The following is a 110,999-nucleotide window of genomic DNA, read 5'->3' as shown; positions in this document are numbered from 1 at the left end:
GCGCCAGGCGGCCGAGGACGAGCGCATCCGGGTCGAGGCCGAGAAGGCTCAGGCGGCCGAGGAAGACCGCGTCGCCATCACGGCCCTGGCCCAGGGGCTGGGCGCCATGGCGAACGGCGACCTGACCCACCGTATGACGGCGACCGTCGCGCCCAAGGCCGAGCAGCTGAAGGCCGACTTCAACGCCGCCATCTCGCAGCTGGAGCAGGCGGTGGCGGCCGTGATTTCCAATGTCGCCGCGATCCGGTCGGGCTCTGGCGAGATCAGCCAGGCCTCCGACGATCTGTCCCGCCGCACCGAGCAACAGGCCGCCAGCCTCGAAGAGACCGCCGCCGCCCTGGATGAGATCACCGCCACGGTGAACAAGACGGCTGACGGCGCGCGTCAGGCGTCGCACGTCGTGCAGACCGCTCGCAACGAGGCCGAGGCCTCGGGCGCCGTGGTCAGCGACGCCGTCGCCGCCATGACCGCCATCGAACAGTCGTCCAACCAGATCGGCGCCATCATCGGCGTGATCGACGAGATCGCCTTCCAGACCAATCTGCTGGCGCTGAATGCGGGCGTCGAGGCGGCGCGGGCGGGCGACGCCGGTCGCGGCTTCGCCGTGGTCGCCTCCGAAGTGCGGGCCCTGGCCCAGCGCTCGGCCGAGGCCGCCAAGGAAATCAAGACTCTGATCACCGCCTCGGGGCGTCAGGTGGAGCAGGGCGTCAGCCTGGTCGGCCAGACGGGCGAGGCCCTGGGCCGCATCGTCGCCGGGGTGGCCGAGATCGATGGGCTGATGTCGGAAATCTCGGCCTCGGCCCAGGAGCAGGCGACCGGCCTGCAACAGGTCAACACGGCCGTGAACCAGATGGACCAGGTCACGCAACAGAATGCTGCGATGGTCGAGGAATCGACCGCCGCCAGCCATTCGCTGGCCCAGGAAGCCGACGTCCTGGCCGCCTCGGTGGCCCGCTTCAAGGTAGCCCAGGGCGCGACCGTGGTCGCGACTCCGGCGCGTGTTTCAGCGCCCGCGTCTCAAGCCCAGCCGGCGTTCAGGGCCCAGCCGGCGCCGGTCGCTGCGGACGCTGCGCCGGCCCGCACGCCGCAGCCGGTGGCCGAAACGGTCGCCGCCCTGAAGACGATGGGACGCGGCGGCGCCGCCCTGAAGTCTGAAGTCATGGAAGACGGCTGGGAGGAGTTCTGATGACGGCTGTGGTCGTTCTGGCCCCGGTTCTGGACCTGCGCGCGGCCGAGCCGCTGAAGGGCGAGCTGATGGCGGCGCGCGGTCAGGCCCTGACGCTGGACGGTTCGGCCGTCGAGCGCCTGGGCGGGCTGTGCCTGCAACTGCTGTTGTCGGCGATCCGCACCTGGCGCGCCGACGGCCAGGCCTTGACCTTCATCAATGCGTCCGAGGCGCTGACGACCCAATGGAGCGCTTTCGGCGCCTCGCCTTCCGATCTTTCCGCACAGGACGAAATTCAATGACCAAGACCGTTCTGACCGTCGACGACTCGCGCACCATGCGCGACATGCTGATGCTGGCGCTCAAGGACGCGGGCTATCGCGTGGTCCAGGCCGAGGACGGCGTACACGGCCTGGAGGTGCTTCAGGCCGAAAGCCCCGACATCGTCATCACCGACATCAACATGCCGCGCATGGACGGCTTCGGCTTCATCGAGGGGATGCGGGCGGACCCGGCGTTCAGCGCCGTTCCCGTGCTGGTCCTGACGACCGAGAGCGACGCCGCCAAGAAGCAGCGCGCGCGTGAGGCCGGGGCCACCGGCTGGATCGTCAAGCCGTTCGACCCCGTGCGTCTGGTCGACGCCGTGCGCCGCGTGGCGGCCTAGGCGAGAGAGAGACGGGGCGATGAGCGACGATCCGTTCGAGGCGATCAAGGCGACCTTCTTCCAGGAGTGCGAGGAGCTGCTCGCCGATCTGGAAGGCAATCTGCTGACGCTGGAGTCCGGCTCGACGGACATCGAGGTCATCAACGCCGTGTTCCGCGCCGTCCATTCGGTGAAGGGCGGGGCGGGGGCTTTCGGGCTGGAGGACCTGGTGCGCTTCGCCCACGTCTTCGAGACGCTGATGGACGAGCTGCGCTCGGGCCGGAAGCCGTGCGACGAGCTGACGGTGAAGACGCTGCTGCGCGCCTCGGACGTGCTGGCCGATCACGTCGCCGCCGCGCGCGGCGCGGGCGCCGCCGTCGATCCGGCGCGTTCGGCCGGTCTGGTCGCCGAGCTGGAGACCCTGACCTATGGCGGGGCCGCGCCGATCGCGACGGCCGAGCCGGCAGAGGACGACTTCGGCTTCACGCCCGTCGCCATGGACCTGGGGGCGTTCGACGCCCCGGCGGGTCTGCCCGACCTGCCGCCGTTGCCGGATCTGGCGGCTTTGGCGCCCTTGCCTGACCTGTCGGCCCTTGCCGCTGCAGGCGGCTGGAAGATCGTCTTCCGTCCCCATCCGCGCCTCTACGCCAGCGCCAATGAGACCGGGCTTCTGCTGCGCGAACTGGGCCGACTGGGCCCGATGCGGGTGCAGATGGACGACAGCGGCGTGCCGTTGCTGGACGCGCTGGAGCCGACCGACAGCCACCTGATCTGGACCATCGAACTGGAGGGCGACGCCAGTGAGGACGAGGTGCGCGAGGTCTTCGACTTCGTGGAGATGGACTGCGACCTGAGCATCACGCCGCTGGGCGATGCGGCTTCGGTCGAGGCTGCGCCCGTCGCGGCCGAGGAGGTCGCCCCTGACCTCGGCGACGACGCCTCGGCCCTGGCCCGCGCGGCATCGTCGGACCTGGACATCGCCGCCCTGCTGGCCTCGGTCGGCGCCGCGCCGACGGAGGCGCCCGCGCCTGTCGCCGTGACGCCTGCGGTCGAACCTGTCGCGCCGCCGCCGGTCAAGCCTGCGCCCGCGCCGGCCGCGCCGACTCCCGCGCAGGCGACGGCCCCCGCCGCTGCGGCGCCGGTGACCATCCGCGTCGATCTGGAGCGCGTGGACCGCCTGATCAATGCGGTCGGCGAACTGGTCATCCAGCAGGCCATGCTGGCCCAGCGCGTGACCGAAAGCGGCCTGGCTCGTTCGTCCGACATCGGCCTGGGTCTGGAAGACCTCGAACTGCTGACGCGCGAGATCCAGGACAGCGTCATGGCCATCCGCGCTCAGCCGGTGAAGTCGGTGTTCCAGCGGATGCCGCGCCTGGTGCGCGAGGCCGCCGAGGCCACGGGCAAGAAGGTCAAGCTGGTCACCTCCGGCGAGGACACCGAGGTCGACAAGACCGTGGTCGAACGCCTGGCCGAGCCGATCACCCACATGCTGCGCAACGCCATCGACCACGGGCTGGAAAGCCCCGAGGACCGTCTGGCGGCGGGCAAGCCGGCCGAGGGCACGGTGCGTCTGGCGGCCCTGCACCGCTCGGGCCGGATCGTCATCGAGATCGCCGACGACGGCAAGGGCATCAACCGCCCGCGCGTGAAGGGCATCGCCGTCGAGCGCGGCCTGATCGCCGAGGACGCGGTGCTGTCGGACGACGAGATCGACAACCTGATCTTCCTGCCCGGCTTCTCGACCGCGACCGAGGTGTCGGATCTGTCGGGCCGCGGCGTCGGCATGGACGTGGTGCGCCGCTCGATTCAGTCGCTGGGCGGGCGCATCTCCATCAGCTCGGTTCCCGGCAAGGGCTCGACCTTCACCCTCAGCCTGCCGCTGACGCTGGCGGTGCTGGACGGCATGGTGGTCGGGGCCGCCGAGCAGACCCTGGTCGCGCCCCTGGCCGCCATCGTCGAGAGCCTGACGCCGAACGCGGCCGACATCCATTACGTCGGCGGCGTCGATCCCGTGCTGCGCTTCCGCGAGGCCTTCGTGCCGCTGGTGGACGTCGGCCTGGTCATGGGCTTCCGCGACGCCCCGTCCGAGCTGAAGGGCGGGGTGGTGATGATCGTCGAGACCGAAAGCCGTCAGCGCGCGGCCCTGCTGGTCGACGCCATCCACGGCCAGCGCCAGGTCGTCATCAAGAGCCTGGAAACCCACTACCGCCACGTCGAGGGCGTGGCCGCCGCCACCATCCTGGGCGACGGCCGCGTGGCCCTGATCCTCGACATCGACGCCCTAGTGACCGCCAAGCGTTCCCGAACCCCGTCGCGTTCCGACCTGCAAATGGCGAGCTGAGACCATGACCCCGACTGAACACCAGACCCTGACCCCCAATGTCGCCGGGACCGACCGCGAACTGATCGCCTTCCGCATCGGCGAACAGGAATTCTGCGTCGACATCATGAGCGTGCGCGAGATCCGCGGCTGGACCCCGGCCACGCCTCTGCCGCGCTCGCCCGCCTATATGAAGGGCGTCATCAATCTGCGCGGCGTGGTGCTGCCGATCATCGACCTGGGCGCGCGTTTCGGCCTGGCCACGACCGAGCCGACCGAGCGTCACGTCATCATGGTGGCCCATGTCGGCTCGCGCCTGGTCGGCCTGCTGGTCGATGCGGTGTCGGACATCGTGCAACTCTCGGACGCGGCCATCCAGCCGACGCCCGACGTGGCCAGCGATCAGGTGAAGTCCTTCGTGAAGGGCATCTTCGCCGTCGAGGGCGGCCGCATGATCAGCCTGATCGACCTGGACCACGTCCTGCCGGAAAGCGAGGCCGAAGCGGCATGACGACCGTCGCCGGGCGGGAAGCCCTGGTCGAAGGCGAGTTCGTCTTCACGGCCGAGGATTTCCGCCACATCGCCCAAACCCTGCACGCTCACGCGGGGATCGCCCTCAGCGAGGGCAAGGCGGCGCTGGTCTATTCGCGTCTGGCCAAGCGGCTGCGCGTGCTGGGGCTGCGCAGCTTCCGCGACTATTGCGCCCTGATCGACGGCGTGGAGGGCGTGGACGAGCGCCAGGCGATGATGGCGGCCCTGACCACCAACGTCACCCGCTTCTACCGCGAGCCGCATCACTTCGATCACCTGCGCGACAGGGTGATGCCGGAACTGGCCGCCAAGGCGCGCGCGGGCGGGCGGGTGCGCCTGTGGTCGGCCGCCTGTTCGAACGGGCAGGAGCCCTATTCGATGGCGATGACGGTGCTGGACGTCCTGCCGGAAGCGGCCGAACTGGACGTGCGCATCCTCGCCACCGACATCGACCCCAACATGGTCGCCGAAGGTGCGGCGGGCGTCTATTCCGACGACCTGCTGGCTCCGGTCCCGGCGGCGTCGCGCAGGCGTTTCGAGCCGGTCGCGGGCGCGCCGGGCCGGTTCAGCGCCGATGCGACGCTGCGGCGGCTGGTGACTTTCAAGGAGCTGAACCTGATCGGCGACTGGCCGATGCGCGGCCGCTTCGACGTCATCTTCTGCCGCAACGTGGTCATCTATTTCGACGACGCGACCCAGGAGCGGGTCTGGGGCCGGTTCACGCCGATCCTGAACCCCGGCGGCGTCCTCTACATCGGCCATTCCGAGCGGGTGACGGGCCCGGCGGCCCACGTGCTGCAGCCCGCCGGCCTGACCACCTACGTCAAGGGAGCGGGGGCATGAGCGCGGTCACGGTCCTGGTGGTGGACGACAGCGCCACCATGCGCAGCCTGATCAGCGCCGTCCTGCGCCGCGATCCGGAGATCAACGTGGTCGGCACGGCCGCTGATCCGCTGGAGGCGCGCACGAAGATCAAGGAACTGAACCCCGACGTCATCACCCTGGACGTCGAGATGCCCAATATGAACGGGCTGGAGTTCCTGGAGAAGATCATGCGGCTGCGGCCCATGCCGGTGGTCATGGTCTCGACCCTGACGCAGGCGGGGACCGACGTGACCCTGGCGGCGCTGGAGGTCGGGGCCGTCGACGCCGTGGCCAAGCCCGCGCCGGGCGTGCCTGCCGCCGAGGCCTTCGGCGACCTGGCCGAGAAGGTGAAGATCGCCGCGCGGTCTCGCGTTCGTCCGCTGGAGGATCGCGCGGTCAAGGGCCACGAGGGCGCCTATCACGCGGACCCCGACCATGTGCTGGCGATCGGCTCGTCCACCGGCGGGGTCGAGGCCTTGCTGACCATCCTGTCGGCCTTTCCGGCGGACTGTCCGGCGACGGTCGTCACCCAGCACATGCCCGCCAGCTTCACCAGGAGCTTCGCCGCGCGCCTGAACAAGGTCTCGGCCGCCACGGTCAGCGAGGCCGAGGACGGCGCGCCGCTGAAGCCGGGCCACGTCTACATCGCGCCGGGCGGCGAGGCCCATCTGGCCGTGTCGGGCGGGCGTTGCCGCCTGGTCGCCGCCGATCCGGTCAACGGCCATCGCCCCTCGGTCGACGTGCTGTTCGGCTCGGTCGCCCAACTGGGCCGCCCGATGACGGGCGTCATCCTGACCGGCATGGGCAAGGACGGGGCCCGGGGCCTGCTGGCCATGCGCCAGGCCGGCGCCCGCACCCTGGGCCAGGACGAGGCGTCCTGCGTCGTCTATGGGATGCCGCGCGCGGCCTTCGAACTGGGCGCCGTCGAGCGCCAACTGCCCCTGTCCCGCATGGCCCCGGCCATTCTCGAATCCTGCGCCGCCCGTTCGGGCGCGCCTCAGTCTGTCGCGTAAGGACGTTCATGCCCGCCGCTTCCGCCATTCGCACCCTTGTCGTCGACGACCAGCTGACGATGCGCTCTCTTGTCCGCGCCAGTCTGCAGCAGATCGGGATGCGCGACATCGAGGAGGCGCCGGACGGCGAGGCGGCCCTGCGGTCCCTGCTGGCGCAACCGGTCCATCTGGTGATCTCGGACTTCAACATGCCGAATCTGGACGGCCTCAGCCTGCTGCGCGCCATCCGGGCGCACCCGCCCCTGTCCAAGACGGCCTTCATCATGCTGACCGGTCGGGCCGATCGCGAGCTAGTTCAGCGCGCCGTGCAGTTCGGCGTGAACAACTACCTGGTCAAACCCTTCACCACCGCCCAGTTGAAAGAGAAGCTGGAAGCGGTGTTCGGCCCGCTGACGTGATCGGCGCGGCCGCTCAGGAGCCGGTCGAGCGGCGCGTGCACGTAGGGCAGGGCGATCACTTCGTGTCGTCCGATCCCGACGTGGTGCTGACCACCGTCCTGGGCAGCTGCGTGGCCCTGTGCCTGCGTGATCCGGCGGCGGGGGTCGGGGGCATGAACCACTTCCTTCTGCCCGAAGGCTCGGGTTCCGGAACGGACGCCGGCCGTCGCTACGGCGCCTATCTGATGGAAGTGCTGATCAACGACGTGCTGAAGGCGGGCGGGCGCCGCGAGCGGCTGGAGGCCAAGCTGTTCGGCGGCGGGCGCATGTTCGACAGTCTCAGCGACGTGGGCGCCGCCAACGCCGACTTCGCCGAGAAATTCCTGGCCGACGAAGGGATTCCCGTCGTCAGCCGCAGTCTGAGAGGCGCGGGCGGGCGCCGCATACACTATTGGCCGGTCAGCGGTCGGGCGCGTCAGCGCGTGGTGACGGACGGCGCGATCCTGCCGCCCGCGACCCCGCCGTCGCCCGTCGCAACCGGAGATCTGGAGCTGTTCTGATGGCCGAGACAGACAATCGCGACCTGTTGGCCGCCATGGCGGCGGAGCTGGCGGACATCCGCGTCGAGATCGAGGCGGCGGGCGGTCTGGTGTCCGAGGTCCTGCGCCAGCTGCCGGCCGAGGCCCGGCTGGGGTATCTGACGCGCAGCCAGACCTTCGACGTGCTCTCTCAGCGGATCGAGGCCCTGGCCGGCCTGGCCCAGGCCGTGGCCGAAGACCAGCCGATGGACACCGCCCTGGCGGCGCTGCCCCTGGCCGAGATGGCCGAGCGGATGCAGGAGACCACCCACCGCGCCCGGCCGGGAGCGGCCCCCGCCGAGGAGAGCGCCGAAGACGAACACGTCCCGGCCTCGGGCGTGCTGCAACTCTTCTGAGCCCATGAGCGAGGACCGCATTAATCTGGAGCAGTCGACGGTCCTGCTGGTGGACGACACGCCGCAGGCGCTCGACATGCTGAGCTCGATCTTCCAGGGCTTCGGCGTCAAGGAGCAGATCAAATGCCCCTCGGCCGTCGAGGCGGTGAAGGTCGTGCAGCAGCGTTCGGTCGATCTGATCGTCATCGACTGCGGCGACCCGGAGATGGACGGCTACGCCTTCACCCGCTGGCTGCGACGCGAGACGCCCGCGCCCCTGCGCTACACCCCCGTCATCCTGGTGACCGGCCACGCCGCCCAGTCCAAGGTGCAGGAAGGCCGCGACTGCGGGGTCAGCTTCGTCATCGCCAAGCCCCTGACGCCCGCCGTGCTGCTCAAGCGCATCCTGTGGCTGGGGGCCGACGAGCGCGAGTTCGTGGAATGCGAAACCTACGTCGGGCCCGATCGTCGTGTCCGCAACTTCGGCCCGCCCGTGGGCATGGCGGGGCGCCGCAAGGGCGATCTGTCGGCCCATGTCGGCCACGCCGTAGAGGCCAATATGGACCAGGCCGATATCGACATGCTGCTGAAGCCGCAAAGGGTGTCCCTGTGATCGAGGCCGTGACCACCAGGATCCAGACCACACTGGCGCAACAGATGGCCCAGCCGGGCGGCCGGACCCTGGCCGACGTCGAGCGCCGCGCCAACGAACGCCTGGGCCGGCACAAGGCCGAGGTCATGGTCGAGGTCGAGGCCGCCGTCGCGGGGCTGGAAGGGCTGTGCGTCGCGCAGCCGAAGACGCCGGCGGGGGAGGTCTATCGCTTGGCGACGCGGGTGCTGGACCTGGCGGGTTTCTTCGAGACCGGGCCCTTGTTCGACGCGGGCTACAGCCTGGCCGACATGGCGGACCGCATGGCGGCGGCCGACGCCTGGGAATGGCCGCCGGTTCAGGTGCACGTCCAGGCGCTGCGGCTGATCCTCAACGCGGGCTGCGAGCGCAATGCGGCGACGGATCATCTGCTGGCGGGCCTCAAGGCCGTCGCGGGGAAGACGGGCGCCTAGGCCCTTCTCCCCTTGTGGGAGAAGGAAGCCGTTAGCCGTATCTGGCGATGCCCAGGTCGGCGGTTTCGATGTCCGGCGTCCGGCCGCTGATCAGGTCGGCGATGACGCGGGCAGAGCCGCAGGCCATGGTCCAGCCCAGCGTGCCGTGGCCGGTGTTCAGGAACAGGTTGTCCAGCCTGGTCTTGCCGATGACCGGGGTGCCGTCCGGCGTCATCGGACGCAGGCCGGACCAATAGCTGGCCGCCTTCAGGTCGCCGGCGCCGGGGAAGAGCGAGCCCGCCGAATGCTCCAGCGTGTTGCGGCGCTGTTCCGGCAGGATGTTGTTGTAGCCCGAGATCTCGGCCATGCCGCCGACGCGGATGCGGTCGCCCAGGCGGGTGATCGCCACCTTGTAGCTCTCATCCATGATGGTCGAGACGGGGGCGGCGGGTTCGTCGATGATCGGGGCGGTGATCGAATAGCCCTTCACCGGATAGACCGGCAGGGTCATGCCCAGCGGCTTGACCATCTGCGGCGAGTAGGAGCCCAGGGCCAGCACATAGGCGTCGGCCGTGACCACGCCCTTGTCGGTCTTGACCCCGGTGATGCGGCCGCCCTCGGCGATCAGAGCCTGAATCGTCGTGCCGTACTGGAAGGTCACGCCCTGCGTCGCCGTCGCGTGGTCGGCCAGGGCGTTGGTGAATTTGAAGCAGTCGCCGGTCTCGTCGCGCGGCAGGCGCAGGCCGCCGACGAACAGGTCGCGGGTGGCCTTCAGGCCCGGCTCGGCGCGGATGCAGCCGTCCTGGTCCAGCACCTCGAACGGGACGCCGCCTTCGCGCAGGACCTCGGTGTCCTTGTAGATGCCGTCCAGCTGTTTCTGGGTGCGGAACAGCTGCAGCGTGCCCTGGGTGCGGTGGTCGTACTGAAGGCCCAGCTCCTCGTTCAGCGCCGTCTGCACCACCTGGCTGTATTCGGCCAGACGCACCATCCGCGCCTTGTTCAGCGCATAGCGGCTGGAGGTGCAGTTGCGCAGCAGGGCCAGCAGCCAGCGCACGGTCGCCACGTTCAGATGCGGATGCAGGATCAGCGGGGCGTGACGCATGAACAGCCACTTGACCGCCTTGACCGGGATGCCCGGCGCGGCCCAGGGCGAGGAGTAGCCGGGCGAGATCTCGCCCGCATTGGCGAAGCTGGTCTCCAGCGCCGGGCCGCTCTGGCGGTCGATGACGGTGACCTCGTGCCCCTGACGGGCCAGGTAGTGGGCGGTGGTCACGCCGATGACGCCGGCGCCGAGGATTGCGATCTTCATAGGACTTGACCTTACGCGAACCAGACGCGTGGCCTCCTAGACCAGATTTTGCGCCGGTCGCGCAAGTCGGAGTTTGTGTGCGCCGCAATATCGACGACGTTGATAAGGACTGCCTGTGTTCGGCCTATCACGGTTGATTATTTGCTCGCTATATCGGTCAGGCGCGACAAGCTTGGCCTAGGAGGATCGGGTCGGGTCGGTCAGAGGCTCGCCGTAGTGGCGATCGCCATGCAGATTGGCGGCCAGGGGCGCTGTGGTGCGCTCGATCATGCGATGGACGACCGGCTTGTCCGGTCCCTGGTGCAGGGCGCGGATGCCCTCGTTGATCGAGGCGTCGGCGTGGGTGATGCGCTGGTTGTGGCGGATGTAGTCCAGCCAGGTCGGCGTCTGATACTTCTCGACCCAGATCTCGGGTTCGGCCAGGTCGCGCATCAGGCGCCACTGACGCGCGCCGTCGCGGCGGCGGATGCGACGCCGCTCGTCCATCAGGGCCAGGAAGGCGTCGATGTCCTCCTCGCGGATGCGATAGGCGATGGAGACGATCACCGGCCCGCTGCGCGGCTCGATGGCCAGGGCGGTCTGCGGCTCGGTCCAGCGCCGCAGCAGGTCCATGTTCAGATTGGCGGTCGAGGGCAGGGGGACCCTGAGGCCGATCAGCACGCACAGCGTCAGCACGCCCGCCGAGACGGCCAGCGCCGTCTCGGCGCCGTAGGTCTGGGCCAGACTGCCCCACAGCCAGCTGCCGCCCGCCATGCCGCCGAAGGCCGCCATCTGATACAGCGCCAAGGCCCGCGCCACGACCCAGCGGGGCACCGACATCTGCACGGTGACGTTGAAGCTGGACAGCACCAGCACCCAGCCCGCTCCGGCGATCATCAGGGCCGGAAGCGTCACGACCAGCCAGGGCGCATAGGCCAGGCCCAGGGCCGCCGCCGCAAAGGCCAGGGCGGCGACGCGGACGATGGTCTCCGTCTCATATTTCGCGCGAAGTCGGCCCACGAACAGGGCGCCGCCCACGGCGCCGACGCCGAACGATCCGAGCAGCAGGCCGAAAACCAGAGGGCCGCCGCCGCTCTCGCGTGCGACCACGGGCATCAGGGCCTGGATCGCGCTGGCGCCGACGCCGAACACCAGGGCGCGCAGCAGCACCGCCGTCACGCGCGGCGACAGGAAGGCGTAGCGCACCCCGCCCGCCATGGCCGCCAGCAGCCGCTCGCGCGGCAGGGTCTGCTTGGGCCGCTCGGGCTTCCAGCGGAACAGGACGATCAGCAGGCCCAGATAGCTGAAGGCGTTGACGGCGAAGGCCGCCGCGGCGCCCGCCGCCGCCACGATCAGGCCGCCCAGCGCCGGGCCGACGCTGCGGGCCATGTTGAAGCCCATTGAGTTCAGGGTCACGGCCCCGGCCAGATCTTCACGCGGGACCATGTCGCCGACCGACGCCTGCCACGCCGGGCCGTTGAAGGCCGTGCCGCAGCCGATCAGGAAGGTGAAGGTCAGCAGCACCCACGGCGTGATCCAGCCCATCCAGGTCATGGCCGCCAGCCCCGCCGAGACCAGCAGCATGAAGGTCTGGGCGGCCAGCATGATCCTGCGTCGGTCCACCGTGTCGGCCAGGGCTCCGGCCGCCAGCGACAGCAGCATGATCGGCAAGGTGATCGACGCCTGCACCAGGGCGACCATCTGCGCCGAGGCGATGGAGGTCATCATCCACGCCGCGCCCACCGACTGGATCAGGCCGCCGAAATTGGTGACCAGGCTGGTGATCCACACCGCCCGGAAGATCGGATGCCGCAGCGGCGCCAGGGCCGAGGGACGCTCCGGCGGGACGGACGGCGGCCCAGAAGCAGCGGCGTCGGCGGTCGAACTCATGCGGGGCGGCTCCTCGCATGGACGACACGGGGGTGGACGATACGCAGCAGACGGGAACCGACGACGATCATGCGGGCAATCCACACGGCTTCGGCGGGGGAAGCAAGGCAGGAAGCGGTCACTCTGGGTTCCGGATTATTGGCGTCGCGAGGGCGGCGGCGGGACGCTATAGGAAGGCCGTGACCGTCCCAGCCGTTCCCTCCCAGTCGCCTTCGGCCCCCTTCGCCGTGGCCGCCCTGTATCGTTTCGCGCCCGTGGCCGATTCGGCGGCGTTGCGGATGCATCTGCTGGATCTGTGCGGGACGCAGGTGCGCGGCACGCTTCTGGTGGCGCATGAGGGGATCAACGGCACCATCGCCGGCCCCGAAGCCGACGTCGCCCGCGTCGTCGACGGGGTGCGCGCCCTGCCGGGCTTCGAGCGGCTGGAGCTGAAATATTCGACGGCGCAGGCCATGCCCTTCCATCGCATGAAGGTGCGGGTGAAGGCCGAGATCGTCACCATGGGCCAGCCCGACATCGACCCGGTCGAGGGCGTGGGAACTTACGTCTCGCCCCAGGACTGGAACGTCCTGATCGCCGACCCCGACACCGTCGTCATCGACACCCGCAACGACTATGAGGGCGAGATCGGCGCCTTTGCGGGCGCCGTTCAGCCCAACACCCGCACCTTCCGCGAGTTCGCCGACTGGTTCCGCACCGAGGGGCGCGCCCTGCTGGACCGGCCGACCCCGCCGAAGGTGGCTATGTACTGCACCGGCGGCATCCGCTGCGAAAAGGCCACCGCCTTCCTGAAGGCCGAGGGGGTGCGCGACGTGCATCACCTCGAAGGCGGCATTCTGAAATATCTGGAGACCGTGCCGGAGCCGGAAAGCCTGTGGCGCGGCGAATGCTTCGTCTTCGACGAGCGGGTGGCCGTGGGGCATGGGCTGGTCGAGGGCGAGCACGCCTTGTGCCGGGGCTGCCGGATGCCGGTCAGCCCCGAGGGGCGCCGCTCTGCGCGCTATGTCGAGGGCGTGTCCTGCGACCGCTGCTGGGACGACCGCGACGCGGCCCAGCGCGAGGGTTACGCCGAACGCCAGAAGCAGATGGAGATCGCCCGCGCCCGAGGCGTGGCGCATGTGGGGGCGGCGCAGAAGGGTTAAGAGGCGCCTCTTCCGCTCCTCTCACTCTCTGCCGTCATCTTCGGGTCAGACCCGAGGATGACGGCATGTGTCGCGGGGACGGGGCGTAGGTGATGACCGGCCCGTCGGAGAGGGTCGCGGACGGCGCCCGCCCATGCCATCCTCCATCCTTCGCTGAATACGGAGGCCCGCCCATGTCCGCCTTTCGTCCCGTCGAGCGCCTCGACACTCATGAGGTGTCCAATCAGGTTCCGCCGCTGGAGGACGTCGACCTGTTCGCGGGCGACAGGGCGCTGCACGACGCCGTGCGCCATTGGGGCGGGGCCGGGCATGTCGAGCGGCTGACCGATCTGGGCCGCCGCTGCGGCTCGGCCGAGGTGATCGACTGGGGCGTGCAGGCCAATCGGGTGACGCCCGTGCTGGACACCCACGACCGCTATGGCCGTCGGATCGACGAGGTGACCTTTCATCCGGCCTATCATCAGCTGATGGAGTTGGGGCTGGGCGCCGGGATCGCCGCCAGCGCCTGGGACGGGACGCCGAACGGGCATCTGCTGCACGCGGCCATCCTGTTCCTGACCGGGCAGGCGGATTCGGGGACCAGTTGCCCCATGACCATGACCTACGCCTCGGCAGCGGCGCTTCAGGCCGATCCGGCGACGGGTGAACCGTGGATCCGGGGCGTGCTGGCCGGCCGCTATGACCCGGCCGTGCGCCCGGCGGGGGACAAGGCGGGCGTGACGCTCGGCATGGCCATGACCGAGAAGCAGGGCGGCTCGGACGTGCGCGCCAACACCACCCGCGCCGAGCCGGTCGGCGAAGACGGCTGGTATAGTCTGACCGGGCACAAGTGGTTCTGTTCGGCGCCGATGTGCGACGCCTTCCTGACGCTGGCCTATGTGCCGGGCGGGCTGACCTGCTTCATCCTGCCGCGCTGGCTGCCGGACGGGACGCGCAATGCGGGCTTCCGCGTCATGCGGCTGAAGGACAAGATGGGCGACCGCTCCAACGCCTCGTCCGAGGTCGAGTATCACGGCGCCCTGGCCCAGCGGCTGGGCGAGGAGGGGCGGGGCGTCGCCACCATCATCCGCATGGTCCAGCACACGCGGCTGGACTGCGTGGTCGGATCGGCGCTGCAGATGCGCGGGGCGCTGGCGCAGGCGGTGTGGCACGCCGCCCACCGCACCGCCTTCCAGAAGCGGCTGATCGACCAGCCGATGATGGCCGCCGTCCTGACCGATCTGGCGGTGGAGAGCGAGGCGGCCACGGCCCTGTCGATGCGGCTGGCGGCCACCTTCGATACGGACGACGCCGTGGGGCGCCTGCTGACGCCGGTCGCCAAATACTGGGTCTGCAAGCGCGCGCCGAACCTGATCTATGAGGCGATGGAGGCGCTGGGGGGCGCCGGCTATGTCGAGACGGGACCGATGCCGCGCCTGTTCCGTCAGTCGCCGCTGAACGCCATCTGGGAAGGCTCGGGCAACGTCATCGCCCTGGACGTGCTGCGCGCGGCGGGGCGCGAGCCGGAGGCCGCCCCGGCCCTGCGCGACTGGCTGGGGTCGCAGGCCGGGAAGTCCGCCGACTACGACCGTTTCATCGCCGGGCTGGGCGTGACGGCGAACGAGGCGGGGGCGCGGCTGGCGGTCGAGCGGCTGGCGCTGGCGGCCCAGGCGGCGGCCTTGCTGGAGATGGACAGCCCCTCGGCTGAAGCCTTCATCGCCCTTCGTCTGCGCCCGCGCGGCATGGCCTATGGCGCCTATGAGGTCGAGGTGGATCAGCGGGCGGTGCTGGAACGGGCCATGCCCGCCTGAAACTCGGGAAAAGGGCGCTCAGATAGGACGAAGGCCTCGCGGGGGCTCCGCGAGGCCTTCGGTGGTGGAGCTAAGCGGAGTCGAACCGCTGACCTCTTGAATGCCATTCAAGCGCTCTACCAACTGAGCTATAGCCCCAGGCCGTATCGGCTTGGTCATGTCGTCGACCGTGTCAGGCTGAAGCGCCCGGAAAGGACGAAGGCCCCGCGGGCGTTCCGCGAGGCCTTCGATGGTGGAGCTAAGCGGAGTCGAACCGCTGACCTCTTGAATGCCATTCAAGCGCTCTACCAACTGAGCTATAGCCCCGAACCTTTCGGTCGGTCCCGCCGGGGAAGCTGCCGCCCCCCGGCGAGGCGCGGAAACTAGGTCAGGCCGTTTTGAAGATCAAGCGGGTCTGACACATTTTTTTCCGCTTATTTTTCCGACTCTTGGGCCTTAGTCGTCGTCACGAGACGGCTTGGCCAGCTCTTCGTCGAGGTCGTCGTCGTCCTCGTCCTCGATGAAGGGCACGGAATCGTCGTCGTCATCGTCCAGGACGTCGTCGTCATCGTCGCCGTCGGTCGAGCCCATGCCGGCGTCGTCGCCGCCCGGCTCGCCGTCGTCGTCGTCCGGCGTCAGGATCGGCTCGTGGCCTTCCTGGTCGATTTCGGGGGTGGAGCCTTCGGCGTCCTCTTCATCCTCGTCGCTCTCGACCGACTTGTCGGCGACCTGATCTTCGGCCTCCGCGTCGTCAGCGGCGAAGCCGGCGCCGCGCCGCGCACGGCGGCTGCGGACGGCTTCTTCCATCGGATCGAACTCGGTGTCGCACTTGGGGCAGTGGGCCGGGCGACGGTTCAGATCGTAGAATTTGGCCTGGCAGTTCGGGCAGACCTGCTTTTGGCCCAGTTCGGGATTGGCCACGTGATTAGACCTTCGGCGGGTTTAAGGGAGAAATCGGAAATAGGGCGGCTCCCTTGCCACCGGCGGGGGCCGCTGTCAAAAGCCTTCTTTTCCGCGCCTGCGCGGCCTTCCTGACATTCGGAGCCTGCATCAGGGTGAGCACTCCCCAGACCTTCACCGCGTCCCGCGTTTCCAGCCTCGATTCCGGCCTTCGGGGCGTGGTTCGCGCACCGGGCGACAAGTCGATGTCGCACCGCGCCCTGATCTTCGGCGGCATGGCCGAGGGCGTGACCGAAATCGAGGGTCTGCTGGAGGGCGACGACATCCTGGCCACAGGCCGGGCCATGCAGGCGTTCGGGGCTGGGGTGGAGCGGATCGGCGAGGGGCGCTGGCGGGTCGAGGGGCGCGGCGCCCTGCGTTCGCCCGAGGCGGTCATCGACTGCGGCAACGCCGGAACGGGGGTGCGCCTGCTGATGGGGGCGGCGGCGGGCTATGCGCTGACGGCGACGTTCGACGGCGACGCCTCCCTGCGCAAGCGGCCGATGAAGCGGGTCACCGGGCCGCTGGCCGACATGGGCGCGCGGTTCGACTGGAACGCGGCCGAGGACCGGGTGCCGCTGACCCTGCATGGGGGCGGGCTGAAGGGCGTGACCTTCGTTCAGAGCGTCGCCTCGGCCCAGATCAAGTCGGCCATCCTGCTGGCCGGGCTGAACGCGGACGGCGAGACCGTCGTGGTCGAGCCGGAAAAGAGCCGCGACCACACCGAGCGGATGCTGCGCGCCTTCGGCGCCGAGGTCGAGGTGACCGAAGAGGGCGACGGCTGGCGCATCCGCCTGTCGGGCGGACAGACGCTCAAGGGAACCCACGTCGCCGTGCCGGGCGATCCGTCCTCGGCGGCCTTCCCTCTGGCGGCGGCGCTGGTGGTTCCGGGCTCCGAGGTGACGGTCGAGGGGGTGATGCTCAATCCCCTGCGCACCGGCCTGTTCCAGACCTGGCTCGACATGGGCGCGGACCTGACCATCGCCAACCGCCGCATGGCCGGGCGCGAAGAGGTCGGCGACGTCACCGCGCGTCATTCGGCGCTGAAGGGCGTCGTGGTTCCCGAAGACCGCGCCGCCTCCATGATCGACGAATATCCGATCCTGGCCGCCACGGCCGCCTTCGCAGAGGGCCGCACCGTCATGCGCGGCATCGGCGAGATGCGCGTCAAGGAAAGCGACCGCATCGCCCTGATGGTCGCGGGTCTGTCGGCCTGCGGCGTTCGGGTTGAAGAGGAGCCGGAGGGCTTCATCGTCACCGGCGCCGTCGGGGTCGGCCCGGTGAAGGGCGGCGCGACCGTCGACACCGCCCATGACCACCGCATCGCCATGAGCCATCTGGTGCTGGGCCTGGCCGCCGAACAGCCCGTCTCGGTCCGCGACCCCGAGATGATCGCCACCAGCTTCCCCGGCTTCGTGGAGATGATGAACGGGCTGGGCGGGACTATTGTCCAAGGGGATGCGGCGTGAACCTCGTCATTGCCGTCGACGGCCCCGCCGCCTCGGGCAAGGGCACCATCGCCGCGCGTCTGGCCGCCCATTACGGCCTGCCGTATCTGGACACCGGCCTGCTGTATCGCGCCGTGGGGCTGGCGGTTCTTGATGCGGGCGGGGACCTGGGCGACGCCGAGGCGGCGGCGCAGGCCGCGCGGGCGCTGGATCTGGCGAGCCTGAGCCACAATCCCCGCCTGACCGATCGCGGCGCGGGCGAGGCGGCCAGCCGCGTGGCCAGCCATCCGGGCGTGCGCGCGGCGCTGCTGAAGCTGCAGCAGGACTTCGCCGCCCAGGCGGGCGGGGCGGTGCTGGACGGGCGCGACATCGGCACGGTGATCGCGCCGGACGCCCCGGCCAAGCTCTATATCGCCGCCAGTCCCGAGGTGCGGGCCGAGCGTCGCTGGAAACAGTTGACCGCGCGCGGCGAGGTCATCGCCTTCGAGGACATGCTGGAGGATATCCGTCGCCGCGACGCCCGCGACGCCGGCCGCGACGACGCCCCGATGGTCCAGGCGGACGACGCCGTCTTGCTGGATACGACCGATCTGGGTATAGAGGCCGCCTTCGATGCGGCCCGCCGTATCGTCGAGGCGGCGCGAGCCAGGGCCGGGATCTGATCCCGCCGGGCGAATCCAACGCTCCGATCTCCTCGACGGCCGCGGGCGTTCTGGCTTTTGTTTCGCGCTTTTCGAGCGTGTGTCGCCTCGCCTCGTGACGACCTGACTTTCCCTTTTACACCCCATTCGCGCCTGGCCGCTCGGTCGTGCGCGTTTCGCCTTTCATCAACCTCAAGAGTTTCCATGACTGAAACCCTCAACCCCACCCGCGACGATTTCGCCGCGCTCCTCGACGAACAGCTGCAAGGCCGCGATCTCGGCGAAGGCCAGGTCGTTCACGGCCGCGTCGTCGGCATTGAAAAAGACATCGTCATCATCGACGTCGGTCTGAAGACCGAAGGCCGCATCGCCATGCGCGAGTTCGGCCAGGGCGAAGGCGCCGTCCTGCCCAAGGTCGGCGACAACGTCGAGGTCTACCTGGAGCGCGTCGAGAACGCGATGGGCGAGGCCGTCATCAGCCGCGACAAGGCTCGCCGCGAAGAAGCCTGGACCCGTCTGGAAGCCGTGTTCGCCGAAGGCCACCCGGTCAACGGCGCCATCGTCGGCCGCGTCAAGGGCGGCTTCACCGTCGACCTGGGCGGCGCCTCGGCCTTCCTGCCGGGCTCGCAGGTCGACATCCGTCCGGTCCGCGACGTCGGCCCGCTGATGGGCAAGGAACAGCCCTTCGCCATCCTGAAGATGGACCGTCCGCGCGGCAACATCGTCGTCTCGCGTCGCGCCATCCTGGAAGAAGCCCGCGCTGAACAGCGCACGGAGCTGGTCGGCCAGCTGCAAGAGGGCGAAGTCCGCGAAGGCGTCGTCAAGAACATCACCGACTACGGCGCGTTCGTCGACCTGGGCGGTATCGACGGCCTGCTGCACGTCACCGACATGTCGTGGAAGCGCGTGTCGCACCCGTCGCAGGTCCTGGCCGTCGGCGACACCGTCAAGGTCCAGATCGTCAAGATCAACCCGGACACCCAGCGCATCTCGCTCGGCATGAAGCAGCTGCAGTCGGATCCGTGGGACGGCGTCGAAGCCAAATACCCGGTCAACGCCAAATACACCGGCCGCGTCACCAACATCACCGACTACGGCGCCTTCGTGGAGCTGGAGCCGGGCGTTGAGGGCCTGGTCCACGTGTCGGAAATGTCCTGGACCAAGAAGAACGTCCACCCGGGCAAGATCGTCTCCACCTCGCAGGAAGTGGACGTCATCGTCCTGGACGTCGACAGCGCCAAGCGTCGTATCTCGCTGGGCCTGAAGCAGGCTCAGAACAACCCGTGGGAGGCCTTCCTGGAGGCTCACCCGGTCGGTTCGACCGTCGAGGGCGAAGTCAAGAACGCCACCGAGTTCGGCCTGTTCGTCGGCCTGGACAACGACATCGACGGCATGGTCCACCTGTCGGACCTGGACTGGAACGTGTCGGGCGAAGAAGCCATCCAGCGTTACCGCAAGGGCGAGGTCATCAAGGCCAAGGTGCTGGACGTCGACATCGAGAAGGAGCGCGTCTCCCTGGGCGTCAAGCAGCTCGGCGGCGACCCGATGGAAGGCGACACCTACAAGCGCGGCCAGCAGATCACCGTCACCGTGACGGCGATCGAGACCGGCGGCATCGAGGTGAAGTTCGGTGAAGACGACGCGCCGGTCACGGCCTTCGTGCGCAAGTCGGACCTGTCGCGCGACCGCAACGAGCAGCGCACCGAGCGCTTCGCCGTGGGCGACCGCGTCGACGCCATGATCACCGCCGTCGACAAGGCCACGCGCCGCGTCTCGGTCTCGATCAAGGCCCTCGAGATGAAGGACGAACAGGAAGCCATCGAACAGTTCGGGTCGTCGGACTCGGGCGCCTCGCTGGGCGACATCCTGGGCGCCGCGCTCAAGAACGCGGGCAAGGAATAAGCTTCCTTCCCGACGAGAAAACGGGGCGGCCGGAGCGATCCGGCCGCCCTTTTTCTTGGGGCGTGGGCGCCGGCGGGCGGCGGCCGGGCTGGGCCGTTCTGGGAATCGCTCTCAGCGCAGATCGGCTTTTTCTCCCTTTCGGAGCCGCTGGCGGGACGAAACCTGTCGGCCTCGAAAGCAAGAAACCTTCGCGACGATACGTTTTGTCTCTTTCTTCCTGTGGCGACAGACGGTTAGGGTGTCGTCCCGGACGGTGAAGCCAAGGCGGGGGCCTGAATGATCAAGTCTGAACTGATCGAGAAACTGGCGGCTGAGAACCTGCATCTCACCCATGCGGAGGTGGAGCGGGTCGTGAACGTGATCCTGGGCCGCATGACCGAGACCCTCTCGGACGGCGGCCGGGTCGAGCTTCGCGGCTTCGGCGCCTTCTCGGTGCGCAGCCGCCCGGCGCGGACGGGACGCAATCCCCGCACCGGCGAGACGGTCGAGGTGCCGGCCAAGGCCGTGCCCTTTTTCAAGAGCGGCAAGGAACTGCGCGAGCGCCTGAACGCTTCCGGCGACGCCTGATTCCTAATCGAAAGACTGAAGATCCCATGAGCCTGCTGACCGAGTTTCGGGAATTCGCCGCGCGCGGCAACGTCGTCGACCTGGCGGTCGGCGTCATCATCGGCGCTTCGTTCGGCAAGATCGTCACCAGCCTGGTGGATCAGGTGGTGATGCCGCCGATCGGCCTGCTGCTGGGCAAGGTCGACTTCTCCAAGCTGGAATGGGTCCTGGTGCCCGAGAACCCGGCGACCGAAGCGGTCGAGAAGGTGGCCATCCAGTACGGCGCCTTCATCAACACCCTGATCCAGTTCCTGATCGTGGCCTTCGTGGTCTTCCTGGCGGTCAAGGCGATCAACAAGATGCGCCGCGAACAGCCGGCCGAGCCGGAAGCGGCCGGCCCGACGCCGACCGAAGCCCTGCTGGCTGAAATCCGCGACGAATTGAAGGCGCGCCCCTAAGGGAGCGTCGCTGCGAGGGCCGTGTCAGGCCCTCGCTTCCACCGCTGAGCGGCGCCCGGGCGCCGGCGCCAGCCGCAGGGCGGCGCTGGCGCGCGCGGGCAGCGGCCGCAGACAGAAGGAATAGTCGCCGTCATAGGGGGTGGGCCGCCAGCCGGCGTCCTGCATCCCCGCGTCAAAGGCGACGTGACAGTGGCCCCAGCCGCCTTCGCGGTGGGCCTTGTCGACGAGCGGGCCGAGCGCCTGCAGCAATTCGGGCGAGGTCGTCTGCAATCGCACCTTGGCCGCGCCCAAGGCCGGCGCGAGGGTGCGCAGCCCTTCCAAAAGGGACTGGAGAGCGTCAGCTTCGGTCTCGAGGGCGATCAGATCGATGATCTCCAGGATCGGCGGCTCCAGCGGCGTCTGCTTGTTCAGCATGGCGACGGCGAACCCCGTGATGCGCCCGTTCGCGCGATACGCCAGGGTCAGCGGCGGCACCGTCAGGTCGGGGTCGGACAGGCGCCAACGCATGATGGCGGGGCTGCGGTCGGCGATCAGCCGACCTTCTCCCCGCAGAGCGTCCCAGAAGCGGCTGTAGTCCGAATCGTCCGTCAGATCGTCCAACAGACTCACGGCTGAGGGCAGGCGATCCTGTGCGCGCTGCATCCGACCTCCAAGCAGCCGGGGCAGGGGCGACAATTGCTCGCCCAGCAGGCGCGCCACCTGCGGCGCTTGATCGACGATGCGGCGCAGACCACGGCCATAAAGACAGGCCAGCGGGTCCACCAGCCAGGATAGTTTGACGTCGTGCGTGAGCGGCGGCCACGGAATCATGCCGTGACGCCTATAAAGGGGGCTGGAGCGTGCATTCGCGTTAAGCGTGTATCGCGCGAAGCAGTCGGGTTGCTCCACGAAGGCGCGGACCAGATCCCGGCTGCGGCCTCTGTGTTCGCGCGGCACCACGATGGAGTAGCCGGTCGCGCCATACAGCGCCTGTTCGCCTCTCCAGAAGCGCTGGATGAAGTTTCCGGCGCAGGCGAAAGGGCCGTCGCCAGCGTCAATGACCCAGCCGTGGGGCGTGTTTCGTCCCGCCGCCGCAGGGTTCGACCATAGCCACGCCCATCCTTCGGCCGAGCGTTGCGGCCACCATACGCTGCGGTACAGGGCGTTCACGGCCTCGAGATCCGATTGGCGAACCGGGCGGATCGACATTCAGCGCGTCTCCATGGGCGAACATATTGAGGCTACTTGGCCGTAAAAGAGTGTCCATTCGGCTAATGACACGCATAGGGCGAAGAAACGCCGCCGCTGCGACGTCATGTAGGCCGGATTTCGCCGTTAACGCTTGTTTGCAATCCGTGACCGTGCTGTTTCTGCACGCTTCCGCGCCCGTCGGGGGCGCAAGAGATGGAGCTTGCCGTTGAGCACGACGGACGCAGGGGGCGCGCTCGAAGCGCCACGCAAGACCTTTCTGGGTCACCCGCGGGGGCTGGTGATCCTGTTCTTCACGGAGATGTGGGAACGCTTCTCCTATTACGGCATGCGGGCGCTGCTGGTCATGTATCTGACCCAGCACTTCCTGTTCGGACCGGCCGAGGCGCAGGGCATCTACGCCGCCTACGCCGCGCTGGTTTACCTGATGCCGGTTCTGGGCGGCATGATCGCCGACAGATACCTGGGCGCGCGCAAGGCCGTGGTCATCGGCGCCGTGCTGCTGGTGGCGGGCCACTTCACCATGGCGTTCGAAGGCTCGGGCGGTAAGGAAAGCCTGACCATCGGCGAGCGCGCCTATCAGATCGAGGTCGTCGGCCGCGATCAGAACCGCACCATGTTCGCCGTCAGCGGCGACGAGCGGGTCCAGATCTCCATCACCCCGGAAGGCGTGTCCAAGGTCGGCGCCGAGCCGGCGGCGGCCCAGGCCGCCGACGCTGCGGCGGTCGCGGCGGTCAGCGAGGGCTTCCCCGCCTTCACGCCCGCAGGCGGCTACAAGGTCGAGACCAAGCGCGACACCGCCTTCGGCGAGCCGGTCCTGTTCCTGGCCCTGTCGCTGATCATCATGGGCGTGGGCTTCCTGAAGGCCAACATCTCGACCGTGGTGGGCGCCCTCTATGAAGAGAACGATCCGCGTCGCGACGGCGGCTTCACCATCTTCTACGTCGGCATCAACCTGGGGTCCCTGCTGGCCACGGCGGCCTGCTCCTATCTGGGCTTCACCTACGGCTGGGCCTACGGCTTCGGTCTGGCGGGCTTCGGCATGCTGTTGGGGCTGCTGACCTTCCTGATCGGCGCGCCCTGGCTTGAAGGCCGCGGCGGACCGCCGGTCCCGCTGAAGGGGCGCTCCATCTTCGGCGTGCCGGTCGAGGCCTTCTTCTGGATCGCGGGCATCGTCGCCGTCTTCCCGGTCTGGATGCTGATGCAGCGTCACGAGATCGTGCAGACGATCCTGATCCCCATCGCCCTGGTCACCTTCGTGTCGGTGGTCGGCTACACCGTCTTCCGCCTGAAGGGCGCCGAGCGGTCGCGGATGCTGGTCGCCCAGGTGCTGATCTTCTTCTCGGTGCTGTTCTGGGCCCTGTTCGAACAGGCGGGTTCGTCCCTGACCCTGTTCGCCGACCAGTCGACCCAGATGCCGAGCTGGTTCAACGCCGGCTACACCCAGATGTTCAACCCCGGCATCATCGTCATCGGCGGCCCGATCATGGCGGCCCTGTGGGTCTGGCTGGGCAAGCGCAACCGCGAACCTTCGACCCCGGTCAAGTTCTCGGTCGCCCTGGTCCTGGTCGGCGCGGGCTTCCTGCTGCTGTCGTGGGCGGCGGCGAACAACTTCAACGAATCCTTCCGCGTGCCGTTGATGATCTTGTTCCTGACCTACGCCTTCCACACCATCGGAGAGCTGTGTCTGTCGCCGGTCGGCCTGTCGATGATCACCAAGCTGTCGGTGGCTCGCGTGGTCGGCCTGATGATGGGCGTGTGGTTCCTGTCGTCGTCGGTGGCTCACATCGTCGCCGGCTGGATCGCCGCCGCCACCGCCACGGACACCGTGGCCGGCGTCGTCACCAACCCGCAACTGGCGTTGCAGACCTATGGCTCCATCTTCGGGACCATCGGCTGGACCGGCGTGGGCGTCGGCGTCGTGCTGCTGGCCCTGTCGCCTCTTCTCAAGAAGGGCATGGCGGGCGTTCACTGATCGCCTGATCGGTTTGCGACAAGGAAGGGGCGGCGTCTCGCAGGAGGCGCCGCCCTTTTCAGTTGGTGCGGGTCGCCCGCCTGGGCCGCTTCGCGTTGGGGAGACGAAGAGACGCCGACGGGTCCTCTTCTTGTGGCTCAGAACGTCTTGCGCAGGCGGATCTGATAGAAGGTCCGCGGATCGATGAAGCGGTTCTCGACGAAGGCGATCGGCCGGGTCTCGCGGTCGCCGAAGACGGTCCGCTCGACGTTGAAGTCGTCCCAGAGGTTGACCTGGCCGCGGATCGACAGGGTCGGGGTCGGCTTGTACTCGGCCCACAGCTCGTAATAGTCGTGGCCGCGCCAGCCGTTGATTTCGTCGGGACGGAAGGTCTTCTGACCCAGCAGCGGGATCCAGGCGCCGCCCCATTGCAGCTTCCAACTGGTGATGTCCTGCTGGAAGGTGATGGTCGCCTGGCTGGGGCGGATGCCCGAGATGGGGCGGATCTCGCCGGTCGTCGGGTCGGTGACCTCGGTGTGGTTCCAGGTGTTCCTGAAGCCGAACTTGCCGCCCGAGAGGCCGAGCTTGTCGGTCGGGACGGTGACGTTCAGCACCAACTGATCCAGCGTGCCGTCGCCGATGTTGCCCACGGCGGCGTAACCGCCCTCCAGGGGGATGACGTCGATGGCGTTCGAGATTTCGTCGTGGCGCAGACCGACGCTGACGATCCCTTCGCCCCAGAAGCGCTTCTCGAAGGTCAGTTCGCCGACCCAGCGGGATTCGGGCTCCAGATTGACGTTGCCGCCGAAGACGTTCTCGTCCTCCAGGTCGGCCGAGGCGGCGAAGTCGCCGAAGTCCAGCTGGCCGACCGTGCGCTCGATGCGCAGGCGCACCTGGGTGGAGGCCGTCGGCGTCCAGGTCGTCAGCAGGCGCGGCTTGGCGTAGAAGAAGCTCTTCTCCTGCTCGGCGTCGCCCGACTGGCTGATGGTCGAGGATTCCAGCCGCAGGCCGCCCTCGAGCGTCCATTTGGGATTGATGCGCCAGGTGGCCTTGCCGAACAGTTCGCCGCGCGTCTCCTCGACCTTGACCGAGGCCGAGGGCAGGGGCTTGTTCACCCCGCCGACCGAATAGGTCTGATCGATCTCCAGCATGTTGTAGGCGATCTCGCCGCCGCCTTCGAACTCCAGGGCGGCGGACCGCTCGAAGCGCAGCAGGCCGCGCAGGATGGTCTCGGAGGAGTCGCCGTTGGCGGCGAACCGTTCGATCGGCTCTTCGACCCCGGCTTCGCGGTTCAGGGCGGTGGCGACGTTGTCGAACTCCTCGAACTCGTGGATGAAGCGCGTCTCCAGCTTCAGCCGCTCCGACAGGGGGCGGGTGTAGACGACGCCGATCTCGCCGCTCTTGGAGTCTTCGTCGGACAGGCTTTCGCGCAGCACGTCCGGCGCGGTCTGGCGATAGACGCCGTGCCAGTCGTTGATCCCGTAACGCGCCGTCAGGTCGATCCTGCCGCCCATCAGCGGGCCGGCGTAGGTGCCCCGGATCGAGTTCCCGCCGCCGTAGCCGTCGTTGTAGTAGTCCTCGGCGCGCAGCAGTTCGCCGTTCGGGCCGACGCGGCGCAGGGGACCGGCGCCGTTGGAGTCGCTGTTGGAGATGCCGTCGCTCAAGGTCACGCCCCAGGTGCGGTCGCCCTTGCGCTCGGTGAACTGATAGGAGCCGCCGAACAGGTCCTGGCCGCCCTCGAACAGGAAGGCGTTGCCGGTCAGGATGTGCTCGCGGCTGACGGTGTTCTTCAGGATGACGTTGGCGACGACGGAATAGCCCTGCATCTCGATGCCCGGCGCGCCGCCGCGGATCAGTTCGATGCGTTCGACCTGGGCGGCGACGGTGCGGCCCAGGACGTTGGAGCCGGTATCGTTCTTCGACGCCGGGCGCGAGCCGTTGATCAGGACGTTGCCGACCGCGCCTTCGAAGCCGCGCGCGCCGTCGCCGTCGTTGACCGAGAAGCCGGGCACCCGGTTGACCATGTCCAGCGCGGTGTTGGGACGGGCGTCGGCGAAGAAGTCGGGGGTGAAGATCAGGACGGCCTGATCGCTGGGCACGGCCGTCTGGCGGGCGGGCGCGTCCGTCCTCTCGGCGGCCAGGGCCGCGGCGGGAGCTGCAGCCAGCAGCAGGGCGGTGGTCGCCAGCAGGGCGCTCTTGGTGTTCATCTTTCCTCTCCCTCGGTGTCGGCAGAGGTGTGACGGCGGCGACGCCCGATCTCCAGTTACAAGCGGGACAGGTGGATTAAATCGCTGACAGCATTACGGAATAGTCATGTGCGGCGGATCGGCGAGACCTTAGTATAGGGGCATGAAAGCTCGCCTCGCGCCGATCGCCCTTCCCGCTCTGCTGGCCGCTCTTCTGGCCGTGTCCGCGGTTCCGATCGCGGCCCGCGCCGGCCAGGCCCAGACGGAGGCGGCGACGCGGGTGGACGAGGTGGTCGTCAGCGCGCGACGGGCGGGCGCGCCCATGTGGACGGTGCGGCGCGACGGCGAGGGGGTGATGATCCTGGTCGGCGCCATCGAGGAGGCGCCGCGCGGCTTCGAATGGCGGGCGCAGGCGCTGGAGGAGGCCGCCGCGCGTTCCGACCGCATCCTGTTCCCGCAGCGCGGCCGCGCCTCGCCCGCAGACGTCCTGCGCCTGATGTGGCGCATCCGCACGATCGGCTGGCTGCCGGAAGGCGCGACGACCGCCGACTATCTCTCGCCTGAGGACCAAGCGCGGCTGGAAGCCGTGATGGCGACCGAGAAGAACGATCAGTGGAGGCGCGAAAGCCTGCTGCTGCTCGCCATCGGCCTGATTCAGGACAGGGCGGGCGAAAAGGGATCGCGGCCGGTCGGCGCCGACGACGCCGTGCGTCGCGCCGCCCGCAAGGCGTTCGTGCCGGTCCGCTCCATCGGGGTGGTGCGCGGCGCCGACCTGGTGGAAAGCCTGATCACGGCCCCGCCCGAGACGCACCGGGAATGCCTGCGCGCGGCCCTGTCCGCGGCTGAGCTGGGACCGGACGCCGTGCGTCTGCGGGCCGAGGCGTGGCGCGGGCTGCGGGTGGCCGAGGTGCTGGCCTCGCCGGTGGATCAGGCGGTGGACCGCTGCTGGCCGTGGGGCGATCCGCAGATCGGGCGGCAGTTGCGCACGGAATGGACCGAGGCGGTCGCCGAGGCGCTGACCCAGCCCGGCCTGACCATGGCGGTCGCGCCGCTGCGCCGCCTGGCCGAGCCGGACGGCGTGCTGGATGCGCTGGAGGCCCAGGGCTTCGAGGTGGACGGCCCGGAATGGCGCGCGGCCGCCTCCGCCACGCACGAAGGCGGTTGACGTCCGGCGTGCGAAGGCCGACGCCGGGGGCATGAGCGAGACCGAACCCAGACTCACGTCCCTGGCCCATGGCGGCGGCTGCGGCTGCAAGATCGCGCCTGACGTGCTGCAGTCCATCCTGGCCTCGACGCCGCGCACGGCGGCCTTCGCCGATCTGATGGTGGGGACCGAGACCTCGGACGACGCGGCGGTCTGGCGGTTGAACGACCAGCAGGCCCTGGTGGCGACGACCGACTTCTTCATGCCGGTGGTGGACGATCCGTTCGACTTCGGTCGGATCGCGGCGGCCAACGCCCTGTCGGACGTCTACGCCATGGGGGCGACGCCGATTTTCGCCCTGGCCATCGTCGGGATGCCGGTCGGCAAGCTGTCGCCCCAGACCATCGGCCGGGTGCTGGAAGGCGGGGCGGCGGTCTGCGCCGAGGCGGGCGTCCCCGTGGCGGGCGGTCACTCCATCGACAGCCTGGAGCCGATCTACGGTCTGGTCGCCCTGGGCCTGACGCATCCCGACCGGGTGTTGACCAATCGCGGGGCGCGGGCGGGCGACGTGCTGATCCTGACCAAGGCGCTGGGCGTCGGGGTGCTGAGCGCGGCCTATAAGCAGGGGCGGCTGGAGGCGGGCGGCTATGAGGCCCTGATCGGCTCGACCACCCGGCTGAACACGCCGGGACCGAAGCTGGCGGCGACGGACGGCGTCCATGCGGTGACGGACGTGACCGGCTTCGGCCTGCTGGGCCACGCGCTGGAGATGGCGCGCGGCGCGGAGATGACGGTCGAGATCGACGCCGACGCGCCCGTCTTCCTCGACGGGGCGCCCGCCCTGGCCCAGGCGGGGGTGCGGACCGGCGCTTCGGTGCGCAACTGGGCGGCCTATGGCGGGGCGGTGACGCTGGACGCCGAACTGCCGGAATGGCGGCGCGACCTGCTGACCGATCCCCAGACCTCGGGTGGCCTGTTGATCGCCGTGGCGCCCGAGGCGGCGCAAGGCGTGATGACGTTGGTTCAGGACATGGGCTTCGCCTCGGCGCGTCGCGTCGGCCGGGTCCGCGAGGGCGAACCGGCGGTGGTCGTCAAGGCGGCCGGCTGATGGCGCGGCTGACGGCGGACGTGTCGCTGGGGGCGCTCGCCCGCTACGACGCCGTCATCGACGTGCGCAGTCCCGGCGAGTTCGTCGAGGACCACCTGCCGGGCGCGATCAACCTGCCGGTGCTGGACGACGCCCAGCGCGCGGAGGTGGGAACCCTCTACGTCCAGACCTCGAAATTCCTGGCCCGGCGCCTGGGCGCGGCCCTGGTGGCGAGGAACATCGCGGCGCATCTGGAAGGGGCGCTGAGCGACCACGACGGAAGCTTCCAGCCCCTGGTCTATTGCTGGCGCGGGGGGCAGCGCTCGACGGCCATGACCACGGTGATGGATCAGGTCGGCTGGCCCGTCACGCGGCTGGAGGGCGGCTATCAGACCTGGCGGCGGACGGTGGCCGCCGCCCTGCATGATCTGGAGACGGCGCCAGCGCTGAAGCTGGTCCTGCTGGACGGCCTGACCGGCAGCGGCAAGACCGAGGTGCTGGCCCGGCTGGCCGACCACGGCGCCCAGAGCCTGGACCTGGAAGGGCTGGCGGCGCATCGCGGCTCCCTGTTCGGACGCACCGAGGCGGAGCAGCCGTCGCAGAAGCTGTTCGAGAGCCGTATCTACGCCGCCCTGTCCGCTCTGGACCTCAGCCGCCCCGTGGTGGTCGAGGCCGAGGCCAGCCGCATCGGCCGCCTGACCGTGCCGCCTGTGCTGTGGGCGGCGATGAAGGCGGCGCCCGCCTTGCGCCTGTCGGCCCCGTTCGAGGCTCGGGTCGAGCGGGTGCTGCGCGACTATCAGGCGACGACTGAGGATGCGGCCGTGCGCGACGCTCTGCTGGCGCGGATGCCCAGCCACCACAGCCGCGAGCGGATCGCGCAGTGGCGCGCGCTGTCCCAGGCGGGCGACCTGCGCGCCCTGGCGACGGCCCTGATGCGCGACCACTACGACCCGGCCTATCGCCGAGCCTCGGCAGGGTCGCGCGATCTGGGCGAGATCACGATGGACGGCGACGTCGATCGCGCCGCTGAGGCCATTTCCGCCTCCCTCTCCCGATGGGAGAGGGCTTGAGCGCACGAGAGCGCAGCGATCGTCCTTGCGCGAAAGGGTGAGGGTTCGGGGTTGAAAAGGTCGCGCCACGGCTCACGCCGACGGACAGGACAAGCCCCTCACCCTTTCGCCTAAACCAATCGCTTCGCTCTTGGAGGCTCAAGCCCTCTCCCGCCGGGAGAGGGTTGCTTAGACCGCCGTGCCGCCGACGGTCAGGCCGCCGATCTTGAGGCTGGGCTGGCCGATGCCGACCGGAACGCCTTGCCCGGCCTTGCCGCAGGTGCCGACGCCGGGGTCGAAGGCGAAGTCGTCGCCGATCATCTGGATCTGGGTCAGGGCCGTGGCCCCGTCGCCGATCAGGGTGGCGCCGCGGACCGGGGCGGTGATCTTCCCGTCCTCGATCAGATAGGCCTCGGTGCACTGGAAGACGAACTTGCCGTTGGTGATGTCCACCTGTCCGCCGCCGAAGTTGGCAGCGTAGAGCCCGCGCTTGGTCGAGGCGATCATCTCGGCCTGCGAATCCTTGCCGCCTTCCATGAAGGTGTTGGTCATGCGCGGCATGGGCGTGTGGGCGAAGGACTGGCGCCGACCGTTGCCGGTGGCGTTCGCGCCCAGCTGACGCGCTGACAGCCGGTCGTGCATCAGGCCGACCATGATCCCGTCCTCGATCAGCACGGTGCGCGAGGTCGGGGTGCCCTCGTCGTCGAACGACAGGGAGCCGCGACGCCCGGCGATGGAGCCGTCGTCCACGACCGTCACGCCCGGCGCGGCCACCCGCTTGCCCATCATGCCGGTGAAGACCGAGGAGCCCTTGCGGTGGAAGTCGCCCTCGAAGCCGTGGCCGACGGCCTCGTGCAGCAGGACGCCGGGCCAGCCCGCGCCCAGCACCACGTCCATCTCGCCCGCCGGGCAGTCGACGGCCTCCAGATTGACCAGGGCCTGACGCAGGGCCTCGTCCACCTGAGCCTGCCAGCGTTCGGGGGCGACCCATTCTTCAAAGCCTGCGCGGCCGCCCGCGCCGGACGAGGCGCTCTCGCGCTTGCCGTCCTTCTCCACGGTGACGGAGACGTTCAGCCGGACCAGTGGGCGCAGGTCGCTGAGCAGCCGCCCGTCGCCGCGCAGGATGTCGATGGCGCGACGTTCGCCGACCAGGGAGGCCGAGACCTGCGCCACGCGCGGATCGCGGGCGCGGGCCCAGGCGTCGATCTCGGCCAGCAGGGCGATCTTGTCCGAGAAGGCCGGGGCCAGCAGCGGATCGACCGGATCATAGAGGCGCTGGTTGGTGGCGCGCGGCGCCTCGGCGGCGGTTCCGTCATAGCCGCGCTTGGCCAGGGCGGCGCTGTCGGCGGCGCGGCGGATGGCGGCGGCGGAGATTTCATTGGCGTGGGCGTAACCGGCCGTCTCGCCCGCCACGACGCGCAGGCCAAAACCTTCAACAGCATCGTAGGAGGCGCCCTTCAGCCGCCCGTCGTCGAAGACTAGGGATTCGCTCTCGGTCTTTTCGAGGAACAGCTCCCCGTCGTCGGCGCCCGACAGCGCGGTTTGCAGGATCGACAGGGCCTCGTCCGGGGCTACGCCCGCGGCGTCGAGGATGGGGGAGGGGGAGGCGACGGTGCTCATGCACGTTAGATAGGGGCTGAGGAGCGCGGCGTCACGGGGGCAGCAAAAACCCTCTCCTGTTGGGAGAGGGCTTGAGCGCACGAGAGCGTAGCGATCGTTCTGGTGCGAAAGGGTGAGGGTTCGCGGTTGATGGGTTCGCGCGACGGCTTGCGCCGACGGACGGGACAAGCCCCTCACCCTTTCGCCTGTTCCAATCGCCTTCGGCTCTTGGAGGCTCAAGCCCTCTCCCGCCGGGAGAGGGAGAGCGGTTCCTAGTCCTGCGACACCTCGCCCGAGCCGCTGACCGACTGGCGCAGTTCGGCGGGGCGGCGGGTCAGGCGGACCTCGCCGCTGCCCGAGACGTCGACCTCGGCCTTGCCGCTGGGGCCGACGCGGACGTCGCCCGAGCCGCTGACGCGCACCTTGGCGTCATCGACGATCAGTTCGTCCATGCGGGCGTCTCCGGCGCCGGAGACGTCGATCGTCACGGTCTCGGCGCGGCCCTGGACCCGCACGTCGGACGAGCCGGTCAGCGTCAGGTCCAGCGACGGCTGGTCGTAGCCGCGGATCTTCAGCTCGGTCGGACCCGACAGATCGAAGGCCTTCACCGAGGGGGCCTTGATGATGATCTTCAGGGCGTCCGTCTCGCTCCAGCCGCGAATGCCGGTGCGCGTCCAGCGGACATAGCTACGGTCGCCCCGCGGGGCCTCGTCCAGCGTCAGGCGGCCGTTGGAGAAGCGCACCCGATCGACGACGCTCTGGGCGCCCGAGACGGTGATGCCCGGCGTCTCGGCCTGCTGGTCGTAGACGACGTCGGCGGGGATGTTGATCGCCAGGCGCTCGTCGCCCGTCCATTCGATGGCGCGCGTGGTGTCGGGCGAGACCTGGCCGCGCTCGACGGTGAAGCCGCTGTCGCCGGCCTCGTCGTCGGTGATGACCCAGGTCCAGTCGTGGCGGGCCAGGTCGCGGCCCCCCACGGCGAAGGCGCCGCCGATGCCGACGATGGCCAGGATGAGCCCTGCGCCGGAGATGATGAGCAGATTGCGGATCATGACTGTGTTCTCCTCTCTCTGGCTTTAGGCCTGGGGTTCCAGGGCGGGCTTGATGACGCGGTAGTGCAGGCGGGCGTACCAGACGGTGGCGTCGATCAGCCACTTGGTCAGCAGGGCCATGGTCCCGATCATGAAGATGCCCATGCCCATCAGGCCGACGCCCAGAAGCGCGGCGGCCAGCGCCCCGCCCGGCAGGCCCATGAAGGCGCCCGCCACCATGACGAAGCCGCCGGCGATGAAGACGCCGACCCCGCCCAGCAGCAGCGACAGCACCGTGCCGAAGACGGGCAGGGCGATCGGCAGCAGGATCAGGATGTCGATGGCGCCCAGGCCCAGGATGCCGAACACGGCCCCGGCGGCGGACGAGGCCGACGGCTCCTGACGCCAGCGCTGGGCGCCGGCCTCGGCCTTCAGTTCGCGGGCGAGGCGATCGGGATCGCCCAGGGCCTCGGCCACCTCGGCCTCGCTGCGCCCGGCGGCGGCGCCGTCGGCGAAGTGGGCTTCATAGTCGGCCACGATCTCATTGGCGGTGGTTGCGGGCAGGCCCACCAGGCCGCGGCGCAGGCGCGCCAGGAATTCCGCGCGGTTCATTGGTCCTCTCCCCTGTCAGCGTGGGCGGTCGATTCGGTCTTGGCGCTCTGATCGAGCAGGGCGGGCGTTTCGGCCGGGGCCTCGGCGACAATGACGCTTTCGTCGTCATCGCCTGCAATCAGGGCCTCGACGGCGCGGGCGAACGCCCGCCACTCGCCGGTCTGACCGTCCAGGGCGCGGCGGCCCGCGGCGGTCAGGCGATAGTATTTGCGCGACGGGCCGCTGGATGATTCGACCAGATAGGTCTCGACCAGGCCGTCGGTCTGCATCCGCCGCATCAGCGGATAGATGGTGCCTTCCCCCATGCCGATGGCGTCGGACAGGCGGCTGGCGATCTCATAGGCGTAGCTGTCTCGCCGGGCGAGCAGGGCCAGGACGCATAATCCCAGCACGCCTTTCTTCAGTTGGATGTCGATGGTGTCGGGCATGAAATCCCTCTCGGTCGTCCCTCGTTCGGGTATGCAAGGGGTATCGCAAGGTATCTTGCCATGCAAGGTAGCTATCGAAACATGACAGCGATTTAATCGACCGCATTTTGTCGAGACGGCGCCATAGGTGCGCTTGATCGCTTGGCAAGGGCGATCCGAGCCGATAAGGACCGGCCCATGACACGCCGAGGTCCTCTGGGCCCGGCGACGCTTGCGAATTGCTCGCAAACGTCTGCTGCTGAACGGTTTATGAGGACTTCTCGAATGGGGATGGGCATGCGAGCCATGGCGCGGTTGGGAGGCGGTATCGCCGCGACCGCCCTTGCCGCCATTTTCGCCGCGCCGGCGATGGCGCAGGATGTGTTGGGTCAGCCGACGCCGGCAGGCCTGGGCCTGCAGACGGCCGGCGCGCCGCTGGCGCATGAGGCCCACTTCTTCCACAACATCGTGCTGATGCCGGTCATCACCGCGATCTGCGTCCTGGTGCTGGCGCTGCTGGTGTGGATCGCGATCCGCTACAACAAGCGCGCCAACCCGACCCCGGCCAAGTGGAGCCACAACACGGTCATCGAAGTGATCTGGACCGTGGTGCCGGTGCTGATCCTGGTCGGCATCTCCCTGTTCTCCTTCCGTCTGCTGTTCGCCTATCATGACTATCCGGATGCGGACGTCACGGTGAAGATCACCGGCAACCAGTGGAACTGGGGTTATGAGTATCCGGACCAGGGCGTGGCTGAGTACATCTCGAACATGCTGCCGGAAGACAAGGCTCCGGCGCACCTGTACCGCCTGGCCGCCGACGAGCCGATGGTGGTGCCGGTCGGCGAGAACGTCCGCCTGCTGATCACCGCTTCGGACGTGATTCACGCCGTGGCCGTGCCGGCCTTCGCCATCAAGGTGGACGCCGTTCCGGGCCGCGTGAACGAGACCTGGTTCCGCGCCGAGAAGGAAGGCGAATACTACGGTCAGTGCTCCGAACTGTGCGGCGTCGACCACGCCTTCATGCCGATCCACGTCAAGGTGGTGAGCAAGGACGCCTTCGCCGCTTGGGTCGCCTCCAAGGGCGGCTCCATGACCAAGGCCGCCGATGAAGCCGCCGCCGCCGCCGCGCCCGCCGTCGCCGAAGCGCCCGCCGCTCCGGCTGCTGACGCCGCCGCCCCGACCGACGCCGCGCCTGCGGCCCCCGCAACCGCCGCCGCGCCCGCCGCGCCGGCTGCTCAGTAAGAGAGACGCGAGAGCCCAGATCCATGGCCACCGCTGCACTTCACGATTCACACGACCATAAGCCGGGCTTCTTCACCCGCTGGTTCCTGTCGACCAACCACAAGGACATCGGGATTCTGTACCTGGTGTTCGCCATCTTCACCGGCCTCGTCGGCGGCGCCCTGTCGGGCCTGATCCGCTGGGAACTGGCCGAGCCGGGCATTCAGCTGTTCAAGGAAGGTACGATCATCCAGTACCTGGGTCTCGTTGAGGCCTCCAAGCACGGCTACAACGCCACGGTCACGGCGCACGCCCTGATCATGGTGTTCTTCGTCGTCATGCCGGCGACGATGGGCGGCTTCGGCAACTACTTCATCCCGATCATGATCGGGGCGCCGGACATGGCCTTCCCGCGCCTGAACAACATCTCGTTCTGGCTGATCTTCTTCGCCTTCGTGCTGCTGGTGCTGTCGATGTTCGTCGACGGCGGGCCGGGCCGCGGCTTCGGCGGGGGGTGGACCTCCTATCCGCCGCTGTCGACCATGGGCCATACGGGGCCGTCGTTCGACCTGGCGATCTTCTCGCTGCACGTCGCGGGCGCTTCGTCGATCCTGGGCGCGATCAACTTCATCACCACCATCTTCAACATGCGCGCGCCGGGCATGACCCTGCACCGCATGCCGCTGTTCGCCTGGGGCGTGCTGATCACGGCCTTCCTGCTGCTGCTGTCGCTGCCGGTCCTGGCGGGCGCCATCACCATGCTGCTGACCGACCGTAACTTCGGCACGTCGTTCTTCGACCCGGCCGGCGGCGGCGACCCGGTGATGTACCAGCACCTGTTCTGGTTCTTCGGCCACCCCGAAGTCTACATCATGATTCTGCCGGGCTTCGGCATGATCTCGCACATCGTCTCGACCTTCTCGAAGAAGCCGATCTTCGGCTACCTCGCCATGGCCTACGCCATGGTCGCCATCGGCTTCATCGGCTTCATCGTGTGGGCGCACCACATGTACACGGTCGGCATGAGCGTGAACCTGCGCGCCTACTTCGTGGCCGCGACCATGATCATCGCCGTGCCCACGGGCGTGAAGATCTTCAGCTGGATCGCCACCATGTGGGGCGGCTCCATCACCTTCAAGGCGCCCATGCTGTGGGCGATGGGCTTCATCTTCCTGTTCACCGTCGGCGGCGTGACCGGCGTGGTCCTGTCCAACGCCGGCATCGACTACAGCCTGCACGACACCTACTACGTCGTGGCGCACTTCCACTACGTGCTGTCGCTGGGCGCCATCTTCTCGATCTTCGCGGCCTTCTACTACTGGTACGAGAAGATGTTCGGGGTGAAGTACAACGAGTTCCTGGCCCAGGCGCACTTCTGGATCATGTTCATCGGCGTGAACCTGGTGTTCTTCCCGCAGCACTTCCTGGGCCTGCAGGGCATGCCGCGTCGTTACATCGACTACCCGGAAGCCTTCACCTACTGGAACCACGTCTCGTCGGTCGGCTACCTCATCACCATCATCGGCGTCGCCGTCTTCCTGGTGATGCTGCTGGAGTCGGCCATCCGTCGCCGCAAGGCCGAGGCCAATCCGTGGGGCGAAGGCGCCACCACCCTGGAGTGGACCCTTTCCTCGCCGCCGCCGCACCACCAGTTCAACGAACTGCCGGTGGTCAAGGCGGACAACCACTGATCCGTATCGGATAGACCCGGAGAGGCCGCCCTTTCGAAACCGGAAGGGCGGCCTTCGCGCTTTATATGACCATGACCGAACGCCCCGCCCGCGAGACCCCCCTCGTCACCACGTCCCAGCCGGAAGACTTCTTCCAACTGCTGAAGCCGCGCGTCATGTCGCTGGTGGTGTTCACGGCGGTGACGGGCCTGGTCGTGGCGCCGGGTCAGCTGAGTTGGGTCAACGCTATCGTCGCCGTCCTGTGCATCGCCATCGGGGCGGGAGCGGCCGGCGCTCTCAACATGGCCGTCGAGGGCGAGACTGACGCCCTGATGCGCCGTACGCGTGGCCGACCGGTCGCCGCCGGCCGCGTGCGCAAGAACGACGCCCTGGCCTTCGGCATGGTGCTGTCGGTCTTCTCGGTCATGCTGCTGGGCATGACGACCAACTGGCTGGCGGGCGGGCTTCTGGCCCTGACCATCGTCTATTACGCCTGGCTCTACACCCTGGTGCTCAAGCGCCGCACGCCTCAGAATATCGTCATCGGCGGCGCGGCGGGCGCTCTCCCGCCGGTGATCGGCTGGGCTGCGGTGACGGGCGACGCGCCCTGGCAGGCCTGGCTGCTGTTTCTGATCATCTTCATGTGGACGCCGCCCCACACCTGGGCCCTGACGCTCTATTCGGCCGGCGACTACGCCAAGGCGGGCATTCCGATGATGCCGGTGGCGCGCGGGGCCAAGTCCACGCGTCTGCAGATCCTGCTCTACAGCCTGGTCTTCGTGCCTGTGGCGATCGCGCCGGCCTTCACCGGCCTGGGCGGGCCGATCTATCTGGTGGTGTCGGCGGTCGGGGGGCTGGGCTTCCTGGCCCTCGCCTTCCGCCTGTGGCGCTCGCGCGCGGGCGACCAGCCCGACAAGGCCGAGGCCGTGGGGCGAGAGGCCGCATTGTATGACGTTCGGGTCGAGGCCAAACCGGCTCGCAACCTGTTCGCCTTTTCGATCTTGTACCTGATGGCGTTGTTCTCGGCCCTGTTGGTCGAGCATCTGTCGGGCGTCGGAGTCTGAATCCCATGTCCAAACCAGAGTTCCTGAAGCTGAACGATGAACAGGTCCGTGCGCGCAAGCGTCGCAACGTGGCCATCGCCCTGGGCCTGCTGGCCTTCATCGCCCTGGTCTACACCGTGACGGTGTCGCGCATGCACGCCAACAACCAGGCGCGGCATGAAGCCGAGGCGGCGGCCCTGGCCACGCTGGAGAGGGCCGATCCGGCCCTGCCGGCGCCGGTCCAGCCGGACGCTCCCGCGCCTGCAACCCAGGAGCCTTGAGGGCTGTGAAGAACAAGAATTCGGTCGCGCTTCTGTGCGCGGCTCTGGTGATTCTGATGACGGGCGCGGCCTTCGCCGCCGTGCCGCTGTACCGGCTGTTCTGCCAGGTCACCGGCTTTGACGGCACGGTGAAGAAGGCCGAGGCCGCGCCGACGGCGGTTCTGGACCAGGAAGTCCTGATCCGGTTCGACACCAACGTCCGCGACCTGCCGATGAAGTTCCGCGCGGAGCAGACCAGCCAGAAGGTTCGCATCGGCGAAACGGGCATGGCCTATTTCGAAGTGACCAACACCTCGGACCAGCCGATCCACGCCACGGCCGCCTATAACGTGGTGCCCGAGCGGGCCGGCCCCTATTTCCAGAAGCTGCAATGCTTCTGCTTCGAGGGGCAGGAGATCGCGCCGGGCGCGACGGTTTCCTTCCCGGTGCAGTATTTCGTGGCGCCCGAAATGGCGACCGACGCCGAGGTGAAGGGGGTGCGCCAGATCACCCTCAGCTACACCTTCTTTCCAACCAAAGGCTTTCAGCAGGCCGTTGCGAACGACTCTGCTGTTGGCAAAGCCGGAGAGCGGGGGCTATAGCCCTCTTCAAACGACTCTCGCCTTAATTCAGAGACCTTGGGAATGGCTGACGCTCACGCGAAACCGCAACACGACTACCATCTGGTAGACCCCAGCCCGTGGCCGCTGGTCGGCTCCATGTCGGCCTGCATCATGTTCATCGGGGCTGTGGTGTGGATGAAGGGCCTGTTCGGCCTGGAAGCCGGCACCAAGTGGCTGTTCTTCGCCGGCCTGGCCGGCGTCCTGTTCACCATGTTCTCGTGGTGGTCGGACGTGGTGAAGGAAAGCCGCAAGGGCGACCACACCCCGGTCGTGGGCATCGGCCTGCGTTACGGCATGGTGCTGTTCATCGCGTCGGAGGTGATGTTCTTCGTCTCCTTCTTCTGGATGTTCTTCGACATGGCGATCTTCAATGAAGCGCGCACGATCATCCCGGAAGTCGGCAACTGGGCGGACACCGCCGCCGCCTGGCAGACCTGGCCGCCCAAGGGCGTCGAGCTGCTGGACCCGTGGAGCCTGCCGCTCATGAACACGGTCATCCTGCTGCTGTCGGGCACGACCCTGACCTGGGCGCACCACGCCCTGATCTCGGGCGACCGCAAGGGCGCCAAGCTGGGCCTGCTGATCACCGTCTTGCTGGGCGTGCTGTTCACCGCGGTTCAGGCCTACGAGTATTATCACATCCTGCACGGCCACCTGTTCTTCAGCGAGGAAGCGGCCCAGGCCAAGCTGTACGGCTCCATCTTCTTCATGACGACGGGCTTCCACGGCTTCCACGTCCTGATCGGCACCATCTTCCTGGCGGTCTGCCTGCTGCGTCTCTACGCTGGCCAGATGACGCCGCAGAAGCACTTCGGTCTCGAAGCCGCCGCCTGGTACTGGCACTTCGTCGACGTGGTGTGGCTGTTCCTCTTCGTCTTCATGTACGTCGTCTTCGGTTGATCGAACCCGACGGACAAGTCGAGCTTTCGTCGGCGCGGGGCCCCAAGCCCCGCGCCGATTTGCTTGTCTGGCCCGCCGTGCGCGCAGGGCTCATGGGACGCTGTCCGGCCTGCGGGCGGGGGCCGCTGTTCGAGGGCTTCCTGAAACGCCGCTCGACTTGCGAAGTCTGCGGCTATGATCTGGGGGCGGTCGAGACCGGCGATGGGGCGGCGACCTTCATCATGCAGATCGCCGGCTTCCTGGTGGGCTTCTCGGCCCTGGCCGTCGAGATCGCCTGGAGCCCGCCGATCTGGCTGCACCTGATCATCTGGCTGCCTCTGGTCGCGGTGCTGGCCGTGGCCTTGATGCGGCCCGGCAAAGGGCTGATGACCGCCCTTCAGATGCTGCGTCAGCGCGGCGCCGATTCACACCGAGAGACCTGATGACCGTCGCCGCCCGGCCTCGCTTTCCCATCATCCTGACGGCGGTCGCCGTCCTGCTGCTCGGCGTCCTGCTGGCTCTGGGCGTGTGGCAGGTGCAGCGGCTGCAGTGGAAGCTGGACCTGATCGACAAGGCTGAGGCCGCTGCGGAGCAGGCGCCCATCGCCCTGACCGACGCCCTGGCGCAGGAGGATCCCGAGTTCCGCCAGGTGGTCGTGACCTGCCGGGGCCTGAACGCGGCGCCCTTCGTCGAGCTTCAGACCATCGAGGACGGCGACGCCGGGGTGCGGCTGATCTCGGCCTGTCCGGTCGAGGGCCGGGGGACCGTGCTGGTCGATCGCGGCTTCCTGCCGGCGGATGTCGCCGAGCGTCCCGCCGTGCGCGCAGACGCCGCGGCCATGCCGGTCGTGATCGCAGGCGTGGTGCGCCAGGCGCCCGGCCCCAACGCCCTGACGCCGCCCCCGTCGGGCAAGATCTTCTACGGCCGCGACCGGGCGGCCATGGCTGAGGCTCTGGGCGTGACGGAGGCCGTCTCGCCCTACACCGTCTATGCGACCACCTCGGCCAACCCGGAGCTGACGGGGTTGCGGCCGGTGGCGCCGCCCGCCGCCTTCAGCAACAACCACCTGGGCTACGCCCTGACCTGGTTCGGCCTGGCGATCGTGCTGGTCGTCTTCTACGCGGCCCTGCTGCTGCGCCGCTATCGTCCCATGCCTGCCAAGGACCGCTGACCTGACTGCTCGCCTTCACACCCTGTCCAACGGCGTGCGCGTCGTGTGCGACCCCATGCCCGGCCTGCGCACCATCGCCGTGACCGTGGCCGTCAACGGCGGCGCCCGCATGGAGGACGAAGTCCATTCCGGCTGGTCGCACCTGCTGGAGCATCTGGTCTTCAAGGGCGCGGGCGACATGGGCGCGCGCGAGATCGTGGAGCGCATCGAGGCCGAGGGCGGCTCGATCAACGCCGCGACCGGCTATGAGCGCACCAGCTTCGACGTGCGCGCGTTGAAGGGCAGCCTGCCGCTGGCCATGCAGGTGTTGTCCGACCTGGTGTTCCGCCCGACCCTGTCGCCCGAGGAGATCGAGCGCGAGAAGGACGTGGTGGCTCAGGAGATCGCCGAGGCCTTCGACACTCCCGACGACCATGTGTTCGAGATGGCCCAGACCCAGGCCTTCGCCGGCCAGGCCCTGGGGCGGCCGATCCTGGGGTCGGTCCCCAGCCTGGCCCCCGCCGACCGGGCGGCCGTCGCCGACTGGCGCGCCCGTCTCTACTCGCCCGACCGCATGGTGGTGGCGGTTTCCGGCGCGGTCGATGAGGCCGAGTTGCTGACCCTGGCCGAAGCTTGGTTCGGCCAGGCGGCGTCGGCGCTGGGCGAAACGACGGCGCCGGCCGTCTTCACGGGCGGCGAGGCGCGGCTGGCGCGCAAGATCGAACAGGCCAATCTGGTGTTCCAGCTTCCCAGCCTGGGGGTGAGCGATCCGCGCCAGCCCGCCGTGCGCCTGTTCACCGAAATCCTGGGCGGGGGCATGGCCTCGCGCCTGTTCCAGAGCGCGCGCGAGGATCGGGGTCTGGCCTACGCCATCGACGCCTATCACGAGACCTATGACGATCTGGGCCTGTTGGGCGTCTACGCCGGAGCGGCGGCCGAGCGCTCGCTGGAGCTGGCTGAGCTGTGCGCCGCCGAGATCCTCGACCTGGCCGAAAGGGGGCCGACGGACGCCGAACTGGCGCGGGCCAAGGCCGTGCTGAACGCCAGCCTGTGGATGGCCGACGAAAGCCCGGCCAGCCGCTCGGGCCGTCTGGCGGGGCAGACCCTGGCGTTCGGCGCTCCCGTGTCGTCCGAGGACAGCGCCGCCCGCATCGAAGCCCAGACGGCCGACGATCTGCGCGTCGTGGGCCGGCTCATGGCGGCGCCGGGGCTGTCGGCGACGGCGGTGCTGGGGCCCAGGGCGGCGGGCGGGGCGGGGCGCGCCTTCCGTCAGCGGATGGCGGCGGGCTGATCGCGGCCTGCTGACGCCGGGACCGCTTCGCGCTATCGTTTGACCCATGGCCCTGTTCGACTGGATGGCCGAGGCGACCGGACCGGTCCTGAACGGGCAGGGGGTCGTGCTGCGCCCGCCGCGTCCCTCGGACTACGTGGCCTGGGCCTCCCTGCGCGAGGAATCGCGCGACTATCTGCAGCCGTGGGAGCCGGCCTGGGCCGAGGACGACCTGACCCGCGCCGCCTTTCGTCGCCGCCTGGGCGTCTATGCGCGAGAGATGGAGCAGGGGACGGCCTGGCCGTTGTTCGTCTTCGATCCGGCGGACGAGGCCCTGCTGGGCGCCATCACCCTGTCCAACATCCGGCGCGGCGTGGCCGAGACCGGCACCCTGGGCTACTGGATCGGTCGCCCCTATGCGGGGCGGGGCGTCGGCACGGCGGCGGTCCGGGCCATGCTGGCTCACGCCTTTGGAAGCCTGGGACTGCATCGGGTCGAGGCGGCCTGCGTGCCGACCAACCATGCTTCGCACCGTGTGTTGGAAAAGGCGGGCTTTCGTCAGGAAGGCGTCGCCCGGGCTTATTTGAAAATTAACGGCCGTTGGGCAGACCATTTGCTGTTCGGCGTCCTCCAGGAGGAGTTCGACGCCAGAGTCGCCCATTCCGTCAGAGTATCGGACCCGTCTTGAGCACACGATCCAGAGCCCTGACGTGGGACCCCACCACGGCGATCGAAGCCCTTGCGGCGGCGGACGCCGCCCTGTGGATATGGACGCCCGCCGAGGATCAGATCCGCTTCACCGGGGCCACCCGGCCGCTCGGCCTGGGACCGTTGGCGCCGCAATGCTCGGGCGCGGCCTTCACCGCCCTGGCCCTGCCGCAGGATCGGGCTCTGGCGGATCGTCTGCTCAAGCCCCAGGCCGAGGGGACGGAGATCGCCGTGCGCCTGCGGATGCGCGGCTGCGAGACCTGCCTGTGGCGCGGCGTCTGGCTGGAGGACGGCTTGCGCGCGGCGGGCATCGTCGCCCTGGAGACCAAGTTCGCGGGCGCCGACCGGGATACGTTGACGGGGTTGCTGGATCGACGCACCTTCCTAGTGCGCGTGGCCGAGACGCTGGGGACGGCGGGCGACTATGAAATGGTGGTGGCCGATCTGGATCGGCTGCGTCGTCTCAACGAAGCCTTGGGCCATGAGCGCGCCGATCTGGTGCTGTCGGCCCTAGGGTCGCGCCTGTCGGCGGCCTTCTCCGAGGACTGCATCCCGGCCCGCATCGGCGAGGACGAGTTCGCCGTCCTGGTGCGGCGGGGCGGCAGCGGCGCCAGCGGCAGCGAACGGCTGCGCGAGGCGCTTGAACAGCCCCTGCGGCTGGCGGGTTTCGACATCTATCCCACCCTGTCCATCGGCGCCGTGACGGCTGAGGGCGGACCGGACGCGCCGGACGCCGCCGAACTGCTGCGCCGGGTCGAACTGGCGGTCGAACAGGCCAAGCAGGCCGGACGCGGCGGGGCGGCGGCCTATGGTCGGGCGCTGGAGAGCGACAGCCTGTCTCGTCTGGCGCTGGAGGCGGACCTGCGAAACGCCTTCGTGCGCGGCGAGATCGAGCCCTTCTACCAGCCGATCGTCAACCTGGGCACGGGCGCGGTGGCGGGCTTCGAGGCCCTGGCCCGGTGGCGGCACCCTCGGCGCGGCCTGGTGCCGCCGGACGAGTTCCTGACCCTGGCCGATGAAATGGGCCTGATGAACGAGCTCGGCCTGCTGATGATGACCCAGGCGGCGCGTCAGCTGGCCGAGTGGCTGCAGCGCCATCCCGGCGCCGGGCGGCTGTTCTGCAGCGTCAACCTGTCGGTGGGCGAGATCGAGCGCGCCCATCTGGTCGAGGACGTCGCCCGCATCATCAAGGAAGCCGGCCTGCCGCGCGGCGCCCTGAAGCTGGAAGTCACCGAGGGCGACATCATGCGCGACACCGCGCGCGCCGCCGAGGTGCTGAAGGCCCTGCGCGAGGCGGGGGCCAGCCTGGCGCTGGACGACTTCGGCACGGGCTTCTCATCCCTGTCCTACCTGGCCAAGCTGCCGTTCGACACGCTGAAGATCGACCGCTATTTCGTGCTGACGATGGACAAGGACGAGGGCTCGGCCAAGATCGTCAAATCGGTCGTCAACCTGGGGCGCGACCTGGCGCTGGAGGTGGTGGCCGAAGGGGTGGAGAACGCGGTCCTGGCCAAGCTGCTGCTCGACGACGGCTGTCACTACGGCCAGGGCTTCGGCTATGCGCCGGCCCTGCCCGCCCAGGAGGCGGAGGTCTATCTGAACGAGTCCCTCGCCGACGGGGCCGCTCCGATCAAGGCGCGCTCGGTCTAGAAGCGGGGCTCAGGCCCGGCCGCTCTGGCTGGACAGACGGGCGGCGTCGACGCCGAGGGCGGCCAGGGCGCGGCTCCATTTGGTGTCGTAGTCGGCGTCGAAGATCAGGGCCGGATCGGCGTCCGTCGTCAGCCAGATGTTCTCGTTCAGCTCTTCCTCGAGCTGCCCCTCGCCCCAGCCGGCGTAGCCCAGCAGCAGGATGGAGCGGCTAGGTCCGTCCTCGGCGTCGGCCATGGCGGTCAGGGCGTCGCGTGTGCCGGTCAGGGCCAGGCCGTCGCCGAAGGTCAGGCTGGCGTCCTCGCTGGTCCAGTCGTCCGTGTGCAGGACGAAGCCGCGCTCGCGCTCGACCGGGCCGCCGATCAGCACCGAACGGTCGCCCGCGGCGTCGTCGATCGGCGTGTCCAGCTTTTCAAGGACCTCGGCCAGGGACACGCCTGGCGCGGGCTGGTCCAGGCGCAGGCCCAGGGCGTGTTCATCGTCGTGGGCGCAGATCAGGATGACGGCGTGGCGGAAGCGATCGTCGTCGATACCCGGCATCGCCACCAGAAGACGCCCGGTCAGGGAGGAGAAGGCAGTCATGCCTCTATCATCGGGGCGGACGATGGCGGGCGCAAGCCATTCTCAGGGCCCGGCGCGCTTGGCGATCTCCTTACGGGTCTCTATCTGACTCCCATCGTCCTGGATCGTCCGGGCCGAACTCCCGGAGACCCCGACATGACCATCCAGATCGGCGACCGCATTCCCGACGCCACCCTGACGACCATGACGCCCGACGGCCCCAAGCCGGTCACGACGGCCGAGCTGTTCGGCGGCAAGACGGTCGCCCTGTTCGCCGTGCCGGGCGCCTTCACCCCGACCTGCTCCGCGCGCCACCTGCCGGGCTATGTCGACCATCGCGCCGATCTGGCGGGCAAGGGCGTGGACACCGTCGCCTGCGTCTCGGTCAACGACGCCTTCGTCATGGGCGCCTGGGCCAAGGACAATGAACTGAACGGCGCCGACGACATCGTCATGCTGGCGGACGGCAACGGCGACTTCACCCGCGCCGTGGGCCTGTCGCTGGACGCCAAAGGCTTCGGCATGGGCGAGCGCTCGCAGCGTTACTCCATGCTGGTCAAGGACGGCGTGGTCGACCAGCTCAACATCGAGCAGGGCGGCGAGTTCAAGGTCTCCTCGGCCGAGCACCTGCTGGCCCAGCTGTGATGAGCGGCGTCGCCCAGGCGGCGGCCCGAACGGCGGGTTGAGCCATGGGCGACGTCTTCACCCCGGAAAAGCGCAGCGCCGTCATGCGGCGGGTGAAGGGGCGCGACACCGCGCCCGAACTGAAGGTCCGGCGCCTGCTGAGGGGCGCCGGGATCGGCTATCGGCTGGGCGGCTGCGGCCTGCCCGGCCGACCCGATGTGGTGATGAAGGGGCGACGCATCGCCCTGTTCGTCCACGGCTGTTTCTGGCACGGCCATGACTGCCCGCGCGGCGCGCGCCAGCCCCGTTCCAACGCCGACTACTGGTTGGCCAAGATCGATCGCAACCGGACGCGCGACGACCGCGTCGCCGCCGAGCTGGCGGCGGCGGGTTGGCGGGTGCTGACCCTGTGGGAGTGCGGGCAGAAGACGCCGGATTGGGGCGAGCGGCTGCTGGCTGAGGTGCGGGGCGAAGCCGACGCCGGTTAGGCCACGGCCTGGGCGCCGACTTCAGCGTCGCCGGCGGGGTCCAGGACTTCGCTCAGGGCGGTGAGCAGCACCGCCGGCGTCAGCGGCTTGGCCACGAAATGGTTCATGCCGGCCTCCAGGCAGGCGGCGATGTCCTCCGGAGAGGTGTCGGCGGTTACGGCGATGACCGGGGCGTCGGCGTTCGGTCCGCCGCCCGCGCGCAGGCGGCGCGTCGTCTCGCGACCGTCCAGTTCGGGCATCCGCACATCCATGAAGATGACGTCGAAGACGTCGGCGTCACAGGCCTTGAGGGCGGCCATGCCGTCCTCGGCCATGGTCAGTTCGCAGTCGAGGGCCTGCAGGATCACCTGAACGGCGCGGCGGTTGATGGCGTGGTCGTCCACCACCAGAACCCGCAGCGGGCGTTCGGCGTCGGGGTCCGGCTCGGCTGGGGCGGCGGCGAGGGGCGTTTCCGTCTCTTCGCGCGGCGCAGGCGGGGCGTCCACTGGGAGCGGACGCCGGGGCGGCGTCGCGGCGGACGGTCCGCCGGCCAGAGGAGGGGCGGCGAGGAAGGCGGCGACTTCACCGTCTTCTTCGCCTTCCGACAGGGTGAGGGCGACGGTGAAGGTCGACCCCTGGCCCGCCTCGCTGCGGACCGTCAGCCGACCGCCCATCAGTTCGATCAGGTCGCGGCTGATCGCCAGGCCCAGGCCTGAGCCGCCGTAGCGGGCGGCCACGCCGTCGGCGGTCTGGTCGAAGGGAGTGAAGAGGCGCTCCAACTGGCTGGTCGTCATGCCCGGCCCCGTATCGGCCACGTCGATCAGCAGGACATGGCGCCCGGCCTCGTCCCGCCAGGCGCACAGTCGGACGGTGACGGCGCCGGAGTCGGTGAACTTCACCGCGTTGGAGATCAGGTTGTTGAGCACCTGGCGCAGGCGCATGGCGTCGCCCTGGACGATGCGAGGCATGTAGCGCGAACCGTCGAGACGCAGGCGCAGGCCCTTGGCGCGGACGGGACCCTGCCACAGACGGAAGGTGTGGTTGAGCAGGTCGCGCAGATCGAACCCGCGCGTCTCGACCTTGAGGCGGCCGGCGTCGAGGCGGGCGTGATCGAGCAGGTCGTCCAGCAGCTCCTTCATCATCAGGCCGGCGTCCTCGATCATGGCCGTCTGCTGGCGGGTCGAGGAGGAGGACGCAGCAACGCGGCTCAACTCATGCGCGCCGGTCAGGATGGCGCCGATCGGGGTGCGCAGGTCGTGGGCCACGGCGGCCAGAAGGGCGCTGCGACCCGCCATGATGCTTTCGGCCTCGCGGCGCTTGTCGTCCGCCTCCTTGAGGGCGCGGGCCTCGGCCGCGCCCGCTGCGTAGAGGCGGCTGCGCGTGGTCAGGCAGAAGAAGACGAAGGCCAGAACTCCGACGGCCACAGGCAGGATGAAGCGTCCCTGGACGTTTGACTGGGCCATGAAGAACGGCGTCAGCGCCAGGACCGCCACCTGGGGCGTCACGGTCCAGATGAAGACCCGCAGATTGCCGGCGGAGGCGATGACCGAATTGATCGCGCCCGCCGCCAGCAGGGTGGTGGCGACCACGCCGCCGGGCAGCCCGCCCAAGGTCCACAGGGGGATGGCGATGCTGGCGTAGACGCCGGCGTTGGCCGTCAGGGCCAGGTCGCCCAGAGCGCCGCGCCAGCCCTTGAGCGTCATCGCCTGACCGCGCGTCACCGATGCGAATGCGGCGGCCTCGGCCAGTTGCAGCAGCAGATAGACAGCCAGCCAGACGAGGCAGAGCGACAGGCCGAGGATGGGGCTGAACAACAGGGCGCAGGCCAGACCCACGACGAGTCGTTGGGGCAGCATCTTGTGCCGCTGTCGGATGGCGGAAGCCCACCCGCTCCGGGATGCATCGGTCTGCGTCATGCGGCGATCCGAACGGGCGACGGCGCCCTTCCGTTGCATCATGGCGACGGAGACCTAATGCTCCGTCAACGGCCGGAGCCGACCGCTTCGGCCACGCTGGAAAAGCCCTCGGCCCGCAGACGGGCCGCCAGATCGCGCTTGATCCGGCCGACCATGCCGGGGCCTTCATAGATCATGGCCGAGTAGACCTGGACCGCCGAGGCGCCCGCGCGGATGCGGGCCCAGGCGTCAGCGCCGTCGGAGATTCCCCCCACCGCGATCAGCGGCAGGCGCCCGCCCGCCGCCTCGGCCGCCGCCTCCAGCGCCTTCTGGGCGAAGGGTTTCAATGGAGCGCCCGACAGGCCGCCCGCCTCGCCCATATAGGCGGACCGCAGCGAGGCGGGCCGCTCCAGCGTCGTATTGGACACGATCAGGGCGTCGATGCGGTGGGCGATGGAGGCCTCGACGATCATGCCGATCTCCTCGCCGATCAGATCGGGCGCGATCTTCAGGAAGACCGGCGCGCCGTCGGCGGGGCGGGCCTCATGGATACGGCCCAGCAGGTCGTCCAGCGCTTCGCGTCCCTGAAGCGCGCGCAGGCCCGGCGTGTTGGGCGAGGAGATGTTGACGGTGAAATAGTCGGCCAGACCCGCCAGCCGCTTCAGCCCCGCGACATAGTCGGCGGCCTTGTCCTCGGTATCCTTGTTGGCGCCCAGATTGGCGCCGATGGCGGTGCGGGTCGGACGCCGCGCCAGACGGGCGGCGAAAGGCTCCAGCCCCTCGTTGTTGAAGCCCATGCGGTTGATGATGGCCCGGTCTTCCGCCAGGCGGAACAGGCGCGGCCTGGGGTTGCCGGGTTGGGCGCGCGGGGTGACCGAGCCGCACTCCACCGCGCCGAAGCCCAGGCGCGACAAGCCTTCCAGCGCCTCGCCGTTCTTGTCCAGACCGGCGGCCAGACCGACGGGATTGGACATCTCCAGCCCTGCGATCGTGGTCTTCAGGATCGGATCGTCGGCGCCGGGCGCGGGCAGGGGCGTCATCTGCAGGGCGCGAATGGCCAGGCGGTGCGCGGCTTCCGGATCGAGTTGGCGCAGCGCCCAGGCGCCGAGGTCGGTCAGGCTCATGTTCAGGCGGTCTCGTCGATGATCATGCGGCCGTCGGCCGTCACCGACAGGGCGCGCGCGGCGCGCGTCGCCGCGACGGGCAGGGGGCCGTAGATATGGGGAAACAGGGCGCCGCCGCGCGACGGCTCCCAGATCAGGGCGTCGCCCAGGGCGGTCAAATCCACCTCGACCAGCATCAGGTCGGCCTGATCGGCGTAGTGTTTGGCCGCCGTGGCTTCCAGCTGATCGGCTGCGGACAGGTGGATGTAGCCGTCGGCCCGGTCCACGGCCGAGCCGTCATAGCGGCCCTCGGCCAGGGCGGCGCGCCAGTCGACGCGGCTCAGGATCTTGAACGCGACGTCGGGCCGGTCGGTCACGCTACGGTCTCCGGGGTCAGCCAGCCTTCATAGTACGGGCGCCCGGCGACATCGACGCTGAAGACCGCCGCCGCCCCGGTGGGGAAGCCGCCGCTCATCTTGTCCAGCACCGCAGGCGAGGCGGCGCTCTCGATCAGGTATTCGACCGCCAGCTGATGCACGCCGGGGTTATGGGCGATCAGCAGCAGGCAGCCCGCCTGGTCCTCGGCCGCCTCGACCGCGCGGCGCAGGACGTCGGCGGGGGCGTTGTAGAGGGCGTCGGAGACGTGCAGCTCGACATCGCCGAAATGCTCGCTGACCCCGTCCCAGGTGTCTCGCGTGCGCTGGGCGCCCGAGACCAGAGCCATGTCCGGCTTCATGCCGCGTTCGGCCAGGGCGCGGCCCATGGCGGCGGCGTCGCGGCGGCCGCGTTCGCTCAAGGGCCGGGCTGTGTCGCCGCCCGGCGCCGAGGCTTCGGCCTTGGCGTGACGCATCAGGATCAGTCTCTGCATGGCGAGGGCTTTACGTCTGTTTGCGCGCGGCGCCCATAGGGGGCGCAGGATGGGGGTGCGCGGGACGGGCGCGCGCATGATCGCGCGCGGCGGGGGAGGGGGTCAGGGACGGGCGCCCGGCCAGCACGGCCTGGGCCAGGCCGCCGGGCCGCACGCGGGCGTAGGCGCGACGCGAGGCTTCCAGCATGATCAGGCCCGCCGCGCCGGGAAACAGCTTCGGCCCCACCTGCTCCAGACCGTCGGCCAGCGGCAGCATCGGCCGCCACGGCGGGACGTAGAGGGCCTGGGACCAGGCGGTCGGCTCCAGCCCGACCTCGCGCACCAGCCGCTCCAGCTGGCCGCGCGTGAAGGGGCGGCCGTGGCCGAAGGGGGTGGTCTCGGCCCGCGCCCACATGCCGCCGCGCGCGGCCGCCGCCAGGATGATCCGCCCGGCCGGGGCCAGGACGCGCACCGCCTCGGCCAGCAGGCCTTGCGGATCGTCGGCCTCTTCCAGCGCATGGACCAGCAGGATGCGGTCGAACGTCCCGGCCGCGAAGGGCAGGCGCCGGTCGTCGACCAGGACGGTGCGGTTGCGTCCCGCCGCCGCCCATTGCTCGGCGCCCTGTCCGCCCGGCATGGCGGCGATCACCCGGCGCGCGCCGATGAAACCGTCCAGCCAGGGCGTGGCGTAGCCCAGGCCCAGAACGTCGCAATTGTTGGCCTCGCCCCAGGCGTCCTCCAGCCGTCGCGCCAGCATACGCCGGGCCAGCGCGCCGGTCGGCTCGCCATAGAAGGTGCGGAGATCGTCGATGCTGCGGCGCATGAGGCCAGTATGGCGGATTTCGCGGCGGATGTCGGCTTTCCCGCCTAAAACCGCGCGTCCCGGCGTCCGTCGGGATGAGCGGAGTTTGTCGTGCGGCCCCGGTAGGATAGGGTTTCGATAGGAGACCTCCCCATGACCCTGACCGTTCGCCAGTTCCCTTGCCTGTCCGACAACTACGGCTTCCTGATCCGCGACGAGGCGACGGGGCTGGTCGCCGCCGTGGACACGCCGGACGTTGAGGCCATTCTGGACGATCTGGAGGCGTCGGGGTGGGGGCGGCTGGATCTGATCCTGAACACCCACTGGCACGCGGACCACACCGGCGGCAACGAACGGCTGAAGGCCGAGACCGGTTGCGAGATCGCCGGACCGGAGGAGGTGCGCCGCGCGGCGCCGCTGGATCACGTCCTGGTTGACGGCGAGGCGGTGCGGCTGGGTGAAACCGCCTTCGACGTGGTGCTGTCGCCCGGCCATACGCTGGGCCATGTGGTCTATCATGCGGCGGACGACGGCCTGGCCTTCGTCGGCGACGTCATCTTCGCCCTGGGCTGCGGACGGCTGTTCGAGGGGACGCCGCAGCAGATGTGGGACAGCCTGAACCGTATCGCCGCCTGGCCCGAGGCGACGACCCTTTACTGCGCCCATGAATACACGGCCTCGAACGCTCGCTTCGCCCTGTCTCTGCCGGACGCCGATGAGGCGTTGAAGGCGCACGCCGAGGCCGTCTTCGCCGCCCGTGAGCGCGGCGAGGCAAGCGTGCCGACCACGGTAGGGATCGAGCGCCGGTTCAATCCCTTCCTGCGCGCCCGCGACGCCGCCGACTTCGCCGCGCGTCGCGCCCTCAAGGACGGTTTCAAGGGCTAGGACGCCCGCCGGATTTCCAGTCACCCATCATCGGAGATGTTCATGCAGTTGAAGGATCGGGTCGCGATCGTGACCGGCGCGGGCGGGGGCCTGGGCCGCTGTCACGCCCTCTATCTGGCCGGCCAGGGCACCAAGGTCGTGGTCAACGATCTGACCGAGGCGGCGGCCCAGAACGTCGTGGACGAGATCGTCGCGGCGGGCGGCCAGGCGATGGCGGCGGCCGGTTCGGTCACCGACGTCGACGCGGTTCAGGCCATGGTCGAGGCGGCGATGAAGGCCTGGGGCCGCATCGACATCCTGATCAACAACGCCGGCATCCTGCGCGACAAGAGCTTCTCGAAGATGACGCTGGACGACTTCCGCCTGGTGGTGGACGTGCATCTGATGGGGGCGGCCATCTGCTCCAAGGCGGTGTGGGAGATCATGCGCGAGCAGAGCTACGGCCGCATCGTCATGACGACCTCGTCCTCGGGCCTCTACGGCAATTTCGGCCAGGCCAACTATGGCGCGGCCAAGCTGGCCCAGGTGGGGCTGATGCAGACCCTGGCCATCGAGGGCGCCAAATATAACATCAAGGTCAACGCCCTGACGCCGACCGCCGCCACCCAGATGACGGCGGGCATCCTGTCCGAAGAGGTGCTGAAGGCGCTGGACCCGGCCCTGGTCAGCCCCGGCCTGCTGGCGCTGGTGGGCGAGGACGCGCCGACGCGGGCCATCCTGTGCGCGGGCGGCGGGCATTTCGCCACGGCCAACATCACCCTGACGCCGGGCGTGCGCATCGGCGGGGCTGCGGACGCGGGCGAACAACTGATCGCGCGCTGGGACGAAGTCTCGAACCGCGAAGGCGAGACCGTGCCGGAGTTCGGCTTCCAGCAGGCGGCGCAGGAGATGGCCTCGGCGGGCGTGACGGCGCCGGTCGCTGCGGGATGAGCCTTCAGGCGCGGCGGCGTTCGTCGCCGCGCCACAGCCACAGGCCGCCGAAGATCAGGGCCAGGGCGATCAGCGTCAAAGCCTGGGGCGCGACTTCGGCCAGGCCGGCGCCCATGGCGTTCATTCGCACGAAGGCCTGAACCGCCGCGGTCGAGGGCGACAGATGCGCCAGCCAGACCAGCAGCTTGGGCATCATGAAGTGCGGCCAGGCCGCACCCGCCAGGAAGAACAGGGGCGCGGAGGTTCCGACCAGCACCTGCAACACCCGCTCGTGCCGGTCGAACAGTCCGCCCAGCAGCAGGCCCAGCGCCGCAACCCCGGCCGAGAAGACCGGCGCCAGCAGGATCACCCCGGCCAGGTCGCCCGCGCGCGGATAGTCCTGAAACCAGAAGACGAAGCCGAAATAGAACAGGCAGGACGCCGTGCCGATCGCCGTCAGCGCCAGCCACAGACCCAGCCGGGCGCTGCGCCGCATGGGGGATGCGCCGGTCTCGCGACGCAGGGCGGCGATGACGCCCGCGCCCAGCAGCAGGGTCTGCTGCAGGATGATCAGGCTGACGGCGGGCACGGCGTAGTCGCCATAGCCCTCGGTCGGGTTGAACAGGGATTCCTGTTTCAGGCTCGGCGCCAGTCGGGCCGCGCGGGCGGCCTCGGGCAGGCCCTCCAGCCGCGTCTCGGCGACATGGGCGGCGGCCGCCGCGACCGCCTTGCCGACCGAGGTGACGCGGACCAGATAGCCGCCGTTCAGCCAGACGGCCACGCCGTCGGGCGCGCCGCGCGCCAGGTCGGCTTCGAACCGTTCGGGCAGGATGACGACGCCGTCGACCACGCCGCGCCGCATCAGGTCGGAGGCCTGGGCGGTCGAGGGGAGGACGGCGGCGACCTCGACCGCGTGGGAGGCGTTCAGGTCTTCGACCAGGGCGCGGGTCAGGGCGCTTTGCGTCGGCGTCACCACGGCGACTGGCAGGCCCGTCGCCGCCTGTCCGGCATAGGCGGCCGGATAGTAGAAGGCGTAGAGAACGACAGCGAGGATCAGCAGGCTGCTGACCGGCCGAGCGCGCGGCAGGTTGCGGAATGTGGCGATGAAGGCGGCGCCGACGCCCTGTTCGGGCAGGGGAAAGGCCAGGGCCTCGGCCTTGGGCGCACGGCGGGCGCGCAGGCGGATCAACACGGCGGCCAGGATCAGGGCGATCAGGGTGACGGCGCTGAGGATCGCCAAGTCGCGCCAGGCCCCGCCGGGCGCCGCGCCTGTCACCATCTGGCCGGTCTGAAGGCGCAGATAGTGGGTGTAGGGCAGGATGTCGCTCCAGATCCGGGCGAAGCGCGGCCCGTGATCCAGCGGCAGGGTGCCGTTCGAGAAGGCGATGGCCGCGCCCGAATAGATGGCGGTGGCCGAAAACGCCATGTCGACGTCCCCCAGCAGGGCGACCAGCAGGGCCGACAGGGCGACGCTGACCGCCATCAGGGCCGCCACGCCCAGCATCAGCAGGGGCAGTGACCCCGCCACGCCCCAGCCTCTGATCCCGCACAGCCAGCCGATCCAGGCCAGGCCCCACAGGGTGAAGATGACGAAGTGCGGCGTCAGCCGCCCGATCAGGGCCGCCGTCGTCCGTCCGCCGGTCTGCGCCCTGAACGTCTGGAACGAGCCGCCCTGCATCAGTCGTCCGACCGCCAGCACCGCTGAACAGGCCGCCAGCAGGTGTAGCACGCCGGGCGCCAGCAGGCCGCCGAGGAACAGCTCGAAACTCAGCTGCGGATTGCCGATGATCGACACCTGGACGGCGGGCGGCTCCAGCGCCGTGGCGGGCAGGCCCATCTGGCGCGCCCGCTCTTCCAGCCGGGGCGCGGCGGCCGAAGCGATGGCCGAGGACTGGCCCAGGGCCGACAGGGCGCCGACGGTCTGGAAGGCGCCGTTGAACGACACCGTCACCTGTTCCGGGCGGCGAAAGGCGCCTTCGCTGAAGCCTGGGGGGAAGTGGGTGATGCTGTAGACCTCGCCGCGCCGCATCAGGGCCACGGCCTCGTCCACCGTCGCCGGGGCGTGGGCCACGCGCACGCCGGGGCTGGCCTCCATGTTGCGGATGGCCGCGCGGCTGAAGGCGGAGTCATCCTGATCCACCACGGCGACCGGGGCCTGGCGGATGACGCCGGGGGCCAGCATGGCCGCGATCACCGCCAGCAGGATCAGCGGCAGGCCGAAGGCGACGAAGGCGTCCCACGGGCGGGTCGCCAGCCGCCGCGTCTCGTCCTGAACGGCCGCGAGGAAGACGGCCGCGCCGCGCATCATCGCGACGACCAGTCGAACAGGACGCTCATGCCCGGCCGCAGACCCTCGATCGGCCGGGCGGGCTTGGCCTTCACCTGAAAACTGCGCACGTCATAGCCGCTGGACTGGCGGGTCGAGCGCCAGGTGGCGAACTCGCCCTGGGGGCTGATGGCGGTGACGCGGAAGGCGGCGCCCTTGACGCCCAGCGCGGGCACGTCGCCGCGCACGGTCGCGCCGATCTTCAGGTCGCGGAACTGGTCCTCGCGCACGCTGAAGGCGACCCAGGGATCGGCCGTGTCGACGATGGTGAAGACCGGCACCCCCGTCAGCACCAGTTCGCCGACATTGGCGAAGCGTTCCGACACCTCGCCGCCGTGGGGGGCGGTCAGGCGGGTCTCGCCCTGCAGGCTCTCGACCTCGGCGACGGCGGCGCGGGCGCCGCTGACGTTGGCGTCGGCGACCGACTTCTCCTGCGGCCGGGTTCCGGCCAGGGCCTTCAGATACTGCTGGCGGGCGGCCTCGGTCTGGGAGGCGGTGGCGGCGCGGGCGGCGACGGCCTCGTCTCGGCGCTGGGCCGAGATGACGCCCTCGGCGAACAGGGTCTCCGCCCGGCGCGCCGTCTGGTCGGCCAGCCGGGCGGTGGCCTGGGAGGCGCGCCAGACGGACTCGACCGTCCGGACGTCCTCGGCGCGGGCGCCTTCGCGGCTCATGGACTGGATGGCCTCGGTCGATTGCAGCAGGGCGCGGGCCTGGGCGTCCTTGGCCTCGACCTCGGGGCTGCTCATCAGGGCCAGCTCCTGCCCCGCCTTCACCTGATCGCCCTCGGCGGCCAGGAAGCGTTCGACGCGGCTGGGCACCTTGGTGGCGACGGTGAAGGTCTCGGCCTCGACCATGCCCTGGACCTGATCCGGCGCCGGGCGGGCGGCCAGGAACAGGCCCACGACGATGAAGGCGATCAGCAGGACCACGCCCGCCGCGACGATCAGGGGCAGGGGCGACCGGCGCGGTTTCGGCGGGGGCGCTTCGGCCGGCTGGGGCGGCGTATAGGCCGAAGAAGGCGTCTCGCTCATGGGGCGCTGATCCGGTCGTCGCGTTGCAGATAGTCGTTCAGGGTCTGGTCGCTTCCCGCCGCCGCCAGCAGGGCCGACAGGCTGAGGTCGTATTCATAGGCCGCCGCGGCCCGTTGCAGCCGCGCCGTCCCCAGCAGGTTGCGGGCGTCGATGACCGAGGCGGCGGTCGCCTCGCCCTCGCGGAAGCCGACCTCCTGCACGCGCAGGTTCTCGCGCGCGGCCGCCAGGCTGCTGTCCATGGTCAGGAACTGCCGCCGCGCCAGCTCGACCTGATTGTAGGCGCGCGTGACCAGCAGGCGGGCGTCGTCGCGGGCCTGGCGCTCGACCTCGCCGGCGGCCGAGGCCTGGGCGCGGGCGGCGCCGAGCATCCTCCGCCGGTCCAACGACGACATCAGAGTGTAGCGGGCGCCCAATCCAAAGGCCCAGTCCGGCTCGGTCGGCAGGGCGTCGTCCGGGTTCATGTTGTAGGTTCCGAAGGCGTAGACCGACGGCTTCATCCGCGAGGCCGCGAGATCCGCCCCGGCCTCGGCCAGATCGCGCCCGGCCTGGGCCTGAACGATGCGCGAATTCGACTGGCCCGCGCTGTCCAGGAAGACGGAGGCGGGGCCGACCGGGTCGCGATTGACGAACAGGGGGGTGGTCGGGGTCACGCCCGCCTCGACGTCGGCGACGCGCGCCAGGGAGGCGACGGCGTTCTCATGCTCCAGTTCGGCGCGGTTGACCTGGCGCTGGGCGGCGTCGCGGGCGACCTCGACCTGAAGGGTCTGGGCGCGGCTGAGCATCCCTTCCTCCTCCATGCGCCGAGCGTTGTGCAGGTGCAGGTCGAACCCGTCGCGGGTCTCCAGTGCGATCTTCAGCGCCTCGGCGGCCAGCACCTGGCCGAAATAGGCGCGGGCCAGGTTGACGCTCTCCAGGTTCAGGGCCTCCTGCCGCCGGGCCTCAGCCAGGTCGACGTTGGCCGCCGCCGCGCGCCGCAGGGCGGGGATGGCCCCGCCGGTGTAGATGGGCTGGAGCGCCGTGACCGTCGGGCGGAAGGTGGTGTCGTCCACCTGCAGGCGGATGTCGTGGGGCAGGGCGGCGAAGATCTCCGGCAGAGCGGCCTCAAGCCGCTGGCCCACCGCGTTCAGCACGTCGCCAGGCACCCCCGGCAGGTCCGAGATCAGGCCGGGGATGGCGGCGCCGAGGTCGGACTGGGCGCGGTCCAGCGCGTCCGACAGCGACAGGTCGAAGGTCTTGCGATAGCGGATCAGCTGGGCGTCCAGCGACACCGTGGGCCGGTTCAGTCCGGCGGCGACCTGGGCCTGGGCCTCGGCGGCCTCGACCCCGTATCCGGCGGCGCGCCCGAGGCTGGAGGTGGTGCGCAGCCGCGCCTCGGCTTCGGCGTAGGTCAGGGGCGTGCGCGACGTCTCCTGGGCGGCGGTAGGCTGAACTTGCGCCATGACGGGCGTCGCGCCCAGGGTCAGAGCGCCCGCAGCCAGGGCTCCACGCCATCCGATCCAAGCCCTAGCCATCGCTTCAACCCCGCAATCAGCCGTGAACAACGATCCTGAAGCACGGCCGTTGCGTCAAGCAAGCCGCGCCAATTGCAAAAGGCGCGCCCGCCGTGACGAACGCGCCTTTCGATTGAAGACGAAGGTTTCCGGCTGCTCCTAGAGACCCGGCAGCTTGAACCGGCTGTCGCGACGCGGCGCGATGGTGATGCCTTCGCGGCCGCCGGTCAGAGCTTCCAGGCGGGCGTGCTCGCTGGAGGCGTCAATCGTCTTGGCGCCTTCCGAGGTCTGGCTGACCGTCGCGGCCTGACTGGCCGGATCGTCCTTGCGCCAGAACATGATGCGGTTGGCCCAGCTTTCTTCCTTGTGCGCCAGGCCGCCGAACTCGTCGTCGACGACGTAGCGGGCCAGGGGGTCGGCGCGGTCGGCGCCGGCCTCGGCGGCCAGGACCTGTTCGCCGGGGGTGCGGGTCACCGCCTGGCGCTGGCCCAGCAGAATCTGACGGGCGGCGCTTTCGGGCGCCAGCTCCTGCGGACGCGGGGCTCCGGGCGAAGGCGGGGTCAGGCCGTATTCCGGCGGCACCACCAGGGGGGCGCTGGCCACGGTGACGAATTCGTCCGGCACGACCTTGGTCAGGCCGATGCTCTGCTTCATCGATCCGCAGGCGCTCAGGCTGAGGGCCGCGCCGGCGGCCAGGGTCACGATCAGGACGGGACGGTTACGCATGGGTCGTTCGGCTCCGGGAGGCGCGCCGCACGGGCGCAGGCTCGGGTCGATAGTTAAGGGGGTGTGATTACGACTTTTCGTGGGCCGCGCCAACTGTCGAACGGCGCTCGGACAGGAAGCTGTCCAGGATCAGCAGCACGACGCCGACGGTGATGCCGCTGTCGGCGATGTTGAAGATCCAGGGAAACAGGCCTGTGCCGGAAAAGTCGAGAAAGTCGACCACGCCGCCGAAACGGATGCGGTCGACGACGTTGCCGACGGCGCCGCCCATGACCAGACCGATGGCGGCGATCAGCAGGCGGCGATCGGCCCGCGTCGCCCACCAGGCCAGCAGCCCGGCCACGACGACGGAGAAGACGCTCAGGATCCAACGCCCCGCGCCGCCGCCGAACAGGCCGAAGCTGACCCCGGTATTCAGCACATAGGTCAGGTTGAACACCGGCGGCGCCACCTCGGCGATGCGATAGCCGTCGGGGATATTGGAGATATGGGCGGCGTCGATGGCCCCCAGCACCCAGGCCTTGGTCAGTTGGTCCAGGATGATGACGGCCAGGGCGATGCCGTAGGCGCCGAGCGCGAGACGGGAAATCTTCATGCCGAGCGAGTTAGCAGGAAGACGTTCGGCGGCGAAGAGGGAAAGCGAAGAGGCGCGGATCGTCGGCACGGCCTTTCCCCCCGGTTTTCCCTCGCTATAAGCAGGGCATGACCCTGCCTCATCCGCTGCCCCGCCTGTCCGCCGTCGCCGACGACTACGACATCCTGCTCTGCGACGTCTGGGGCGTGATCCACAACGGACGCGAAAGCTGGCCGGCGGCCTGCGAGGCCCTGACGAAGTTCAACGAGAAGGGCGGCCACGTCGTCCTGATCTCCAACTCGCCGCGCCCGTCGCCGGACGTGGTGGCGCAACTGGACGCCCTGGGCGTGCCGCGCAGCGCCTGGAAGGCCTTCGTCACCTCGGGCGACGCCACCCGCATGGAATTGGCGCGCCGCGCGCCGGGCCCGGCCTGGATCATCGGGCCGGATCGCGACTTCGTCCTCTATGAAGGCCTGGACCTGACCAGCGCCCACGATGCGGGCGACGCGGCCTTCATCTCCGTCACCGGCCCCTATGACGACACGACCGAGACGCCCGAGGACTATCGCGAGCGGCTGACGCCCGCCGTCGCGCGCGGGCTGGAGCTGATCTGCGCCAACCCCGACCGCATCGTCCAGCGCGGCGATTCCATCATCTACTGCGGCGGCGCCATCGCTGATCTCTATGAGTCGATGGGCGGCCGCGTGGTCATGGCGGGCAAGCCTTTCGCGCCCATCTACGCCCTGGCGCTGAAGGAGGCCGAGGGTCTGATGGGCCGCGCGGTCGATCGTTCGCGCGTCCTGTGCATCGGCGACGGCGTGGTCACGGATGTGCTGGGCGCCGCCGAGCAGGCGCTGGACTGTCTGTTCATCGCCCAGGGCATTCACGGCGACGCGGCCAAGGGCGCGGACGGGGCCCTCGATCCGGCCCGCGCGGCCGAACTGCTCCGTGCCGAGACGACCTTCGCCCGCTACGCCGCTCTGGAACTGACGTGGTGAGTCTCGCCATTTCGTCGCACCTGCCTTAAAGGGCCGCTCATGGTTGATCTGGTCCAAGCGCACCCGTCGGGCGGTTACATCCTCGACGAACTCCACGTCGGCATGGCCGCCGAGAAGACGGTTCACGTCACGGAGGAGCGGATTCGTCTGTTCGCCGAGGCCTCCGACGACTTCAATCCGGTGCATCTGGATGAGGCCTTCGCCGCCAAGACGGCCTATCGCGGCCGCATCGCCCACGGCCTGCTGTCGGCGGCCTTCGGCTCGGCGGTGGTGGGGACGATCCTGCCGGGGGCGGGCTCGATCTACATCTCCCAGACGCTGGCCTTCCACTTTCCGGTGCGGATCGGCGACACGGTGCGGATCGTCATCACCGTCATCGGCCTGGACCATGACAGCGCGCGCGGCGAGCTGCGCTGCGAAGGCTTTGTCGAGGACAAGCTGATCATGGACGGCGTGGCCGTCGTGCGCGTGCCGCGCCGCCGCAAGCCTTCGGCCCGCTGAAGGCCGCCTGAAGTGGTCGAGGTCATTCGCGACTGGCGCGGCCTGACGGACGCGCAGAAGGGGGCGGCCGTGGCCGTCGGCGCCTTCGACGGCGTGCATCGCGGCCATCAGGCGGTCATCGCTTCGGCGCGTGGGGCGGCCGAGCGCCTGGGCGTTCCCCTGGCCGTCGTCAGCTTCGACCCTCATCCGCGCCGCCTGTTTCAGCCCGAGGCCGCGCCCTTTCGTCTGATGACGCCGGACCAGATGGCCCGCGCCCTGGCGCTGCTGGGCGTCGATCGCCTGTACCTGCTGCCGTTCGATCGCGAGATGGCGGGCATGACGGACGAGGAATTCGCCCGCCGCGTCCTGTCCGAAGGCCTCGGGATCGTCCATGCCGCCGTCGGCTTCGACTTCACCTTCGGCAAGGGCCGCTCCGGCTCGCCCGCCTTGCTGCAGGCTTATGGCGAGACGCTGGGCTTCGGCGTCTCGGTCACCGACCGCATCGACGACGCCTCGGGCCTGAAGCTGTCGTCCAGCGCCGTGCGCGAGGCGTTGAAGGCCGGGGACATGGATCGCGCCGCCGCCATCCTGGGCCGCCCCTTCGCCATTCAGGGCGAGGTGATCCACGGCGACAAGCGCGGCCGCACCATCGGCACGCCCACCGCCAACATCGCTATGGGCGAGTATATGCGCCCGGCCTATGGGGTCTATGCGACCCGCACCCGCCTGCCCGACGGCCGGGTGGTCAAGGGCGTCGCCAACCTGGGCGTGCGCCCGATGTTCGAGATCGAAGAGCCGCTGCTGGAAGTCTGGCTGCTGGACTTCGACGAAAGCCTCTACGGCCAGGTTCTGGAGACCGAACTGATCGCCTTCCTGCGCGGCGAGATGAAGTTCGACGGCCTGGACGCGCTCAAGGTCCAGATCGACGCGGACGCAGAGGCGGCGAGGGCCGTGCTGGCTCTTTAGAGACCCTCTCCCATCAGGAGAGGGACTACTGGCTCAGCCCGGCGCCTTTTCGGCGATGGCCATCAGGTCGTCGTGCAGCGACTTGCCCTTGTCGTCGATGATGTCGGCGATGCGCCACATCGGGCCTTCCTTCAGCAGTTTCAGCGTCCGGCGCTGGTCCTCGCCGTGGTTGGTGAAGACGACGTCGGCCGTGGCCGCGCGCGGACCGTCCGGCGTCATCGTCACCGTTTTCAGCGCAAAGCCGTTGATGTCCTGACAGGCGCAGATCGGATCGTGGTCGAGGTAGGGGGCGCTGTTCGTGCGCTTGGCTTCGCGGTCGTCGACGCCGATCAGGGCGTTCATGGTTCGCGAATAGAGCGGATCGCGGCCGGGGGTGATCGTCGCCTCGGCCGGGTCGGGCCTCTCGCGCGGCTCGCTGACGCGGGCGTAGAGGGCGCGCACGAAGGCCTCGGCGTCCTTTTCGCCCGCGGCGTAGACGGCGGCGCGGCCGGTCAGGGCGGGGGCGGCCTTCTCTGCCGCCGCAGGCGTGCTCGTCGGTTCTGAGCAGGCGGCCGCCGTCAGGGCCAACGCCGCCGCCGTCGCCAAGGCTTGAACACGCATCGGATCCGTCTCCCCATCTGTTCGTCTGGACTATGGCGCAGGGGACGCCGGGTCTGCTAGAGCCTTCCCATCATGACCGTTCGCGTGATCCGTCCGATTTCGATTAGCCGCCCGGCGTAGCGCTGCAGGGCTGACAGCCCCGCGCACGTCGGGATTTCTCGAAACATTCCGCCGAGACGACGCCGCCTTGAAGCATCAGGGCATGGGCCGTCCGGCGCCTTCACGCTAGACTGACGCCCGACGCCGCTTCCAAGCGGCCGCGCGCGACAAGACGAAAAGACATTCCATGGCCGACGCCGACACCCAGACCCCTTCCGGCCGCGACTATCGCGACACCGTCTTCCTGCCCGAGACGCCGTTCCCGATGCGTGGCGGCCTGCCCAAGAAGGAGCCGGAAATCCTGGAGCAGTGGGGCGACCTTTATGGCCGCCTGCGCGCCATCCGTCAGGAGCAGAAGGCGCCGCTGTACGTGCTGCACGACGGCCCGCCCTACGCCAACGGCGACATCCACATCGGCCACGCCCTGAACAAGACGCTGAAGGACTTCGTGGTCCGCTCGCGCTTCCTGCTGGGTTACGACGTCGACTATGTGCCGGGCTGGGACTGCCACGGCCTGCCGATCGAGTGGAAGATCGAGGAGCAGTTCCGCGCCAAGGGCCGCCGCAAGGACGAGGTCTCCAAGGAAGAGTTCCGCACCGCCTGCCGTGAATACGCCGGCAAATACATCGACCTGCAGCGCGACCAGTTCCTTCGCCTTGGCATCACCGGCGACTTCGCCAATCGCTACGCCACCATGGACTTCACGTCCGAGGCGGCCATCGTCGCGGAGTTCCACAAGTTCAAGAACTCGGGCCAGCTGTATCGCGGCTCCAAGCCGGTGATGTGGTCGCCGGTCGAGCGCACGGCCCTGGCCGACGCCGAGGTCGAGTATCACGACCATGTCTCGCCTACGATCTGGGTCAAGTTCCCGGTGGTCGGCGCGACCGACAGCCACCCGGACGACCTGCTGGCCTTCCGCACGGCCACGCCCTCGATCGTAATCTGGACCACGACGCCGTGGACCATCCCGGCCAACCGGGCGATCTCTTACGGCCCCGAAATCAACTACGGCTTGTATGAGGTCACGGCCCTGGAGGAAGGGCTGGACTATGAGCCCTGGGCCAAGCCGGGCGACCGCTTCATCCTCGCCGACAAGCTGGCCGAGGATGTATTCAAGGCCGCCAAGATCGCCGCCTGGACGCGCGTCTATGACATCGACCCGTCGGGCCTGGAATGCGCCCACCCGTTGGCGGCGCTGGACAGCGGCTACGGCTTCTCCGTGCCGCTGCTGGCGGGCGACCACGTCACCGACGACGCCGGGACCGGCTTCGTCCACACGGCGCCGGGCCACGGCGCGGACGACTTTGCGGTCTGGCTGGCCCACGGTCATCGCGAGGTGCCGGACACGGTCGATCCCGACGGCGCCTACTACGACCACGTCCCCCTGTTCGCCGGCCTCAAGGTGCTGGAGACCGAAGGCAAGAAGACCGGCAAGTTCGGTCCCGCCAACGGCGCGGTGATGGAAAAGCTGATCGAGGCCGGCAATTTGCTGGCGCGCGGCCGGATGGAGCATTCCTATCCGCATTCGTGGCGCTCGAAGGCGCCCATCATCTTCCGCAACACCCCGCAGTGGTTCATCCGCATGGATGAGGAACTGGAAGACGGCGCGACCCTGCGCGACCGCGCCCTGAACGCCATCGACGCCACCGCCTTCCACCCGGCGGCGGGCAAGAACCGCATCCGCTCCATGGTCGAGGGCCGCCCCGACTGGCTGATCAGCCGTCAGCGCGCCTGGGGCACGCCGCTGGCCATGTTCGTCGACAAGCAGACCGGCCAGCCCCTGCACGACCCCGAGGTCGACGCCCGCATCGTCAAGGCCGTGGCCGAGGGCGGCGCCGACGTCTGGTTCTCGGCGCCCGACGCCGACTTCCTGGGCGCGCACGATCCCGAGCGGTTCGAGAAGGTCACGGACATCCTCGACGTCTGGTTCGACAGCGGCTCGACCCACGCCTTCACCCTGGACCCGCGTACGGCCGAGAGCGGCTATACGGGCGATCGCCCGTCGCACTGGCCCGCCGACCTCTATCTGGAAGGCTCGGACCAGCACCGCGGCTGGTTCCAGTCGTCGCTGCTGGAAGGCTGCGGCACGCGCGGCCGGGCGCCGTTCAAGGCGGTCCTGACCCACGGCTTCACCCTGGACGAGAACGGGGAGAAGATGTCGAAGTCGCGGGGCAACACCACCGACCCCCTGACCATCATCAAGGAGTCGGGCGCCGACATCCTGCGTCTGTGGGTGGCTCTGGTCGACTATTCGGATGACCAGCGCATCGGCAAACAGATTCTGCAGACCACGGTCGACGCCTATCGCAAGCTGCGCAACACCGTCCGCTATCTGCTGGGCGCGCTGAACGGCTTCGACGAGGCCGAGCGCCTGACCGACTACGACCAGTTCCCGCCGCTGGAGAAATTCATCCTGCATCGCCTGTGGGAGCTGGACGCCCAGGTGCGTCAGGCCTACGCCGAATACCGCTTCCAGGACGTGGTGCGGCCGGTGCTGGAGTTCTGCTCGGGTGACCTGTCGGCGCTGTATTTCGACGTGCGCAAGGACAGCCTGTATTGCGACCGTCCCGACAGCATCAAGCGCCGCGCCGTGCGCACGGTGATGGACGAGGTGTTCAGCCGCCTGACCGCCTGGCTGGCCCCGCTGACGCCCTTCACCATGGATGAGGCGTGGACGACGCGCTTCCCTGAAGCTGGCACCAACTGCGCGCGGGTGATCCCCGAGACGCCGGGCCAGTGGGAAAACGCGGCCGAGGCGGCGCGCTGGGCGAGGGTCTCTGAGGTCATCGACTGCGTCAACACCGCATTGGAAAACGCCCGAACCAAGCGGGAGATCGGTGGCGCGCTTGACGCCTTGGTTGAGGTAACCACCTCTGACGACCACCGCGAGGCCTTTAAAGGTCTTGATGCGGCAGAAGTGTTCCGAACCAGCTTAGCTACTTTCGAACGGGAAACCGCAGTCTCAAGCCTGGACGTACCGGTAGAGACCAATGAGCAACTTCAACAACGGATCGATGAGCAGGCTCGCGGCTTAGTTTATGATCATCACACTGCGGTAGCCTTCGTGCACATCGTTCCACTGACCGATAAGCCCAAGTGCGCCCGCTCTTGGCGCCGTGTGCCGGACGTCGGCTCCGACGCCGACTACCCCGAGTTGTCGGCCCGCGACGCTGACGCCGTGCGGTGGCTGGACGCGCGCAAGGCGTAAAAGAGATCAGGCCCCTCCGTTCGCCGGAGGGGTCTTTTTCTTCCTTCTCCCCTTGTGGGAGAAGGTGGCAGGCGAAGCCTGACGGATGAGGGGGGCGTGCGCCGTGATCCGCGTGGCTGTCGCGGCGTCTAAACCGCCAGAACGTCAAACGTCGCGCCGGCACCCCTCATCCGAGCGCCTTCGGCGCCCACCTTCTCCCACAAGGGGAGAAGGGTCAGGCGGCATCATGAAAGATCAGGCCCAGCGTCATCCTTCTGCCCGCGCGCACCGTGCTGACGCCGTGGCGCATCTGGACACGGTAGTCGCCGCGCGTTCCGGCGACGGGTCGTTCTCTCACGGCGAAGATGACCGCCTGTCCCTGTTTCAGCGGCGCGACATGGGCCTGTGACTGCGAGCGGGGCTTTTGCTCGACCAGCACGAACTCGCCGCCCTCGAACTCGGACGGGTCGCTCAGCAGGATGGCGGCCTGCAGCGGGAAGACCAGTTCGCCGTACAGATCCTGATGCAGCCGATTGTAGTCGCCGGGACCGTAACGCAGCATCAGCGAGGTCGGTCGCGTCTGGCCCGCGGCGCGACAGCGGGCGGTCAGTTCGTCCAATTGCCCCGGAAAGCCCGGCCGTCCCAGCCGCGCCGCCCAGTCGTTGGCGATCGGCGCCAGCCCCTCGTAAAGCCGCGCGCGCAGCCGGGGCAGGGGACCGGGCAGGGGATCGGCGAAATACTGATACTCGCCCTGACCGAAGCCGTGGCGCTGCATGACGATGCGGCTGCGGAATCGCTCCGGCTGTTCATAGAGGGTTTGCAGGGCGGCGCAGATTGCGGGCGTCAGTAGCGGGCCGGTCACGGCCCAGCCCTGGGCGTTCAGGTCGGCGGCGATGCGGGGCCAGTCGAGGGCGGCGTCGGTCATGCCTCTATCAGACTGCGTAGCGGCCCGTTTGTCTGGCGGCTTTCGGCCGTGGGCCTAGAGCCGCACCCGCTGCTCAGCCGATTTCAGCGTCGAGCGGACGAAGTCGGCGGGAGGGTCGGTTTCGGCCAGGACGGCTTCCTTGATGGCGCGCGGCTCGCCGAACAGGTGGCCCTGGCCCATTGCGACGTCCAGTTCGAGGATGTCGACGACCTGTTTCTCGCTCTCGACCTTTTCGGCGATCAGTTCGAGGCCGTGGCGACGGGTCAGGGGGGCGAAGTCCCCGGCGCGGATGTCCGGCTGGCTGGGTAGTGGGGCGGCGCCGTCCAGGTCCAGCAGTTGTTCGATCAGCAGGTCGGCCGCCACCTTGATGAAGCGCACGTCCGAGCGTTGCAGGTCGGCGAAGTCCAGGTCCAGCGTCTGCACCTTGTCGATGGAGAAGCGGAAGCCCAGGTCGGCCAGCTTGGCCATGTTGCGCGCCTCGACGGCGCCGCGCGCGTCGAAGGTCGCCTGACCCAGTTCGAAGATCAGGGCGTCCTTCAGATCGCGGTTCTGGCTCAGGAAGTCGAGGAACTGGGGGAAGAAGGTCTCGTCGCCCAGAGACGCCAGCGAGATGTTGCAGAAGACCCCAACCTTGCGGTCCTGCCCGGCCAGACGGCGCACGATCTGGGCGCAGCGGAACAACAGCAGGTTGTCGATGGCCGGCAGCAGGCCCTCGCCCTCGGCCACCGACAGGTATTCGGCGGGCATCATCACCCGGTTCGACGGATCGCGCAGGCGGGTGAAGCTTTCGTAGAAGACTGTCCGCCGCTGCGGCAGGGTCACGACCGGCTGCAGATACAGGTCGACGCGGTTCTCGCTGAGGGCGTCGTGGACGGTCTTCAGCAGGGTGTTCGACTGGACCTGACGACGGCCCTCGAAGGTGTCGGCGGTCAGGGTGGAGGCGGCCAGCCGTTCTTCGATGGATTCGCTCATCTGCTGGACCAGACCTTCCAGCATCCGCACCTCGCCGGTCAGGGCGTCGGTGCGCGACAGGGCGCCGCTCTCGATGGCCTGGGCCAGTTCGGTCAGGGCGCCTTGCGTCGACTCCATCGCATCGGCCAGCAGGCGGTGGGCCTCGCGCACCTTGCCGATCTCCAGACGCAGGGCGCGGCGGTCGGCCAGGCCGGTGACGAGGGCGTGGACGCCGGCCATGATCCCCAGCGCGCCCAGCACCCCGGCCGAGCCTGCGCCGCCGCCCAGACCGGCGCGCCAGATCGCCGCCCCGATGGTCAGGGCGAGGAACAGGTAGCCGAAGAAGAGGAAGCCGCCGGTGATCTTTCGCATGGGGCCGGTCAGAACCGCCTTTCCCTATAGAATCGATCAAGTATCACGTTAACGAAGGCTAACGGCTAGGGGCCGCGCGGATAAACGGGCGGTAAAAGGAGGTTAACGCATGGAATTGTTCGATCTGAGCGGCAAGGTCGCCATCATCACCGGCTCTTCCAAGGGCATCGGCAAGGCGATCGCCGAGCGTCTGGCCGAGCACGGCGCCCGCGTCGTCATCTCCTCGCGCAAGGCCGGGCCGTGCGAAGAGGTCGCCGTCGCCATCAATGACAAGCACGGCGAGGGCCGCGCCATCGCCGTTCCCGCCAACATCGCCTCCAAGGAAGACCTGCAGCGGCTGGTGGACGATACCCGCACCGCCTTCGGTCAGATCGACATTCTGGTCTGCAACGCCGCGACCAATCCCTACGCCGGGCCGATGGCCGGCATCAGCGACGAGCAGTTCGAAAAGATCCTTCAGAACAACGTCATCTCCAATCACTGGCTGATCCAGATGGTCGCGCCGGAGATGGTGGAGCGGAAAGACGGAGCGATCCTGCTCATCTCCTCCATCGGCGGGCTGCGCGGCAACGCCCTGATCGGCGCCTACAACATCTCCAAGGCGGCGGACATGCAGCTGGCGCGCAATCTGGCGGTCGAATACGGGCCGTCGAACGTGCGGGTGAACTGCATCGCGCCGGGCCTGGTCCAGACCGATTTCGCCCGCTACCTGTGGGAGAACCCCGAGCTGCTGAAGACCGTCACCGACCCCGCGCCGCTGAAAAGGATCGGCCAGCCGGATGAAATCGCGGGCACGGCGGTCTATCTGTGCAGCCCTGCGTCGGCCTATGTGACCGGCCAGACCCTGGTGGTGGACGGCGGACTGACGATTGCCTGGTGAGCGTGAAAACAAGGTCCCGTTTCTGCAGGACCTGAACTGGCGGCTGGAGGCGGCTGCCTTTCAGGGCCTGTTCGGCTTCCTGCGCCTGCTGGGCGTCGAGCGGGCCTCGGGCTTTGGCGGCAAGCTGCTGCGGACGCTGGGGCCGCTGACCGGCACGCACAGGACGGTGACGCGCAATCTGAGGATCGCCTTTCCCGACATGGACGCCGCCGAGCGCGACCGTCTGGCGGTGGAGCAATGGGAGCAGACGGGGCGCACCTTCGCCGAGCTGGCGGTGATGGATCGACTGACGCCGGAGAGCGGGCGGATCGACATCGTCGGGCTGGAGCGGCTTCACGCCGTGCGCGACAGCGGCCGTCCGGTCGTGCTGATCTCGGGCCATCTGGCCAATTTCGAGGTCATGGCGGCGGTCATCATGTCGGCGGGCGTGCCGTGTCAGGTGACCTATCGCGCGGCCAACAACCCCTATGTCGACGCCCTGATCCGCCAGAGCCGCGAGCGTTACGGCATCAAGCTGTTCGCGCCCAAGGGCGACGGCACGCGCGAGCTGATGGCGGGGATGAAGCGCGGCGAGTCCATCGCCCTGCTGGTCGATCAGAAATACAGTCAGGGGCCGGAGGTCGAGTTCTTCGGCCAGCCGGTCAACGCCTCGCCCGGCGCGGCGCGCATGGCGCTGAAGTTCGGCACGGTGATGCAGCCGCTGTCGGTGGTGCGCCTGCCCGGCGTACGTTTCCGCGTCACCGCGCACGAGCCGATCGCCGTGCCCGACACGGGCGACAAGGGGGCGGACGTGCTGGCGGGCGTCCAGGCGGCCAACCGCTTCGTCGAGGATCGGGTGCGCGAGCATCCGGTCGACTGGTTCTGGGTCCACAAGCGCTGGCCGCCTCAGGTCTATGAGGCGCTGCGGGCGCCGGAAACCTAATCCGCCACGCCGTCGTCGGCGCGGCGGAAGGGACCGGCGTAGCCTTCGGTTCGGGTGCGGCGACGATCCGGGCCGAAATAGCTGGGCGAACGCACGAACGGGCGGGGGCGCAGGATCACCGCTTCGAGACGCGTCAGCAGGGTCTGGGCCTTCACCGGCTTGGCCACGAATTCGGTGACGCCCGCATCGCGCGCCTCGGTCACGCGGCTCTTCTCGGAATGGCCGGTCATCATGATGACGGGCAGATAGGGATTGGGGCTGTCGGCCTGGTTGCGGACGGCGCGGGTGAAGGCCACCCCGTCCATCGGCTTCATGCGAAAGTCGACGATGGCGATGTCGACGGCCTCTCGACGCAACAGCTCCAACCCGTCGGCGCCGTCCTCGGCCTCGGTCAGGCGGCCGACGCCGACGGATTTGAGCATGGCGGCGACGATGGCGCGCATATTGGGATTGTCGTCGACCAGCAGGACGTGGATCGAACTCAGGGCGGACATCTCAGGACACCGGAAAACAGGAACGCCGGAGGCCGTCCGGCGCGACACGAGGATGGGCTCAGCGCCCGGCGGCCGCCAGATACTCGCCCGGCCCGGCGTAGGCCTCCTGCCGCTCCACTGACCAATAGCGCAGGGCCGTCAGGGGAATGGCGGCGCCGCTGACGGCGCAGCGCACGAAGGCGCCGGCCGACAGGACGGCGAATTCGCCGTCGCCGTAGTGCAGGCTGGCGGTCTGACCCGCCGCCTGGCCCGGGTCCTGGGGAGAGGATTGCGTGCTCATGAAGCCATCATAGCGTGAAGCCTGTGCGGGACGAGAGGCGAATCGCCGTCATCTGACCGCTTCTCGTTCATAAGTTCGGATGTTTCATGTCTCGATCGCCCGCCGACATCCTCGCCGCCGGCGTCTTCGCCGCCGTTCTGGCCGCCGCGCCCGGCGCGGTCGCTCAGGAGACGCAAGGCCAGCGCCCGACCATCCGCGAACTGGGCCGGGCGCCGGGCGTCCTGTCGCCGGGGCCGCTGAACGCCATCACCGACGTGGCCGGGGTGAAGGTCGGGCAGGTGACGCTGCGCTCGGGCGACAGCGTCCGCACCGGCGTCACCGCCATCGTGCCGCACGAGGGCTCTCTGTTCCGCGACAAGGTTCCGGCCGGGCTGTCGGTGGCCAACGGCTTCGGCAAGCTGGCGGGCGCGACCCAGATCCGGGAACTGGGCGAAATCGAGACGCCCATCGTCCTGACCAACACCCTGTCGGTGGCGCGGGGTATCGACGGCGTTCTGGACTGGACGCTGAAGCAGCCGGGGCATGAGGATATCCGTTCGGTCAACGCCGTGGTGGGCGAGACCAACGACGGCGGGCTGAACGACATCCGCGCCCGCGTCGTCACCGCCGCCGACGTGGTGCAAGCCATTGAGACGGCGACGTCGGGGCCGGTGGAGCAAGGCGCGGTCGGCGCCGGGACCGGGACCATCGCCTTCGGGTTCAAGGGCGGGATCGGCACCAGTTCGCGCAAGCTGCCCGACAGTCTGGGCGGCTTCACCGTCGGGGTGCTGGTTCAGTCGAACTTTGGCGGCGCATTGAGCATCGATGGGGCGCCGGTCGGGGTGCGGCTGGGCCGTTACTACCTGCGTGAAGAGGTGGAGAATGAGCGCGCCGACGGCTCCATCATGATCGTGGTCGCGACCGATGCGCCGCTGTCGGACCGCAATCTGGAGCGACTGGCGAACCGCGCCTTCGCCGGTCTGGCGCGGACAGGGGCGGCGTTCTCGAACGGGTCGGGAGACTATGCGATCGCGTTTTCGACGGCGGAGGGCGTGCGGCGCACGCCTGAGCGGCGGGCCGGGCAGGCGATGGTCGCGGATTGGCCCAACGATCGGATGTCGCCGCTGTTCGTCGCGGTCGCCGAGGCGACGGAGGAGGCCATCCTCAACTCCCTGCTGAAGGCGCAGACGACGACCTCGGTGATTGACGGCAGGGCGGTCACGGTCGAAGCGCTGGACATCGAGGCGGTGAAGGCTGTGTTGGAGGGGAGCGCAAGCCGTTAGGGCTCCGCCCCTCTAAGCCCGCTCATCCCGGCGGACGCCGAGATCCAGTGCTTTGGCCTCAACCTCAGCGCCTGAAACTTGGCATTAGGCTTCCGACGCTTGAGCGCGTTGCTCTCACTGGGTCCCTGCGTCCGCCGGGATGAGCGGAGTTTTCAGGGGGTCAGAACAGGTCGCCCTGACCCGCCGGCGCGGCCTTCGGGCGCGGGGCGGGCTTGGGCGCAGGGACAGAACGCGGCGCCGCCCCCTCGCCGTCGATGGTCGCGCCCTTGGCGCCGTCGCCGAAGACGATCCGCACCGTCTGCCCCGGCGACAGGGCGGCGGCCGAGGCGATCATGGCGCCCTCGGCGTCCTCGATGCGGGCGAAGCCGGGCTTGGGCCGCTTGGGGTCCAGCGTCGACAACGCCCGTGACAGGGCGGCCAGCCGGGTTTCGTCGCGGTCCAGCCGCCGCTTCATCGCCGGGCCGAAGCGGTCGGCATAGGCGGCCAGCCGGTCGCCGCGTCGCTCGATGGCGCGGTCCAGCAGTCCCCTGGACAGTCGCCCGGCGACGGCCGCCAACTGACGTTCATGCACGGCGACGTTGCGATGAAGCCCCGACCCTAAACGGCTGGCGGCGAGGTCCAGTCGTTGCTGCGGCAGGGCCAGCAGGTCTTCGGGCCGGGCGGGCAGGCCGCGCGCGGCGGCGCGCAGACGGGTGCGGCGATCCTCCAGCATCCGCGCCCCGGCGCGCGACAGGCGGCCTTCCAGATCGCTGAGCGCCCAGCGCAGGTCGGCCAGCACCGGGGTGGCGATTTCGGCCGCCCCGGTCGGGGTCGGCGCCCGGCGGTCCGACACGAAGTCGATCAAGGTGGTGTCGGTCTCGTGCCCGACGGCCGAGATGATGGGGATGCGGGCGGCCGCAACCGTGCGCGCCAGCCCTTCGTCGTTGAAGCACCACAGATCCTCGACCGAGCCGCCGCCGCGCGCGACGATCAGCAGGTCGGGGCGCGGGATCGGGCCGTCCGGCGTCATCCGGTCGAAGCCGCGGATCGCGTTCGACACCTGGCCGCAGGCTGCGTCGCCCTGAACCACCACCGGCCAGACGATGACGCGGCAGGGCCAGCGTTCGGCGATCCGGTGCAGGATGTCGCGGATCACGGCGCCGGTCGGGCTGGTGATGACGCCTATGGTCGCGGGGAAGGTCGGCAGGGCCTTCTTCTTCGCCGGGTCGAACAGGCCCTCGTCGCGCAGTTTGACCTTCAACCGCTCCAGCTGGGCCAGCAGGGCGCCTGCGCCCGCCGCTTCCATGCTCTCGATCACGATCTGATAGGAGGAGCGCGCCGGATAGGAGGTGATCTTGCCGGTGACGATGACCTCCAGCCCCGTCTCGGGCTGGACGCCCAGACCGCGCACCACGCCCTTCCAGATCACGCCGTCGATGGCCGATTTGTCGTCCTTCAGCGTCAGATAGACGTGGCCCGAGGCGTGGCGGTTCACCTTGGAGATTTCGCCGCGCAGCCGCACATGGCTGAAGCGTTCCTCCAGCGTGCGCTTCAGCGCGAAGCTCAGCTCCGAGATCGACAGCGGCGGATTGTTGTCGCGGGCGGGCTGCGGGGCCGCGCCCTCGAAGGCGTAGTCGTCGTCGGAGGTCATGGCGCGCACCCTAGCCGCAGCCGACGCCCCCGCAAAGACATCCGCCGATCCGCCGGGGCGCCGCGACAAGCGTGGCGGAACGGGCGCGTCCCCGCGCGCGTTCGCGAAACATGGTGCAGTCCCCAGACCCGCCCTCGGAGGAGGCCATGGCCGACGACGTACCGCCCGATCAGGCGCGCGAGCGCGATCTGGCGCGGCGCAGTCACAATCCGGCGCTCAGCCCGTGGCTGGTTCTGGGGCTGATTCTTCTGGCCGGCGTCGGCGTCTATGTGGTGTCGGCCGTGATCTAGAGACAGGAGGGTTTGATGATGAGGATTTTGCTCGCCGCCGCCTCGACAGCCGCCTTGCTGGCCGCCTGTTCGCAGGCGCCGTCCAGGCCGGACAGGACGCCCGAGGCCTCGCCCGACGCCGCTTCGGCGCCGAAAACGGCGACGACGCCTGCGGCCGCATCGGCTGGGGCCATGGCCCTGGGCCTGACCATCGCGCAACTGGAGGAGGCTGATCTCATCACGTCGGCCGGCGTCGATCTGGGCGATGTCCAGCGGGTTGACCTGGACGCATCGGGCGCGGTCACGGGCCTGATCATCGAGCCGGCAGGCGAGGGCGGGCCGCGTTGGGTGCGCATTCCGCTGGATGGTCTGACGCCACGAAAGGAAGGCGACGACTACGACCTGGTGTCGACCATGACGCTGGAGCAGTTGAAGGCCATGCCCGCCTGGATGCCTTGATTTCCATGATCCTGCGTCCGCTAACCGTTTCCGGCGCTTGACCGGGACGGCGCGCGCGGCCATTCCGCCCGGATGAACATTCTGCTCGTCGGATCGGGAGGGCGCGAACACGCCCTGGCCTGGAAGATCGCCCAGTCGCCGCTGGTGGAGCGGCTCGTCGTCGCGCCTGGTAATCCGGGCATGGCCAGGCTGGGCGAGATGCGGCCCGACCTGAAGGCGACCGACGCCGACGGCCTGGCGGCCCTGGCGCGCGAGATGAAGGCGGACCTAGTCGTCGTCGGTCCGGAATCGGCCCTGGCCGAGGGGCTGGCCGACCAGCTGCAGGCGGCGGGCATCCCCTGCTTCGGCCCGACCCAGGCGGCGGCGCAGCTGGAGACGTCCAAGGCCTTCTCAAAGGCCTTCCTGCAACGACACGGCATTCCGACGGCGGGCTATGGCGTCTATGAGGACGTCCCCTCGGCCAAGGCGGCGCTGGACCGGTATTCGGCCCCCTATGTCATCAAGGCCGACGGCCTGGCGGCGGGCAAGGGCGTGGCCATCAGCCCCGATCGCGCCGACGCCGAGGCCGAGATCGAGCGGATGCTGGGCGGCCGGTTCGGCGCGGCGGGATCGCGCGTGGTGATCGAGGAATTCATGGACGGGGAGGAGGGCTCCCTCTTCGCCCTGTCGGACGGGACGCGGGCCGTGCTGTTTGGCGGCGCCCAGGACCACAAGCGCGCCTTCGATGGCGATCTGGGTCCCAACACCGGCGGCATGGGCGCCTATTCGCCCGCGCCTGTCTTCACGGCCGACTTCACCCAGGCGGCCAACGACCGCGTCGTCGTCCCGACCATTCAGAAGATGGCCGAGGAAGGCACCCCTTATCGCGGCGTCCTCTATGTCGGCCTGATGGCGACGGCCGAAGGCCCCAAGGTGGTCGAGTTCAACGCCCGCTTCGGCGACCCGGAATGCCAGGTGCTGATGATGCGGTTCGACGGCGACGTCGTGCCGCTGCTGCTGGCCTGCGCGCGCGGCGACCTGACCCAGGCGCCGACGCCGGCGTTCAAGCCGGGCGTGGTGATCTGCGTGGTGCTGGCGGCCAAGGGTTATCCCGACAGTCCGCTGGAAGGCTCGGTCATTCGCGGCGCGGATCAGGACTTCGGCCCGCACGTCCAGGTCTTCCATGCGGGGACCAAGCTGCGCGACGACGGCGCCCTGGCGGCGGCGGGCGGTCGGGTGCTGAACGTCTGCGCCTATGGCGACGACGTGGCCCAGGCGCGCGAGCGCGCCTATGAGGCCATCGCCAAGATCGACTGGCCGGGCGGTTTCCACCGCACCGACATCGGCTGGCGGGCGCTGGAGCCGCGCTAAGCGGCTCCGCCGTGCTTTAGGTCATGGCGAACAGCAGCCGGCCTTCGCCCATGCGCTCGCGCAGGGGGATCAGGTCGGCGTGGGACACGGAGAAGCAGCCGTAGGACCGGCCCAGCTTGCCCTGGCGCGCCAGGAAGGCGGGGTCGGCGTAGTCGGCGCCGTGGATGATGATGGCCCGTTCGCGCGCCAGATTGTTGGAATACTCCAGCCCGTCCAACAGGACGTTCGGTCCCTGCTGGCTGCCCCAGCTGGCGCCCGCCGTGGCGTAGGCGCCGATGGAGGACATATGGCTGTCCGGGCGGTTGGAGAACTGCTGCGCATAGCCTGAATGCGCCGGGTCCGAGCCGCGCCCGTGGCTGGTGCGGTAGGCCGTGACCCAGCCGCCTTCCAGATCGACTTCGTAGAGCCGGTCCTCGCCCGAGAATTTCTGGAAATCGACCAGATACATCCGGTCGCGCTTCGAAATCTTGTGGCCGTGCACGTCCATGGCGGCGCGCGCGCGTTCGATCAGATCCTTGCGGACGACGCCGTGGGGATCGATCGTCGTCCCGACGTCCGCGATCTGGACAGCCGCCGGCGCTGCGCGATCCGGCAGGGTGGGAAGGTTTGGAGCCACGGCCCCGGCGAGCTGAAGGCTGGAGGTGGAAGCGGCGGAGGAGCACCCCGCCAACAGGGCCGATCCGCCCAGAATCAAGCCACGTCTGGAAAGCCGCATGCGACGCCCCTCGCACGGTTAAACAACTGTATCGGCTTGTTTCATGAACCGTCCTTGCAAAGCAACCTTGGCCTTGGCGGGAAGATTGGAACGGTTATGTTGCGCGCCTCAGTAACGGGAGGGATAAATGAAAAAGCTTGCCCTGATTGTGACCGCGGCCGTTCTGGCCGCGACCGGCGCCGAAGCGCGCCAAACCCCGGCGCCTGCGTCGGTTTCCGCTGAACAGCCGACGAAGTTCGTTCAAGTGGGGCGGCTTTTGGCCGATCCGGCCAGCGGTCGGGTCCTGCGTGATAAAACTCTCGTGATCAGAGGGAACCAAGTCGTCGAGATCCGCGACGGCTTCGTCGGCGAAGGGGACGTCGTCGATCTGCGCTCGGCCTTCGTCCTGCCCGGCCTGATCGACAGCCATGTCCATCTGACGGGCGAATCCAGCCCGACGTCCCGCCTGGACGGGGTGACTCAGTCCGACGCGACCCAGGCCATGGTCGGCGCCCGCTATGCCCGCCGCACCCTGAACGCGGGCTTCACCACCGTGGCCGATCTGGGCGCCAGCAACGAAGCCATCTTCGCCTTGCGCGACGCCATTCGGCTCGGCGACGTGCCGGGCCCCCGCATCATCGCGTCCGGCTCGGCCGTGTCCGTTCATGGCGGGCATGGCGACGTCAACGGCTATCGGGACGATATTCTGCACCTCCTGTCGCCCGAGAGCATCTGCTCGGGACCGGAAGACTGCCGCCGCGCCGTACGCATGCAGGTCCGCTCCGGCGCCGACATCATCAAGATCACCGCCACCGGCGGCGTCCTGTCCAACACGGCGGCGGGACTGGCGCAGCAGTTCACAGAGGATGAGCTGGCGTCGATCGTCGAGGTGGCCCACCGCATGGGCCGTCAGGTCACGGCGCACGCCCACGGCGTCGACGGCATCAACGCCTTCCTGAAGGCGGGCGGCGACTCCATCGAACACGGCACCTATCTGGACGATGCCTCCATTCAGCTGTTCAAACAGCATAACGCCTGGCTGGTGCCGACGCTGATGGCGGGGGATTTCGTCGCGCGCATCGCATCCAGTCCCGACAACTTCTTCACTCCGGCCCAGACGGCCAAGGCGCTGGAAGCCGGACCCAAGATGCTGGACATGGCCGCCCGCGCCCATCGCGGCGGGGTCAGGATCGCGTTCGGCACCGACACCGGCGTCTCGGCCCACGGCGACAACGCCCAGGAGTTCGCCCTGCTGGTCCGCGCAGGACTGACGCCGCTTGAGGCGATCCAGGCGGCCACTGTCGGCGCCGCCGAGCACCTGCGCATCCAGAACGAAGCCGGGCGCCTGGCGCCGGGGATGCCGGCCGACCTCGTTGCGGTCAGCGGCGATCCGCTGACGGACGTCACCGAACTGGAGCGCGTGCGCTTCGTGATGAAGGGCGGCCAGGTCTTCCGGGCCGACTGATCCGACTGCCTAGAAAGAGGTCGCCGCTCAGTCCTTGTCGCGGGCGGCGGCCTTGGCGGCGCGTTCAGCCTGACCGCGCCAGCCGTAGCCTTCGCCGTGCTTGCCGACGCTGACGAAGGTGGCTTCCTCGGCCTTGTGGAAATACTGCTCGGACACCATCCAGCCCTTGAAGGGCCGCAGCACCCACAGGCACATGGCCGCCAGGATCGGGAAGGTCACAAGGAAGTGGACCCAGACCGGCGGATGCAGGCTGAACTCGAAGATCATGAAGGCGATCATGCCGACGACGCCGACCGCGCACATGACGAAGAAGGCCGGGCCGTCGGCCGGATCGGCGAAGCTGTAGTCCAGCCCGCATTCAGGGCAGGATTCACGCAGGCTCAGGTAACCCTTGAAGACAGGGCCCTCGCCACAGCGCGGGCAGCGGGCGCGAAGGCCGGTCTTCAGCGGGCTGATCGGAGGATAGGCGGGATCGGACACGAAACGGTTCCTAGAAGAACGATGTCCATGATGTCGGCCGTTCGCCCTGGGGAAGCAAGCGGGTGTTTTGTCCTATCCGCGCGGATAGGCCCTGCAGGTCGGGCGAATTAGGCCCCGTTAACCGCGATTAAAGCCCTTCGCGCGAGCATGCGCGCGATATGTCCGGGGCCCCCGCCAAGAAGCGCGTTCTGCAGACGACCGTGGCGGCCGCCGCGGCGGGCGTGGTCGTCTTCGCGCCCCTGGCCCCGGCGCCGTCTCTGGCCCAGGCGGGCGCGCCGGTCGAGATCCGCATCGGCGCCAATGCGGGCTTCACCAAGATCGAATTCGCCGGGGTCGTGGGATCGCGCGCGCGGGTGCGCCAGGACGGCCGCACCGTCGTGGTCCGCATCGGCACGACCGCCGCCCCCGACGTCAGCCGCCTGCGCGTCGATCCGCCCAAGGGGTTGGAGAAGATCGAGACCCGCGCCGCCCAGGGGGCGACCGAACTGGTCCTGACCCTGGCCGAGGGCGCGGGCGCGACCAGCGGGACCGCCGACGGCGCTGTCTGGCTGAACCTCTATGCGCCGGGCGCGCGCGCCGACGGTTCGCGACCCTCGCCCGTGCCGATCGGCGGGGCCGTGCCGGTGGCGGCCGAGGTCAAGGACCAGCAGACGGTGATGCGTTTCGCCTGGAACGGGCCGGTCGGCGCCGCCGTCTTCCGGCGCGGCGAGGCGGTCTGGGCCGTCTTCGACCATGCCGTCCGCATGGAGATGAAGGGCGAGGGGCTGAACGGCGCCCGCTGGGCCGCCGGACCCGACTTCACCGCCGTGCGCATTCCTGTCGAGCCGGGCCAGGCCGTGGCCGCCCGCGCCGAAGGCTCGACCTGGGTCGTGACCATCGGCGGAACCGCGCCCTCGCCCAGCGGGGTGGACATCGCGCGCGATGATACGGTCAAGGCGTCGCTGACCGCTCGCATGGCCGGGGCGACCCGCACCGTCTGGCTGACCGATCCGATGATCGGCGACCGCTTCGCCGCCGTCACCGCCCTGGCCCCCGGCAAGGGACTGAAGACCGCACGCCGCACGGTGGACGCGGGCTTCCTGCCCACCGCCCACGGCCTGGCGATCGAGACGCCGACCGACGACCTGAGCGTCACGGCCGACGGCGACCTGGTGACCGTCACGCGCCCGCGCGGCCTGACCCTGTCCTCGCCAACGGCAGGGTTGGAGGCGGCGGTCGAGGGCGCCGACGCGCCGCGCGCCGCATCGCGCCCGGCCCTGATCCTGGCCGACTGGTCCGCCGATGCGGGCGAGGGCGGCTTCACCGCCCGTCACCGCGCCCTTCAGGACGCCGCCGAACGCGAGAGCGGCCGCGCCGTCGAAGATCCGCGCGCGCCCATCGAGGCGCGGCTGGCCTACGCCCGCTTCCTGGTCGGACACGGTCTGGGGTTCGAGGCGGTCGGGGTGCTGAACGCCCTGATCAAGCAGACGCCCGCCATGCAGGGCGTAGCCGAGGTGCGCGGCCTGCGCGGCGCCGCCCGCGCCTCCATCGGCCGTTTCGCCGAGGCCGAGGCCGACTTCTCGTCCGGCGCCCTGGCGGGCGATCCTTCGACCAAGGTCTGGCAGGGCTATATCGCCGCACAGCAGGGCGACTGGGCCAACGCCCGTCGGCTGTTCGCGGCCGGCGCAGGCGTGGTCGACGGCTTCGCCCCCGAATGGCGCGCCCGCTTCGGCGCCGCCCACGCCATGGCGGCGGTCGAGACCGGCGACGCTGACGCCGCACGCGAGCTGCTGGCCTATGTCTTCAGCCAACCGAACGTCTCGGCGCCTGACCAACTGACCGCCCGCCTGGTGCAGGCCCGGCTGTTCGAACTGGATCAGAACCCCGACCGCGCCCTGGCGATCTACAAGGCGGTGGCGCGCGCCCCGCTGGACGGCGTCGCCACGCCCGCGCGTCTGGGCGTCATCAAGCTGGAGATGGCCAGGGGGACGCTGAAGGCCGACGCGGCCGCCGCCCAGCTGGAGGCGCTGAAATGGCGCTGGCGCGGGGATGCGACCGAGCTGGCGGTGATCCGCACCCTGGGCGAGCTCTATCTGTCGCAGGGCCGCTATCGCGAGGCGCTGACCACGCTGAAGACGGCGGGGCCGAAGATCGTCACCCTGCCGGGCGGCGACCGGCTTCAGGCCGACCTCGACAACGCCTTCCGCGCCCTGTTCCTCGAAGGCGCGGCCGACGGCCTGCAGCCGGTGCAGGCGCTGGCCCTGTTCTTCGACTTCCGCGAACTGACGCCCGTCGGCGCCGACGGCGACGAGATGGTGCGGCGCCTGGCGCGGCGCCTGATCGACGTGGACCTGCTGGATCAGGCGGCGGAGCTGCTCAAATACCAGGCCGAGAACCGGCTGGACGGGGTGGCCAAGGCGCAGGTGTCGACCAATCTGGCCGCCGTCTATCTGATGAACCGCCAGCCGGAAGAGGCGCTGAAGGCCCTGTGGTCGTCGCGCACGACCCTGCTGCCCACGGCGATGAACCTGGAGCGCCGCGCGCTGGAGGCTCGCGCCCTGATGGAGCTGGGGCGCTACGACCACGCCCTCGAAGTGCTGGGCAAGGACGCCTCGCCCGCCGCGCGCGACGTGCGCGCCGACATCCTGTGGAAGCAGCAACAGTGGGGGGCGGCCGCCGCCCTCTACGAACAGCGCCTCGGCGATCGCTGGAAGGAGACGGCCGTGCCGCTCAGCGAGGTCGAGGAGACGCGCCTGATTCGCGCGGGCGCGGGCTATTCCCTGGCGCAGGACGCCGGCGCCCTGAGCCGCCTGTCGAAGAACTACGCCCGCTTCGCCGAGGGCGCGCGTTCGCCCGGCGCGATCCGGGTGGCGCTGGCGGGGCTGGATGGCGCCGACGGCTCGGGCCGCCCGCAGGATTTCTCCGCCCTCAGCGCCGGGGCCGACGCCTACGCCGGCTGGATCGCCCAGACCAAGGCCGAGTTCCGGGCCAGGACCGGCGCGGGCCAATAAAAAACCCCCCTCCCGGCGGGAGAGGGGTCTTTTGCGTCTATCCCCGCGAGGAGGATCGAACGCGCCTGAAAGGCTTAGCCGTTGACGGCGTCCTTCAGCGGCTTCGACACGCGGAAGCGCACGGCCTTCGAGGCCGGGATCTTGATCGTCGCGCCCGTGGCCGGGTTGCGGCCTTCGCGCTCGGCGCGCTCAGCCGTGTCGAACACGCCCAGGTTCGAGATGCGGACGTCGCCGCCCGACTTCAGGGACTTGTGGATGTTCTCGACAATGGCGGTCAGCACCTTGCCGGCGTCAGCTTGCGAAACGCCCGCGTCCTTGGCGACGGCGGCGATCAGTTCAGCTTGAGTGGTCATGAGGGTCGTTTCCCAATGGTGGTCGCCCGGAAAGAAGCGCCGGGCGAGGACCGGGGGATCAACGACGGTTTTTGCAGGCTTGGCAAGCCCGCATCGGCGCGAAGGCCTTGCAGGCTGGGGATTTATCCCGCGCCGGAGGCTCTCTGGAAGCTCTCGACAAGGCTCCCGGCGACCAGTCGCCACCCGTCCACCAGCACGAAGAAGATCAGCTTGAAGGGCAGGCTGACGACCACCGGCGGCAGCATCATCATACCCATGGACATGAGCACGCTGGCGACCACCAGATCGATCACAAGGAACGGAACAAAAAGAAGAAATCCGATCGTGAAGGCGGTCTTCAACTCGCTGATCATGAAGGCCGGCGTGACCACGCGCAGGGGCAGGTCCTGCACGTCCGCGGGGGGCTCCACACGCGACAGGCGAGTGAACAACGCCAGGTCGTCCGGCTTCACCTGGGCCAGCATGAAGGTTTTTACCGGTTCGGACGCCGCATCGAAGGCCTGAGGCAGCTCCATCTGCTGATCCATCAGGGGGCGGACCCCCGAATCATAGGCGTCCTGCCAGGTCGGAGCCATGACGATGGCGCTCAGAAACAGGGCCAGGGACACCAGGACGGCGTTCGGCGGCGACTGCTGCATCCCCAGCGCCGTGCGCAGCAGGGACAGCACCACGACGATTCGCACGAAACTGGTGGTCATGATGACGATGGACGGCGCCAGCGACAGGACCGTCATCAGCCCGACCAGTTGCACCACGCGCTGCGTCAGGCCCGCGCCGGTCCCCAGGTCGATACTGATGGCCGAACCGGTCTGCGCCGCTTCCTGCGCCAGCGCGCCCAGCGGCCAGATCAGGCACAGGGCGGTCGTGATCAGCGACAGCAGGGCCGCGCGTTTCAGTTCTGCGCGGGTCGGCGCGCCGAACAGTCCCTGTTTCTCCCTCCCCTTCATGGGGAGGGTGGTCGCGCAGCGACCGGGTGGGGAGGGCTTTATGCAACGCGCGGCGCTCGCCTTTGAGGTCGCCCCCACCCGGCCTCGCCCTGTCGGGCTCAGCCACCCTCCCCATGAAGGGGAGGGAGAGGCGTTGCGGCGGCCGATCATTTCACGCCTCCCGGCTGGCGCGGCTCGATCAGTTCGCGGCCTTCGCCCAGCAGGATCAGCCGTTCTTCGTCGTCGACGCGGATCAGCACCAGGCGGCGCGAGGGGTCCAGCACCAGGGTCTCGACCACCTTCATCCGCCGCACCTGTCCCTGCGGCCCCTGGAAGCGGGCCAGGATTTCGGGCGCATAACGGCGCGCCGCCCAGGCGGCCAGGCCGATGATGCCCAGGGTGATGGCCAGGCCGAAGATCGCCCGGAACAGATCGAGGAAGTTCATGCGTTCGCAGGCCCCAGACGCGACGGAGACGACGCGGACCGCCGCGACGCTTCGCCCGCATGTTTCAACGGACGTGGTTAACGGCGCGTTTAGGGATACGGGATATTAACCATGCAGGCGGCAAATTCTGCCGATCACCGTCCGAGGGATTCGCGTGTCCGTCACCGACCTGCCGCTGCTGAATCAGATCAAGGGCCGCCTGGGCTGGCTGGACGACCGCCAGCGGGTGATCGCCCAGAACGTCGCCAACTCGGATACCCCCGGCTATGTCGCTCGCGACCTGAAGACGCCGACCGATTTCGCCGAGGCGATGCGGACGGGCGGCGGGCTGCGCATGATGGCCACCAACGCCCGCCACATCTCGCCGCCCGGTCAGGCGGCGCGGTTCGAGGCGACGAATACGCCGGATTCCGAGACCACGCTGGACGGCAATTCGGTCGTGGTCGAGGAACAGATGCTCAAGATGGCCGAGAGCCGCATGGCCTATGACGCCGCCATCGGCTTCTACCAGAAGTCGATGCAGATGATCCGCCTGGCGGCCAAGAAGCCCGCGGCCTGAGGAGGACTGAACCATGCCTGATCCGATCAACGGCCGTCCCGTCACCCCGCGCAACACCGCCATGGCCGTCGCCTCGACCGCGCTGAAGGCGCAGCAGTCGCGGATGCGCATCATCGCCGAGAACATCGCCAACGCGGAATCCACCGCCAATGTCGCGGGCGGTCAGCCCTATCGCCGCCAGACCCCGGTGTTCCAGGCCCGCAACGTCGACGGCGCGACCGGCGTGGTCCTGGCCGAGGTGCGGCCGGACCAGAGCGACTTCCGCATGGATTACGACCCTTCGCACCCGGCGGCCAATGCGGAAGGCTATGTCCAGCGGCCCAACGTCGACACTCTGGTCGAGGCCATGGACATGCGCGAGGCGCAGCGCGCCTATGAGGCCAATCTGAATGTCATCGAGACGGCGCGGAACATGGAGTCCCGCACCCTCGACATCATCAAGAAATAAGAGGGTCTAGGGCATGAACCCCATCATGGCCGCCCGCGCCTACGCCGCCGTTCAGGGCGGGGGCGGCGTCAGCGTCACCACCTCGGCCAATGCAGCCGCCTCGACGGGACCTAATGCAGCGGGGGGCTTTGCGGACCTGCTGCAGAACGTCATGACCCAGACGACGCAGGCGACCCGCACGGCCGAAACCCAGATGGCGCAGTCGGTTCAGGGGCAGGGCAATCTGATCGACGTCGTCACGGCCATCTCCTCGGCCGAAGCCTCGCTGGAGACGGTCATGGCCGTCCGCGACCAGGTGATTTCGGCCTATCAGGAAATCATGCGGATGCCGATCTGACGGCGCCTTGCGGTCAGAACCCCAGTTCCGCCCTCAGCGCCTCGGGCGTCAGCCCGCCCTCCCTCAGTTCCGCCAGCGTGACCGAGCGGTCGCGCTTGGCGTAGCGACGGCCGTCCGGTCCGGCCAGCAGGCGGTGGTGGCGATAGACCGGCGCGGGCCAGTCCATCAGCGCCTGGATCAGCCGCTGGATATGCGTCGCCACGAACAGATCCTTGCCCCGGATGACATGGCTGATCCCCTGCAGGTCGTCATCGTGCGTCACGGCCAGATGATAGGCGGTCCCGGCGTCCTTGCGCGCCAGCACCACGTCCCCCGCCGTCTCGGGGCGCGCCTTGACCATGCCGGTCTCGCCATCGGGGCCTGAGCCTTCCTCGATGAAGCTGAGTGCGTCCCAGGCCGCGCCGCCCAACGCCTCCTTCGCCCGATCCAACGACAGGCGCCAGGCGAAGGGGCGTCCTTCGGCCAGCAGTTGCGCCTCTTCCTCGGCCGGATGCGGGCCGGGGCGGGCGGCTTCGGCGGGGCCGTGAGGCGCATCGCCGATGGCGTCCAATATCTCCTTGCGGGTGCGGAAGCAGCGATAGAGCAGGCCGCGCCGGTTCAGCGCCTCGACCACGGCGGCGTAGGCGGCCAGATGATCGGACTGGCGCCGCACCGGCGTCTCCCACTCCAGCCCCAGCCAGGCCAGGTCTTCATAGATGCCCGCCTCGAACTCGGGCCTGCAGCGCGTCGGATCGATGTCCTCTATCCGCAACACGAAGCGCCCGCCGACATCCTTCGCTGCGCGCCAGGCCGTCAGGGCCGAAAAGGCGTGCCCCTTGTGCAGGCGTCCGGTCGGCGAAGGGGCGAAGCGGGTGGCGAACATGGCGCGACGAGGAGGGATCAGAGACGCTGGACGGCGCCCAAGGCTTCCGCCTGTTCGACAGCGGCGCGGATGTCGGCTTCGGCCACGAAATCGAACTGGGCGATGAGGTTTTCCAGTACGAAGACGTGCTGGGACAGGGCCCAATGCATGGCGTGGGCGACCGGGCCGACATAGGCCGGGGCGCGGGCGACGCCAGGCTTGTAGCGCGTCAGTGAGGTTTGTTGGGGCAGGGCGAAGCGATGCATGCGCGGCGTTAGCCGTTCCTGCGTCATGGCGACTTCGTCGCGGAAGGCTGGGGAGGCCGCCAGTTGCGCCAAACGTTGGCCGAGCTGGGTCAGGTGCTGTTGCAAGGCTCGGCCGCCATCCTTCGCCGCCGGAGGCAGATAGGCGCGGAAGGCGGGGTCCTGCATGGCCGCCTGCTCCAGCAGGTCGAAGATTATCCGACCGTGAAGCGAGGCCAGCGCGAAGGTGACGTGCAAGGAAGCGCCGTCCTGGGCCAGGGCGTCATGGTACCAACCACGCGGCAGGTAGAGGACGTCGCCCGGCCGCATGGTGATCTCGGCCTGGAGGCGACCGCGCGTCTGTTCGAACCAGCGTCGGACATCGCCGACGTCTGTGGGCATTTCGACCGGAGAGTCGGCGCGATTTTCATACAGCCGCCATGTCTTCTCGCCCTCGGCCTGAACCGCCAGCACGTCGCTGAGATCGAAGTGGGCGCCGAAAGCCTGGACGCCCTTGAAGGAGCAGTAGATGTTCGCTCCCACGCTGGCGGCGAAGGCGTGGCCCAGCACCGACGACAGAGCGGCGAGCGGCGCGGTCAGGTCCTGCACGTCGCCGGCGATCAGGCTGGCGCCTTCGGCTACGAAAAGCGCCACCTTGGCCGGGTCGGGGCGGAAGGCCGAGCCCGATTGGGTCTGGACGGAACGGCAATAGAGTTCGGGCGTCACGGGGGCGGTGTTGCGCACCAGCTTCAAGGTCTGTGCGGTCCAGATCGAAGGCTGGTTCAACAGATCGTTGAAGGTCGCCCAGTCCAGAATGGATCGCTTCGGCGCCCCTTCGGCGGCGGGGATGTGCAGCGGTTTTCGGCCGTGGAACTCGGCGAAAAAACGTTCTGGGGTGATCGGGTGAAGAAGATCGTCCAAGGTGCGCATTGGCGCAATGCTAAGGCCGCGCTGTTTTCCTGTCGATACAACCTCATGGCCCTTGCTCCGTCTCCCGCTTCCGTCGCCGCCGCTCGCGAGGCTCTGGCCGCCGCCGATCCGGCGCTGGCCAAGGCGCACGCCTCGACGCCCGTGTTCGAATGGCGGTTGCGGCCGGGCGGCTATGAGGGCCTGTTCCGCATGATCGTCGAGCAGCAGGTGTCGGTGGCGGCGGCGGCCTCGATCTGGAAACGGGTGGTCGACGGGCTGGACGGGCAGGTGACGCCCGAGGCCGTGCTGGCGCGCGACGTCGAGACGCTGCGCACCTTCGGCCTGTCGGGACAGAAGGCGAAGTACGGCCATGAGATCGCCCGCGCCCAGACCGAGGGCCACATCGACTTCGGCCATCTGGAGCGGTTGGACGACGTGGAGGCCATCGCGGCCCTGGTCGCCATCAAGGGGGTGGGCAAATGGACGGCCGAGACCTTCCTGATGTTCTGCGAGGGGCGGCTCGACGTCTTTCCCGGCGGGGATGTAGCCCTCCAAGAGGCGATGCGCTGGGCCGACCGCGCCGAGGCCCGTCCGAACGAGAAACAGGCCTATGCCCGCGCCGAGATCTGGCGGCCGCATCGCGGGGTGGCGGCGCATTTGCTCTGGGGGTGGTATGGTGGCGTTCGGCGCGGCGAGATCGCGCTGGACGAGGGCGTCTAGAGCGAAATCGGTTTAGTTGGACGCAGGTCCAACTAAACTCAGATATTCGCTCCAGATAATTCTGGACCATTGTTCTGGGTTCAGTCGATTCCGACTTAACCGAAAATGGTCTAGCCTTCGTCTTCACCAAGGCTGGGGGCGACCCCGAAGACGGCGCCGTGCGGCGCCCTGGGGATGATGACGATGTTGGAGCCGATCGCGGGCGCAGACCTGGTTCGTCCGGCTGCGGTGCTGCCGCTGCTGGATTTCGCGGGCGTGGCCGTGTTCGCCGCCACCGGCGCCCTGGCCGCCGCGCGCGAGAAGCATGACGTCCTGACCTTCGCCTTCTTCGCCGCCGTCACCGGCATGGGCGGCGGCACCCTGCGCGATCTGCTGATCGGGGCGCCCGTCTTCTGGGTGCAGGACTGGCGCTATGTCGCCGTCTGCATGGTGGCGGCGGTCGGCTTCTGGATGCTGGGTTCGCGGTCGTGGCGTTTCCGCGCCCTGCTGTGGCTGGATGCGGTGGGGTTGGCGGCCTATGGCGTCATGGGCGCGGCCAAGGCGGCGACCTATGGCGTGACGCCTCTGATCTGCATCGTCATGGGCGTGCTGACGGCCTGCTTCGGCGGCATCGTGCGCGACGTGCTGGCGCACCAGCCCTCCATCCTGCTCCGGCGCGAACTGAACATCACCGCGGCCCTGGTGTCGGCGGCCCTGTTCGTCGGGCTGAAGGCCCTGAGTCTGCCGACATGGCCCGCCGTGGCGGTGGCCGTCGTGGCCGGATTCGGCGTGCGCGCAGGCGCCCTGAAGTGGGGCTGGAGCCTGCCCGCCTTCCCGACCGCCGCGTCGCGCTATTGAGGCTGTCCATGAGCGAGATTCCCGCCGCCTATGCCGCCGCGCCGCGCTGGGCTTTCGGCGACAGCCCCGAACTGGCGGACGAACTGCTGGCCCTGGTGCTGGCTGGCGGCAAACGCGCCACCTGTTCGTCGCTGGCGTCGTGCGAGGCTGACATCATGCCCAGCGTGGGCGAGGTCAGCGTCATTCTGGACGGCGCCGGAGTCCCTCGCTGCGCGATCCGCACGACCGAAGTCGAGGTCATGCCTTTCGAGCAGGTCAGCGAGGACTTCGCCCGCGCCGAGGGGGAGGGCGACCTGACCTATGCGTGGTGGCGCGACGCGCACGAGGCCTACTATCGCCGCGAAGGCAGTTGGGCGCCGGGCATGAAGGTGGTCTGCGAACGCTTTGAACTGGTCGAGGTCTTCTGATCGCGCCGTCACGAAAACTCCTCACGCCGGTCATGGCGATGCGCGGGAATCAGGCGTAGGATTTTCGTCAGCAGACCAAGGAAGGAGACGTGTCTTCAGTCCTGTCGCGTCGATAACCCCCCGTATGAGCGGGAGGGCCTGATGCAGGTCCTGACCCGCCCGCCGTCCGGCTTTCCAGCCCTGGTGCTGAACGCCGATTTCAGGCCCTTGTCCTACTTCCCCCTGTCGCTCTGGCCCTGGGAAGAGGTGGTCAAGGCCGTGTGGCAGGACCGCGTCGACGTGGTCGCCACCTATGACAAGGTCGTCCGCAGCCCCTCGCTGGAGATGCAGCTGCCCAGCGTGGTCTGCCTGAAGTCCTATGTGGACCAGGACCGCAAGCCGGCCTTCACCCGCTTCAACGTCTTCCTGCGCGACGGTTTCGCCTGCCAGTATTGCGGCGAGCCGGGCACGTCCCAGGATCTGACCTTCGACCACGTCATCCCGCGCTCGCGCGGTGGGCGCACGACGTGGCAGAACATCGTCGCCGCCTGCGGTCCCTGCAACCTGCGCAAGGGCGGCCGCACGCCCGGTCAGGCGCACATGCCCCTGCGCCGCACCGCCCACCAGCCCAGCGCCTGGCAGCTCCAGCAGGCGGGGCGGCGCTTTCCGCCCCACTTCCTGCATCAGAGCTGGCTCGACTACCTCTACTGGGACATCGAGCTGGAGCCCTAGCGCGCCGCCCGTCTTACCCGGCGGAGTAGCTGGTCTTGGTCTGGGTGTAGAAGTCTGCGGCGGCGAAGCCCTGTTCGCGGGGGCCGTAGCTGGACTTCTTCGTGCCGCCGAAGGGGACGTGGTAGTCGACGCCCGCCGTGGCCAGGTTGACCATGGTCATGCCCGCCCGCGCCCGGCGCTGGAAGTCGCGGGCGTGTTTCAGCGACTGGGTGACGATGCCCGCCGACAGGCCGAACTCCACCCCGTTGGCGACCGCCAGGGCCTCTTCATAAGAGGCGACGCGGATGGTCGAGGCGACGGGGCCGAAGACCTCCTCGGTGTTGATGCGGGCGTCGGCCTGGGTGTCAACGATCAGGGTCGGCTGGACGTACCAGCCCGGCTTGTCGAGGCTGAGACGTTCGCCGCCCGCCAGCACGCGGCCCCCGCCGTCGCGGGCGATGTCGATGTAGTCATAGGCGGTCTGGCGCTGGGCCTCGGTCACGGCCGGACCCATCTGGGTCGTCGGGTCCAGGGCGTCGCCGACGCGTAAGGCGGCGACCTTCTCGGCCAGGGCGGCGACGAAGCGGTCGTGGATTCCGTCCTGCACGATCAGGCGGCTGGAGGCGGTGCAGCGCTGACCGGTGGCGAAGAAGCTGCCGTCCAGGGCGATGGCCACGGCGCGCTCCAGATCGGCGTCGTCCAGCACGATCAGCGGGTTCTTTCCGCCCATCTCCAGCTGCACGCGGGCCTGACGCTTCATCGCCCCCTCGGCCACCCCGGCGCCGACCTTCTGCGAGCCGGTGAAGCTGATTCCGTCCACGTCCGGATGGGCGACGATGGCGCGGCCGACGTCGCCGTCGCCGATGACCATGTTGACCACGCCGCCGGGCAGGCCCGCCTCATGCAGGATGGCGATCAGGGCCTCGGCCGTGGCCGGGGTCGGGCCGGCGGGCTTGATGACCACGGTGTTGCCGAAGGCGATGGCCGGGGCGATCTTCCAGGCCGGAATGGCGATGGGGAAGTTCCACGGGGTGATCAGGCCGAACACCCCGACCGGCTGGCGATAGGTCTGGATCTCGACGCCAGGCCGGGTCGAGGCCAGGTTCTGGCCGTGCAGGCGCAGGGCCTCGCCGGCGAAGAACTTGAGGATGCGGGCGGCGCGGGCGGTCTCGCCTATGCCCTCGGCCAGGGTCTTGCCCTCTTCGCGCGACAGCAGGCGGCCGACCGCCTCGCGCCGCTCCATCAGCAGGGTCCCGGCCCGGTCCAGGATGTCCGAGCGCACCTCGGGCGAGGCGTCGGCCCAGGGACCGAAGGCGGCGCGCGCCGCCTGGACCGCCTGATCCACCTCGGCCGCCCCGCCCTTGGGCGTGCGCGCCACGACCTGACGCGTATCGGACGGGTTCAGGCTCTCGCCCGGCCGCGACCCGGCGATCTTCTCGCCGCCGATCCAGTGCGATAGCTCAAGCGTCTCGGTCATGGGGATCATCCTTGTTGCAGGGCTGGATTGCCCGACGACGGCTGTTCGGACAAGGCCCCGGATGATCCCATGCCGTCAGAAGGTCAGGGCCGTGGCGGCCACGTGCGCTTCCCAGGCTTCGCGGGTTTTGAAGTCCAGGCCGCCGTCCCAGGCGGAGCCCATGTAGTAGGTGAAGGGCCGGCCCGGCGTGACGCGGACCAGGATCAGATAGTTGTCGGCGTCTTCGGCGAAGCCTTCGACCTGGGCCGGGTCGACGGCGATGGCGATGCCGATGGAGCCGTGCTCGGGATTGGCCGGCTCCCAGAACATCAGGCGGCCGTTGGCGGCGTCGCGGGTGACGAAGCCGGCGCCCGCCGCGTTGCGGCGCTTGGATATGCCGACGCCTACGATCAGGGGCTCGGTCGTGTCCGAGTTCAGGGTCGAGGTCATGCGGGTGAAGCTGGAGCCCAGCGGCAGGCTGAACTCGCGCGTCTCCCAGACCTTGCGGGCCACGTCGACGGGCCAGGGGCGATAGTCGACGCTGAAGCGGGCCTCATCGCCGCCGGTCGCCTCGATGCGATAGGTCGAGAAGTTGCGGCTGGTCCACAGCTTGTTGTCGTACCAGACGCCCAGGCCGCCCGCGCCGCGACCACGACCGACGTCGTAGTAGTCCAGCCCCTCGCCGCGATCGACGTGGTAGTTAGGGAAGCGCAGCTGGCGGTCCATGTAGGGATAGCGGACGCGCTTGGCCCAGACGTCGACGCCCGAGCCGGAGGGCGCTTCTCGCGCCTCCAGGGCGGGACCGTAGATGCGGTGCGCGACGCGGTCGTTCTCCCACAGAAGATCGTCGAGGCGGTCGGGCGCGAAGCGGACGACGGCGCGAGGCTGCTGCTGGTCGGCGGGCGGCGGGGTCAGGCGTTCGACCTCGGCGGGGCGGCCTAGCGAGGACGGATCATAGGCCAGGGCGCGGGTCGCCTGCATCTCCTCGGCGCGACGCTTGATCTCGGCCTCGCCGACGACGGTGACCGGCGCGGGCGGCGCGGGCGTGGTGGCGGCGATCACCTCGGGCGCATCGCGCGCAGGCTCGGCCAGGGGGAGGCTCTTTTGCGGGCCGTTCAGGTCGGCGACCTCCAGCCCCGCCAGGATGTAGGTCCCGGTGGTGTAGAGGCCGACCTCGTTCGGATCGGTCGGGACGGGCATGTCGCCGGTCTTCTGCGTGGCGCCGATCAGGCCGCTGGGCAGGACGTGGCGGTTGAGCGCGGCCCAGCCCTTGAGCACGGCGGGCTCATAGGTCGCGCGGTCCAGCAGGCCGTGGTTGATCCCCCAGGCCAGGGCGTAGACGTAGAAGACCGAACCCGAGGTCTCGGCCTGAGGATAGACTTCGGGGGCCAGCAGGCTGGCGCGCCACAGGCCGTCGTCCTGTTGCAGTTCGCGGATGCGTCCGGCCATGGCCTGGAAGATGTCGACGTAGTCCTGACGGCCCTCGAAGTCGGCGGGCATGGCCTCGAGGGTGCGGGCCAGGCCGCCCATGACCCAGCCGTTGGCGCGGCTCCAGTAGACGGGCTGGCCATTGGCCTCGGTGCGGCCCTCGAAGCGCTGGTCGCGCAGGAAGAGGCGCTGCTCGGGGACCCACAGGCGGTCGATGGTGCGCCGGAACTCCTTGTCCATGGCGCGGACGTATTTCGGGTCGCCGGTCACCGCCGACATGCGCGCCAGAACCGGCGGCGCCATGTAGAGGGCGTCGGCCCACCACCAGATCAGGGAGTCAGTCTCGGTCGCGCGGTTCAGGTGCGGGATCATATAGTCCAGCCGCTGGCGCAGCGGCATCAGCACTCCGTCCTGACCCCGGCGCGAATAGAGCTCCAGATACAGGTCGCCGATGGTCTGGTCGTCGGCGTTCAGCATGGTCGGACCCGAGCGCGCGCCGCGCAGGCTGTAGTTGTAGTGCTCGGCCACGGCCGTCAGGAAGCGCAGGGTCTCGGGGTCGTCCGAGACGCGCGCCAGCCGCGCCGCGCCGATGTAGAAGGTCGCGGCCACCCAGTTGGACGACATCTGCGTCAGATTGCTGCCGGTCGACAGGGCCAGGGGACGCGAGGCCATGTCGGTGATCTGGGAGGAGGCGACGTATTCGACCGCCGCCAGGGTCTGTTCGCGCGAAGGGCGGGCGTCCGCGCGGAAGTCCAGGTTGGGGCGCGGGCGCGCGGTCAGCCATTCGGCCTCAACGCCGGGGTTGGACTGCGGCGCCCAGGGCTCGCCTGCGGCCGATTGGGCGAGCGCAGGTGCGGTCAAGACGGTGCTGGCGAGCAGGAATGCGATCGTCGGGGCGGCGCGGCGTAGCGTCACAGGCGTTCTCTCCGGTACGGACCCCGTGGCGTTTGGGGTTTCACTATTTGCTGATGCGTACCATAAAATGGTCTTCAACTAGCGCAAGCCGGAATGACACCGGTAAACCGCGACAAGACGCCGTCCATCTTGCGGCGCGACCACGTGAGGAACGCCTATGCATCGCCGCTCTTTGTTGCAACTCGGAATTACCGGCGCCCTGGCGACCGGCGTGGCGGCCGCGCCCGCCTGGGCGCAGGGAACCGGCCGGACGTTCGACGCCGCCGACTTCGGCGCGGTCGGGGACGGCGAGACCGTCAACACCCGCCCGATCCAGGCCGCCATCGACGCGGCGGCGGGGGCGGGCGGCGGCACGGTGGTGCTGAAGCCCGGCGTCTATCTGTCCGGCTCCCTGTTCGTGAAGTCGAACGTCACCCTGCTGATCGGGCGCGGCGCGACGCTGAAGGGGCTGCGCGACATCGCCGCCTACCCCATGGTGCGCACGCGCGTCGCCGGGATCGAGATGGAGTGGCCCGCGGGCCTGCTGAACGTCTATCGCGAGCGGAACGCCCGCATCACCGGCGAAGGGCTGGTCGACGGCGACGGCAAGGTCTTCTGGGACGCCTATTGGGCGATGCGGCGCGATTATGACCCCCGCGACCTGCGTTGGGCGGCGGACTACGATTGTCGCCGCCCGCGCCTGATCCATGTCTATGACGCGGACCAGGTCGAGGTGTCGGGCCTGAACCTGGCGCGTTCGGGCTTCTGGACCGTGCACGTCTGCTATTCGCGCGACGTGAAGGTGTCGGACCTGATCATCCGCAACAACCTGGGCGGCCGAGGCCCCTCGACCGACGGGATCGACATCGATTCCTCGGAGCGGGTGCTGGTCGAGCGCTGCGACCTGTCGGTCAACGACGACGCCATCTGCATCAAGGCGGGGCGCGACTGGGACGGCCTGAGGGTCGCCCGGCCGTGCCGCGAGGTGAAGGTGCGCGACTGCATCGTGCGCGACGCCCTGGCCGGCATGACCTTCGGCAGCGAGACCTCGGGCGGGTTCCAGGACATCGAGGTGTCGGGCCTGCGGATCGAATACCCCGTGCCGCTGGGAATCTTCTTCAAGTCGGGCCACACGCGCGGCGGGGTCATCAACAACATCGCCCTGCGGGACATCCACTTGCAGGACGTGGCGACCCTGTTCCGGGTGAATCTCAACTGGTATCCGAACTACTCCTACGCCCAGATCCCCGCGGGCATGACGGATGTTCCGGACTATTGGCGGGCGCTGGCGACGCCGGTCCCGCGCGAGCAGGGCGTGCCCCGCATCCGCGACGTGCGCCTGTCGGACATCAGGGCTGTGGGCGGCAAGATCGGCTTCGAGGCTGCCGCCTATGAGGAAGCGCCCCTGCGCGACTTCACCTTCGAGCGGCTGCGCTGGGACGTGCGCGAGGCGGGGACCATCGCCAACGCCGACAACTGGCGCTTCATCGACTGCGACATCGACACCCTGGACGGAACGGGACCCAAGGTCACGGCGTCGCGCGGCGTGGTCGGCCTCTGAGGCTTCTTGTCCGAAACGGACTGTTCAAGCCCCGGCGTTTCGACGTCGGGGTTTTTCTTCGCCCGAATGCAGGGAGCCGAACAGAAAAAAGGCCCGGAGCAGATGCTCCGGGCCGAGTGGTGCGCTGAAAGGTTCAGGGAGGTGAATCAGTATTTCCAGCGCAATCCGATAGCGATCTCGCGACCCGTGTGACGGTAGTCCGAGATGCGGTTCGTCTCGTCGACGTAGCGATCGTTGTACTCGTCGGTCAGGTTGATGCCTTCCAGCGAGATCGTCATGCTGTCCGAGATGTCGTAGGACATCGAGGCGTCGACGTAGGTCGTCGCGTTCATGCCCTCTTCCGAGTTGCCGTTGCCGCCCGGGAACGACATCAGATAGCCGCTGCGGTAGGCCGCCGAGACACGGGCCTGGAAGGGGCCGTCCTCGTAATACAGCGTCGTGTTGAAGGTGTTCTTCGACTGACCCGTCAGGCGGTTCTTGCCGGCGGCGCCATAGTCGACCTCAGAGTCGACATAGGTGAAGTTGCCGATAAAGCCGAAGTTCGACCACAGGCCGGGCAGGAAGGTGAAGGGCTGCTGGTACTGGATCTCCAGCCCGTGCAGCGAACCGCCCTCGCCGTTGAGCTTGCGCGTGACCTGGAAGACGTCGGTCGGACGCGCGGCGCCTTGCAGCAGTTCGTCGGGCAGACCCAGATCGCTCCAGACGATCGATTCCGTCACCGAGGTGATGAAGCTGTCGATGTCCTTGTAGAAGACGGCGGCGGCCAGCAGGCCTTCGTTCTGGAAGTACCACTCGACCGACAGGTCGTAGTTGGTGGCGCGGAACGGATCCAGCAGCGGGTTGCCGTAGGACACGGTGCGCGTGGTCGGCGAGACGCCGCCGCCCGGGGTCAGGTCGCCCAGGGTCGGACGCGACATCACCTTGGCGGCGCCCAGGCGGATCACCAGGTCGTCGCGCGGCTCGATGGCCAGGTTGAACGACGGCAGGACGTCGTCGTAGTCGTTATAGGCGGTGACGTAGTCGTAGCTGGTGGTCGTGTTGCCGGCGTCATCCTTGACGGTGATCGTCTGCCAGCCCTTGGATTCGACTTCCGTCTTGGCGTAGCGGACGCCGACGTTGCCGCGCACCGTCATGTTGGCGACCTCGGTGTTGAAGTCGGCCTGGACGAAGACGCCCTTGTCCGTTTCGTCGACTTCGCGCTCGCTGCGGTTCGGCACCAGCGGGTCGTCGTAGACGCTGAGGAAGTCGTTGATCTTCGAGATGTCGGGAACGATGAAGCTCAGGTCCGACCCCGCCGGCACGCCGATCTTGCCGTCGATGCTGACGATCTTGCCCAGGGCGTCCACGCCGGTGATCCGGTCAGCGCCCGCCGTAGCCGTCTGAGCCCGCGCCACGCCCCAGGTGCTGAAGCCGTAGGTGCGGTATTCGCCGCCGGCCTTGAAGGTGATGGAAGGCGTCCAGTCGTACTCCAGGGCGCCGGCGAAGACGTTGTTGTCGAAATCGCCGCCGCTCGTGGAGCGCGTGCCCTGGATCAGGGTGAAGTCCTTGCCCGAGGTGATGTCGAAGCCGTAGTCGATCATCGGCAGGCGATCGTTGCCGCGGAAGTCGATGGTGTAGCCGTTCACCCCCGCCTGTTCGAAGGCGTAGGTGACGTTTGTCGGCGTGCGAGCTTCGGATTTGTTGAGGCCCAGCTTCATGTTGCCGCGCAGGCGATCCGTGAAGTCGTGGCGGACGTTCAACGAGGCCTGGGCGAAGGTGCTTTCATTGCGGGTGAAGCCGTTTTCCGAGCGCACCAGCATGTTGTCGAACACGCCGTAGGACAGGGCGTTCTTGCCGGCGTCGATGGCGTAGTCGCGCACGATGACGTTGTTGACGGCCGCGCGGCTGAAAGCCCAGGCCTCGACGTTGGGGCTTTCCAGTTCGGAGTTCAGGCGGGACCACAGTAGGTCCAGGACGACCTCGGTGCGGTCGCTGGGGCGCCATTGCAGGGCGCCGGTCATGCCCAAGCGGTCTTCCTGGGTGTTGCCGAAGGTGTAGCGCGGGATGCGCGGATAGAAGGCGTTCAGCAGTTCAGTGCGCTGGGCCTCCGTGGTGCAGGGAACGCAGCCGCCGAAGTTCTGACCAACGCCGTAGGCTTTCGTCGGGTCGCCCTTCTGCCAACGGGTCGTGTTGAAGCTCTCGAGGATAGGCGAACGTTCGGAATAGGCGATGGAGCCCAGGATGCCGAAGGTCTTGCTGTCGTTCGACCAGCTCAGCAGGCCGGCCGTGCGCGGGACGGTCTTTTCCGACAGGTCGTTGTAGGAGGCCTGGACCGACAGGGCGGAGTTGAAGCCGCCGTTCGCGAAGTCCAGCGGGCGGCCGGTCTGCAGGTCGACGGTCGATCCCAGCGAGCCTTCCTCGATCTCGGCCGACTGGGTCTTGCGGACCTTGATGCTGTTGAACAGCTCGGACGCGAACATCGAGAAGTCGAAGCTGCGGTTGCGGTTGCCGCCCGACGCCGCCTGGGCCTCCAGGCCGTTGATGCGGGTGCGGGTGAAGTCGGCGCCCAGGCCGCGCACCGAGATGGTCGTGCCCTGGCCGTTGACCCGTTCGATGGTCACGCCGGGCAGGCGCTGGATGGCCTCGGCGAGGTTCTGGTCGGGGAAGTCGGCGATGTCTTCAGCCAGGATGGCGTCGACGGCGCCGGCCTCGCGGCGCTTGACGTTCAGCGCCTGCTGAAGGCTGGAGCGGAAGCCGGTGACGACGATCTCGTCGACGACGGTGGCGTCCTCGCCCGTGGTCTGATCGGCGGCGTCCTGAGCCATGGCGGGCGCAACGCCCCACATCAGGGCGGTGGCGGAAGCGCCGGCGACACAGAGGGCGCGGACGTTGCGGAAGGGTCGTGCCATATTTCTCTCCCCGCACCGAAGCCCGTGGCACCGGTGTCATTTGTTGGTATGCTGTTGCGTATAGTTGGACGATACGCGTGTCACTTCTTGCAACAGCTTCCCGCTTTTTGCAACAGGCTCGTGTCAGCCTCCGTGCGAGACTGCAGTGAGCCGCGAAAACAGCGACGATTTCATGAGGTTACGGAACCTGCCTCAAGGTGTCGCCGAAACAGGAAGGGCCCCGGATCGCTCCGGAGCCCTTTTTCGTAGAGGGGGAGACGGCGGGCGTCAGGCCGCCCGCGCCACCTCCACCGCATAGACGTGATTGGCGCCATGCATGTTGGAGACGAAGACGATCCATCGGCCGTCCGGCGTGAAGGTCAGGTTGGGCTCCAGCCGGTAGTCATGGTTCGACAGGTCGACCAGGCGCTGCGACCGCAGATACTCGACGCTGATCTGATCGTCCTTGTCGCTGGACGGATCCTCGTCGACGATCGGCTCGGGACGCAGCAGGACGAGCCATTTTCCGTCCGGCGCATGGGCCACCATGTCGCCGTCGCCGCCGTCGCCCGCGAACATCCGTCCGTCCGGCGAGACGTTGTAGTGCACCGACCAGTCGTTCTGTTCCACCCGGCGATAGACGCGCTTGCCTGTCTCCAGGTCCACGGAGGCGACCCAGAAGACCTGGCCGCGCGGCGTCTGCAGATCATAGAGCACCTGCCTGCCGTCGGGGCTGAACCACTCGTGGCCGAAGATCTCGAAATTCATGGTCCGCTGGTGCGTCTTGCGCAGGTCCGAGCCGTCGACCTTCATCGTCCACATGCGGTCGACCCGGTGCCAGGGGCCTTCGTGGCAGAAGATGATGCGATCGGGATCGGTCGGCGAGAATTGGGTGTGGCCGATCCATTCATTGGTCTTGTGGATCACGCGGCGTTCGCCGGTCGCCATGTCGATGACGAAGATCTCCATCGGATAGCGGGCGGCCCAGCGCTGCAGCATCCGCACGCCCTTGGCGCGAGCGAAGTTCAGCGGCTTTCCGTCCGGCCCGGCAGCTTCGTATTCGGCCTGGTCGAAGCGGCGGTTGCGCGGATCGCCGACGCCGGGCTGGAGCGGCTGGGAATCATAGGCGACGAAGCCGAGCAGCAGGGCCTCGTCGGCATTGACCGAATTGACCTGGCCGTTGGGAATGCGGCCGATCCGGCGCACGCGCCGGGTGTCCGCATCGATGACGTAGAGGGTCTTGGCGCGGTCCATCAGCTGGGACTCGCCCGGCTCGGTGACCGAATAATAGACGTTGCGGCCCTTGCGCCCCGTGAACATCAGATCGGCGTTCTGGTCGGGAACCAGCACGCTGAGCGCCCAGGTCTTCAGGTCCACGGTCGAGATGCCCTGGGGCGTGGAGATGACCATGAGGTCGGGCGCGCCCGCCTTCGCCGGCAGGAACATGTTCTTGTAGAAGTAGGGCTTGCCGCCGCCGCCGTCGGGCGAGACCCGGCGGATGCGATGGCCTGTGCGCGGATCGACCCATTCGCGCGGGACCGGGTCGGACCATTGCGGCGCCTGGTGCGGCGTCTCCTGGGTCGAGGGCGGCGCGGTGTTCGGGGCAGGCCAGGCGGGAACCTGGCCCTCCGGCGGCAGGGGCGGTTCGATCAGGGGAGCGGCGGCTTGCGGCGCAGCGGATCGCGCTGCGGCTGCGCCGGCGGGGGCCGCCAGGGCTGGGGTGGCTAGGGCGGGGGCGGCCAGCAGGGCCTTCAGGGCAAGGCGTCGGGACGTCGTCATCGGGCGTTCCTTGTGTAATCGCAAAGCAAGGTCAGGGAGCGGGCGTCAGGCCTTCGACCCGCACAGTCCAGCCTTCCTTGGGGAAGCCGGGCGCGTGGCCGGTCGAACCGTCCCAGCCGCCGGCCATCAGGCCCACCGCCATCAGCAGGGAGCCGTTGGAGGGGAAGTAGGTCTCGGCCGCCCGGCGATAGCCGGCGCCGTCGGGGTTGACCGCCATCTCGACGCCGCCGGCTCCGGCCGAGACCGGCACCAGTTCGTCGGCGTGCTCGTCCAGGTGGACGCGCGGGGTCATGCCGGTGACGCCCCACTGGTTGTTCTTCAGATCGGCGAACAGCCAGTCGACGGCCTTTTCCGGTTCGCCCAGGCGGGCGGCGGTCATGGCCATCATGGGGAAGTCCCAGCCCCAGGTCTGACGCACGTCCCAGTTCTGCTCCACCGCCTCGAAGGTGCGGCGCATGGCGTCCGGGTCGATGCGGTCGCCGGGAATGAAGCCGTAGGCCATCAGGAAGGAGGGGTGGTCGCGGTTCTTGCACTGGGCGGCCGCCGCGTGCTTGCGGCAGGCGTCGGACATGGCCGTCTCCCAGAAGTCCGGCACGCTCTCGACCGGCAGGTAGAGGCCGTCCTTCATCGCGGGCGGGGCGATCTTCGCCAAGGCCTGATCCCAGTCGGCGCGGCGGGGCTGGCCCTGACGAACGCGCCATTGCTGGGCGGTCTCCAGCGCCCAGCGGAAATACTCGACCTCGAAGGTCGGGTTGATCGTGGTCAGGGGATCATAGTTTTCCTGGGCCGGGATCATCGGCGCGCCGAGGTTCAGGCGGCCGTTCGCCTCGATCGGCCAGGAGGCCAGCAGGTCGGCGGTGGCCTCGACCAGTTCGGCGTAGCGGCTCAGGACGGCAGGGTCCTTTTCCGATCGCCAGATCAGTTCGGCCAGCAGGATCGGGTGCGGCTGCTGCCACATGATGAAAGGCGAGACCAGGCTGGGGCTGTTGCGGCCCTCGGGCCCGACCATCTTGGGCCACCAGGCGCCCTTGACCCCGTGACGCGCGGCCTCGGCGCGGGCGTTGTCGAGGTTGCCCAGATACCAGGGCAGGCTGCGCTCCAGCAGTTCGGGGCGGCCCCACATGGCCTGCCAGCCGGCGTGCCAGGGATGCATCTCCAGGTGGAACTTGCCGTACCAGGAGTTGGAGAAGAGACCCTCTTCCTGTGGCGGCAGCTCGCCCGCGCCGTTCACGGCGGACAGATACTGCGACAGCACAACGCGACGCTCCAGCTCATGAGCGCGCGGATCGGTCGAACCCGAGAAGTCGACGGCGGCGCCCTCGCTCCAGAAGGCGTTCCAGTGACGGGTGACGGCCTCAACGCTGGCGGTATAGGCGGGGGCGAGGGTCTTGTCGGCCTGTTGATCGAAACGGACCATGACGGTCAGCCGGTCGCGACCGTTGGCGACGACGCTGAAGCTGTCGGCCCCGCTCTGTTCGATCTTTCCCGAGCCGATGATGCCTGAATAGTAGACGGTGTCGTCCAGCGTCCGACGAATGCGGACGTCGCCCGTGTCGAAGGCGACGACCTCAAGGCCCTGGGCGCCCGCGCCGTCGAAACTGGTCGGATCGGGGTTGATGGCCGGGTTCACGCTTGGATAGCGGACCTGAACGCCCAGGCCCTGAGACGCGACCAGAGGCGAGGAGATCTCGACCATAACCATGTCCAGGGTCGGATGGACGCGGGTCACGACCTCGACGGGCTGGCCGTCATAGGTGAAGCGGCTGGTCAGGGCGCCGGTCCACAGATCCAGCGTCTGGCGCGGGTCGGCCACCTTGGCGAAGTCCAGCGTGCGGTCGTCATTGAACGTCAGGCCGATGCGGCTGAGCGAGATGCGATGCGGATTGGCCCGCAGCCAGGTGTAGGCGGGGTTGGTCTCTGCATCCGCCCAGGACTTCATCCAGGCGTAGGGCTGTTCGCCGCGTCCGGGGACGGGGACGTTCACGAGGCCGTCCTGCTCGGTATAGCCCTCGGGATTGGGGAAGCTGTGCCAACCCCACTGGGCCATGGTCAGCAGGGGGGCCAGTTCGGAATACTGCTCCGGGAAGGTCTGCAGGCCGGTGATGTCGGCGGTGAAGCCCAGATCGCCGTTGCCCAGCATGATCGGGGCGTGACGATCCACGCCGGTCAGGACGACGTTGTGGCGCGTGACCAGGGCCTGCCGGTTGATCGGCGTCGCAGGCGCGACCGCGGCGACGGGCTGAACTGTCTGGGCGCAGGCGGCCAGCGGAGCGCCGGCCAGGAGGGTGCAGGCGAGGAGGGCGGAGCGCAGACGCATCACGAGGCCTCCGCCTTCAGGCCCAGGCCCGCGCCCTTCCAGCCGTACCAGGCGACGACGGCGAAGCAGGCGGCGGGCAGCAGGAAGGCGATGTTGGCGCCGTACAGGTCCGCCAGCTTGCCCATGGGCCAGGGCAGCAGGACGCCGCCGCCGATGGCCATGACCATGAGGGACGACGCCTTCTTGGTGCTGGCCCCCAGGCCCGTGGTGCCCAGGGCGAAGATGGTGGCGAACATGGTCGACATGAAGAAGAAGACGGCGATCAGGGCGATGGGCGACACCTTGTCGATGCCCGCCGAGACGATCAGCGTCAGGATGACGTTGATGACGCCGTAGGTGGTCAGCAGGGCGCGCGGCTTGACCTTGAGCAACAGGCCCGTGGCGGCGAAGCGCCCGACCAGATAGCCGATGGCGGCCAGCGACAGCATGTAGGCGCCCTGTTGCGACGTCAGGTCCTGCCAGTTGTGGGTCACCAGATTGATGAAGTAGGCGCCGATGCCGACCTGGGCGCCGATGTAGAGGGCCTGGGCCACCACGCCGGCGATGAAGTGAGGCTGCTGGGACAAGGGCTTGGCCGGGGCGTCGCCCGCGACGGATTCGCCGTGGTCGGCCAGGCCGGTTTCGGGCAGGCGGGCGCGCCAGACGACGGCGGCGAACAGCAGGACGGCCACAGCGATCAGACCGTAGACGATCTGGATCGAGCGGGTGGCGCCGCCCAGGGCTTCGGTCGTCGTCGGGCTGAAGAAGACCGCGCCGCCGATCATCGGGCCGATGAAGACGCCCAGGGCGTTGAACGACTGGGCCAGGTTAAGGCGCTGCGAGGCCTTGGCCGGGTCGCCCAGAACGTTGACGTAGGTGTCGGCGGCCGTCTCGAGCACGCACAGGCCGGCGGCCAGCACGAACATGGATCCGACGAAGGGCAGGAAGGCGCCCGCATTGGCGGCCGGGATGAAGAGCAGGGCGCCGATGGCGGTGACGCAGAGGCCAGAGACGATGCCGAACTTGTAGCCGCGCGCGTTCAGCAACATGCCCGCCGGCAGGCTGAGCAGCAGATAGGCGCCGAAATAGGCGATCTGCAGCCAGGAGCTGTCCGCCTGGCTGATGCTGAGCGTTTCCTGGAAGTGCTTGTTCAGCACGTCCAGCAGGCCATAGGCCAGCCCCCAGATCAGGAAGCAGCCGATGGCGAAAGCCAGCGGTCCGCGCAGGTTTCCGGCGGGCAGGGCGAGGCCCCCTGATCCAGGAAGGTCGCGCGTGTGGGCGGCGTCGGTTTCGATACTCATGTCGTCCTCTCGGGCTTCCTCGGTCCGGCTCCGTCTTGCTGCGGGCTCGGCGAACGATGGATCAGATGCGGTAGATCGCCTCGGCGTTGGCGGCGAACAGGCGGTCGCGTTCCTCGGCCGTGAAGTCGGCCGTGATCGCGTCGAAGGCGGAATAGAAGGCGTCGAACGCGCCGTGGACTCGCTCGACCGGGAAATCGCTGGCGAACATCGCCCGGCGGGCGCCGAAGATGTCGATGCACTCCAGCACGACCGGTCGGATGCTGTCGGGCGTCCAGGCGCGGTCGGTGATGCCGAGGCCGGAAATCTTGATCGAGACCTGGGGGCGTTCGGCCAGGGCCTTCAGCCCGGCGCGCCAGACGGCCATGCCGACCTCGTCGCGATCGGTCGGCAGACCGGCGTGGTTGATGATCAGGGGGATGTCGGGATGGGCGTCGGCCAGTTCGACCGCCTCGGCCATCTGCGACGGATAGAGTTGCAGGTCGAACGACAGGCCGTGGCGGGCCAGCTTGCCGAAGCCCGCGCGCCACGCGGGATCGAGCAGGGGGTCGGTTGGATTGTAGGTCTTCTTCGGATCGGCGTGCCAGCAGACGATCTGGCGCACGCCCCGGACGCTGGACCGGGCGGCGTGGGCTTCCAGCAGGGCGTCCAGATCGGGATCGGTCAGGTCCGCCCCGGCCACCACGCCGTGCGGATAGCCGTAGTCGTCGGCCATGGCCTGAAGCCAGTCCGTCTCGGCCAGCTGCGCGCCGCGCGGCTGGCCGGCCTCGACGTGGACGATCTTGTCGACGCGCCAGTTCGCCGTGTCGGCCAGATAGTCCTTCAGCAGATAGTCTTGGTGGGCGATCGGGGACATGTCCCCCGCCGGATTGTTCGGCAGGGGATCGTCCTGCAGCCAGCCGTAGCGAGCGCGCGACAGGTCCCACAAGTGGACGTGGCAATCGACGATGCGAAGGTCGCGGCCCACTTGCGGCGCTCCTTTAATAGGTGGTGCGGCCGCCCGACGTATCGAACGTCGAGGCGGTGGTGAAGCTGCATTCCTCGGAGGCCATGAAGCAGATCATGGCGGCGCTCTCCTCGACCTCGCCCAGGCGGCCCATCGGAATCTTGGAGCGCATGTAGTCCACCTGGCTCTGCGGCAGCTGTTCCAGGATCGGGCTTTCGAAGGTGGCGGGGGTCAGGCTGTTGGCGATGACGCCCTTGCCGGCCAGCTCCTTGCCCAGGGACTTGGTGAAGCCGATCACCCCGGCCTTGGACGCCGAATAGGCGCTGGCGTTGGGATTGCCTTCCTTGCCCGCGACCGAGGCCACGTTGACGATCCGGCCGTAGCCGCTGTCGAGCATATAGGGCGTGACGGCGCGGCAGCAGTAGAAGACGCCGTTCAGATTGATGTCGACCACGCGCTTCCAGCTGTCGACCGGGAACTCCTGCACCGGAACGGTGGCGCCGGTGATGCCGGCCGAGGCGACCAGGATGTCGATGCGTCCGCCCAGGGTCTTGTGCGATTCGGCGGCGGCGGCGGCGACGGCGTCAGGGTCGGCGACGTCCAGGGCGACGACCCCGGTCGCGCCGATCTCTTCGGCGGCGGCCTTGAGCGTCTCGGCGTTCAGGTCCCAGAGGACGACCTTGCCGCCTTCGGCGATGATGCGGGCGGCCGAAGCCTTGCCCAGACCCGAGGCCCCGCCGGTGACGACGGCGGTGCGGCCGGCGAAACGTCCTTCATAGGCGCTCATGCGGCGGCGTCCTTCGACCAGGCGACGACCTGCTGGCGCTGCACGCCCAGCTTCTCGATCCCCAGTTCCATGACGTCGCCCGCCTTCAGATAGAAGGGCTCGGGCTTCTGGCCCAGGCCGACGCCGGGCGGGGTGCCCGTGGTGATCAGGTCGCCCGGCTCCAGCGTCATGAACTGGCTGACGTAGGAGACGATCTCGGCGACGCCGAAGATCATGGTCTTGGTGGTGCCGGTCTGCATGCGCTTGCCGTTCAGGTCCAGCCACATGTCGAGTTGCTGCACGTCCCCGATCTCGTCGGTGGTGACGATCCAGGGGCCGACCGGGCCGAAGGTGTCGCAGCCCTTGCCCTTGTCCCAGGTGCCGCCGCGCTCGGTCTGGAAGGCGCGCTCGGACACGTCATTGATCAGGACATAGCCGGCGACGTGGTCCAGGGCGTCCGCCTGTTCGACGTAGGAGGCGCGCTTGCCGATGACGATGCCCAGCTCGACTTCCCAGTCGGTCTTTTCCGAACCACGAGGAATGACAACGGTATCATTCGGGCCCGTCAAACAGGAGACGGCCTTGGTGAAGACCACGGGTTCTTCCGGAATCGGCAGGTTGGATTCGGCGGCGTGGTCGGCGAAGTTCAGGCCGATGGCGATGAATTTCCGCACACCATTCACCGGCACGCCATAGCGGGGCGCGCCCTCGACCAGAGGCAGGGTCTCGGGATCAACGGCCTTCAGCGCGGCGAGGCCTTCGCCCCACAGCTGGTCGGGCGTGATGTCGGCGACAATGCCGGACAGATCGCGGATGCGGCCCTCTGAATCGAGAGTGCCGGGCTTTTCCTGGCCCACAGGGCCGTAACGCAGGAGTTTCATGGGGAGGCCTTCTTATCGGGCGTAGGGGCGGTGCAGGGCGATGTCGCGGTTCAGCTCGACGCCGAAACCGGGGGTGTCGGGAACTTTCAGCTTGCCGTTCACCGGAACGGGCTCGCCGATCAACTGCGGATGGAACATGGGCACGACTTCGTCGGCGCCCGGAGCCATCATCAGGAACTCCGCGAACGGGCTGTTATGGCGCGTCACGACGAAGTGGTAGGAATAGACGGACGATCCGTGCGGGATCATCAGCACGCCCTTGGAGTCGGCCAGGGCGGAAATCTTCTGCAGTTCGGTCACGCCGCCGCACCAACCCACGTCGGGCTGGATGATGTCGCAGCATTCCATCTCCAGCAGCATGCGGAAGCCCCAGCGGGTGGCTTCATGCTCGCCGGTGGTGACCAGCATGCCCTTGGGCGCGTTCTTCTTCAGCGCCTGATAGCCCCAGTAGTCGTCGGGGCTGAGGGCCTCCTCGATCCACTTCAGGCCCAGCTTGTGGGCTTCATGGGCCAGGCGAGTGGCGTAGTTGAGATCGAGCGCCATCCAGCAGTCGAACATCAGCCAGAAGTCGTCGCCGCAGGCGTTCCGCATGGCCTCAAGCTCGGCCAGGTTCTTGCGCAGGCCCTCTTCCCCCTCGGCCGGGCCGTGGTGGAGGGGCATCTTGCCGCCGATGAAGCCCAGTTCCTTGGCCTTATCCGGGCGCGCGCCGGTGGCGTAGAAGGTCAGTTCGTCGCGCACGGCCCCGCCCAGCATGGCGAAGACCGGCTCCTGACGCAGGCGGCCAAGCAGATCCCACAGCGCCAGATCCACGCCGGAGATGGCGTTCACGACCAGCCCCTTGCGGCCGTAATACTGGGTCGAGAAATACATCTGGTCCCAGATCTTCTCGACCTCGGACGGATCGCGGCCCTCCAGGAAGCGGGCCAGGTGCTTCTCGACGATATAGGCGGCGGGTTCGCCGCCGGTCGTCACCGCAAAGCCGACGACGCCGTTGTCTGCCTCGATCTCCACCACCAGGGTGCCGAGCACATTGATGCCGAAGCTGCGGCGGCTCTGACGGTATTCCGGATACTTCGCCATGGGGGTGGCGATGTGGTCGTCAATCCAGTGGCCGTCGCCCTGGTCGTGATAGTCGGCGCCTCCCCCCTGATTGGCGCCCGTGCCGTCGTTTTTCACGACGAAGGCGCGGACGTGCTTGATCTTGGGCAGGCGGCTCATCGGGTATGCACCATATTTCGGCACATAACTCCCATAATGCGGGATTTCACTGGCATTCCTCCGAGCGTGGCGTCAAACTCGATCCCTGTTGCGGGGATCAGCTTGCGTCTTTTGCTACATTCTGGGAATGAGGATTACGAGATGGGACGAATGGCGTCAATCAAGAGCGAACAGGCGGACGGCGAAGCGGAGGTCGGGGCGAAGGCCTCCGGCAGCCAGACCCTTCTGCGCGGCCTGGACGTGATCGACGCCCTGATCGACGGCTCCCTTCCGTTGGCGGAGCTGTCGGAAAAGCTCGAACTGACGCGCAGCACCACCCATCGCCTGGCCTCGGCCCTGGTCGACCGGCGAATCCTGTCGTTCCGCCCGCGCGAGGGCTATTCCCTGGGACCCAAGCTGCTGGAGCTGGGCCACGCCGCCAGCCAGCAGATGCATCTGCCGCGCGTCGCCCGGCCCTATCTGGAGCATCTGTCCACGGTGACCGACGACACGGTGCACCTGGGCGTGCTGGACGGTCGTCATGCGCTTTACCTGGACAAGGTCCCCGGTCGTCGCCGCGTGAATATCGGTTCGCGCCTCGGCGAGCGTCACCCCATCGCCTCCACCGGACTGGGCAAGGCGCTGATTCTGGACAAGAGCGAGCCGGAATGGTGCGACTTCTACGCGCCAGAAGGGGCCGAATTCGACGCCGCCTCGCGCGCGGTCTGGCTGGAGCGGATGCGCAGCTACGCCGAGAAGGGCCACGCCTTCGACCTTGAGGAGAACGAGGATCAGGTCCGCTGCGTCGCCGCGCCGATTCGGTCCGTCGACGGGCATATCGTGGCCGCGATCAGCGTCTCGTCCGCCGCTCAATACATGTCCGACGTCCGAATGGCCGAACTGACCAAGACGGTCACCGACGCCGCCAACGCCATCAGCGGCGACCTGGGCTGGACCCCTAAAACCTGAACACGCTTACTGTACGGAGCCTCCATGCTGCTTAAAGACAAGGTCGTCCTCATCACCGGGGGATCGCGAGGCATCGGGGCCGCCGTGGCCGTGGAAATGGCCAGGCAGGGCGCGGACGTCGCCATCAACAGCCACTCGGGCGGCTCTGCTGCGGCCGAGGTGATCGCCGCGGTCGAGGCGCAGGGGCGCCGTTGCATCTCGGTCGAGGGTGACGTGGCCCTGCCGGAAACGGCGGCCGCCTTCGTCGAGGCCGCTGTCGAGGCCTTCGGCAAGGTGGACGTTTTCGTCTCCAACGCCGGCATCTGCCCGTTCCACGCCTTCCTCGACATGCCGGCGGAGACGCTGAAGCGCACCATGGAGGTCAACCTCCACGGCGCCTATTTCATGACCCAGGCCGCCGCGAACCAGATGGTCAAGCAAGGAAACGGCGGCGCCATTGTCGCCATCAGCTCGATCTCGGCCCTGGTCGGCGGCGAGTTCCAGACCCACTACACTCCGACCAAGGCGGGCGTGCACAGTCTGATGCAGTCCTGCGCCATCGCCCTGGGCAAGCACGGCATCCGCTGCAATTCGGTTCTGCCGGGTACTATTCTGACCGACATCAACAAGGACGACCTGGCCGACCCGAAGAAGCGGGAATACATGGAAGGCCGCATCCCGCTGGGCCGTCTGGGCCAGCCCGAGGACATCGGCGGCGCCGTGGCCTTCCTGGCCTCGGACATGGCGGCCTATGTCACCGGCGCGGCCCTGCTGGTCGACGGCGGCGCCTTCGTGAACCTGCAATAGGCCGTCCAGCGTGAAGGCGGCCTCCATCTCCGACTATCGCGAGCTGGCGCGTCGGCGCCTGCCGCGATTCCTGTTCGAATACATCGACGGCGGCTCCTATGCCGAGATGACGCTGGGGCGGAACGTCAGCGACCTGCGCGACGTGGCCCTGCGTCAGCGGGTGCTGCGCGACGTATCGGACATTGACCTGTCCACGACCCTGTTCGGACAACAGGTCAGTTTGCCGGTCGCGCTCGCGCCGGTCGGTCTGGCGGGAATGAATGCGAGGCGCGGCGAGGTTCAGGCCGCCCGCGCCGCCGCCGCCTTTGGCGTGCCCTTCACCCTGTCCACGGTCGGCGCCTGTTCGATCGGAGAGGTGGCGGCGGGCAGTCCGACGCCCTTCTGGTTCCAGCTCTACATGATCCGCGATCGCGCCTTCATGGCCGACCTGCTGGATCTGGCTGAACAGGCGAAATGTCCCGCTCTGGTCTTCACGGTCGACATGCCGGTGCCGGGTTCGCGCTATCGCGACTACCACTCAGGGCTGGCGGGGGCGTCGGGCTTCTTCGGCGACATGCGGCGCGCGCTGCAGGCGGTCGGCCGACCCGCCTGGGCCTGGGATGTGGGCGTCAACGGCGGCCCGCACTCGCTGGGCAATGTTGCGCCGGTGCTGAAGGGCAAGACGGGCATCGACGACTTCTTCGCCTGGATGCGCGACAACTTCGATCCCACCGTGACCTGGGACGATCTGGCCTGGGTGCGCGAGCGCTGGAAGGGGCCGCTGGTCATCAAGGGCGTGCTGGACGCCGACGACGCTCGGCGCGTGGCCGATCTCGGGGCTGACGGCCTGGTGGTGTCGAACCACGGCGGGCGTCAGCTGGACGGCGTCCTGTCCTCGACCCGCGCCCTGCCGCCGATCGCCGAGGCGGTCGGGGGGCGGCTGACGGTCCTGGCCGACGGCGGAATCCGCAGCGGCCTGGACGTCGCGCGAATGCTGGCTCTGGGCGCCGACGGCGTGCTGATCGGACGGGCCTGGGCCTATGCCCTGGCGGCGCGGGGGGAGGCGGGGGTCAGCCACGTCCTGAACCTGATGGCGGCCGAGATGAAGGTGGCCATGGCGCTGACCGGCGTCACGCGCGTGGATCAACTGGACCGCAACGCCCTGGCCTGATCCGGGCGGGTCGCGGCTTCTTCAAGAAAAAGGCGCCGGCGAATGGATCGCCGGCGCCCAAGGTTTCACCGCTCAGGAGGGCGGTGGAAAGCGTCAGAACTTGTAGCGGGCGCCCACGAACACCTGACGGCCGGTGTGGTGGTAGACATAGGTGCTGTCCCGCACCCCATCGAGCTCGCCGTGGTTCTGGCGGTTGGCCTCGTCCGTGAGGTTGATGCCCTCGAGCGTCAGCGTCAGGTGGTCGGTGATGTCGAACGAAGCCGAGGCGTCGATGCTGAGCGTCTCGGTCTTGCCGGTGGCGACGATGCCGCGCGACCCGCCGTTGGAGGCCGGCACCTGCTGGTAATAGGTGTCGCGATAGGCCGCCGACACCCGGGCGTTGAACCGACCGTCGTCATAGTAGAGCGTGGCGTTCCAGGCGTCGGGCGACAGGTTCACCAGATTGGCCGTCACATAGGCGGTGCAGGCAGCGGTGGTGCAGTAGTCGATCTCCGACTCCACATGGGTGAAGTTGGCCTGGACGCCCAGGTTCGAGAAAGCGCCCGGCAGGAAGGTGAAGGGCTGCTGATAGCTGATCTCGAAGCCCTTCAGCGGGCCGCCCGGCGTGTTGGTCGGGCGGCTGAAGACGTAATCTTCCGCCGGGGGACGGTCGACGGCGGCGGGGAAGGCTTCCGGGTTCATCGCCGTCAGCTCGGCATAGGTCAGCCGTTGCTGGGTCGTCTGAACGTAGGTCGAGATGTCCTTGTAGAAGAACGCCAGCGATAGCAGGGACTCCGGCGCGAAATACCATTCCAGCGACAGGTCGAAGGTGTCGGCGCGATAAGGGTCCAGGTTCACATTGCCCAGCGACGCCGTGCGGTTGGCGGCGTTCGGCGCGCTGAGCGAGAAGACCGGCACCAGATTGGTTACGGGCGGACGCGCCATGACGCGGGCCGCGCCGAAGCGGACCATGACGTTTTCGATCGGCTCGATCGACAGGTTCAGCGACGGCAGGATGTCGTCATAGTTGTTGGAGCCGGTGATGCGCGTCGTCACCCCGCTGAGGGAGGAGTAGCCGGCGGCCTCGATCTCGGTGTTCACCCAGCGTGCGCCGAAGTTGCCGCGGACCGGCATGCCCGCCCATTCGGTGTTCCAGTCCAACTGGGCCCATAGGCCGGTGTCCTTTTCCGTCACGTCGCGCCAGTTGCCCAGCGCCGTGGACCCGTTCTCTAGTCCCAGCAGACGGAAGTCGCCCTCAGCCACGCCGGTATCGCACAGGCAGTCGGCCCCGTAGGCCTTCATGATCGCGTCGAGGTTCGGCGAGATCCAGGCCGTGGCCGAGCCCGCAGGCAGGTCCAGGTTCCTGCCGAAGCCGTCGAGCAGATAGGTGAGGTCGCCGATGGAGGTTCCGGCTGGTATGGCGGGCGCGGCATTGGTCTTGCGGGCGTAGCCCGAACCTTTGGATTGATATTCCTTGTAGCTGGCGCCGACCTTGAGGGTCATGCGGTCGTCGATGTCGAACTCGAAGCCGCCCTCGAAGGTGGTGTAGGTATTGGACTGCTTGCTCGACAGGATGCGCAGTTCCGACAGCGGCGCCACGCCCCCCGGGCCCGTGATCGTCCACTGGTTCGGATCGGTGACGTCGAAGCCGTAGTCGATCTTGGGCAGGTCGCGATTGTCGCGGAAATCGATCGACCAGCCGGCGCCGTCCTGATGGTCGATGATGGCGTTGACCTGCAGGGGGTTGCCGAATTCCGACTTGGAGCGGCCAGCCACGCCCCTGAAGCGCACGCTGTCCGAGAAGTCGTGTTCGATCTCCAGCGTATACTGCGAGAATTCGCTCTTCAGCTCGTCGAAGCGCTCTTCCGTGCGCATGTCCATGCCGTCGAGGAGCAGGTAGACCAGTTCGCCCGTTTCGGCGTCGGCGACGGCGTCGACGATCGTAACCCCAGGCTTGCCGCCTTGGCTGGCGTTGCGGCTCAACGACCAGGCCTCGAGGAAGTTCTCCTGACGGGTCGAGTCCAGCTTGGAATAGAGGCCGTCCAGGCTGATCGTCGTGGCGTCCGAGGGGCGCCATTGCAGCGACAGGGTCGCGCCCAGACGTTCCTGCTCATGGCTCAGGCGGCCGTAGCGCGGAATGCGCGGGTGGAACAGGCCGCCGGCCGCATCGGACCCGCCGGGCAGGGCTTCGGGGTTCAGGAAGCCGTTGTCGCCATTGGCCGGACCCCAGCGCACCGAGCTGAAGCCTTCCTCGATGGAGCTCTTGTCGCTGTAGGCCAGCGACAGCAGGGCTCCGAACTTGCCGTCCATCCAGGTGTTGGAGATCAGGCCGGCGAAGCGCGGGCTCCAGTTCTCCGACAGGTCGTTGTAGCCGCCCTGGACCGAGGCCACGGCGTTGAAGCCTGAATAGTCGAACGGCCGGGCCGTGCGCAGATCGACGGTGGCGCCCAGGGAGCCTTCCTCAACCTCGGCCGAGGCGGTCTTGCGCACGGTGATGTTGTTGAAAAGTTCGGAGGCGAAGACGTTGAAGTCGAACCCGCGGCCGCGGTTCACGCCGCCCGAGGAGTCCGTGGCGCCGGTGGTCGCCTGAGCCTCGATGCCGTTGATGCGGGTGCGGGTGAACTCCGAGCTGAGGCCGCGCACCGTGATGGAGCGGCCTTCGCCCGCGTCGCGGTCGATGGAGACGCCGGGGATGCGCTGGATCGATTCCGCCAGGTTGGTGTCGGGGAAATCGGCGATGTCTTCGGCCGAGATGGCGTCCACCACCCCGGCTTCCTTGCGCTTGATGTTGAGCGCGTTCTGCAGGCTGGCGCGGAAGCCGGTGACGACGATTTCGTCGACGGCGGTCGGCTGGTCGTCGGCTGGCGTCGACTGAGCCTGCGCCGCGCCGGCGAAGGTCAAGACGGCGAGCGAGGCGCCGAGCAGCAGCGAGGCGCGCGCAGGGGCGGCGTGATAGGGCATATGGTTCTCCTCCCAGTTGGACCCGCCAGGGAACGCCCGTCCCAGTTCAGGTCGCCGCTTTCGCGGGAACCGGTGTCAATTGCTGTTTGTCAGCGAGTTCCACCGGTGTCATACAGAGCTACGCACGTTTTTTATCCTGTGGCAAGATGATGGCGAAACGCTCCTCCGGCTAAGGTTTGAACCCTGCGAAACAACAAACGGAGCCGGCGCCTGACGTCCCCCGGCCCCTGAGGGAGACATCGTCAGCGCCGCCCAGGCGGGCGTTTTCATGCCTGTCGCCGACTCCCTTCTTCTCCGCCCGATTCGCTTCGCTTCCGTTCCGATTTCGAGTTTCAGATGACCCAACCGCTTCGCTTGAATCCTGATCGTCTTCTGCCGGCCGATCCCGACACCCGCGCTGTCGCGAGGCGGCTGTACGCCGAGATCAAGGCGCTGCCGATCATCAGCCCGCACGGC

General features: G+C 68.7%; 105 protein-coding genes, 2 tRNA genes and 1 pseudogene (2 of these 108 only partly in view). 62 read left to right on the top strand and 46 right to left on the bottom strand.

Features of this window, described 5'->3' with window-relative positions:
- The 12 genes in view from ACWIDZ_RS05145 to ACWIDZ_RS05090 are tightly spaced (at most 19 nt apart) and all read left to right on the top strand, a layout consistent with a single transcriptional unit that may run on beyond the window.
- On the top strand, positions 1-1,186 hold the 3' portion of the coding sequence (locus ACWIDZ_RS05145; RefSeq protein ID WP_453989037.1) for a methyl-accepting chemotaxis protein. Its footprint begins 815 nt before the window's first position; 1,186 of the gene's 2,001 nt are visible here — the last part of the coding sequence; its start codon lies beyond the left edge, outside the window; its stop codon occupies positions 1,184-1,186.
- Positions 1,186-1,467 carry an STAS domain-containing protein gene (locus tag ACWIDZ_RS05140; RefSeq protein WP_291779526.1) on the top strand — a complete coding sequence of 94 codons (282 nt, stop codon included), beginning with the start codon at positions 1,186-1,188 and terminating at the stop codon, positions 1,465-1,467. Before ACWIDZ_RS05145 ends, ACWIDZ_RS05140 begins: the two co-directional genes overlap by 1 nt.
- Complete coding sequence (locus ACWIDZ_RS05135) at positions 1,464-1,829, top strand: response regulator (protein ID WP_003169188.1); 366 nt, start codon at positions 1,464-1,466, stop codon at positions 1,827-1,829. The genes ACWIDZ_RS05140 and ACWIDZ_RS05135 overlap by 4 nt, the downstream gene beginning before the upstream one ends.
- Before the next feature lie 19 nt (positions 1,830-1,848).
- Positions 1,849-4,149 carry a chemotaxis protein CheA gene (locus ACWIDZ_RS05130; RefSeq protein WP_453989035.1) on the top strand — a complete coding sequence of 767 codons (2,301 nt, stop codon included), beginning with the start codon at positions 1,849-1,851 and terminating at the stop codon, positions 4,147-4,149.
- 4 nt (positions 4,150-4,153) lie between these two features.
- On the top strand, positions 4,154-4,639 hold the full coding sequence (locus tag ACWIDZ_RS05125; RefSeq protein ID WP_291779539.1) for a chemotaxis protein CheW: 486 nt from the start codon (positions 4,154-4,156) through the stop codon (positions 4,637-4,639).
- The gene (locus ACWIDZ_RS05120; protein WP_453989034.1) at positions 4,636-5,502 is read left to right on the top strand and encodes a CheR family methyltransferase; all 867 of its coding nucleotides are present in this window, start codon (positions 4,636-4,638) and stop codon (positions 5,500-5,502) included. The genes ACWIDZ_RS05125 and ACWIDZ_RS05120 overlap by 4 nt, the downstream gene beginning before the upstream one ends.
- Positions 5,499-6,536: a protein-glutamate methylesterase/protein-glutamine glutaminase gene (locus ACWIDZ_RS05115; RefSeq protein ID WP_453989033.1), complete on the top strand. Its 1,038-nt coding sequence runs from the start codon at positions 5,499-5,501 to the stop codon at positions 6,534-6,536. The genes ACWIDZ_RS05120 and ACWIDZ_RS05115 overlap by 4 nt, the downstream gene beginning before the upstream one ends.
- Positions 6,537-6,544: 8 nt before the next feature.
- Positions 6,545-6,934 carry a response regulator gene (locus ACWIDZ_RS05110; RefSeq protein ID WP_291779547.1) on the top strand — a complete coding sequence of 130 codons (390 nt, stop codon included), beginning with the start codon at positions 6,545-6,547 and terminating at the stop codon, positions 6,932-6,934.
- Positions 6,931-7,473, top strand: coding sequence for a chemotaxis protein CheD (locus ACWIDZ_RS05105; RefSeq protein ID WP_453989031.1), 543 nt, complete (start codon positions 6,931-6,933; stop codon positions 7,471-7,473). The genes ACWIDZ_RS05110 and ACWIDZ_RS05105 overlap by 4 nt, the downstream gene beginning before the upstream one ends.
- The gene (locus ACWIDZ_RS05100) at positions 7,473-7,847 is read left to right on the top strand and encodes a hypothetical protein (protein ID WP_453989030.1); all 375 of its coding nucleotides are present in this window, start codon (positions 7,473-7,475) and stop codon (positions 7,845-7,847) included. Before ACWIDZ_RS05105 ends, ACWIDZ_RS05100 begins: the two co-directional genes overlap by 1 nt.
- Before the next feature lie 4 nt (positions 7,848-7,851).
- Positions 7,852-8,439: a response regulator gene (locus tag ACWIDZ_RS05095; protein ID WP_312219826.1), complete on the top strand. Its 588-nt coding sequence runs from the start codon at positions 7,852-7,854 to the stop codon at positions 8,437-8,439.
- An 8-nt stretch (positions 8,440-8,447) separates the two neighbouring features.
- Positions 8,448-8,888 carry a chemotaxis protein CheE gene (locus tag ACWIDZ_RS05090; RefSeq protein ID WP_453989029.1) on the top strand — a complete coding sequence of 147 codons (441 nt, stop codon included), beginning with the start codon at positions 8,448-8,450 and terminating at the stop codon, positions 8,886-8,888.
- A gap of 31 nt (positions 8,889-8,919) precedes the next feature.
- On the opposite strand, the gene ACWIDZ_RS05085 is transcribed toward ACWIDZ_RS05090, so the two are convergent.
- Complete coding sequence (locus ACWIDZ_RS05085) at positions 8,920-10,200, bottom strand: D-amino acid dehydrogenase (RefSeq protein WP_453989149.1); 1,281 nt, start codon at positions 10,198-10,200, stop codon at positions 8,920-8,922.
- 153 nt (positions 10,201-10,353) lie between these two features.
- Complete coding sequence (locus ACWIDZ_RS05080; RefSeq protein ID WP_453989028.1) at positions 10,354-12,045, bottom strand: MFS transporter; 1,692 nt, start codon at positions 12,043-12,045, stop codon at positions 10,354-10,356.
- Positions 12,046-12,224: 179 nt separating this feature from the next.
- Here ACWIDZ_RS05080 and trhO point away from each other — a divergent pair, with 179 nt between their 5' ends.
- Together trhO and ACWIDZ_RS05070 are read left to right on the top strand one after the other, a co-directional pair.
- On the top strand, positions 12,225-13,187 hold the full coding sequence (gene trhO, locus ACWIDZ_RS05075; RefSeq protein ID WP_453989027.1) for an oxygen-dependent tRNA uridine(34) hydroxylase TrhO: 963 nt from the start codon (positions 12,225-12,227) through the stop codon (positions 13,185-13,187).
- A 173-nt stretch (positions 13,188-13,360) separates the two neighbouring features.
- Positions 13,361-14,977, top strand: a complete 1,617-nt coding sequence (locus tag ACWIDZ_RS05070; RefSeq protein WP_453989026.1) for an acyl-CoA dehydrogenase family protein — start codon at positions 13,361-13,363, stop codon at positions 14,975-14,977.
- Positions 14,978-15,039: 62 nt separating this feature from the next.
- Here the strand turns inward: ACWIDZ_RS05070 and ACWIDZ_RS05065 are convergent.
- The 3 genes from ACWIDZ_RS05065 to ACWIDZ_RS05055 form a co-directional block, all read right to left on the bottom strand.
- Positions 15,040-15,115: transfer RNA gene (locus ACWIDZ_RS05065), tRNA-Ala, on the bottom strand.
- 92 nt (positions 15,116-15,207) lie between these two features.
- Positions 15,208-15,283 (bottom strand) — tRNA-Ala (locus ACWIDZ_RS05060).
- 129 nt (positions 15,284-15,412) lie between these two features.
- Entirely contained in the window at positions 15,413-15,877 is a 465-nt protein-coding gene (locus tag ACWIDZ_RS05055; RefSeq protein ID WP_291779575.1) for a TIGR02300 family protein, read from the bottom strand.
- Positions 15,878-16,011: 134 nt separating this feature from the next.
- Between ACWIDZ_RS05055 and aroA the strand changes: the two genes are divergently transcribed.
- From aroA to mscL, 5 genes are all read left to right on the top strand, one after another.
- Complete coding sequence (gene aroA / locus ACWIDZ_RS05050; RefSeq protein ID WP_453989025.1) at positions 16,012-17,364, top strand: 3-phosphoshikimate 1-carboxyvinyltransferase; 1,353 nt, start codon at positions 16,012-16,014, stop codon at positions 17,362-17,364.
- Entirely contained in the window at positions 17,361-18,005 is a 645-nt protein-coding gene (cmk, locus tag ACWIDZ_RS05045; RefSeq protein WP_453989024.1) for a (d)CMP kinase, read from the top strand. Before aroA ends, cmk begins: the two co-directional genes overlap by 4 nt.
- A 183-nt stretch (positions 18,006-18,188) precedes the next feature.
- Positions 18,189-19,886 (top strand): 30S ribosomal protein S1, encoded by a 1,698-nt coding sequence (gene rpsA / locus ACWIDZ_RS05040; protein ID WP_291779584.1) that lies wholly within the window; start codon positions 18,189-18,191, stop codon positions 19,884-19,886.
- A gap of 276 nt (positions 19,887-20,162) precedes the next feature.
- Positions 20,163-20,453 (top strand): integration host factor subunit beta, encoded by a 291-nt coding sequence (locus tag ACWIDZ_RS05035; RefSeq protein WP_003165992.1) that lies wholly within the window; start codon positions 20,163-20,165, stop codon positions 20,451-20,453.
- 26 nt (positions 20,454-20,479) lie between these two features.
- Positions 20,480-20,890: a large-conductance mechanosensitive channel protein MscL gene (mscL, locus tag ACWIDZ_RS05030; RefSeq protein ID WP_087141720.1), complete on the top strand. Its 411-nt coding sequence runs from the start codon at positions 20,480-20,482 to the stop codon at positions 20,888-20,890.
- A gap of 24 nt (positions 20,891-20,914) precedes the next feature.
- Here mscL and ACWIDZ_RS05025 read toward each other — a convergent pair whose 3' ends face one another.
- Positions 20,915-22,078, bottom strand: coding sequence for a GNAT family N-acetyltransferase (locus ACWIDZ_RS05025; RefSeq protein ID WP_346520729.1), 1,164 nt, complete (start codon positions 22,076-22,078; stop codon positions 20,915-20,917).
- Positions 22,079-22,286: 208 nt separating this feature from the next.
- Here ACWIDZ_RS05025 and ACWIDZ_RS05020 point away from each other — a divergent pair, with 208 nt between their 5' ends.
- Entirely contained in the window at positions 22,287-24,053 is a 1,767-nt protein-coding gene (locus tag ACWIDZ_RS05020; RefSeq protein ID WP_346484789.1) for a peptide MFS transporter, read from the top strand.
- A gap of 137 nt (positions 24,054-24,190) precedes the next feature.
- Here ACWIDZ_RS05020 and ACWIDZ_RS05015 read toward each other — a convergent pair whose 3' ends face one another.
- Positions 24,191-26,239 carry a TonB-dependent receptor plug domain-containing protein gene (locus ACWIDZ_RS05015; protein ID WP_453989023.1) on the bottom strand — a complete coding sequence of 683 codons (2,049 nt, stop codon included), beginning with the start codon at positions 26,237-26,239 and terminating at the stop codon, positions 24,191-24,193.
- A gap of 142 nt (positions 26,240-26,381) precedes the next feature.
- Between ACWIDZ_RS05015 and ACWIDZ_RS05010 the strand changes: the two genes are divergently transcribed.
- From ACWIDZ_RS05010 to mnmH, 3 genes are read left to right on the top strand one after another with little or no spacing between them, the layout of a single operon-like run.
- A complete protein-coding gene (locus tag ACWIDZ_RS05010; protein ID WP_453989021.1) occupies positions 26,382-27,383 on the top strand; it encodes a TraB/GumN family protein in 1,002 nt (333 codons plus the stop codon).
- A gap of 31 nt (positions 27,384-27,414) precedes the next feature.
- Positions 27,415-28,470, top strand: a complete 1,056-nt coding sequence (gene selD, locus ACWIDZ_RS05005) for a selenide, water dikinase SelD (RefSeq protein ID WP_453989020.1) — start codon at positions 27,415-27,417, stop codon at positions 28,468-28,470.
- Entirely contained in the window at positions 28,470-29,519 is a 1,050-nt protein-coding gene (gene mnmH / locus ACWIDZ_RS05000; protein WP_453989019.1) for a tRNA 2-selenouridine(34) synthase MnmH, read from the top strand. Before selD ends, mnmH begins: the two co-directional genes overlap by 1 nt.
- A gap of 168 nt (positions 29,520-29,687) precedes the next feature.
- On the opposite strand, the gene tldD is transcribed toward mnmH, so the two are convergent.
- From tldD to ACWIDZ_RS04980, 4 genes and pseudogenes are all read right to left on the bottom strand, one after another.
- Positions 29,688-31,118 carry a metalloprotease TldD gene (gene tldD, locus ACWIDZ_RS04995; RefSeq protein ID WP_453989018.1) on the bottom strand — a complete coding sequence of 477 codons (1,431 nt, stop codon included), beginning with the start codon at positions 31,116-31,118 and terminating at the stop codon, positions 29,688-29,690.
- Positions 31,119-31,369: 251 nt separating this feature from the next.
- Positions 31,370-32,149 (bottom strand): GIN domain-containing protein, encoded by a 780-nt coding sequence (locus ACWIDZ_RS04990; RefSeq protein WP_453989017.1) that lies wholly within the window; start codon positions 32,147-32,149, stop codon positions 31,370-31,372.
- Positions 32,150-32,173: 24 nt separating this feature from the next.
- Positions 32,174-32,740, bottom strand: a complete 567-nt coding sequence (locus ACWIDZ_RS04985) for a DUF1700 domain-containing protein (protein ID WP_291779624.1) — start codon at positions 32,738-32,740, stop codon at positions 32,174-32,176.
- A 116-nt stretch (positions 32,741-32,856) separates the two neighbouring features.
- Positions 32,857-33,168, bottom strand: a pseudogene (locus tag ACWIDZ_RS04980) (PadR family transcriptional regulator); the annotation flags it as partial.
- Positions 33,169-33,432: 264 nt separating this feature from the next.
- Between ACWIDZ_RS04980 and coxB the strand changes: the two are divergent.
- From coxB to ACWIDZ_RS04925, 11 genes are all read left to right on the top strand, one after another.
- A complete protein-coding gene (coxB, locus tag ACWIDZ_RS04975) occupies positions 33,433-34,392 on the top strand; it encodes a cytochrome c oxidase subunit II (RefSeq protein ID WP_346484775.1) in 960 nt (319 codons plus the stop codon).
- A 23-nt stretch (positions 34,393-34,415) separates the two neighbouring features.
- The gene (gene ctaD / locus ACWIDZ_RS04970; protein WP_291779629.1) at positions 34,416-36,062 is read left to right on the top strand and encodes a cytochrome c oxidase subunit I; all 1,647 of its coding nucleotides are present in this window, start codon (positions 34,416-34,418) and stop codon (positions 36,060-36,062) included.
- Positions 36,063-36,127: 65 nt separating this feature from the next.
- Positions 36,128-37,105: a heme o synthase gene (gene cyoE, locus ACWIDZ_RS04965; RefSeq protein WP_312220017.1), complete on the top strand. Its 978-nt coding sequence runs from the start codon at positions 36,128-36,130 to the stop codon at positions 37,103-37,105.
- Between the two features lie 5 nt (positions 37,106-37,110).
- A complete protein-coding gene (locus ACWIDZ_RS04960) occupies positions 37,111-37,365 on the top strand; it encodes a hypothetical protein (protein ID WP_291779635.1) in 255 nt (84 codons plus the stop codon).
- 5 nt (positions 37,366-37,370) lie between these two features.
- A complete protein-coding gene (locus ACWIDZ_RS04955) occupies positions 37,371-37,946 on the top strand; it encodes a cytochrome c oxidase assembly protein (RefSeq protein WP_291779638.1) in 576 nt (191 codons plus the stop codon).
- A 42-nt stretch (positions 37,947-37,988) separates the two neighbouring features.
- Positions 37,989-38,867 carry a cytochrome c oxidase subunit 3 gene (locus ACWIDZ_RS04950; protein WP_291779643.1) on the top strand — a complete coding sequence of 293 codons (879 nt, stop codon included), beginning with the start codon at positions 37,989-37,991 and terminating at the stop codon, positions 38,865-38,867.
- 92 nt (positions 38,868-38,959) lie between these two features.
- Positions 38,960-39,289 carry a DUF983 domain-containing protein gene (locus tag ACWIDZ_RS04945; protein ID WP_291779646.1) on the top strand — a complete coding sequence of 110 codons (330 nt, stop codon included), beginning with the start codon at positions 38,960-38,962 and terminating at the stop codon, positions 39,287-39,289.
- Entirely contained in the window at positions 39,289-40,017 is a 729-nt protein-coding gene (locus ACWIDZ_RS04940; RefSeq protein WP_453989016.1) for an SURF1 family protein, read from the top strand. The genes ACWIDZ_RS04945 and ACWIDZ_RS04940 overlap by 1 nt, the downstream gene beginning before the upstream one ends.
- Before the next feature lie 55 nt (positions 40,018-40,072).
- Positions 40,073-41,287 (top strand): M16 family metallopeptidase, encoded by a 1,215-nt coding sequence (locus tag ACWIDZ_RS04935; RefSeq protein ID WP_453989148.1) that lies wholly within the window; start codon positions 40,073-40,075, stop codon positions 41,285-41,287.
- A gap of 46 nt (positions 41,288-41,333) precedes the next feature.
- A complete protein-coding gene (locus ACWIDZ_RS04930; RefSeq protein WP_343828586.1) occupies positions 41,334-41,954 on the top strand; it encodes a GNAT family N-acetyltransferase in 621 nt (206 codons plus the stop codon).
- The gene (locus ACWIDZ_RS04925; protein WP_291779656.1) at positions 41,951-43,624 is read left to right on the top strand and encodes a putative bifunctional diguanylate cyclase/phosphodiesterase; all 1,674 of its coding nucleotides are present in this window, start codon (positions 41,951-41,953) and stop codon (positions 43,622-43,624) included. The genes ACWIDZ_RS04930 and ACWIDZ_RS04925 overlap by 4 nt, the downstream gene beginning before the upstream one ends.
- A gap of 9 nt (positions 43,625-43,633) precedes the next feature.
- On the opposite strand, the gene ACWIDZ_RS04920 is transcribed toward ACWIDZ_RS04925, so the two are convergent.
- Entirely contained in the window at positions 43,634-44,203 is a 570-nt protein-coding gene (locus ACWIDZ_RS04920; RefSeq protein ID WP_452112111.1) for a YqgE/AlgH family protein, read from the bottom strand.
- Positions 44,204-44,338: 135 nt separating this feature from the next.
- Here ACWIDZ_RS04920 and ACWIDZ_RS04915 point away from each other — a divergent pair, with 135 nt between their 5' ends.
- A complete protein-coding gene (locus tag ACWIDZ_RS04915; protein WP_291779660.1) occupies positions 44,339-44,827 on the top strand; it encodes a peroxiredoxin in 489 nt (162 codons plus the stop codon).
- 44 nt (positions 44,828-44,871) lie between these two features.
- Positions 44,872-45,294, top strand: coding sequence for a very short patch repair endonuclease (locus ACWIDZ_RS04910; protein ID WP_453989015.1), 423 nt, complete (start codon positions 44,872-44,874; stop codon positions 45,292-45,294).
- Here the strand turns inward: ACWIDZ_RS04910 and ACWIDZ_RS04905 are convergent.
- The 5 genes from ACWIDZ_RS04905 to ACWIDZ_RS04885 all read right to left on the bottom strand — a co-directional run bounded on the left by ACWIDZ_RS04905 (position 45,291) and on the right by ACWIDZ_RS04885 (position 49,941).
- Positions 45,291-47,129, bottom strand: coding sequence for an ATP-binding protein (locus tag ACWIDZ_RS04905; RefSeq protein WP_453989014.1), 1,839 nt, complete (start codon positions 47,127-47,129; stop codon positions 45,291-45,293). The genes ACWIDZ_RS04910 and ACWIDZ_RS04905 overlap by 4 nt on opposite strands.
- Positions 47,130-47,254: 125 nt before the next feature.
- Positions 47,255-48,292 carry a quinone-dependent dihydroorotate dehydrogenase gene (locus tag ACWIDZ_RS04900; protein WP_453989013.1) on the bottom strand — a complete coding sequence of 346 codons (1,038 nt, stop codon included), beginning with the start codon at positions 48,290-48,292 and terminating at the stop codon, positions 47,255-47,257.
- A gap of 2 nt (positions 48,293-48,294) precedes the next feature.
- Complete coding sequence (locus ACWIDZ_RS04895; RefSeq protein ID WP_453989012.1) at positions 48,295-48,648, bottom strand: DUF952 domain-containing protein; 354 nt, start codon at positions 48,646-48,648, stop codon at positions 48,295-48,297.
- Entirely contained in the window at positions 48,645-49,139 is a 495-nt protein-coding gene (locus ACWIDZ_RS04890) for a SixA phosphatase family protein (protein ID WP_343828592.1), read from the bottom strand. The genes ACWIDZ_RS04895 and ACWIDZ_RS04890 overlap by 4 nt, the downstream gene beginning before the upstream one ends.
- Positions 49,140-49,149: 10 nt before the next feature.
- Positions 49,150-49,941 carry a class I SAM-dependent methyltransferase gene (locus tag ACWIDZ_RS04885; protein WP_453989010.1) on the bottom strand — a complete coding sequence of 264 codons (792 nt, stop codon included), beginning with the start codon at positions 49,939-49,941 and terminating at the stop codon, positions 49,150-49,152.
- A 132-nt stretch (positions 49,942-50,073) separates the two neighbouring features.
- On the opposite strand from ACWIDZ_RS04885, the gene gloB reads away from it, so the two are divergent.
- Positions 50,074-50,805, top strand: a complete 732-nt coding sequence (gene gloB, locus ACWIDZ_RS04880) for a hydroxyacylglutathione hydrolase (protein ID WP_453989009.1) — start codon at positions 50,074-50,076, stop codon at positions 50,803-50,805.
- Positions 50,806-50,847: 42 nt separating this feature from the next.
- Positions 50,848-51,735, top strand: coding sequence for an SDR family NAD(P)-dependent oxidoreductase (locus tag ACWIDZ_RS04875; protein WP_453989008.1), 888 nt, complete (start codon positions 50,848-50,850; stop codon positions 51,733-51,735).
- 4 nt (positions 51,736-51,739) lie between these two features.
- Here the strand turns inward: ACWIDZ_RS04875 and ACWIDZ_RS04870 are convergent, their stop codons facing one another.
- The 5 genes from ACWIDZ_RS04870 to lspA all read right to left on the bottom strand — a co-directional run bounded on the left by ACWIDZ_RS04870 (position 51,740) and on the right by lspA (position 57,882).
- Positions 51,740-54,022, bottom strand: coding sequence for an ABC transporter permease (locus tag ACWIDZ_RS04870; RefSeq protein ID WP_453989007.1), 2,283 nt, complete (start codon positions 54,020-54,022; stop codon positions 51,740-51,742).
- Positions 54,019-55,071: an HlyD family secretion protein gene (locus ACWIDZ_RS04865; protein ID WP_453989006.1), complete on the bottom strand. Its 1,053-nt coding sequence runs from the start codon at positions 55,069-55,071 to the stop codon at positions 54,019-54,021. Before ACWIDZ_RS04865 ends, ACWIDZ_RS04870 begins: the two co-directional genes overlap by 4 nt.
- Positions 55,068-56,582, bottom strand: a complete 1,515-nt coding sequence (locus tag ACWIDZ_RS04860) for a TolC family protein (protein WP_453989004.1) — start codon at positions 56,580-56,582, stop codon at positions 55,068-55,070. Before ACWIDZ_RS04860 ends, ACWIDZ_RS04865 begins: the two co-directional genes overlap by 4 nt.
- Before the next feature lie 138 nt (positions 56,583-56,720).
- Complete coding sequence (locus tag ACWIDZ_RS04855; RefSeq protein ID WP_291779772.1) at positions 56,721-57,287, bottom strand: DUF3035 domain-containing protein; 567 nt, start codon at positions 57,285-57,287, stop codon at positions 56,721-56,723.
- 67 nt (positions 57,288-57,354) lie between these two features.
- Positions 57,355-57,882: a signal peptidase II gene (gene lspA, locus ACWIDZ_RS04850; protein ID WP_453989003.1), complete on the bottom strand. Its 528-nt coding sequence runs from the start codon at positions 57,880-57,882 to the stop codon at positions 57,355-57,357.
- 107 nt (positions 57,883-57,989) lie between these two features.
- Here lspA and ACWIDZ_RS04845 point away from each other — a divergent pair, with 107 nt between their 5' ends.
- Genes ACWIDZ_RS04845 through ACWIDZ_RS04835 form a run of 3 tightly spaced genes read left to right on the top strand, consistent with a single transcriptional unit; the run spans position 57,990 to position 60,305 of the window.
- Positions 57,990-58,859, top strand: a complete 870-nt coding sequence (locus ACWIDZ_RS04845) for a TIGR01459 family HAD-type hydrolase (RefSeq protein ID WP_343828600.1) — start codon at positions 57,990-57,992, stop codon at positions 58,857-58,859.
- 39 nt (positions 58,860-58,898) lie between these two features.
- On the top strand, positions 58,899-59,360 hold the full coding sequence (locus ACWIDZ_RS04840) for a MaoC family dehydratase (RefSeq protein ID WP_291779782.1): 462 nt from the start codon (positions 58,899-58,901) through the stop codon (positions 59,358-59,360).
- Between the two features lie 12 nt (positions 59,361-59,372).
- Entirely contained in the window at positions 59,373-60,305 is a 933-nt protein-coding gene (locus tag ACWIDZ_RS04835) for a bifunctional riboflavin kinase/FAD synthetase (RefSeq protein WP_453989001.1), read from the top strand.
- Positions 60,306-60,338: 33 nt separating this feature from the next.
- On the opposite strand, the gene ACWIDZ_RS04830 is transcribed toward ACWIDZ_RS04835, so the two are convergent.
- Positions 60,339-60,905: a DUF3828 domain-containing protein gene (locus ACWIDZ_RS04830; RefSeq protein WP_453989000.1), complete on the bottom strand. Its 567-nt coding sequence runs from the start codon at positions 60,903-60,905 to the stop codon at positions 60,339-60,341.
- 286 nt (positions 60,906-61,191) lie between these two features.
- Here ACWIDZ_RS04830 and ileS point away from each other — a divergent pair, with 286 nt between their 5' ends.
- Positions 61,192-64,212 (top strand): isoleucine--tRNA ligase, encoded by a 3,021-nt coding sequence (gene ileS / locus ACWIDZ_RS04825; RefSeq protein ID WP_453988999.1) that lies wholly within the window; start codon positions 61,192-61,194, stop codon positions 64,210-64,212.
- A gap of 214 nt (positions 64,213-64,426) precedes the next feature.
- Here ileS and ACWIDZ_RS04820 read toward each other — a convergent pair whose 3' ends face one another.
- Together ACWIDZ_RS04820 and tipF are read right to left on the bottom strand one after the other, a co-directional pair.
- Positions 64,427-65,116: a 2OG-Fe(II) oxygenase gene (locus ACWIDZ_RS04820; RefSeq protein ID WP_453988998.1), complete on the bottom strand. Its 690-nt coding sequence runs from the start codon at positions 65,114-65,116 to the stop codon at positions 64,427-64,429.
- A 54-nt stretch (positions 65,117-65,170) separates the two neighbouring features.
- A complete protein-coding gene (tipF, locus tag ACWIDZ_RS04815; protein WP_453988997.1) occupies positions 65,171-66,439 on the bottom strand; it encodes a flagella assembly cyclic-di-GMP phosphodiesterase TipF in 1,269 nt (422 codons plus the stop codon).
- A 109-nt stretch (positions 66,440-66,548) separates the two neighbouring features.
- Here tipF and ACWIDZ_RS04810 point away from each other — a divergent pair, with 109 nt between their 5' ends.
- Together ACWIDZ_RS04810 and ACWIDZ_RS04805 are read left to right on the top strand one after the other, a co-directional pair.
- The gene (locus ACWIDZ_RS04810) at positions 66,549-67,319 is read left to right on the top strand and encodes an SDR family NAD(P)-dependent oxidoreductase (protein WP_453988996.1); all 771 of its coding nucleotides are present in this window, start codon (positions 66,549-66,551) and stop codon (positions 67,317-67,319) included.
- Entirely contained in the window at positions 67,309-68,241 is a 933-nt protein-coding gene (locus tag ACWIDZ_RS04805) for a lysophospholipid acyltransferase family protein (RefSeq protein WP_453988994.1), read from the top strand. Before ACWIDZ_RS04810 ends, ACWIDZ_RS04805 begins: the two co-directional genes overlap by 11 nt.
- Here the strand turns inward: ACWIDZ_RS04805 and ACWIDZ_RS04800 are convergent.
- Both ACWIDZ_RS04800 and ACWIDZ_RS04795 read right to left on the bottom strand, forming a co-directional pair.
- Entirely contained in the window at positions 68,238-68,735 is a 498-nt protein-coding gene (locus ACWIDZ_RS04800; RefSeq protein WP_453988992.1) for a response regulator, read from the bottom strand. The genes ACWIDZ_RS04805 and ACWIDZ_RS04800 overlap by 4 nt on opposite strands.
- Before the next feature lie 58 nt (positions 68,736-68,793).
- On the bottom strand, positions 68,794-69,015 hold the full coding sequence (locus tag ACWIDZ_RS04795; protein WP_123154994.1) for a DUF2093 domain-containing protein: 222 nt from the start codon (positions 69,013-69,015) through the stop codon (positions 68,794-68,796).
- An 86-nt stretch (positions 69,016-69,101) separates the two neighbouring features.
- Here ACWIDZ_RS04795 and ACWIDZ_RS04790 point away from each other — a divergent pair, with 86 nt between their 5' ends.
- Positions 69,102-70,277, top strand: coding sequence for a DmpA family aminopeptidase (locus ACWIDZ_RS04790; protein WP_453988990.1), 1,176 nt, complete (start codon positions 69,102-69,104; stop codon positions 70,275-70,277).
- A gap of 160 nt (positions 70,278-70,437) precedes the next feature.
- Here the strand turns inward: ACWIDZ_RS04790 and xseA are convergent, their stop codons facing one another.
- Positions 70,438-71,907, bottom strand: a complete 1,470-nt coding sequence (xseA, locus tag ACWIDZ_RS04785) for an exodeoxyribonuclease VII large subunit (protein WP_453988988.1) — start codon at positions 71,905-71,907, stop codon at positions 70,438-70,440.
- A 146-nt stretch (positions 71,908-72,053) separates the two neighbouring features.
- Between xseA and ACWIDZ_RS04780 the strand changes: the two genes are divergently transcribed.
- The 3 genes from ACWIDZ_RS04780 to purD all read left to right on the top strand — a co-directional run bounded on the left by ACWIDZ_RS04780 (position 72,054) and on the right by purD (position 73,985).
- Positions 72,054-72,197 carry a hypothetical protein gene (locus ACWIDZ_RS04780; RefSeq protein WP_291779819.1) on the top strand — a complete coding sequence of 48 codons (144 nt, stop codon included), beginning with the start codon at positions 72,054-72,056 and terminating at the stop codon, positions 72,195-72,197.
- Between the two features lie 15 nt (positions 72,198-72,212).
- Positions 72,213-72,635 (top strand): PRC-barrel domain-containing protein, encoded by a 423-nt coding sequence (locus tag ACWIDZ_RS04775; protein ID WP_453988987.1) that lies wholly within the window; start codon positions 72,213-72,215, stop codon positions 72,633-72,635.
- Positions 72,636-72,707: 72 nt separating this feature from the next.
- Entirely contained in the window at positions 72,708-73,985 is a 1,278-nt protein-coding gene (gene purD / locus ACWIDZ_RS04770) for a phosphoribosylamine--glycine ligase (RefSeq protein WP_453988986.1), read from the top strand.
- 16 nt (positions 73,986-74,001) lie between these two features.
- Here the strand turns inward: purD and ACWIDZ_RS04765 are convergent, their stop codons facing one another.
- Positions 74,002-74,700, bottom strand: coding sequence for a murein L,D-transpeptidase catalytic domain-containing protein (locus tag ACWIDZ_RS04765; protein ID WP_346484727.1), 699 nt, complete (start codon positions 74,698-74,700; stop codon positions 74,002-74,004).
- 127 nt (positions 74,701-74,827) lie between these two features.
- On the opposite strand from ACWIDZ_RS04765, the gene ACWIDZ_RS04760 reads away from it, so the two are divergent.
- Positions 74,828-76,144 carry a metal-dependent hydrolase family protein gene (locus ACWIDZ_RS04760; RefSeq protein ID WP_312220385.1) on the top strand — a complete coding sequence of 439 codons (1,317 nt, stop codon included), beginning with the start codon at positions 74,828-74,830 and terminating at the stop codon, positions 76,142-76,144.
- 27 nt (positions 76,145-76,171) lie between these two features.
- Here ACWIDZ_RS04760 and ACWIDZ_RS04755 read toward each other — a convergent pair whose 3' ends face one another.
- Entirely contained in the window at positions 76,172-76,624 is a 453-nt protein-coding gene (locus ACWIDZ_RS04755; protein WP_312220387.1) for a DUF983 domain-containing protein, read from the bottom strand.
- A 158-nt stretch (positions 76,625-76,782) separates the two neighbouring features.
- On the opposite strand from ACWIDZ_RS04755, the gene ACWIDZ_RS04750 reads away from it, so the two are divergent.
- A complete protein-coding gene (locus ACWIDZ_RS04750) occupies positions 76,783-79,614 on the top strand; it encodes a hypothetical protein (RefSeq protein WP_453988985.1) in 2,832 nt (943 codons plus the stop codon).
- Positions 79,615-79,688: 74 nt separating this feature from the next.
- Here the strand turns inward: ACWIDZ_RS04750 and ACWIDZ_RS04745 are convergent, their stop codons facing one another.
- The 3 genes from ACWIDZ_RS04745 to ACWIDZ_RS04735 all read right to left on the bottom strand — a co-directional run bounded on the left by ACWIDZ_RS04745 (position 79,689) and on the right by ACWIDZ_RS04735 (position 81,339).
- Positions 79,689-79,967, bottom strand: coding sequence for an HU family DNA-binding protein (locus ACWIDZ_RS04745; protein ID WP_003165927.1), 279 nt, complete (start codon positions 79,965-79,967; stop codon positions 79,689-79,691).
- Positions 79,968-80,089: 122 nt separating this feature from the next.
- Complete coding sequence (fliP, locus tag ACWIDZ_RS04740) at positions 80,090-80,914, bottom strand: flagellar type III secretion system pore protein FliP (protein WP_453988984.1); 825 nt, start codon at positions 80,912-80,914, stop codon at positions 80,090-80,092.
- A 146-nt stretch (positions 80,915-81,060) separates the two neighbouring features.
- Positions 81,061-81,339 (bottom strand): FliO/MopB family protein, encoded by a 279-nt coding sequence (locus ACWIDZ_RS04735; protein ID WP_046652103.1) that lies wholly within the window; start codon positions 81,337-81,339, stop codon positions 81,061-81,063.
- Positions 81,340-81,493: 154 nt separating this feature from the next.
- Here ACWIDZ_RS04735 and flgB point away from each other — a divergent pair, with 154 nt between their 5' ends.
- From flgB to fliE, 3 genes are read left to right on the top strand one after another with little or no spacing between them, the layout of a single operon-like run.
- Positions 81,494-81,898, top strand: coding sequence for a flagellar basal body rod protein FlgB (gene flgB / locus ACWIDZ_RS04730; protein ID WP_453988982.1), 405 nt, complete (start codon positions 81,494-81,496; stop codon positions 81,896-81,898).
- A 13-nt stretch (positions 81,899-81,911) separates the two neighbouring features.
- Positions 81,912-82,346, top strand: a complete 435-nt coding sequence (gene flgC, locus ACWIDZ_RS04725) for a flagellar basal body rod protein FlgC (protein ID WP_312219791.1) — start codon at positions 81,912-81,914, stop codon at positions 82,344-82,346.
- 13 nt (positions 82,347-82,359) lie between these two features.
- Positions 82,360-82,683 (top strand): flagellar hook-basal body complex protein FliE, encoded by a 324-nt coding sequence (fliE, locus tag ACWIDZ_RS04720; protein WP_291779855.1) that lies wholly within the window; start codon positions 82,360-82,362, stop codon positions 82,681-82,683.
- A gap of 13 nt (positions 82,684-82,696) precedes the next feature.
- Here the strand turns inward: fliE and gluQRS are convergent, their stop codons facing one another.
- Together gluQRS and ACWIDZ_RS04710 are read right to left on the bottom strand one after the other, a co-directional pair.
- The gene (gluQRS, locus tag ACWIDZ_RS04715; protein ID WP_453988981.1) at positions 82,697-83,545 is read right to left on the bottom strand and encodes a tRNA glutamyl-Q(34) synthetase GluQRS; all 849 of its coding nucleotides are present in this window, start codon (positions 83,543-83,545) and stop codon (positions 82,697-82,699) included.
- 17 nt (positions 83,546-83,562) lie between these two features.
- Positions 83,563-84,687 (bottom strand): JmjC domain-containing protein, encoded by a 1,125-nt coding sequence (locus ACWIDZ_RS04710; RefSeq protein WP_453988980.1) that lies wholly within the window; start codon positions 84,685-84,687, stop codon positions 83,563-83,565.
- Between the two features lie 54 nt (positions 84,688-84,741).
- Between ACWIDZ_RS04710 and ACWIDZ_RS04705 the strand changes: the two genes are divergently transcribed.
- The 4 genes from ACWIDZ_RS04705 (at position 84,742) to ACWIDZ_RS04690 (ending at position 87,350) form a co-directional block, all read left to right on the top strand.
- Positions 84,742-85,395 carry a DNA-3-methyladenine glycosylase family protein gene (locus ACWIDZ_RS04705; RefSeq protein ID WP_453988979.1) on the top strand — a complete coding sequence of 218 codons (654 nt, stop codon included), beginning with the start codon at positions 84,742-84,744 and terminating at the stop codon, positions 85,393-85,395.
- Between the two features lie 174 nt (positions 85,396-85,569).
- A complete protein-coding gene (locus tag ACWIDZ_RS04700; protein ID WP_346484714.1) occupies positions 85,570-86,232 on the top strand; it encodes a trimeric intracellular cation channel family protein in 663 nt (220 codons plus the stop codon).
- Positions 86,233-86,240: 8 nt separating this feature from the next.
- Positions 86,241-86,639 (top strand): ASCH domain-containing protein, encoded by a 399-nt coding sequence (locus tag ACWIDZ_RS04695; protein ID WP_453988978.1) that lies wholly within the window; start codon positions 86,241-86,243, stop codon positions 86,637-86,639.
- 138 nt (positions 86,640-86,777) lie between these two features.
- On the top strand, positions 86,778-87,350 hold the full coding sequence (locus ACWIDZ_RS04690) for an HNH endonuclease (protein ID WP_291779905.1): 573 nt from the start codon (positions 86,778-86,780) through the stop codon (positions 87,348-87,350).
- Positions 87,351-87,363: 13 nt separating this feature from the next.
- Here ACWIDZ_RS04690 and ACWIDZ_RS04685 read toward each other — a convergent pair whose 3' ends face one another.
- Complete coding sequence (locus ACWIDZ_RS04685) at positions 87,364-88,806, bottom strand: aldehyde dehydrogenase family protein (protein ID WP_453988977.1); 1,443 nt, start codon at positions 88,804-88,806, stop codon at positions 87,364-87,366.
- Between the two features lie 75 nt (positions 88,807-88,881).
- Positions 88,882-91,128, bottom strand: a complete 2,247-nt coding sequence (locus ACWIDZ_RS04680) for a glycoside hydrolase family 88 protein (RefSeq protein WP_453988976.1) — start codon at positions 91,126-91,128, stop codon at positions 88,882-88,884.
- A 157-nt stretch (positions 91,129-91,285) separates the two neighbouring features.
- Between ACWIDZ_RS04680 and ACWIDZ_RS04675 the strand changes: the two genes are divergently transcribed.
- Positions 91,286-92,668 (top strand): glycoside hydrolase family 28 protein, encoded by a 1,383-nt coding sequence (locus tag ACWIDZ_RS04675; protein ID WP_453988975.1) that lies wholly within the window; start codon positions 91,286-91,288, stop codon positions 92,666-92,668.
- Positions 92,669-92,814: 146 nt separating this feature from the next.
- On the opposite strand, the gene ACWIDZ_RS04670 is transcribed toward ACWIDZ_RS04675, so the two are convergent.
- The 8 genes from ACWIDZ_RS04670 to rhmD form a co-directional block, all read right to left on the bottom strand.
- Positions 92,815-95,556 carry a TonB-dependent receptor gene (locus ACWIDZ_RS04670; RefSeq protein WP_453988974.1) on the bottom strand — a complete coding sequence of 914 codons (2,742 nt, stop codon included), beginning with the start codon at positions 95,554-95,556 and terminating at the stop codon, positions 92,815-92,817.
- A gap of 267 nt (positions 95,557-95,823) precedes the next feature.
- Positions 95,824-97,314 carry an oligogalacturonate lyase family protein gene (locus ACWIDZ_RS04665; RefSeq protein ID WP_453988973.1) on the bottom strand — a complete coding sequence of 497 codons (1,491 nt, stop codon included), beginning with the start codon at positions 97,312-97,314 and terminating at the stop codon, positions 95,824-95,826.
- Positions 97,315-97,345: 31 nt separating this feature from the next.
- Positions 97,346-99,631 carry a hypothetical protein gene (locus ACWIDZ_RS04660; RefSeq protein ID WP_453988972.1) on the bottom strand — a complete coding sequence of 762 codons (2,286 nt, stop codon included), beginning with the start codon at positions 99,629-99,631 and terminating at the stop codon, positions 97,346-97,348.
- A complete protein-coding gene (locus ACWIDZ_RS04655; protein ID WP_453988971.1) occupies positions 99,631-100,911 on the bottom strand; it encodes a sugar MFS transporter in 1,281 nt (426 codons plus the stop codon). The genes ACWIDZ_RS04660 and ACWIDZ_RS04655 overlap by 1 nt, the downstream gene beginning before the upstream one ends.
- A gap of 61 nt (positions 100,912-100,972) precedes the next feature.
- Complete coding sequence (locus ACWIDZ_RS04650) at positions 100,973-101,875, bottom strand: amidohydrolase family protein (RefSeq protein ID WP_453988970.1); 903 nt, start codon at positions 101,873-101,875, stop codon at positions 100,973-100,975.
- Positions 101,876-101,888: 13 nt separating this feature from the next.
- Positions 101,889-102,641: an SDR family NAD(P)-dependent oxidoreductase gene (locus tag ACWIDZ_RS04645; protein WP_346487108.1), complete on the bottom strand. Its 753-nt coding sequence runs from the start codon at positions 102,639-102,641 to the stop codon at positions 101,889-101,891.
- On the bottom strand, positions 102,638-103,501 hold the full coding sequence (locus tag ACWIDZ_RS04640; RefSeq protein ID WP_453988969.1) for a fumarylacetoacetate hydrolase family protein: 864 nt from the start codon (positions 103,499-103,501) through the stop codon (positions 102,638-102,640). Before ACWIDZ_RS04640 ends, ACWIDZ_RS04645 begins: the two co-directional genes overlap by 4 nt.
- A gap of 12 nt (positions 103,502-103,513) precedes the next feature.
- Positions 103,514-104,719, bottom strand: a complete 1,206-nt coding sequence (rhmD, locus tag ACWIDZ_RS04635; protein ID WP_452111651.1) for an L-rhamnonate dehydratase — start codon at positions 104,717-104,719, stop codon at positions 103,514-103,516.
- A gap of 150 nt (positions 104,720-104,869) precedes the next feature.
- Here rhmD and ACWIDZ_RS04630 point away from each other — a divergent pair, with 150 nt between their 5' ends.
- Genes ACWIDZ_RS04630 through lldD form a run of 3 tightly spaced genes read left to right on the top strand, consistent with a single transcriptional unit; the run spans position 104,870 to position 107,603 of the window.
- Positions 104,870-105,667: an IclR family transcriptional regulator gene (locus ACWIDZ_RS04630; protein ID WP_453988968.1), complete on the top strand. Its 798-nt coding sequence runs from the start codon at positions 104,870-104,872 to the stop codon at positions 105,665-105,667.
- A 24-nt stretch (positions 105,668-105,691) separates the two neighbouring features.
- Positions 105,692-106,453 carry an SDR family NAD(P)-dependent oxidoreductase gene (locus ACWIDZ_RS04625; protein ID WP_312219235.1) on the top strand — a complete coding sequence of 254 codons (762 nt, stop codon included), beginning with the start codon at positions 105,692-105,694 and terminating at the stop codon, positions 106,451-106,453.
- A gap of 10 nt (positions 106,454-106,463) precedes the next feature.
- Positions 106,464-107,603 carry an FMN-dependent L-lactate dehydrogenase LldD gene (lldD, locus tag ACWIDZ_RS04620; RefSeq protein ID WP_453988967.1) on the top strand — a complete coding sequence of 380 codons (1,140 nt, stop codon included), beginning with the start codon at positions 106,464-106,466 and terminating at the stop codon, positions 107,601-107,603.
- A 93-nt stretch (positions 107,604-107,696) separates the two neighbouring features.
- On the opposite strand, the gene ACWIDZ_RS04615 is transcribed toward lldD, so the two are convergent.
- The gene (locus tag ACWIDZ_RS04615; RefSeq protein ID WP_453988966.1) at positions 107,697-110,543 is read right to left on the bottom strand and encodes a TonB-dependent receptor; all 2,847 of its coding nucleotides are present in this window, start codon (positions 110,541-110,543) and stop codon (positions 107,697-107,699) included.
- Between the two features lie 336 nt (positions 110,544-110,879).
- On the opposite strand from ACWIDZ_RS04615, the gene uxaC reads away from it, so the two are divergent.
- A protein-coding gene (gene uxaC / locus ACWIDZ_RS04610) for a glucuronate isomerase (protein WP_453988965.1) crosses the window boundary here: on the top strand, positions 110,880-110,999 show its 5' portion. It continues 1,296 nt past the right edge of the window; only the first 120 of its 1,416 coding nucleotides appear in the window; its start codon is at positions 110,880-110,882; its stop codon lies off the right edge, out of view.

It is taken from the genome of Brevundimonas sp. NPDC055311 (assembly GCF_053645695.1).
Note: the sequence above shows the minus strand (reverse complement) of the source record. Positions and strands in the feature narration are given on the sequence as shown.

What these genes read in the sequence shown, in the direction of transcription:
- ACWIDZ_RS05140 (WP_291779526.1), top strand. Translation starts at nt 1,186, where the DNA reads ATGACGGCTGTGGTCGTTCTGGCCCCGGTTCTGGACCTGCGCGCGGCC.
- ACWIDZ_RS05135 (WP_003169188.1), top strand. Translation starts at nt 1,464, where the DNA reads ATGACCAAGACCGTTCTGACCGTCGACGACTCGCGCACCATGCGCGAC.
- ACWIDZ_RS05130 (WP_453989035.1), top strand. Translation starts at nt 1,849, where the DNA reads ATGAGCGACGATCCGTTCGAGGCGATCAAGGCGACCTTCTTCCAGGAG.
- ACWIDZ_RS05125 (WP_291779539.1), top strand. Translation starts at nt 4,154, where the DNA reads ATGACCCCGACTGAACACCAGACCCTGACCCCCAATGTCGCCGGGACC.
- ACWIDZ_RS05120 (WP_453989034.1), top strand. Translation starts at nt 4,636, where the DNA reads ATGACGACCGTCGCCGGGCGGGAAGCCCTGGTCGAAGGCGAGTTCGTC.
- ACWIDZ_RS05115 (WP_453989033.1), top strand. Translation starts at nt 5,499, where the DNA reads ATGAGCGCGGTCACGGTCCTGGTGGTGGACGACAGCGCCACCATGCGC.
- ACWIDZ_RS05110 (WP_291779547.1), top strand. Translation starts at nt 6,545, where the DNA reads ATGCCCGCCGCTTCCGCCATTCGCACCCTTGTCGTCGACGACCAGCTG.
- ACWIDZ_RS05100 (WP_453989030.1), top strand. Translation starts at nt 7,473, where the DNA reads ATGGCCGAGACAGACAATCGCGACCTGTTGGCCGCCATGGCGGCGGAG.
- ACWIDZ_RS05095 (WP_312219826.1), top strand. Translation starts at nt 7,852, where the DNA reads ATGAGCGAGGACCGCATTAATCTGGAGCAGTCGACGGTCCTGCTGGTG.
- ACWIDZ_RS05080 (WP_453989028.1), bottom strand. Translation starts at nt 12,045, where the DNA reads ATGAGTTCGACCGCCGACGCCGCTGCTTCTGGGCCGCCGTCCGTCCCG.
- ACWIDZ_RS05070 (WP_453989026.1), top strand. Translation starts at nt 13,361, where the DNA reads ATGTCCGCCTTTCGTCCCGTCGAGCGCCTCGACACTCATGAGGTGTCC.
- rpsA (WP_291779584.1), top strand. Translation starts at nt 18,189, where the DNA reads ATGACTGAAACCCTCAACCCCACCCGCGACGATTTCGCCGCGCTCCTC.
- ACWIDZ_RS05035 (WP_003165992.1), top strand. Translation starts at nt 20,163, where the DNA reads ATGATCAAGTCTGAACTGATCGAGAAACTGGCGGCTGAGAACCTGCAT.
- mscL (WP_087141720.1), top strand. Translation starts at nt 20,480, where the DNA reads ATGAGCCTGCTGACCGAGTTTCGGGAATTCGCCGCGCGCGGCAACGTC.
- ACWIDZ_RS05025 (WP_346520729.1), bottom strand. Translation starts at nt 22,078, where the DNA reads ATGTCGATCCGCCCGGTTCGCCAATCGGATCTCGAGGCCGTGAACGCC.
- ACWIDZ_RS05015 (WP_453989023.1), bottom strand. Translation starts at nt 26,239, where the DNA reads ATGAACACCAAGAGCGCCCTGCTGGCGACCACCGCCCTGCTGCTGGCT.
- ACWIDZ_RS05010 (WP_453989021.1), top strand. Translation starts at nt 26,382, where the DNA reads ATGAAAGCTCGCCTCGCGCCGATCGCCCTTCCCGCTCTGCTGGCCGCT.
- selD (WP_453989020.1), top strand. Translation starts at nt 27,415, where the DNA reads ATGAGCGAGACCGAACCCAGACTCACGTCCCTGGCCCATGGCGGCGGC.
- mnmH (WP_453989019.1), top strand. Translation starts at nt 28,470, where the DNA reads ATGGCGCGGCTGACGGCGGACGTGTCGCTGGGGGCGCTCGCCCGCTAC.
- tldD (WP_453989018.1), bottom strand. Translation starts at nt 31,118, where the DNA reads ATGAGCACCGTCGCCTCCCCCTCCCCCATCCTCGACGCCGCGGGCGTA.
- ACWIDZ_RS04990 (WP_453989017.1), bottom strand. Translation starts at nt 32,149, where the DNA reads ATGATCCGCAATCTGCTCATCATCTCCGGCGCAGGGCTCATCCTGGCC.
- ACWIDZ_RS04985 (WP_291779624.1), bottom strand. Translation starts at nt 32,740, where the DNA reads ATGAACCGCGCGGAATTCCTGGCGCGCCTGCGCCGCGGCCTGGTGGGC.
- coxB (WP_346484775.1), top strand. Translation starts at nt 33,433, where the DNA reads ATGGGGATGGGCATGCGAGCCATGGCGCGGTTGGGAGGCGGTATCGCC.
- ctaD (WP_291779629.1), top strand. Translation starts at nt 34,416, where the DNA reads ATGGCCACCGCTGCACTTCACGATTCACACGACCATAAGCCGGGCTTC.
- cyoE (WP_312220017.1), top strand. Translation starts at nt 36,128, where the DNA reads ATGACCATGACCGAACGCCCCGCCCGCGAGACCCCCCTCGTCACCACG.
- ACWIDZ_RS04960 (WP_291779635.1), top strand. Translation starts at nt 37,111, where the DNA reads ATGTCCAAACCAGAGTTCCTGAAGCTGAACGATGAACAGGTCCGTGCG.
- ACWIDZ_RS04950 (WP_291779643.1), top strand. Translation starts at nt 37,989, where the DNA reads ATGGCTGACGCTCACGCGAAACCGCAACACGACTACCATCTGGTAGAC.
- ACWIDZ_RS04945 (WP_291779646.1), top strand. Translation starts at nt 38,960, where the DNA reads ATGGGACGCTGTCCGGCCTGCGGGCGGGGGCCGCTGTTCGAGGGCTTC.
- ACWIDZ_RS04940 (WP_453989016.1), top strand. Translation starts at nt 39,289, where the DNA reads ATGACCGTCGCCGCCCGGCCTCGCTTTCCCATCATCCTGACGGCGGTC.
- ACWIDZ_RS04935 (WP_453989148.1), top strand. Translation starts at nt 40,073, where the DNA reads ATGCCCGGCCTGCGCACCATCGCCGTGACCGTGGCCGTCAACGGCGGC.
- ACWIDZ_RS04930 (WP_343828586.1), top strand. Translation starts at nt 41,334, where the DNA reads ATGGCCCTGTTCGACTGGATGGCCGAGGCGACCGGACCGGTCCTGAAC.
- ACWIDZ_RS04920 (WP_452112111.1), bottom strand. Translation starts at nt 44,203, where the DNA reads ATGACTGCCTTCTCCTCCCTGACCGGGCGTCTTCTGGTGGCGATGCCG.
- ACWIDZ_RS04915 (WP_291779660.1), top strand. Translation starts at nt 44,339, where the DNA reads ATGACCATCCAGATCGGCGACCGCATTCCCGACGCCACCCTGACGACC.
- ACWIDZ_RS04910 (WP_453989015.1), top strand. Translation starts at nt 44,872, where the DNA reads ATGGGCGACGTCTTCACCCCGGAAAAGCGCAGCGCCGTCATGCGGCGG.
- ACWIDZ_RS04905 (WP_453989014.1), bottom strand. Translation starts at nt 47,129, where the DNA reads ATGCTGCCCCAACGACTCGTCGTGGGTCTGGCCTGCGCCCTGTTGTTC.
- ACWIDZ_RS04900 (WP_453989013.1), bottom strand. Translation starts at nt 48,292, where the DNA reads ATGAGCCTGACCGACCTCGGCGCCTGGGCGCTGCGCCAACTCGATCCG.
- ACWIDZ_RS04890 (WP_343828592.1), bottom strand. Translation starts at nt 49,139, where the DNA reads ATGCAGAGACTGATCCTGATGCGTCACGCCAAGGCCGAAGCCTCGGCG.
- ACWIDZ_RS04885 (WP_453989010.1), bottom strand. Translation starts at nt 49,941, where the DNA reads ATGCGCCGCAGCATCGACGATCTCCGCACCTTCTATGGCGAGCCGACC.
- gloB (WP_453989009.1), top strand. Translation starts at nt 50,074, where the DNA reads ATGACCCTGACCGTTCGCCAGTTCCCTTGCCTGTCCGACAACTACGGC.
- ACWIDZ_RS04875 (WP_453989008.1), top strand. Translation starts at nt 50,848, where the DNA reads ATGCAGTTGAAGGATCGGGTCGCGATCGTGACCGGCGCGGGCGGGGGC.
- ACWIDZ_RS04870 (WP_453989007.1), bottom strand. Translation starts at nt 54,022, where the DNA reads ATGATGCGCGGCGCGGCCGTCTTCCTCGCGGCCGTTCAGGACGAGACG.
- ACWIDZ_RS04865 (WP_453989006.1), bottom strand. Translation starts at nt 55,071, where the DNA reads ATGAGCGAGACGCCTTCTTCGGCCTATACGCCGCCCCAGCCGGCCGAA.
- ACWIDZ_RS04860 (WP_453989004.1), bottom strand. Translation starts at nt 56,582, where the DNA reads ATGGCTAGGGCTTGGATCGGATGGCGTGGAGCCCTGGCTGCGGGCGCT.
- ACWIDZ_RS04855 (WP_291779772.1), bottom strand. Translation starts at nt 57,287, where the DNA reads ATGCGTAACCGTCCCGTCCTGATCGTGACCCTGGCCGCCGGCGCGGCC.
- lspA (WP_453989003.1), bottom strand. Translation starts at nt 57,882, where the DNA reads ATGAAGATTTCCCGTCTCGCGCTCGGCGCCTACGGCATCGCCCTGGCC.
- ACWIDZ_RS04845 (WP_343828600.1), top strand. Translation starts at nt 57,990, where the DNA reads ATGACCCTGCCTCATCCGCTGCCCCGCCTGTCCGCCGTCGCCGACGAC.
- ACWIDZ_RS04840 (WP_291779782.1), top strand. Translation starts at nt 58,899, where the DNA reads ATGGTTGATCTGGTCCAAGCGCACCCGTCGGGCGGTTACATCCTCGAC.
- ACWIDZ_RS04830 (WP_453989000.1), bottom strand. Translation starts at nt 60,905, where the DNA reads ATGCGTGTTCAAGCCTTGGCGACGGCGGCGGCGTTGGCCCTGACGGCG.
- ileS (WP_453988999.1), top strand. Translation starts at nt 61,192, where the DNA reads ATGGCCGACGCCGACACCCAGACCCCTTCCGGCCGCGACTATCGCGAC.
- ACWIDZ_RS04820 (WP_453988998.1), bottom strand. Translation starts at nt 65,116, where the DNA reads ATGACCGACGCCGCCCTCGACTGGCCCCGCATCGCCGCCGACCTGAAC.
- tipF (WP_453988997.1), bottom strand. Translation starts at nt 66,439, where the DNA reads ATGCGAAAGATCACCGGCGGCTTCCTCTTCTTCGGCTACCTGTTCCTC.
- ACWIDZ_RS04810 (WP_453988996.1), top strand. Translation starts at nt 66,549, where the DNA reads ATGGAATTGTTCGATCTGAGCGGCAAGGTCGCCATCATCACCGGCTCT.
- ACWIDZ_RS04800 (WP_453988992.1), bottom strand. Translation starts at nt 68,735, where the DNA reads ATGTCCGCCCTGAGTTCGATCCACGTCCTGCTGGTCGACGACAATCCC.
- ACWIDZ_RS04795 (WP_123154994.1), bottom strand. Translation starts at nt 69,015, where the DNA reads ATGAGCACGCAATCCTCTCCCCAGGACCCGGGCCAGGCGGCGGGTCAG.
- ACWIDZ_RS04790 (WP_453988990.1), top strand. Translation starts at nt 69,102, where the DNA reads ATGTCTCGATCGCCCGCCGACATCCTCGCCGCCGGCGTCTTCGCCGCC.
- xseA (WP_453988988.1), bottom strand. Translation starts at nt 71,907, where the DNA reads ATGACCTCCGACGACGACTACGCCTTCGAGGGCGCGGCCCCGCAGCCC.
- ACWIDZ_RS04780 (WP_291779819.1), top strand. Translation starts at nt 72,054, where the DNA reads ATGGCCGACGACGTACCGCCCGATCAGGCGCGCGAGCGCGATCTGGCG.
- ACWIDZ_RS04775 (WP_453988987.1), top strand. Translation starts at nt 72,213, where the DNA reads ATGATGAGGATTTTGCTCGCCGCCGCCTCGACAGCCGCCTTGCTGGCC.
- purD (WP_453988986.1), top strand. Translation starts at nt 72,708, where the DNA reads ATGAACATTCTGCTCGTCGGATCGGGAGGGCGCGAACACGCCCTGGCC.
- ACWIDZ_RS04765 (WP_346484727.1), bottom strand. Translation starts at nt 74,700, where the DNA reads ATGCGGCTTTCCAGACGTGGCTTGATTCTGGGCGGATCGGCCCTGTTG.
- ACWIDZ_RS04760 (WP_312220385.1), top strand. Translation starts at nt 74,828, where the DNA reads ATGAAAAAGCTTGCCCTGATTGTGACCGCGGCCGTTCTGGCCGCGACC.
- ACWIDZ_RS04750 (WP_453988985.1), top strand. Translation starts at nt 76,783, where the DNA reads ATGTCCGGGGCCCCCGCCAAGAAGCGCGTTCTGCAGACGACCGTGGCG.
- ACWIDZ_RS04745 (WP_003165927.1), bottom strand. Translation starts at nt 79,967, where the DNA reads ATGACCACTCAAGCTGAACTGATCGCCGCCGTCGCCAAGGACGCGGGC.
- fliP (WP_453988984.1), bottom strand. Translation starts at nt 80,914, where the DNA reads ATGAAGGGGAGGGAGAAACAGGGACTGTTCGGCGCGCCGACCCGCGCA.
- ACWIDZ_RS04735 (WP_046652103.1), bottom strand. Translation starts at nt 81,339, where the DNA reads ATGAACTTCCTCGATCTGTTCCGGGCGATCTTCGGCCTGGCCATCACC.
- flgC (WP_312219791.1), top strand. Translation starts at nt 81,912, where the DNA reads ATGCCTGATCCGATCAACGGCCGTCCCGTCACCCCGCGCAACACCGCC.
- fliE (WP_291779855.1), top strand. Translation starts at nt 82,360, where the DNA reads ATGAACCCCATCATGGCCGCCCGCGCCTACGCCGCCGTTCAGGGCGGG.
- gluQRS (WP_453988981.1), bottom strand. Translation starts at nt 83,545, where the DNA reads ATGTTCGCCACCCGCTTCGCCCCTTCGCCGACCGGACGCCTGCACAAG.
- ACWIDZ_RS04705 (WP_453988979.1), top strand. Translation starts at nt 84,742, where the DNA reads ATGGCCCTTGCTCCGTCTCCCGCTTCCGTCGCCGCCGCTCGCGAGGCT.
- ACWIDZ_RS04700 (WP_346484714.1), top strand. Translation starts at nt 85,570, where the DNA reads ATGATGACGATGTTGGAGCCGATCGCGGGCGCAGACCTGGTTCGTCCG.
- ACWIDZ_RS04695 (WP_453988978.1), top strand. Translation starts at nt 86,241, where the DNA reads ATGAGCGAGATTCCCGCCGCCTATGCCGCCGCGCCGCGCTGGGCTTTC.
- ACWIDZ_RS04685 (WP_453988977.1), bottom strand. Translation starts at nt 88,806, where the DNA reads ATGACCGAGACGCTTGAGCTATCGCACTGGATCGGCGGCGAGAAGATC.
- ACWIDZ_RS04675 (WP_453988975.1), top strand. Translation starts at nt 91,286, where the DNA reads ATGCATCGCCGCTCTTTGTTGCAACTCGGAATTACCGGCGCCCTGGCG.
- ACWIDZ_RS04670 (WP_453988974.1), bottom strand. Translation starts at nt 95,556, where the DNA reads ATGGCACGACCCTTCCGCAACGTCCGCGCCCTCTGTGTCGCCGGCGCT.
- ACWIDZ_RS04665 (WP_453988973.1), bottom strand. Translation starts at nt 97,314, where the DNA reads ATGACGACGTCCCGACGCCTTGCCCTGAAGGCCCTGCTGGCCGCCCCC.
- ACWIDZ_RS04660 (WP_453988972.1), bottom strand. Translation starts at nt 99,631, where the DNA reads ATGCGTCTGCGCTCCGCCCTCCTCGCCTGCACCCTCCTGGCCGGCGCT.
- ACWIDZ_RS04655 (WP_453988971.1), bottom strand. Translation starts at nt 100,911, where the DNA reads ATGAGTATCGAAACCGACGCCGCCCACACGCGCGACCTTCCTGGATCA.
- ACWIDZ_RS04645 (WP_346487108.1), bottom strand. Translation starts at nt 102,641, where the DNA reads ATGAGCGCCTATGAAGGACGTTTCGCCGGCCGCACCGCCGTCGTCACC.
- ACWIDZ_RS04640 (WP_453988969.1), bottom strand. Translation starts at nt 103,501, where the DNA reads ATGAAACTCCTGCGTTACGGCCCTGTGGGCCAGGAAAAGCCCGGCACT.
- rhmD (WP_452111651.1), bottom strand. Translation starts at nt 104,719, where the DNA reads ATGAGCCGCCTGCCCAAGATCAAGCACGTCCGCGCCTTCGTCGTGAAA.
- ACWIDZ_RS04630 (WP_453988968.1), top strand. Translation starts at nt 104,870, where the DNA reads ATGGCGTCAATCAAGAGCGAACAGGCGGACGGCGAAGCGGAGGTCGGG.
- ACWIDZ_RS04625 (WP_312219235.1), top strand. Translation starts at nt 105,692, where the DNA reads ATGCTGCTTAAAGACAAGGTCGTCCTCATCACCGGGGGATCGCGAGGC.
- ACWIDZ_RS04615 (WP_453988966.1), bottom strand. Translation starts at nt 110,543, where the DNA reads ATGCCCTATCACGCCGCCCCTGCGCGCGCCTCGCTGCTGCTCGGCGCC.